The organism is Sphingopyxis sp. GW821-FHT10B01, from assembly GCF_059415685.1.
In genome coordinates this window covers 389577-501800 of sequence record NZ_JBWKNS010000004.1, presented here as the reverse complement: position 1 = coordinate 501800, position 112224 = coordinate 389577, and the positions used below count along the sequence as shown (strand labels likewise).

Below are 112224 nucleotides of genomic sequence, written 5' to 3'. Positions count from 1 at the left end.
CGCCGGTGACCGGAAGGCCGCGCCCGACTTCGCCCTCGGCGCGTTCGACGAGAGTCGCAAGCGCCTCTTCGCCAAGCCGGTTCAGCACCAGCACCTGTGCCCGCGACAGCAGCGCCGCGTTCAGCGCGAAGCTGGGGTTTTCGGTCGTCGCGCCGACCAGCACCACCGTACCGCGCTCGACATAGGGCAGGAAACCATCCTGCTGTGCACGATTGAAGCGATGGATTTCGTCGACGAAGAGCAAGGTGCGCTTGCCCGCCGCGGCCATCTTCTCGGCATCGGCAAACGCCTGACGGAGGTCGGCGACCCCCGAGAACACCGCCGACAGCGCAGCAAAACGCATTCCGACCGCTTCGGCGAGCAGTCGCGCGATCGTCGTCTTGCCGGTGCCCGGCGGCCCCCAGAGGATGATCGACGACAATTGTCCGGCCGCGACCATCCGGCCGATGGTCCCTTCGGGCCCGGTCAGATGTTCCTGCCCAACCACATCGGCGAGCACACGCGGGCGCAGCCGTTCGGCGAGCGGCACGGGGCCGGTGGCGGCGCCTTCGCGCTGAGCCGGTGCATCGCCGCCGAACAGATCCTCGGCCATCGGACGCTCAGGCCCCGCGCCGCTGTTTCTGGCGGATCAGGCGCAAATAGGTATCGGCAACCGCCTGATTGATGGCGTCCCATTGATAGGCGCCGCTTTCGAGCACGGCAGCCACACCATGTTCGGAGCGAAGCTGGATGTCGCGGCAATAACGCTGCAGATGATCGGCAAAGCCGGTGATCGAGCCCGGCGAGACAAGGTAACCGGTCTGGCCATGCTTGACGATGCTGGCGCTGCCGGTCGCGCGCGCCGCAACGACGGGCAGGCCGCAAGCCATCGCTTCGAGCGTCACATTGCCGAAAGTTTCGGTGACCGACGGATTGAAGAAAATGTCGCACGACGCCAGCGCATGGGCGAGATCCTCGCCTCCCTGGAAGCCGACGAAGCTGGCATTCGGCAGGCGCGATTCAAACCATTCGCCCGCCGGTCCCTCGCCGATCACGACGACCTTGTGCGGTACGCCGCGCCGCTGGAGCACGTCGATCGCATCGGCGAAAACGTCGAGCCCCTTTTCCATCACCAGCCGGCCGAGGAAAGCGATGGCGGGGACGCCGTCCTCGATGCCAAGCGAGCGGCGCCACGCCATATCGCGGCGGCCGGGATTAAAAATCCCCTGCTCGACGCCGCGGGTCCAGATACCGATGTCGTAATTCATCCGCTGCTCGCGCAGCACTTGTGCAAAGCTTTCGGACGGCGCGATCAGCGCATCGCATTTGCGGTAAAGCTTGCGCAGCCAAGCGACCATGACGGGTTCGAGAAACGACAGATTATAATAGCGGACATAGGTTTCGAAGCGCGTGTGCACCGAACAGGCAACCGGTAATCGGCGGCGCCGCGCCCACGCCGCCGCTTGCCGCGCCACGCGGTCGGGGCTGGAGATATGAACAATGTTGGGCGCGAAATTGACGATATCCTCGCGAACGCGCGACGAGAAGGAGACGGGTATGCGGTATTCGCTGCGTCCCGGAATGGCGATCGATGGCACGCTGACGAGATCGCCGGTCGGCTCGAAAGCGGGATTGGCGACCGTAGGCGAATAGACGCGCACCGCCGCGCCATGCGCCAGAAGATAGCCGACAAGGCGGTTAAGCGCCTTGTTCGCACCATCGGTGGTCATATTGTAATTGCCGCTGAACAGAGCGATGCGCAGGTCGGAAATGTCCATTGCGCCTGCGCTAGGCGCTTGTACGCGCAAAGGCAATTGCGTCAGAATTCTTCGCTGCGTTCCGACGATGCCTCCAGATCGGCGACGACCGGCGGATGGAGGCGCAGGCGATGGACGCGGCGTTCGTCGGCTTCGGTCACCTCGATTCGCCAACCGCTGGGGTGGAGCAATATCTCGCCGACCTCGGGCACATGCCCCGCCAGCACAGCGGCGAGGCCGCCCAGCGTGTCGACATCTTCCTCGATCTCGGCAAGCCGCGGGTCGATCGCCTCACCGACATCGTCGAGTTCGGCGCGCGCATCGGCTTCCCAGCAACCGCCGTCGCCGGGAAAAAACAGCGCAGTCGGCTCATCGTCATGCTCGTCTTCGATCTCGCCGACGATTTCCTCAACCAGATCCTCGATCGTCAACAGGCCTTCGGTGCCCGAATATTCGTCGATGACGATGGCAAGATGTGTGCGCCTGGCGCGCATTTCGGCAAGCAGGTCGAGCACCCCCATCGATTGCGGGACGTACAGCGGCTGGCGGATCAGGTCGAGCAGCGGCGGCGGAGGTCGCCCCTCGGCAAGCACCGCGAACACGTCCTTCACGTGGATCATGCCGACGACCTCGTCGAGATTCTCGCGATAGACCGGCAGGCGACTGTGTCCCGCTTCGGCGAATTGGGCGACAACCTCGGCAAAGCTCGCGCTTTCGGGGATGGCGATGATGTCGGCGCGGGGCACAGCAACGTCGTCGACGGTCTGTTCGCCGAAGTGCAGCAGGTTGCGCAGCATCTTGCGCTCGATCGGCGACAGGTCGCCGACGACGTTGCTGCCGCGCCGTTCCTGCCCCTCTTCCTCGGCCTCGTCGATGACGTCTTCGATCTGCTCACGCAGCGACGGCTCGTTGTTGCCGCCAAACAGCAATGCCCGGATTCCGGCCCACAGGCCGGATCTACTGTCCTCTTCCGATCGGGTCGAAGATCCCTGGTCGTCGGGCATGTGCGTGTCGTTTCCTGTGTTAACCGAGCTTACGCATATGGATTGGCGATGCCCAGCGATGCAAGCGCTTTCACTTCGAGCGCCTCCATCGCCATGGCGGAGGCCTCGTCCATATGGTCGTAACCGACGAGATGAAGCGTGCCGTGAACGATCAGATGCGTCGCATGATCGGTGATCGAAATGCCCTTTTCCTCGGCCTCGCGGACGCAAGTTTCGCGCGCAAGGACGATGTCGCCGAGCAAAATCTCGCCATCGTCACTATTCGAGAGCGTTTCGAGCAAATCGTCCTGCACTTGCGGAAAAGACAGCACGTTGGTCGGCTTGTCCTTCCCCCGAAAATCGCGGTTGAGCGTGTGAACCTCGGCATCGTCGGTCAGGCGCACCGATATCTCGACCAGCGGCGCGGCGTTGGCAAGCGACGCATAGGGCGTCAGCGCGAGCGCTGCGGCGGCCGCCTCCCCTGCCCGCACCTCCCAGTCGAGCGCGTCGGGCCAGGGCGTCGCGGCGTGAGTCTCGACGCTCAGCATGAAAAATCTCGCACGGAGAGAATGGCGGAAAACTGCGCAACTTCACACTGGAATCGCATTTTCAGGACGGCGCGCGAGGGGGGTGAATGGTCGATGCGGATCATGAATCGACGCTATAACGATGGTGCGATGTAGGACAGCGAAAAAGTGGCCGGGATGCGGGATACCGACAGGCCCACGTCGGGATTCGCGGTGCGGGCGAAGATGCAGATTTATCTGGGGGGGCGTGCACCGCCCTTTTCCGAATGCCGGCCGTCTGGAGGGGCAACCTCCTCCAAATCTGGTCATGGTTAAATCGGCGAACGCCTGAATTTATGGCTGCATGGCGCGGTTTGCATCGGTTCGCCGCACAATCCGCTCGAATTACCGGCAGAACAAACCAACGGTCTTGCGGGGAATCTGCATGTGCAAGAAAGGGCGAATCGAACACGCGGGGGCGGCTCATTGAAGGAGTAGCGTAATGCGTGACATTTCCAAAAGTCCGAGAATATTGCTGGTGCTGGCCATGCTGGCCGGGACCGCGACGGTCAGCCTCGCGGCGCAAGCCCAGGACACGTCCGACGGCGAAGTCATGGCGACCGTCGTTGGCACACTGCCTTCGCCCGAAGAGATGACCAAGGGGCCCAAGGTCGAAGGCATCATCTCGGCGCGCAGCGACGGCCGGATGCAGGTAACGACCGCCGACGGCAACAACACGGCCATCGCCATCGCCGACTATACGAAGATCAAGAGCAGCGGCGGGTTCCTGGGTCTCAGTCGCGACAAGCTTGCCGCGAATTCGCTGCTCAACGGCCTGCCCGTCACAGTCAACACATTGCAGTGGGACGGCGGCCTGGTAGCAAGCCAGGTCGAGCTCAAGAACAAGGATCTCCGGACCGCGTCGATGATCCATACCGGCACCAACCAGCGTTTTGCCGAACAGACTGCGGCAACCGAGGCGCTTCGCAGCCGCGTCGGCGATATCGATCAGTATAATGTCAAAGGCACGACGAACGTGAACTTCGACACCGGCAAGGCCGTGCTGTCCGAGCAAGCGAAAGCCGATCTGTGTACTGCGGCAAATTCGGCGGACGGGATGGACAATGCCCTGCTGCTGGTCGTTGGCTACACCGATTCCACGGGAAGCCAGGAACTCAACCAGGAGCTGAGCGAAAAGCGGGCCAGCCGCGTCGTCAATCACCTTCAGCAGGCCTGCGGCTGGAAACCCTATCGTATGCTGACCCCCACCGGGATGGCCGAAGCCGACCCGGCAGCAGACAATAGCACCCCCGAAGGCAAGGCACAAAACCGCCGCGTTGCGGTGAACATCCTCGTCAGCAAGGGTCTTGACGGTCTGTAAAGATGTGCGGGGTGGGCGCGTCGCCCACCCCGGATTCCCGGCCAGGAAACGCCACTTCGGTGGTGACCGAAATTCAGAATTGGCAGCACCAATCCGGCTGCACATGTGCCTGCGCCCTTAGGCCCGACACAGAAAACCGCGAGGCACCCGGTCCAGCTTGACGACCGCAACTGTGTATTGATATGACAATACACAGTCGCACGCGTTACACTCCTCAAGCTTTGGGTCATCAAATAATGCTGAACAAAATTTCTGCCGCAATCGGTCTGATTGCGGTCATGGGCGGACTTACCCACAGTGCAAACGCCCGCACACCGTCGGTCGCAGAGGCTGAAAACAAGACCGCCGCAATTGAACAGCTGGTCCAAAGCGAAATGGCGGCCCGCGATATTCCCGGGCTGCAAATGGCAATAGTGCAGAATGGCAAGATCGTCTTCACGGGTGCCTATGGTCTGGCCAACAGGGAAACCTCGGCCCCCGTCACGAACAAAACCATTTTCCGCATCAATTCGATCAGCAAGGCCTTTACCGGCGTTGCGGCAATGCAGCTTGTCGAAGCGGGCAAGCTTGATCTTGATGCGCCAATCTCAACCTATCTCGAAAACCTTCCGGAAGCGTGGAGCGGTGTCACCGTTCGGCAGGCTCTCACCCATACATCCGGGCTGCCCGAAATTGTGGATGACAATACCCGGCCGATTGATGGTCTCATTGACCCGGATGCCTCCTGGGCAAGGGTGCAGCAAAATCCCCTGACATTTCCACCCGGAGCGGGATATCGATATAGCCAGACCAACTATGTCGCGATGGGGAAAATCATCGCGAAGCTTTCAGGGAAATCCTTTTCAGATTTCGTGCGCGATCGGCAGCTTAATAAAGCCGGCATGAAGCAGACACGCTTTGCCTATCCTGTCCCGGCCAAGCCTGACCTGGCTGAACTCTATACGCATTTGACGCTGAAGTTTGACGGGATGAAAACTGTCGGCGTTGATCGCAGTGAAACTGCGTTTGTGCGTCAGGAATCATGGACGTCCGCACAATTACTCCCAACCGGTGGTATCCAATCCACGGCCATTGATTTGGCAAAATGGGTTATTGCGATCCAGAAATTGCAACTGGTCAACAAGAACAGCATCGAGGAACTCTGGAAACCACAGCCGCAAAAAGATGGCAGCTATCGCGGCTTCAACGCTTTCATTAACGGCTATGGCTTGGGCTGGCCATCGGTGCGACGCGCCGAGCATCCCGCACTTGCCCTTACTGGCGGCGCACGCGCCACGGTATTCATTTATCCCAAGGACGACCTTAGCGTTGTGGTGCTGACGAACCTGATGGGCGCTTCGCCCGAGAAATTCGTCGACAAAATTGCTTCGCTCTATGTCCCCGGCCTCGCCGCCGAAAAGTGACACCGGCGCCTCCCTCGACGAGAGGGAGGCCGCCACTCAATGCATATGGCGCAGCTTGTCGGGGTTGCGCATGACATAGATGGCGGCGACCTTGCCGTCCTCGATCTCGAGCGCGGTGGTCTGAAATTCGCCATCGGCCTCGCGGGTGACAAAGCCCGGGAGGCCGTTGATCGTGCCGGTGTGGACCAGCGTCGAGCCATATTTGCCGAACAGCACCGCGAGGCTGCGGTGGAGTTTGAGTACGATATCGTACCCAAGCACCGGCTCCATTGCCGCGGGACGCTTGCCGCCGCCGTCGGACCACATGCCGACGTCGGCCGCCAGCAGCGCGCCGAGCGCGCCCATGTCGCCGCTGCGCGATGCGGCGAAAAAGGCGTCGGCGATCTGGAGTCCCTGCGCCTTCTCGAGCTTGTAGCGCGGCCGCGCCTCGCGAACATGCGTGCGAGCGCGCGCGGCAAGCTGGCGTGTCGCTGCGGGATCGCGATCGATGGTTTTGGCCACCTCGTCGAACTCGACGCCAAAGACATCGTGAAGCAGGAAAGCAGCGCGCTCGAGCGGCGAGAGGCGTTCGAGCGCGAGCATCAGCGGTAGTGTGACGTCGTCCTCTTCTTCCTCCTCGACCAGCGGGTCGGGGAGCCAGGGGCCGACATAGGTTTCGCGCTGGTGGCGCGCCGACTTGATCTGGTCGAGACACAGCCGCGTCACGGTGCGGCGCAGGAAGGCTGCGGGCTCGCGCACCTCGCTGCGATCGACGCCGAGCCAGCGGATGAAGGCATCCTGCACCACATCCTCGGCATCGGCGACCGAACCGAGCATGCGATATGCAACGCGGGTGAGCAGCGGGCGCAGCGGGTCGAAACTCACCGCCGCGTCCGCCGCTTCATGATGTCCCTGCGGGGTCATCAGGCCGCCTTGACCGCCGGGCCTTCGTACCAAAGGTCGAAACCGACCGCGATCCGGTTCCAGCCATTGATCACATTGATCATCACGGTCAGATTCATCTGTTCTTCCTGCGTGAAATGCGTTTCGAGCGCCTCTTTGGCGAATTTATGTGTGTGTCCTCCCGGCAGCATGGTCAAGGCGTCGGTCCACGCCAGCGCGGCGCGTTCGCGGTCGCTGAAGACCGGGGCTTCGCGCCAGGCCGACAGCAGGTAGATGCGCTGTTCGGTCTCGCCCTTCGCACGGGCCTCGGCGGTGTGCATGTTGATGCAGTTCGCGCAGCCGTTGAGGATCGACGAGCGGATTTTAACGAGTTCGATCAGGCTTGTCTCAAGGCTCTTTTCGGCTGCGAGACTGACCGCCATCCACTGCTTCATCAGCTGCGGCGAGACGGCGAAGGGGTCGGTTATCTTGGTCATGTCATGCTCCTTTGCGTGGGTTATGCTGACTTGACGAGACGGCGCGCGCGGATGTGACATGCCGTGCGAAAAAATTTCACCGACGCCGTTCCACATCGGGCCCGAACGTGTCGAGGCGCAGGAAACGCTATGTTTCGACAATCATACTTTGACTGACCCCGAAGCTGGACTAGCATCCCTGTCTTTCGACACGGAGGGGATCAATCATGAAATTTCTCGATGGTTTTGGCGCGCAGGCCTATGCGCTGCTGCGGATTGTCGCCGGCCTGTTGTTCCTTGCGCATGGCGTACAGAAGTTCTTCGGCTTCCCGGTCGCCTTTCCGATGCCGCTCAACCCGATGCTCTATGCCGCAGGAACGATCGAACTGATCGCAGGCGCCCTGATCATCATCGGCCTGTTCACCCGCCCCGCGGCTTTCATTGCCAGCGGCATGTCGGCGGTCGGTTACTGGGTCGCGCACGCCAGCCAGGGCGCCTTCCCGATCGTCAACGACGGCGAGACCATCATCCTCTACTGCTTCATCTTCCTCTTCATCGCGACGCGCGGCGCCGGGATCTGGAGCGTCGAAGGCGCGACGAAAAAATAGAGCGTTGCGCCAATATCCCTACGTCGGCTCAACGGGTTTGGTGACGCGCTGATTTCGATCTCGCTTGTTCCCGAAAACGAGGATGCGGAGCCGTTCTACGGCGCGATCAAATGCTGCGAACCGACGCCATAGGTCGCGGCGCAACGGCGCGATGCGATCAAGCGGCGGTGTGCACCCTCGTTCGGTTGCGACCGCTTTGCTTTGCTTCGTAGAGCGCAGCGTCGGCGGCCGCCGCCAAGGTCGTCACATCGCCACTATCGACATGGTCGATATGACCGACCCCTATACTGACGGTCACACGGCCGTTTGGCGCGGGCGATGGCAGGTCGAGCCGTTCGATGGCGGAGCGCATCGTTTCCGCGAACATCTCCGCCTGTTCCTGTGTAACCGCGGGCAGGATAGCGGCGAATTCCTCACCACCATAGCGCACCACGACTTCCGATCCGCGGGTTGCACACGCCGCTAGCGCCTGCGCCACCTCGTGCAGCCGACCATCTCCGACCGGATGGCCAAACGCGTCGTTCAGCAGCTTGAAATGGTCGATGTCGATCATCAGCAGCGCGAGCCCCTGCCCCGTACCTCGCGCACGCGTCCATTCGCGGCGCAGGCTTTCGTCAAAACGCCGCCGATTTCCGAGGCCGGTCAACTGGTCGATCAGGGTCAACCGTTCAAGCCGGTCATGCGCGTCAAGGCCGCGCACCTGCACGAAGATGGTGCGCATGCCATAACCGAGGATGGCGCCCGCACAGCCCGCCATCGCATGGGCGGGGTCGGTGCGGACGAGAAACGCCGAAACCATCAGCAGCATCGCGGGAAGGATCAGCGGCCCGCCGACCCGCACCGCTTGTTCGAACGCGCGCGAGGCCGTGGGCGACGCGCCGCCGTCTGTCACGGGTGCATCAAGCGCCACCCCGGCGAGGATCAGGAACGGCAGCGCGATCGCAAGGTCGGGCCAGTGGCCGTAATATATGTCGGAATGCAGGTGATTGATGAACGCGGCGGTTGCCAGATACAGCAGCGCAAAGATCGCAAGACCGCGGAAAAATCGCCGCCGCGCCGGGAGGGTGCTCGTATGAAAGCGGATCAGCGCGAAGAGCATGACGAACAGATTTTCGATGTCGAACATCAACCGCAAATTGACGACATTCTCTGGGCTGGCGTCCGCCATCGTCGCGAAAGCAAAGGTGTGGCGAAAAAAGAGGTAGCCGAGCCCGAGCCCAAGCGCCGCGTCGATCGAGCGCACCTGCCATTGCTCACGTTCGGGCACAGCAAGGACAAGGATGATGGGGACGCCGTATAATATGAAGAGCAGCATGCTGAGCGCGCCAACGCCCGACCAGCTTCCGAGTATGAGACCGGCGTAAAGATTGCCCGCCATGCCGCCAGCCCAGAGCAGCATCGCAAGCGCAACCGCCCCCCACCCCCTCGCAAACCCGCTCCGCCGTGCGGCATAAAGACATGCAGCGGCGGCCATCAGCGGCGCGACGGTGAGGAAGATGAGCGAGACCAGCCACGCGTGCGCGCCGCTTACGGCCAGCAACACGCCATGCAATACAACGAAAAGGAGCGGCAGCAGCACAACCGGCAAGCGCGATCCGCCAGCCCGCCAAGGCGCGGGCTTCGAACTTCTGTCCTGTTGGCCGGAAAAGGGCATCTTCGCTCCAATACGCGATTGGGCAAAGCTTAGCATCCGGCAGTTTGTAAATTATCTCACGTCGGCGTGCGCGATGGCGGCCATAAAATGGGGGGCGGCCCTCGCGAGCCACCCCAGTTTCGGGCTTCACATGGTGAAGATCTTCAAAGCTTGCGCGTGTTCGTTTCGATGAGCCTCTTCGCCTCGGCGATGGCTTTTGCCGTGGTCAGCTTCTTTTCCTGAACCTCGTCGGCCATTTCGAGCAGGCGTCCGCTGATGACGGTGCCGGTGTCGGCCTTTTCGTCGATCGCGATGCCCCCCTTGGTCGCCGCGACACGGTCCCATTCGGCGCGTACCGCAGCCCAATAATCCTTGGTCGCCGCCCAATAATTGTCGGCGGCCTTCACGTCATATTGGTCGTATTTGATATAGGTGTTGAGGACATATTCCTGGACGATCGGCACCAGCTTGCCATCCTTCGTCCCCATCTTGGTATTGTCCTGCCAGTGGACCCAGCCGTCGGGCGAAGGCTGGTGACGGTTGATCGACAGGTAACGGTCATAAACAGGATTGCGCACCGCATCGCGGCGCGCGAGCGGGCGCCACGTCCAGTTCGAGCGCCAGCGGCGGACGCCGCCCTGCGTTTCGAACTGGCCCCAGCCGCCATAACGCGGGCTGTCGTCGACCTGATAGACGGTCTGCGACCAGCGGCCGGTGCGCATCTTTTCAGGCACATCTTCCCACGTCCATGCGTTGCGGTCCGAATAGACGAGCAGCTTCGCGGGCTCATATTCCCAATCCTGCCGCCAATGCTTGATGATCATGCTCTTGTCGTCGTCGCCGGTGATGACGAGCATGTGCTGCAGGATGATCTTGCGGCCGCTATCCTCGATTACGCGCACGACCTCGTTGCCGCCCGAACGCTTGGGCTCGAGGATTTCGTAGTTCGGATCCCAGCGCGTCGACTCCTGCATGTTGAAGCTGACGCGATAATTGCCCGCCATGGCGAGGATGTCGGCGCGGTCCTGTTCGAAGCTGGCGGCGGCGGCTTCGGCGGCGATCGGCGGGTGGGCCGAGGCGACGACGGGCAGCGCGGCGGTGAGCAGCAACAGGCTGGCGACAATTTTGCGGTATGTTTTCATCGGTGCAGTCCTTCTGTTTTCTTTTAGAAGCGAAAGCTGAGCGACACGCTCGCGTTGCGGCCGGGCTGGGTATAGGCGTCGGCGATCGTCTCGATCGGCAGGGTCCGGCCGCCGATCAGCACCGTGTTGGCGAGGCCGCGCGCGTCGCTCCACCAGCTGTATTTCTTGTCGAGGATGTTGAAGACCCCGCCGCGCAACGTCAGCCCCTCGGTGATGCGGAGATAAGCGGTCGCATCGAGGATGGTGAAATCGTCGGGCCGGTAGCCGCCGTTCGTCCGCGATGCTTCCTTGCGGGCGCTGTGCGTCATGATCAGCTGACCGCCGAAACGCCCCTGCGGCTGACGGTAACCGATGCCGGCGACGAGCTTGAGCGGATCGATCGATTCGAGCGGCGAGCGCACGCCATCGGGGTCGATCACGTCACCCTTCGCATAGGATAGGGCGAGCGTCGTATACAGGCCGGACGACGCTCGCCCCTCGAACCGCGCCTCGGCTCCTTTGACCCGGACGCGATCGAGATTCACGAATTGGAAGATAGCGGGATCGTTTGGCAGGAAATTGCCGCTGACCTGTTCTTGGCTGATGAAATCCTTGTAGCGCGCGGAGAAACCCGTGACGTCGAGGCTGATCGCATCATTGGAAAAGCGGATGCCGCCCTCGAAGCTTTCGCTGCGTTCGGGGCCAAGATCGGGATTGGGGATCGAGGTGTAGCCCGACGCGATGTTCGAGAAGAACTGGTTGACCTGTCCCGGTTCGGGCGCCTTGAAGCCGGTCGCATAATTGGCGAACAGGCGGACCTCGTCGGTGATCTTCCACACCGCACCGAATTTCGGCGAGACGCGCGAGCCGTCCTGCTTGGCGCCCGCAAAGGTCGGCAGCAGCGGGTCGTTGTCGGGCGACAGATCGTACCAGTCGAAGCGCAGCGCCGGATAGAACAGCAAGCGGCCATCGGCGACGGAGATTTCGTCGCCGACGAACAGACCGGCGCGGGTGAAGTCGGTGGTCGGGAAAGCGCGCGTCGGATAGGTCTCGCCAAATGGCGGAACAGTACCGTCGCGCAGCCCGCGCTGGCGCGTCTTGCTGATATCGCCGCCAAAGACGAGGCGGTGGGTGATCGCGCCGGTGACGAAATCGGCGCGTGCATCGGCAGACGCGCCGATCACGCGGTTTTCGAAAGTATTGAGGCGCGTGCGGTCGGCGGCTGGGGTGCGATCCTCTTCGGTATATTGATTGTCCTCGCCGTCCTGCCAGTACAGCGCGACGCGGGCGAAATCGATCGCACCTTCGCCTTCCCAACTCCAGTCGAGCGAGACGCGCTTGCGTTCGCCGGTATCGAAGCCTTCGAGGCGGTCGACGCTGGCGGTGACGACGCCTTGCGCGTTGCGCGTCGCGGTCACCCCGGTCAGACCGTTGGTGTAGAGATCGGTGTCGAGATATTCGCCGGTCAGGCGGATCTTGTGGCCGTTCGCGGGATCGTAGACGATTCGCGCCAGCACGGCGTTCGAGTGGCCGTCCTGCGGATTGGGAAGCGTGCGCAGCGGGCCGGTGCCTGCATCCTTGCCCGACGTACCGGTCGGCGTGACACCGCCGGCGACATTGCCCTTGTTGTCGAGTTCCTTGTAATCGCGGCGGGTGTAGGCGGCCATCACCGACCAGTCGCCGCTGCGTCCCGCAAGGATCGCGGTTTCGCTGAACTCCTCGTCGGCGCTGCTATAGCCGGCGCGGAGAAGGCCGCCGACATTTTGGCCCGGCTTGAGGAAATCGACGGGGTCCGAGGTGATGAAACTGACCGCGCCGGCAAGGCCGTCGCTGCCGTAGAGCGCCGACGACGGGCCGCGCAGGATTTCGACCGACTTCACCAGACCGAGGTCGACATAGTCGCCGCGACCCGCCGCCTGGGCGCCGAAGGTGAAGCCGTCGGGGACGCGCACGCCCTCGACCTGCACAAGCACCCGGTTACCCCCGATGCCGCGGATGTTGAAGCTGTCGTTACCCGCACGGCCCGTCGTGCCGAGGGCCGCGCCGAAGCGCGCTGGCTGACGCTGAACGCTGACGCCGGGTTCGAAGCGGACGAGGTCGCGGATATCGGTGACGAGTTCGTCGGCGATCTGCTCGTCGCTCTTGACGGTAACCGTGACCGGGACGTCCTCGGCCTTCACCGCGGTGCGCGTCGCGGTGACGACGATCTGGTTCTTGCGCGCCACCCAATAGTCGCCGTCATTGTCCTGCGCAAAGGCCGGCGCGGCGGTCGCAGCGAGCGCGAGGCCCAGCGCGGTGCCTGCGGCAAGGCGGGATACAGACGGCAAACGTTGGATGTTCAATTTTCTTCCCCTGAATGGTTGCGACTGACTCGCAATAGCGTCGCCCTAGGCGCGCATTTTCAGGGGGTCAATATGCTATTGCGAATCGTTCTCGAAAAATGATTGGGAAATTTGAAGAAAAAGATCCTCCCTATCGCGCAGCGATGGGGAGGTGGCAGCGCGGCGCGCTGACGGCGGGGTATGACGTGACGTCGAAATCCCTCCCCACTCATCTACGGTGAGCGGTCCCCCTCCCCATGGCTTCGCCACAGGGAGGATCTTTGAGACTTAAGCCCCCGGCCCTTCATAGGCATCGACGATCCGCCCGACGATCGGGTGGCGGACGACGTCGGCGCTGGTGAAATAGCTGACGTTGATGCCCTCAACCCCCTGCAACCGGTTAACCGCGTCGGCGAGCCCCGAACTCGCGGGGATGGGTAAATCTACCTGTTTAGGGTCGCCGCACACGACCATGCGGCTGTTCGCGCCGAAACGCGTCAGGAACATCTTCATCTGCGGGATCGTCGTATTCTGCGCCTCGTCGAGGATGATGAAGGCATCGGCGAGCGTCCGCCCGCGCATGAAAGCGAGCGGCGCGATTTCGATTTCTGCGCTCGCAATGCGGCGCTCGACCTGTTCGGCGGGCAGGCAATCGTGCAGCGCATCGTAAAGCGGCCGCAGATAGGGATCGACCTTTTCCTTCATATCGCCGGGCAGGAAGCCGAGCTTTTCGCCCGCCTCGACCGCGGGGCGCGAGAGGATGAGGCGCTGGACGCTGCCGGTGATGAGCTGCGCGACGGCTTGCGCGACCGCGAGATAGGTCTTGCCGGTGCCCGCCGGCCCGAGTGCGAAGATGATGTCGTCGCGCGCGAGCGCCTGCATATAGGGAACCTGCGACGGCGCGCGCGGAACGATCGTCTTTTTCCGCGTCCGGATCATGATCGGCGGCGCTTCGCTGGCGTCGTGGCGGATGATGCCTTCCAGCGTCGGCTGCGCCGACAGCGCGATCACCCCGTCAACCATACCGCTGTCGACCTCCTGCCCCTGTTCGATGCGATTGTAGATATCGACGAGCACGTCGCGCGCGCGCGCGGCGGATTCGGCTTCACCCTCGATCTGCACGCGGTTGCCGCGCGCCGAGATATAGACCCCGAGGCGATTTTCGATGGCAACGAGGTTGCGGTCGAATTCCCCGAACAAAATGCCCAATAGCTGCGTTCGCTCGAATTCCGCGGTCAGTCGGACGCGGTCGCCGGGTTCGGCGGGAGAGGCGGCGGTCAGCGGGCGTTTCGACACGTGGGCAAGGCTCCTTCAATCGAGAATAGGACTGTACTCCCGCCAAGGCGGGAGTCCATCTCCTGGTCATGCGGAATTCGACGGAAGGAGACGGAGTGTGTCTTCGCGGAGACAGCTTCCGCCTGTCGCACTAGGCGACCTCTTCCATCAGCGCTTCGGCGCCCAGGCTGTTTGGCCCCGCCGAGACGACGCGCACGTCGACCATGTCGCCGATCTTGAGCCCCGGCGCGATAACATGCACCGACTGGAGCCAAGGCGACTTGCCGATGAGCTGACCCTCGAGCTTGCCCTTGCGTTCGAGGAGGAGGCGCGTCGTGCGGCCGACGAGTCCGGCGTTGAACGCCTGCTGTTGCTCATTGAGCAAGGCCTGCAAACGCTGGAGACGCTCGTTCAGTACCGCTTCGTCGATCTGGTCGTCCATGGTCGCCGCGGGGGTGCCAGGGCGTCGCGAATATTTGAAGCTGTACGCCATCGCGTAATTGGTCGCGCGGACGATATCGAGGGTCGCCTCGAAATCGGCGTCGGTCTCGCCCGGAAAACCGACGATGAAGTCGCCCGAGATCGCGATGTCGGGACGAACCGCCCGGACGCGCTCGATAACGCGAAGATATGAGTCGACGCTGTGGCTGCGGTTCATCACCGCGAGAACGCGATCGCTGCCCGACTGCACCGGCAAGTGAAGGAACGGCATCAGCTTGTCGATTTCGCCATGCGCGGCGATCAACCCCTCGGTCATGTCGTTGGGATGGCTGGTCGTATAGCGGATCCGTTCGAGCCCGTCCTCGCGCGCCAGTTCGCGGATCAGGCCGTCGAGGCCGACCATCCTGCCGCGCTCGTCCTCGCCATCCCATGCGTTGACGTTCTGGCCGAGAAGGGTGATTTCACGCGCGCCGCCCGCGACCAATGCGCGCGCCTCGGCGATCAGGTCGGCGAAGGGCCGGCTGATTTCGGCGCCGCGGGTATAGGGCACGACGCAATAGGTGCAGAATTTGTCACAGCCTTCCTGAACGGTCAGGAAGGCTGTCGGGCGCTGGCCGCCGGCACGTTTGGGCAGCGCGCCGAACTTGCTCTCCGCGGGCATGTCGAGGTCGACGGCCTTTTCGCCGCGCGCGGCGCGGGCAATCAGATCGGGCAGGCGATGATAGGCCTGCGGGCCGACGACGACGTCGACGGTCGGCGCGCGGCGCGCGATCTCGGCGCCCTCGGCCTGCGCGACGCAGCCCGCGACCGCGATCGTCGGGCGGCTGCCGTCGGCACGCTTCAGCCGGCCGATGTCCGAATAGACTTTCTCGGCCGCCTTTTCGCGGATGTGACACGTATTGAGCACGACGAGGTCGGCGTCTGCCCCGTCGGCCGCTGCAACATAGCCCTCGGCGCCCAGCATCTCGGCCATGCGCTCGCCGTCATAGACGTTCATCTGGCAGCCGAAGGATTTGACGTGGAATGTTTTTGGAGAGTCGGACTTCATCGGCGCGCTATAGGCGATGCGCGGCGCCGGCGGAAGGGCGGGCGGTTTCGGCCATCCGGTCGGCTATCTTCACGCGCGCAGCTTCGGCCAGCAGCTTGCGATCGCTCTCGACGACATCGGGCAGCGGGTCGAGATAATGAAGGGTAAGATGGATCGGGCGTTTACGCGCGAGCAGGCGTTTGAAATTGTCGAGCCCGGATTCGGGATCGAGCCAAGCGATGTCGTTCGCTTCCGGGCCGTAATCGAGGAACACCGGCTGCACCCTCAAATTGGGCGGCGTCGGAATAATCGCCTGGAACAGCGAGGCGCGGAACGGCAGCAGCCCGTCGCCTGGGCCGGTCGTCCCTTCGGGAAACAGCGTCACCGGCCGCCCGCGCGCGAGCGCGGCGCGCAGGCTATCGGCCTGGTTGTGGATGTCGCGCCGCGCTTCGCGCTGGACATAGATGGTGCTGTTCTGGTCGGCGAGCCAGCCGACGAGCGGGGTCGTGCCGACTTCGGCCTTCGACACGAAAGCCGAACGCGCCGCGCCGCCAAGCGCGAGGATGTCGAGCCAGCTGACATGGTTCGACACGAACAGGACATTGCGCCGCAACCGCGTGCCCGTGGTCCGGATGCGGAGGCCGGCGATCCAGCCGGCGGCGTTGAGAAACGCCATGACCATCGGCGAAGGACGGCCAACGGCGCGGTAGAGCAAGTGCGGGACGATCAGGAAAAGCAGCGCCAACACCAGCAGAGTGAGGCGAGCGACCGTTCGCCAGGTAATCGAGGCGCGATCAGTCGCGCTTGCGATCGATGGCGACACCATAAAGCTCCATACGATGGTCGACGAGGCGGAAGCCCAGCCGTTCGGCGATGACCTTTTGCAACGCCTCGAGCTCGGGATCGACAAATTCGATCACCCTGCCTGTTTCGACGTCGATCAGATGATCGTGATGCGCCTCGGGCGCGGCTTCGTATCGCGAGCGTCCGTCGCCGAAATCGTGGCGATCGAGAATGCCCGCTTCTTCGAACAAGCGGACGGTGCGGTAAACAGTAGCGATCGAAATGCCGCTGTCGATCTTCGACGCCCGCTCATAGAGCGTTTCGACGTCGGGATGATCCTCCGAATCCGAGATCACACGCGCAATAATGCGGCGCTGCTCGGTGATGCGCAGCCCCTTTTCATGGCACAATGCTTCAAGATCGATATTACCGGACATGCGGACCTTTCCTGCAGATGCAGCCGTGTCTTTGTTATGACCTCTGTATAGGGTCGCGCTGGCGATAGGACAAGGGCGGCACCCTCGTTGCCGCCCTCTCCCGCCTGTTCAGCCTGTCGGCTTCACGCTTTGGTTTTGGGCTTCGGCTTGCGCCCGCCGCCGCGGCCCTTGGTACCAAGGCCGATTTCCTTCGCCAGCGCGCGGCGCTTTTCGGCGTAGTTCGGCGCAACCATCGGATAATCGGCGGGAAGACCCCATTTGGCCCGATAATCATCGGGGGTCATGCCATAATGCGTCATCAGATGGCGGCGCAGCATTTTCAGCTTCTTGCCATCCTCAAGGCACACGATGAAATCGGGCTTCACCGATGTGCGGATCGAAACCGCCGGCACCAGCTTTTCTTCGACGACCGGCTCGCTTCCCAGACCCGACAATGCGGCATGCACATTGTTGATCAGCAGGGAGAGATCCGAAATGGCGACGCTGTTGTTGCTGACATGTGCCGCGACAATGTCTGCGGTCAGCGTAACGAGCATCTCATTGGTATCGGCTTGTTCGGACATGAGACTATTCCTTGTTATATGTACCCAGAAGAAGGAATGACGAATATTGGATTTGTTCTTTCGCCGCCGGGATTACTGCCACTTTGGATGGAATTCCGCAATGACCGATCAACCGGCGTTGCTGTCCCGATTCGACTTCCGCATTGTAATGGCGTCGCGCACCACGCCATCGCTGCCGCGATAATAAGCGGGACGACGGCCGCATTCAGAAAAGCCCGCCTGCCCGTAAAGGTGAATTGCGTCATTATCGGCACGCATTTCCAGAAAATAATCGTCGGCGCCCTGCTCGCTCGCCCAATTCTGCCAGTCATCCATCAATAACGCACCAATACCGCGCGCGCGGAAGAGCGGATCGACGGCGAGCAGCAACAATTCACTTTCGGGTCCGGCGATGCGCGCGGCCGAAAAACCGCACGCCTGCTCGCCCTCCCACGCAAGGCACACCCGCGCCGAGGGCAGCGCGAACAGGGTGAGCAACTGTGCGCCGCTCCACGCCTCGCCATAGGCGGGTTCGAAAGCCGCATCCATCACGCGCATCGCGGCGGCGAGATCGCCGACGCGCGCCGTGGCAAGGCGGATCGGCCCCGTCATGCCGGCGCCATCGGCTTGGCGTCGGGCGCGCGGCCATAGATCGGGCTGGGCCGGTCGATCAACGCCGCATGCGGCAATCGCAAAAACCCGCGCGCGTCGGGAAGCGTCGGCAGCGCATGTCCCGAGCCGCGGCGCGCAACAAAAGGTTCGGCCCGATTGCCCACGACAAGTTCGTCGGCAAGCAGAACAGCGTCGTCGGGCAGCAGCGAGCGGAACTCGGCACGCGGCGACAGGTCGGCGGCAAACGGCTGGACAAACCACTGGCCGTGGCCGCCTTCCATCACCACAAGCGCCCCACCGGCCGCCGCGATATCGTCGGCAGCAACCGCAGCGACCAGCGCAAGCGTCGAAAAGCCCTGCACAGGCACCTGCCAGCCCAGTGCGAGGGCGCGCGCCGCCGCAACGCCGATGCGCACCCCGGCAAAGCTGCCCGGCCCGCATCCGGCGACGATGATATCGGCGCGGCCACCGTCCGCAAGCTCGGCGATTAACGGAACGAGACGTTCGGCATGGCCGCGCCCGATGATTTCGTGGCGATAGTCGAGGATCGCCCCTTCCTCCAGCAGCGCCACCGAGCAGGCCTCACTCGCCGAATCGATAACCAGGTGCCGCATGAAGAAAGGCGCAGGCCCGCTCAGACGATGCTGTTGAAGCGCGCGAAGTCCGGGCGCGGACTGCGCTCGAAGATGCTGGCCGGATCGCCATAGCCGAGGGTCGAGATGAAATTGCTCTTCACATGGGGTTGGTCGGCGAAAAAGGCTTCGTCGACGCCCGCATTATTGAATCCCGACATCGGTCCGGTATCGAGCCCGAGGGCGCGCGCGGCAAGAATGAAATAGCCGCCCTGCAGGCTGGAATTACGAAAGGCGGTCGTTTCGGCCAGCGCTTCGTTACCGACGAACCAGCTGCGGGCATCGGCGTGAGGAAAAAGGTCGGGCAGATTTTCGTAGAATATATTGTCGGTCGCGATGATCGCGGTCACCGGCGCCTTGAGTATCTTTTCGGCGTTGGCCGGGAGGGCAAGCGCTGCGAGCTTTTGTTTCGCCTCGTCGGTCACGCACCAGACGACCCGCGCCGGCAGACTGTTCGCGCTGGTCGGGCCGAACTTCGTCAGATCCCAGATCGCGTGCAGCTGTGCTTCCGATACCGGCTTGTCGAGATAACCGTTATAGGTGCGCGCGGCACGGAACAACTGGTCGAGGGCGCTGTCGGAAAGCGGCTCGCTCATCATATAGTCTCCTGGATCTGGGTGGTCAGACGGCGTGGACCGCCGTTACTTCGGGTACATAATGTTTCAGGAGCGACTCAATGCCATTCTTCAACGTCGCGGTCGAGGAAGGACATCCCGCACACGCGCCCTGCATCTTCAGATAGACATTGCCCTTGTCAAAGCCGCGATAGACGATGTCGCCGCCATCGTTAGCGACCGCAGGCCGGACGCGGGTTTCGATCAATTCCTTGATCTGGTCGATGATGTCGGCGTCGGCAGGATCGTCGGCAAAACCGGCCTCATCCTCGGGCGGAACCGAAAAACCCGCGCTCGCCGTGTTGAACAACGGTACGTCGGCAAGAAAATGATCCATGACGATACCGAGCACGTCGGGTTTCGCATCGCTCCATTCGGCGCCGGGCGCGATCGTCACCGACACGAAATCGCGGCCGAAGAAAACGCCGGTTACGTCGCCAAGCGAGAAAAGCGCGCTCGCGAGCGGCGACGCCTCGGCCTCTTCGGGGCTGGCAAAATCGCGAGTTCCCGCGTCCATCACCGCCCGGCCGGGCAGGAATTTGAGCGTCGCGGGATTGGGCGTCGATTCGGTTTCGATCAGCATGGGGTCCATGTGGGGCGGAGCGAGGCTTTGTGCAAGACGACATGCATGCGCTAAAGCCCGTCGATGCGCCGTTTCACTCATTTCGCCGCACTCGACTGGTCCGGCGCCCGCGGTGCAAGGCAGCGCGGGATTGCGCTCGCAGTCGCCAGCGACGCGGCGGCGCCCGCACTGGTGCGGCCAGGGCATGTCTGGTCGCGGGCCGAGATCCTCGACTGGCTGGAGGGCGTCGCTGCGGCGGGTGAGGACATGCTGATCGGCTTCGATTTTTCGGCCGCCTTCGCCTTTGCCGACCGCGCGGCCTATTTTCCCGAGTGGGTAGAGAGCCCGCCCGATATCCCCGCGCTCTGGTCGCTCGTCGAACGACTCGCCATCGACGATCCGCATTATGAGGTTGGCGGATTTCTGGCGCACGCCGAAGCGCGGCGGCACTTTCGCCTTGCCGGCGGCGATGTCGGCGACCTGTTCGCGCCCGGCGCCGGGCGGCTGCGCATTGTCGAACAGCATCAGCGGACGACGAAACAGGCGGCGAGCGTCAGCAACTTCAACCTTGTCGGCGCGGCGCAGGTCGGCAAGGCGAGTCTCGCGGGAATGCGCCTGCTCCACCGGCTGCACGATCGCATACCGCTCTGGCCGCTCGATCCCGTGCCCGCGCGGGGGCCACTGCTCGTCGAAACTTATACCAGCCTTGCCGCGCGCGCTGCGGGCCTGCCGCCCGGGCGCAGCAAGATCCGCGACGGCTCGGCGCTCGACATGGCGCTCGCGGCGCTTGGCTCGCCGGGGTGCGGCCTGGCGGGGCCAGTTAGCGACCATGCGAGCGACGCGCTGCTCACCGCCGCCTGGCTCCGCGCTATCGCGTCAGGCCCGGCACCCTGGAACCCCGCGCCGCTCGACGACACATTGGCGCGAACCGAAGGCTGGACCTTTGGCATTATTTGAAGCAAAGGGCGCGGGTGCGCCGGCTTAGCTCAGTTGGTAGAGCACCTGATTTGTAATCAGGGGGCCACGGGTTCGAATCCTGTAGCCGGCACCACGCACTCTCCCCGATATTTCCCGGCACGGTCTTCTCGGCGATTGCGGACGTGAAATGAGGCGGCTAGCCACGGGCGCATGATTGCTGACCGCTCACGCTCGCCCGCCCTGTTCGGCGCCATTCGTTTTCTGGGCCTTGCGGCATCGCTGATCGTGGCAGCACCGTCTTATGCTGCCGAACCGGTTCTATATGCGAATGTCACGGTCATCGACGGGACCGGCAGCCCGGCGCGGCTGAAGCAGGACATTCTGGTCGATGGCGAGCAGATCGTGGCCATCGGCGCGCACGACAGCCTGAACGGTCAGGCCGGCACCGCGCGCAGGGTCGATCTCGCCGGACGCTTCATTATCCCCGGGCTGATCGACAGCCATGTTCACCTTGCGACGCCGCCCAACCGGATGCGCGCCGAAGCAATCTTGCGCCGGCAGCTTTACGGCGGCGTCACCGCGGTCCGCGACATGGCCGACGATCTGCGCGCTGTCGGCGACCTGGCGCGCGCCTCGCTGGTCGGCGAGATTATCGCGCCCGACATCTATTATGCGGCACTGATGGCGGGGCCGCCCTTTTTCGAGGACCCCCGCGTCCTGTCGGTCAGCCGCGGCTTTGCGCCGGGCACAGCGCCATGGATGCAGGCGATCGACAAAAAGACCGATTTGCGCACCGCGGTCACGCTCGCGCGGGGCACCTCGGCCAGCGCGATCAAAATCTATGCCGATTTGCCTGCCGAGCGTGTCAGGGCGATCACCGCGGAAGCACATCGACAGAAGCTGATGATCTGGGCGCATAGCGCGATCTTCCCGGCCCGCCCGGCCGAGGTCATCGCCGCGGGCGCCGATGTGATCAGCCATGTCTGCTATCTGGGCTATGAGGCGCAGCCCAAAATGCTCGAAGCCTATGAGGACCGCACGCCGGTCGATGAGGCCTTTCTTGCAAAAACGGGCGATGATCCGGTTGTCGCCCGCCTTTACAGCGCGATGCAAAAGCACGGCACGATCCTCGATGCGACCGGCAGCCTGTTCGTCAAGTTCGAGGCCGAGCGCAAGGCCGATCCGAAAGCGAAACCTTTGCGCTGCAGCGGTGCGCGAACGGTCCGCCTGACGCAGCAGGCGTGGCGCGCGGGCATCCCGATTTCGACCGGCACCGACTATGTCAATCCGGCGGGCGACGCATGGCCCGAAGTGCATGCCGAACTGCGTTATCTGGCGCACGACGTCGGCATGTCCCCGCTCGCCGTCATCCATTCGGCGACCCTCGTCGGCGCGCGCGCGGCGGGCCGGGACAAGGACATGGGGTCGATCGAGCCCGGCAAGCTGGCGAATTTCGTCGTGCTGACCGCGGACCCGATCGCCAACATCGACAATATCGAACGCATCGAAATGACGGTGAAGCGCGGCCGCGAATATCGGCGCGCCGATTTCACGCCTCCAACGAAAAAGGAATTGGGTGATGACGATTGACCGGCGCGCGATGATCGCAGGCGCGGCGGGGCTCGCCGCGACGTCGCTGCTACCCTCGGCAGCGTGGGGGGCCGCAGGGCCCGACAGCCGGAAATGGGTGATCGTCAACGCGCTCGGCGGGCTGGCCGATCCCAATCTGCGCGACACCCCCGCCGACCCCTTTTCGCCGCGTGTGCTCGCCGAGGCCCATGCCTCGGGGGTCACCGCGATCAACTGCACCTTCGGTTATGTCGCGGGCCCCGCAGAACCGTTCGAGAAGAGCGTCGCCGACGTTGCCGAGATGGACATGCTGCTGCGCCGCTATCCGCGCGACCTGACCAAGATATTGAGCGTCGCGGACATCCGCCGCGCCAAGGCCGAGAAGAAGATCGGCCTCATCTATGGCTTTCAGAATGGCGCGATGATGGGCAAGGACCCGGCCCGCGTCGACATCTTCGCCAACCTCGGCGTACGCATCTTCCAGCTCACTTATAATCCCGCCAACATGCTCGGCGATGGATCGATGGCGCCCGACAATCGCGGCCTCACCGCCTTCGGGCGCGAAGTCGTCGCGCGGCTCAACGCGCAGAAAATGATCGTCGACCTGTCGCACAGCGGCGAGAAGACCTGCCTCGAAGCGGCGCACGCCTCGACCGCGCCAATCTCGATCAACCACACCGGCTGCCGCGCGGTCACCGACCTGCCGCGCAACAAAACCGATTCCGAATTGCGGCTCGTCGCCGAAAAGGGCGGCTTTGTCGGCATCTATTTCATGCCCTTCCTCAACATATCGGGTCACGCCCGCGCCGAAGATGTCGTCCGCCATATCGATCATGCGGTGAATATATGCGGCGAAGATCATGTCGGCATCGGCACCGACGGTCTGGTGACTCAGATCGACGATCTGGAGGCCTATGCCGCGGTCCTCGCGAAGGAGATCGCCGAGCGCCGCGCCGCGGGGATCAGCGCCGCCGGCGAACGGCCCGACACTTATCCTTTCGTCGTCGACCTGCGCGGGCCCGATCAGTTCCGCAAGCTCATCGGCCTGCTTGCCGCGCGCGGTTATTCGAGCGGCCGGATCGAGAAGATCATGGGCCTGAATTTCCTCCGCCATGCCGAAAGTGTCTGGGGTGGCTGATCCGATCCGCTTCATCGATGCAGCAGAGGTAACCCGCCGCCTGCCCCACGACGTCTGCATAGCGTTGATGCGTTCGGCGATGATCGCGCTCGCCGAAGGGCGAAGCCAGCAATTGCTGCGCGGGATCATCGAGCTGGGCGGCGGCGATCTGTTCGGGGTCATGCCCGGCGCGCTCGATGGTGCAGGCTTTGGCGCGAAAATCATCAGCATCTTTCCCGCCGCCGCTGCCCATAGCGGCTCGCATCAGGGCGTGATCATCCTGTTCGACCGCGCGAACGGAGCGCCGGTTTGCGTCATCGATGCCGGCGAAGTCACCGCGATCCGGACCGCAGCGGCTTCGGCTGCCGCGACCGATGCGCTCGCACGCGCCGACGCCCGCCACCTCGCCATCGTGGGGACCGGCGAGCAGGCCTGGCATCATGTAGCCGCCATTCGCCATGTCCGTCCGCTGGACGAAGTGCGCGTCTGGGGTCGTTCGCCGGGCCGGGCGCTCGATCTGGTCGATCGCATCGCCGGCGATCTCGGCCTCGCCGCCCATGTCGCCGCCACGGTTGCGGAGGCCGCGAAGGATGCCGACATCATCTGCACGCTGACCGGGGCCGCCGACCCCATATTGCTGGACAGCCATGTATCGGACGGCACCCATATCAACGCCGTCGGGTCGAGCCGCGCCGGGCCATCGGAAATCGACGCCGCGCTCGTCGCGCGGGCGCGATTTATTCCCGATCATCGCGAGGGCGTGCTCGCGCAAGGCGCCGAATATCTGAACGCGCGCGAAGCCGGGCTGGTCACCGAGGTGCATGTCCTGCCCGAGATTGGCCATGTGTTTTCAGGCGCTGCGCCGGGCCGCATCGCCGCATCCGACGTCACCATCTACAAGTCATTGGGGTCGATCGTGCAGGATCTTGCCTCGGCCGCCTATCTCTGGAAACCGCCCGCGTAACGCGGCCGCGTGAGACGGCTCACCAGTTCCACATCGTCCCGTCTTCCAGCCGCGCGACGGGAAGATAGGCGGGCTTATAGGGATATTTTGCCGCGAGCGCCTCGTCGATATCGACACCGTGCCCCGGCGTTTCGCCGCAGAATAGCTCGCCCTTTTCGAAACGATAGTCATGCGGGAAAACCGCGTCGGTCTCCTCGCTATGGCGCATATATTCCTGAATACCGAAATTGGGCACCCATGTGTCGAAGTGCAGCGCGCAGCCCATCGTCACCGGCGACAGGTCGGTCGCACCGTGGCAGCCGGTACGGATCTGGTAGAGGCTGGCCAGGTCGGCGATGCGGCGCAAATGGGTCAGCCCGCCCGCACCCACGACGGTCGCACGGATATAGTCGATCAGCTGGTTCTGGATCAGGTCCTTCGCGTCCCAGATCGTGTTGAAAATCTCACCAACCGCAAGCGGGGTGATCGTATGCTGGCGCACCAGCTTGAACGCCTCCTGATTTTCCGCCGGCGTGCAATCTTCGAACCAGAACAGCTGGCAGGGCTCGAGCATCTTGCCGAGGTTCGCCGCTTCCTGCGGCGTGTAGCGATGGTGGCCGTCATGCAGCAAATGAGGACCGAATCCATAGGTCTTGCGCAATTCCTCGAACAGCTTCGGCACATAGTTCAGCGCCTTGCGCGTATCCCAGCCGGTTACCGAGGGAAGCGACGCGTCGGCGGGCTCATAATAAAGCTTGCCGCGCCCGACCCCATAGGCGTCCTTGATGCCCGGCACGCCGGTCTGCGCCCGCACCGCCTTATATCCCATGTCCAGATAATGGCCGACCGCATCGACGGTCTCGGCGATGTCGCCGCCATTGGCATGGCCATAGACCATGATGCCGTCGCGGCTGCGGCCGCCAAGCAGATCGTATAGCGGCATCCCCGCCATCTTGGCCTTGATGTCCCATAGCGCCATGTCGACCGCGGCGATCGCGCGCATGGTCACCGGCCCGCGCCGCCAATAGGCCCCGCGATAGAGATATTGCCAGATATCCTCGATCCGCCGCGGATCCATGCCGATCAGACAGGGAATCACATGCTCTTCGAGATAGGCGACGACCGACAGTTCGCGGCCGTTGAGCGTCCCGTCACCGATCCCGTAAACGCCCTGATCGGTGAAGATCTTGAGCGTGACGAAATTGCGGCCGGGACTGGTGACGATCACCTTGGCGGATTCGATCTTCATGGCATGACCTGTGCAAAAGGCGGGAGCGCCGCAGTATCTGTTGACCAGCACGCATCAACCTGTCAACATAATTGGTAAGGCCAATCAGGAGCAACGATGACCGCGGCAGAAACAAAGGGCCAGGACCGGCTCTATCAGGATCTGGCGCGCCAGCTTGTCGAGGAGTTGGCGCGCGGCGCCTTTGCCGTCGGCGCACGGCTTCCCGCCGAGCGCGAACTGGCCGCGCGCTACAATGTCAGCCGCCCGACCGTTCGCGAAGCGATGATCGCGCTCGAAGTGCAGGGCCTGATCGAGGTTCGCGTCGGGTCAGGTGCCTATGTGCGCAGCCTCCCCGGCACCGACCGGGTCGGCGGCTTCAACGTCAGCGCGTTCGAACTGACCGAGGCGCGGCTGATGTTCGAAGGCGAAGCGGCGGCGCTCGCTGCGACGCAAATCAGCGACGAGGAAATCGAGGACATCGCGCGCCTCGTTGCCGGGATCGCGGACGAAAACCGCGAACCGGGCGGCGCCGAACGCGCCGACCGCGCGTTTCACCTCGCGATCGCGCGCGCAACCCGCAACATGGCGATCCACGACGCGATCGAGCGACTGTGGGACATCCGCTCGAATTCGCCCGAAGCCGCGCTGCTCCATGCCAAGGCGCGCACCGCCAACATCAAGCCCGTCGTCGACGAGCACCGCGCGATCCTCGACGCCCTGCGCGCACGCGACCCCGCCGCCGCGCGCGCCGCGATGCGCAATCATCTCACGCAGGTTATCGACAGCCTGCTGTTCGCGATCGAGGAGCAGCAGATCGAGGCCGCGCGGCAGGCGGCGCAGGCGCACCGCGATCGCTATTCGCGCGCCACGGCGTGACCGCGCCTCGCCAAGAAGGACAATCGCGATGACCCGCCCGCTCCTGCTCCACCCCGACCGGCTGTTCCCCGCAGAACCCGGCGCCCGCGCACTGGCGCGCGAGCTTCACGCCGCGATCGAACATCTGCCAATCCTCAGCCCGCACGGCCACACCGACCCGTTGTGGTTTGCCGGCAATGCTCCGTTCGGCAACGCCTCCGAACTGCTGCTGCAACCCGATCACTATGTCTTCCGGATGCTATACTCGCAGGGCTTCGCGCTCGAGGCGCTGGGGATCGGCAATCCCGACTATGATCCGCGCGCGGCCTGGCGGCTCTTCGCCGAAAATTATCATCTGTTCCGCGGCACCCCGTCGCGCCTGTGGCTCGACTGGGTGTTCGCCGAGGCGTTCGGGCTCGACCTCCGCCTCGACGCCGCGACCGCCGACCTTTATTTTGACCATATCAACGCAGCGCTCGCCACCGACGCCTTTCGCCCGCGCGCGCTGTTCGAGCGCTACCGGATCGAGGTCATCGCGACGACCGAAAGCCCGCTCGACACGCTCGAACATCATGCCGCAATCCGTGACAGCGGCTGGGACGGGCGCGTCATTACCGCCTATCGCCCCGACCCGGTCGTCGATCCCGATTTCGAGGGGTTCCGCGGTAACCTGCGGCGCTTCTCCGACCTGACCGGCGAGGATTGCCTTTCGTGGCCGGGCTATCTTGCTGCGCACCGCCAGCGCCGTGCCTTCTTCGCGGCGATGGGCGCGACGAGCAGCGACCATGGGCACCCGACCGCGCGGACTGCAGACTTGGCACCACAAGAAGCCGAGGCGCTGTTCCGCAAGGTGAGCTGCGGCGTTTTCACCGCCGACGAAGCCGAACTATTCCGCGCCCAGATGCTCACCGAAATGGCGGCGATGAGCGTCGAAGACGGGCTGGTGATGCAGCTCCATCCCGGCAGCTTCCGTAACCATAATGCCGAGGTCTTTGCGCGTTACGGCCGCGACAAGGGCGCCGATATTCCGATGCGCACCGATTATGTGCACGCGCTCAAGCCGCTCCTCGACCGTTTCGGCAACGACGCCCGCCTGTCGCTCATCCTCTTCACGCTCGACGAGACGAGCTATGCCCGCGAACTGGCGCCGCTCGCCGGCCATTATCCCTGCCTCCGCCTCGGCCCCGCCTGGTGGTTCCACGACAGCCCCGAGGGGATGCGCCGCTTCCGCCGCATGTGCACCGAGACCGCGGGCTTCTACAATACGGTCGGCTTCAACGACGACACGCGCGCCTTCCTCTCGATCCCGGCGCGGCACGATGTCGCGCGCCGCGTCGACTGCGGCTTCCTTGCCGAACTCGTCACCGAACACCGGCTCGAGGATTGGGAGGCGGCCGAACTCGCCGTCGACCTCGCCTATGGTCTCGCAAAGCGAGCCTATAAGCTGTGAGGCTGTCGGAGGCGACGGTCGCGCAGCTCGACGCGGCGGTCGAACGGCCGGGCTATGACCGCCGCGCGCAGGCGATCGGTATTGTCCACCTCGGCATCGGCGCCTTCCACCGCGCGCATCAGGCTTGGTACACCGACCGCGCGATGACGAACGGCGACCGCGACTGGGCGATCGCGGGTGTGTCGATGCGCTCGGTCGACGTCGCGGACCAGATGGTGCCGCAGGATGGGTTCTACACCGTCAGCGAACGCGCGGCCGGTGCCACGCGCATGCGGCTCGTCGGGTCGGTCCGCAAGATCTTCGTCGCGCCGCGCGACCCCACCGCCGTGATCGACCGGATTGCCGCGTCCGAAACGCGCATCGTCACGCTGACGGTCACCGAAAAAGGCTATTGCCGGGCGCCGGACGGCGAACTCGATCCCGCGCGGGCAGGGGAGACGAGCCTCTACGCGCTCCTCGCCGCTGCGCTGCGCCGCCGGCACGACGCCGGCCTTCCCGGCCTCACTCTGCTCTCGTGCGACAATCTGTCCGACAATGGCGGCGAACTCGCGCGCCTGATGGCCGCCTATGTGGCGCAGTACGACCCGGCGCTGCTCGGCTGGTTCGAGCGCGAATGCGCCTGCCCTTCGACGATGGTCGACCGCATCGTGCCCGCAACGACCGACGCCGACCGCGCCGAACTCACTGCGCGTATCGGCATCGAGGATGCCGCGGCCGTCGTCACCGAACTGTTCAGCCAGTGGGTGATCGAGGATCGCTTTGCCGGTCCGCGTCCGGCGTGGGAAGCGGTGGGCGCCGAACTGGTCGCGGATGTCCGTCCCTATGAAACGGCAAAGCTGCGGATGCTGAACGGCGCCCATTCGGCGCTTGCCTATATCGGGCTCGCGCATGGCCACACCCATGTCCACGAGGCGATCGCAGATCCTGCGATCGCGCCACTGATCGAACGGCTGATGCGTGCCGAAGCTGCGCCGACAATCGCGGCCGCGTCGGCGCAGGATCTGGACAGCTATGCCGCAGCGCTGCTCGATCGCTTCGCCAATCCCGCGCTCCGCCACCGGCTCATCCAGATCGCCGCCGACGGCAGCCAGAAAATCCCCCAGCGCTGGCTGGAAACGCTGGCGGCGAACCAGCGTATGGGACGCAGCTGCCCGGCGATCCTCGCGGGCATCGCCGGCTGGATTGCCCATCTGCGCGGTGCGAACGGTGCGGTCGACGATCCGCGTGCCGAGGCGCTGACAACCGCGGTTCGCGGCCCCGATGCTTTTGCAGCGCTTTTCGGTCCGGCGGGATTGCTCACCTCACCATGGATCCCGGAACCCGCCGACGCCGCAAAGGTCGCCCTGTCCGACGGCTGAGCCCGCCGCTCGCAAACCATTGTCATCGCCCCGCTTCTCGCCCATTCAGATCGGCATTGGGCCCGGCTGGTCAGGATCATTCTGGGAATGGACGGAAAAATCGCACTGATCGAGGCGGGTGGGACGAAATTCATCGTCGGCGTCGGTGACGCATCGCGCCGGATTCACGCGCGGACACGCATCGACACGGTCGTCCCCGAACAGACGATTCCCGCAGCGATCGCGTGGCTGCAGGAACAGGAGACAGACTATGCCGCGGTCGGTATCGCGTCCTTCGGGCCGCTCGACCTCGACCAGGCCTCGCCGACATGGGGACATATCACGCGCACGACCAAGCCCCATTGGAGCGATACCGACATCGCCGGGCCGTTCGGCCGCGCGCTGAATTGCCCGGTCGCGATCGATACCGACGTCAATGGCGCCGCGCTGGCCGAATGGATGTGAGGGGCGGGTCAGGGAACGAACGCGTCCCTCTATTTGACGGTCGGGACCGGCGTCGGCGGCGGCGCGGTCGTCAGGGGCCGGCTGATCCATGGCGTCAGCCATCCCGAGATGGGGCATATCCGTATGCCGCGCCACCCCCTCGATACGGGTTTCGTGGGGCACTGTCCCTTTCACGGCGATTGCCTCGAAGGCCTCGCCGCCGGTCCTTCGATCGTTGCCCGCTGGGGGGCATCGCTGTCCGAAATGCCGGCCGATCACATCGGGCACCAGATGATCGCCTGGTATCTCGCGCAGGCGGCCGCGACCTTTCAGGCGACCCTCGAACCCGCACGTATCATCCTCGGCGGCGGCGTGATGGGAACACCGGGCCTGATGGAACGCGTCCGTGCCGAGGCGGTTGCCGCATCGAACGGCTATTTCGCCGGCGACCCCGAAAAGCTGATCGTATCGCCCGCCTTGGGTGACAATGTCGGCCTACTCGGCGCGCTGGCGCTGACGCAGATCGAAAGCGTCTGACCCTCACGGCCCGGCGTTGAACTCCGCGACCAAATCGAAGCGATCGCCGCGAAACAGCTGCCGGACATGGGTTACGACGCGCCCTGCGCGCCATGTCGTTCGGTCGAGATCGAGGCAAGCGACGCCGGTCCCGATCGCCAGAAGCCCCGCTTCCTTGCGCGTCGGGTTTGCCGCGCGGATCACGTGCCGCGCCTGCGTCCATGGAATATGCCCGAGCAGCCAGGTTCCCGGCGCCTCTGCCGCAAAATCGGCGTCCGCCGCCTCGGGCACCTCGCCGAGTGCGATAAAGCGGCGCTCGAGCGCAAAGGCTTCGCCGGCCGCCATATGCACACCCTCGATGCGGAGTGCGGGGCCGGCGAACAGGTCGTCGGCCGGGTCCGCTGGCCCGATCGATGTCAGGTTCCAGCGATAGGCCTCGCCGCGCGCCGCGATCAGTTCGGCAAGGTCGGGCACCGTCATCACCGCCGAATGGACCGGCGGATGCGCAACAAAGGTTCCGGCCTTGCGCCGCCGTTCGACCAGTCCCGACGCGGCGAGTTCGCCCAGCGCCTTGCTCACCGTTGCGCGCGCACAGCCATAGCGCGCCGCGAGTTCCTGTTCGGTGGGGACACGGTCACCGGGGCGCCATTCACCCGACTGGATCGAGGCGGTGATCTCGTCGCGGATGCGGCGCGCGGGATTCATCCGAGCAGCCGCGCGACGCAGGCGCGATAGGCGGCGGCGATGCTTTCGGCATCGATATGACGACCCTTTTCGACACGCTTGGCGCCCGCGCGCCACACGCTGTCGATCGCACCCGCGCGTGCCGAAAAGATCCAGCGGTCGAGCAATGTCGCGTCGTCGGTTCCCGCAAAAACAGGATGATCGAGGTCGAGCGAGACAATGTCGGCAGCGTGGCCGACGGCGAGACCGGCGGGCACATTCAATGCCTGTGCCCCGCCCTGTACCGCGTGCGCGAACAGATTTGCGCCGACGAAGGGCGCCTCTTCGCTCGCCAGCAAGGCGCGGGCGCGCTGTGCCAACCGCTGCGAATATTCGAGCGCGCGAAGCTCCTGCGCCGCGTCCACCAATATGTTGCTGTCGGTACCGATCCCGAAGCGGCCGCCCGCGGCGAGATAATCGACCGCGGGAAAGATGCCGTCGCCCAGATTGCCTTCGGTGATCGGGCACAGCCCGGCCACCGCGCCGCTCGCGGCCAGCCGCTGCGTTTCGCGGGCATCGAGATGGGTCGAGTGGATCAAGCACCAGCGTTCATCAACGCCGGCATGATCGAGCAGCCATTCGACCGGACGCGCGCCGCTCCACGCAACGCAATCCTCGACTTCCTTCACCTGCTCGGCGGCATGGATATGGACCGGACCCGTCGGCGAGAGGGCAAGCAGCGCCGCCAGTTCCTCCGGCGAAACGGCGCGCAGCGAGTGCGGCGCGACGCCGATATTCGCGTCGCCGGTTAGCTTGGGCCGCGATGCGTCGAGGAGCGCGGTAAAGCCGTCGATATCGCAAAGGAAACGCCGCTGCCCCGGGCTCGGCGCGGCACCGCCGAAATTGCCATGCGCATAGAAGACGGGGAGCAAGGTCAGGCCGATGCCGCTCGCCGCGCTCGCCTGCGACACCGCACCCGCCATTTCGGCGGGGTCCGCGTAGGAAGCACCCGCCGCGTCATGATGCAGATAATGAAACTCGCCGACGCGGGTGAAGCCCGTCTCGAGCATCTCCACATAGGCCTGCGCGGTGATTGCCGCGACATCCTCGGGCGTCAGCCGGTCGAGGAAGCGGTACATGATCTCGCGCCAGCTCCAGAAATTGTCATCAGGTCGACTACGACGCTCGGAAAGCCCCGCCATGCCGCGTTGGAACCCATGACTATGGACGTTGCACAGGCCGGGCAGAGCGACGCGATGCCTCTGATCATCCTGTTCCGCGGCAACGCCCGTTTCGATCGCCGCAATCCGGCCGTCAGCGACGCGCAGCCGCACATCCTTTTCCCAGCCGCTGCCTATCCATGCGCGTTCGAACCAGAGAGCCATCATCTTTCGTCCTCATATTATGTCTAGACATAATGACGCATCCGGACAACAATGTCTACATGGAGCATCTCTGGACGAACGCCCGACTCGCGACGATGGCCGATGGTAACCTCGGCCTGATCGACAATGGCGTCGTGGCGGCGGCGAATGGCCGGATCGTCTATGCCGGCCCCGCCGACGGCGCCCCGGCGACGGCGCAAAAGGTCCATGATTGCGGCGCTCGCCTCATCACGCCCGGCCTGATCGATTGCCACACGCATCTCGTCCACGGCGGCAACCGCGCCAACGAATGGGCAATGCGGCTGGCCGGCGCGAGCTATGAAGAGATTGCGCGCGCGGGCGGCGGCATCGTGTCGACGATGCGCGCGACTCGCGCGGCAAGCGAGGCGGACCTCGTCGATAGCGCTCTCCCGCGTCTCGACGCGCTGATCGCCGAGGGCGTCACGACAATCGAGATCAAGTCGGGCTATGGCCTGTCAACCGAAGACGAGCTCAAGATGCTGCGCGCCGCGCGCGCACTCGCCGAGCATCGCGACATTCGCGTCGAACCGACCTTCCTCGGCGCACATGCTTTGCCCCCCGAATATAAGGGCAACAGCGACGCCTATATCGACCTCGTCGTGGGCGAAATGATCCCCGCCGCCGCGCCGCTCGCCACCGCGGTCGACGCCTTTTGCGAAGGCATCGGCTTCTCGCCCGCGCAATGCACGCGCGTGATCGAAGCGGCGCAGGCGCACGGCCTCGCGGTCAAGCTCCACGCCGAACAATTGTCCGCGCTTCACGGCAGCGCGCTCGCGGCCCGGTATGGCGCGCTGTCGGCCGACCATCTCGAACATGCGACCGACGAGGATGTCCGCGCGATGGCCGAGGCGGGCACGGTCGCGGTGCTGCTGCCCGGCGCCTATTATTTCATGCGCGAAACCAAGCTGCCGCCGATCGAAGCGATGCGCCGCCACGGGACGTGCATCGCGCTCGCGACCGACAACAACCCCGGCACGTCGCCGACAACCTCGCTCCTGCTGATGCTCAACATGGGCGCGACCCTCTTCGGCCTGACCGTCGTCGAGGCGTTGCGCGGCGTGACAGTGAACGCCGCCGCCGCGCTCGGACTGAGCAACGAAATCGGGACGCTCGAAGCCGGCAAGGCATGCGACCTCGCGATCTGGGACGTCAGCGATCCCGCCGAGCTTGTCTACCGCATCGGTTTCAACCCGCTTCACCAACGTATCAAGGACGGACAATGATCATCATCCCCGGCGCCATGGCGCTCGCTGACTGGCGCGCGATCTACGAAGGCGCGAGCGCCGAACTGAGTGCCGGTGCGTGGATCGCGATCGACGCGAGCGCCGCCGCGGTCGCCCGGATCGTCGCGAAGGGCGCGCCCGTCTATGGCATCAACACCGGCTTCGGAAAGCTCGCGAGCGTGCGCATCGCCGACGACGAGCTGTCGACCCTCCAGCGTAACATCGTGCTCAGCCATGCCGCGGGCACCGGCGCGCCCTCGCCCGTTCCCGTCATTCGCTTGATGATGGCGCTGAAGCTCGCAAGCTTCGGCATGGGCGCCTCGGGCGTGCGGCGCGAAACGGTCGCGATGATCGAGGCGATGCTCGCGAAGGGCCTCACCCCGGTCGTCCCGTCGCAAGGCTCGGTCGGTGCGAGCGGCGATCTGGCGCCACTGTCGCATATGGCCGCCGCAATGATCGGCGTCGGTGCCATCGAGGTTGGCGGCAAGACGTTGCCCGCGGCCGAAGCGCTGACGCAAGCGGGTCTCGCCCCGCTCGATCTCGGGCCCAAGGAAGGACTGGCGCTGCTCAACGGCACGCAATTCTCGACCGCCAACGCCCTCGCGGGCCTGTTCCGCGCCGAAACAATCTTCCAGTCCGCGCTCATCACCGGCGCGCTTTCGACCGAGGCTGCGAAGGGCTCCGACGCGCCCTTCGATGCGCGCATCCACGCGCTGCGCGGTCATGCCGGGCAGCGCGCAGTCGGCGATACGCTGCGCGGCCTGATGACGGGCTCAGCAATCCGCGCCTCGCACGCCATCGACGATCCGCGCGTGCAGGACCCCTATTGCCTGCGCTGCCAGCCGCAAGTGATGGGCGCGATCCTCGACCTGCTGCGCCAGGCCGCAACGACGCTCAGCATCGAGGCGAATGGTGTGTCGGACAATCCGCTGATCTTCGCCGACACCGACGAAGCCGTATCGGGCGGCAATTTCCACGCCGAACCCGTCGCCTTCGCCGCCGACATGATCGCGATGGCGCTGTGCGAGATCGGTTCGATTTCGGAGCGCCGGATCGCAATGCTCGTCGACCCTGCGCTCTCGGGTCTCCCCGCTTTCCTCACCCCGCGCCCCGGTCTCAACTCGGGTTTCATGATCCCGCAGGTCACCGCTGCGGCGCTGGTCAGCGAGAACAAGCAGCGCGCCTATCCGGCGAGCGTCGATTCGATCCCGACTTCGGCCAATCAGGAGGATCATGTGTCGATGGCCGCGCACGGCGCGCGCCGCCTGCTCGAGATGGCCGACAATGTCAGCGCGGTGATCGGGATCGAACTGCTCGCCGCGTGTCAGGGCATCGACTTCCACGCGCCGCTGACATCGAGCGACGCGCTTGAAGCCGCGCACAAGCATCTCCGCGCCGAGGTGCCGACGCTCGAAGACGACCGGCATTTCCATCCCGACATGGAGGCCGCGACCGCATTGATCCGCTCGGGCAGCCTCGTCGCCGCGGTTCCGGCAGACCTGCCGGGCGTCGCCTGATGGACTGGCTGCGCGTCCATCGCGGCGACGCGCCGCTGGTCATCGCCTTCCCGCACGGGGGGACAAGCGTCGCCGGGCTCGACGACCAATATGTGTCGCCCTGGCTCGCGCAGCTCGACACCGACTGGTGGATTGCCGAGCTATACGCCTTCGCCGCCGACATGGGCGCAACATTGGTCGCGACCGATATCTCGCGCAGCGTGATCGACATGAACCGCGATCCGTCGGGCGCATCGCTCTATCCCGGGCAGGCGACGACCGAGCTGTGCCCGACGACAACTTTCGACGGCAAGCCGCTCTATCGTTTCGATGGCCCCGACGAGACCGAGGTAACGCAGCGCCTTCATCTCTATCATCGCCCCTATCACGAGGCGCTGGCCAGCGAACTCGATCGTCTGAAAGCGCAGCACGGCCGCGTCGTCCTCTACGACGCGCATTCGATCCGCAGCCACGTCCCGCGCCTGTTCGACGGCGAGTTGTCGCAGTTCAACATCGGCACCAACGACGGCGCAACCGCTGCCCCCGAACTCGAAACCATCGTCGCGAACATCTGCGCCGCAAGCGGCAAGAGCCATGTCGTCAACGGCCGCTTCAAGGGTGGCTGGACGACGCGCCACTATGGCCACCCCGACGATGGCATCCATGCGATCCAGATGGAACTCGCGCAGCGCGGCTATATGACCGAACCGGCCGAGCTGACGCATGGCAACTGGCCTTCCCCCATCGACCCGAACCCCGCGATCCTGCCGGCTTTACAGCAGGTGATCGCCGCCACCCTCGACTTTGCGAAAGGAATCTCATGACCACCCGCCTCGATAACAGCCGCGTGATCCGCCCCGCGACCGGCGCCGAGATCAGCGCGAAAAGCTGGCTCACCGAAGCGCCGATGCGGATGCTGATGAACAACCTCCACCCCGACGTCGCCGAACGACCCGAGGAATTGGTGGTCTATGGCGGTATTGGCCGCGCCACGCGCGACTGGGAAAGCTATGACAAGATCGTCGAGACGCTGAAGCGCCTCAATGACGACGAAACCCTGCTCATCCAGTCGGGCAAGCCCGTCGGTGTTTTCCGCACCCACGCCGATGCGCCGCGTGTGCTGCTCGCCAATTCGAACCTCGTCCCCGAATGGGCAAATTGGGAGCATTTCCACGAGCTCGATAAAAAGGGCCTGATGATGTACGGCCAGATGACTGCGGGCAGCTGGATCTATATCGGCAGCCAGGGCATCGTTCAGGGCACCTACGAAACCTTCGTCGAGATGGGCCGCCAGCATTATGGCGGCAGCCTTGCCGGCCGCTGGCTGCTCACCGCCGGCCTCGGCGGCATGGGCGGCGCGCAGCCGCTCGCGGCGGTGATGGCGGGCGCCTCGTGCCTCGCAATCGAATGCCAGCCGAGCCGCATCGAGATGCGCTTGCGTACCGGCTATCTCGACAAGCAGGCGTCGAACATCGACGAGGCGATCGCCATCATCGAAACGAGCCATGCCGAAGGCAAGCCCGTCTCGGTCGGCCTGCTCGGCAACGCGGCGGAGATCCTGCCCGAGATGGTTCGCCGCGGCATCCGCCCCGATCTGCTCACCGACCAGACCTCGGCGCACGACCCGGTCAACGGCTACCTTCCCGCGGGCTGGACCCTCGATCAATGGGCCACGAAGCGCGAAAGCGACCCGGCCGCCGTCGCCAAGGCCGCGAAGGCGTCGATGGCAGTGCACGTCCAGGCGATGCTCGACCTGCAGGCTGCGGGCGTACCGACGACCGACTATGGCAACAACATCCGCCAGGTCGCGAAGGACGAGGGCGTCGAGAACGCCTTCGACTTCCCCGGCTTCGTTCCCGCTTATGTCCGTCCGCTCTTCTGCCGCGGCATCGGTCCCTTCCGCTGGGTGGCGCTCTCGGGCGATCCCGAGGATATTTACAAGACCGACGCCAAGGTGAAGGAGTTGCTCCCCGACAACACGCACCTCCACAACTGGCTCGATATGGCGCGCGAGAAGATCCAGTTTCAGGGCTTGCCCGCGCGCATCTGCTGGGTCGGACTCGGCGACCGCCACCGGCTCGGCCTCGCGTTCAACGAGATGGTCGCGAGCGGCGAACTCAAGGCGCCGATCGTGATCGGCCGCGACCATCTGGACTCTGGCTCGGTCGCCTCGCCCAATCGCGAGACCGAGGCGATGCGCGACGGATCGGATGCGGTTTCGGACTGGCCGCTGCTCAACGCGCTGCTCAACACCGCGTCGGGCGCGACCTGGGTGTCGCTCCACCATGGCGGCGGCGTCGGCATGGGCTATTCGCAGCACAGCGGCATGGTGATCGTCGCCGACGGCACCCCCGAAGCGGCGAAAAGGCTCGAGCGCGTGCTGTGGAACGACCCTGGCACCGGCGTCATGCGCCACGCCGACGCGAGTTATGATATCGCGATCGATTGCGCACGCGAGAAAGGTCTCGACCTGCCCTCGATCTGATTGAGGGTTGGCGCCCGATGCTTCGTATCCTAAGGCTCTCCCCGACGATCAGGGGAGAGCCAAAAGCCGATGTCCGAAGCGCAGCCACAAAGCTATCCCGAAATCCGCGACGCTGTGCGCCGTCTGTGCGCCGGGTTTCCGGGCGAATATTGGCAAAAGCTCGATCGCGATCGCATCTATCCCACCGAGTTTGTTCGCACGTTGACCGCAGCGGGTTTCCTGTCGGTGCTGATTCCCGAGGAATATGGCGGCTCGGGCCTCGGCCTTGGCGCGGCGACCGCGGTGCTCGAGGAAATCCATCGTTCGGGTTGCAACGGCGGCGCTTGTCATGCGCAGATGTATACGATGGGCACGCTGCTCAAACATGGGTCGGAGGCGCAGAAGCAGGCCTATCTCCCCGCCATTGCAAGCGGTGAACTGCGCCTGCAGGCGTTCGGCGTCACCGAACCCACCGCAGGCACCGACACGACGCGCATCCGCACCTTCGCCAAGCGGGTAGGCGACAATTATGTCGTCAACGGGCAGAAAATCTGGATCAGCCGCGCCGAACATTCGGATCTGATGATCCTGCTCTGCCGCACCACCCCGCGCGAGGAATGCGCCAAACCGTCGGACGGGATGAGCGTGCTGCTCGTCGACATGCGCGAGGCGCAGGGCAAAGGGCTGACCGTCCGGCCCGTGCGCACGATGCTCAACCATGCCACGACCGAGCTGTTCTTCGACGATCTCGAAGTCCCCGCCGCGAATTTGATCGGCGAAGAGGGCAAGGGCTTTCGCTATATCCTGTCGGGCATGAATGCCGAGCGCATCCTGATCGCCTCCGAATGCATCGGCGATGGCCGCTTCTTCATCGACCGCGCCACCGCTTATGCCAGGGATCGCGAAGTCTTCGGCCGCGCGATCGGGACAAATCAGGGTATCCAGTTCCCGATCGCGCGCGCTTATGTCCAGCTCGCGGCCGCCTCCGAGATGGTCGACAAGGCCGCGCGCCTGTTCGACGCCGGGCAGGATGGCGGGACCGAAGCCAATATGGCCAAGATGCTCGCGTCCGAAGCGAGCTGGTATGCCGCCGACATGTGCGTTCAGACGCACGGCGGCTTCGGCTTTGCCGAGGAATATGACATCGAGCGCAAGTTCCGCGAGACACGCCTCTATCAGGTCGCGCCGATCAGCACGAACCTGATCCTGAGCCATGTCGCGACCCACGCGCTGGGGCTGCCCAAAAGCTTCTGACGTCGCGACGGAATTTTTCCGTCCGGATCCGGCCACGACGAGACGCGCGTGGCCGGGGCGGCATGACATGCTCGCCGCCGCCCGGTGCGGCCGGAGCAAATCCCCCACCGATATCATCTGGGTATTTCTCCACCCCCGACATTGCCAATTCGCAAAGCGGGTCCTGCCGCAGCGGACCATGATCGCCTTGTTCGCACCGATGCGGACGGAGTCGGGGAGGATCCGCATCAGCCATGCCAAGGGGCATCGCGCGCCATCCCCTTTTTAGAGAGGAAGAGTCATGATCAAGAAAGTCATGCTGGCGGTGTCGACGCTGGCGCTCGCAGCTTCGGCCGCACCGGCCTTCGCGCAACAGAATCAAGACAATGACAACAACACCAACGGCGCCGCAAACGGCGTTGGCAATGACACTGTCGTCGTCAATGACCTGATCGACCTGTTTGTCCAGGACAATGCTGCCGACAGCTATCAGGACAATGATCAGGATAATGACGGCAACGGTTCGGGCAATGGCAACACCCTCGTTGTCGCAACCCAGACGCTCAGCGCCACCAACATCAACAAATATCTCGACGAAGTCGTCGATCTGGACGGCCTCGACGAAAGCTCGACGGCAGTCGGCTACCACAGCGGCGACAACTATGTCCGCGGCAATGCCTTCGCGGCATATGCGGGCATCCTGAATGCTGCCTGGAACACGGGCATCAACGCCAACACCCAGGCTGCGACCAACATCGCGGCACAAGGCACTGTCTCCTTCGGTTCCGACGGCGGCAGCGGCGGCGGCAGCGACGGCGACTAATCGCGTCCCCCGGATGGCCGGCCCGACACCACTGGCGGGTCGGCCATTTCCCTCCGTATCGCTTTCAAGGAGCCCCTAGCTATGAAACCCCCGATGCATCTGGTCCTGCTGATCACGGCAGGCTTGTCCGTGCCCGTATCGGCCCAGCTGCCCGCACCCGATGCGGCGGCGCCCGTCGTTGCAGAGGCGGTTCCTGTCGAAGCATCTGCGGCCCCGGCCATTCCGGCGCAATCCGAACGCTTATCGCCGATGCTGAACGACAGCGAACTCGATACCCAGCGCGGCGGCCAGTCCCTTGTGATCACCAACCAGACGATGGACTCGATCGTCAGCGGCAACATCCTCAAGGGTGACTATACGGCAGGCGCGGTCACGCTCAGCGATTTTGCCCTGTCCAATTTCAACGGTGTCGGCAATCTGCTGATCAACACCGGCGCACAGGTCAGTGCCCAAAGCGGCATGAACCTGACTATCAACCTCGGCGATTGAGCGCGCCATGCGGCCCATGCGAACCCTGATCGCGGGCCTGCTGTGCGCCCTTGCGGCGACGCCCGCGACTGCCGAGGTCCGGCTTACCGGCCCCGAAACCGGCGGCAACTTCCAGCTTCAGGTGATGACCTGGTGGGACATTCCCTTTCGCTCGGTCGTTCGCCAGCGTTATGATTTCAGCTGCGGATCGGCCGCGCTCGCGACCTTGCTCACCTATCATTATGGCGAACCGACGGCCGAGACGATGCCTTTCCGCGCGATGTGGAATCTGGGCGACCGCGAGGCGATCCGCAAGGTCGGCTTTTCGATGCTCGACATGAAAACCTATCTCGCCTCGCGCGGCTATCGCGCCGAAGGCTTCCGGATCACCGTCGAGCAACTCAAGCAGGTGAAGCGCCCGACCATCGTGCTGATGGATCTCAACGGCTTCAAACATTTCGTGGTGATCAAGGGCGTTCAGAATGATCGCGTGCTCACCGGCGATTCGGTGCTCGGGCTCAACCAATATTCGCTCGCCGATTTCGAAAAACACTGGAACGGCATCGCGCTCGCGATCGTCGACGGCGCTAAGCAGCGCCCCGCCTTCAATCTCGCCGGCGACTGGGGACCCTGGTCGCAAGCCCCGCTCGAAAAAGATGGTTCGCTCCACGTTTCGATCGGCGACCTGACGACCAATCTCCCCCCCCAATATCAGCTGACGCCGCAGATCCTGCTCGATGTCCGCGTCGGCACGGTGAAATGAGGCCGGCCATGTCCCAACGCATCCTCCTGCTCGCGATCGCCCCCGCGCTGTTCGCGGCGAGCGAGGTCCGCGCCGACGATCCGCTCGTCGATGCCGCGACGGTGTCCGACGAGGTTCTGGCCGAACAGCGCGGCGGCTTTGCGTTCCAGGGCATGGTGATCGCGTTCGGCGCCGACATCCGCAGCTTTGTGAACGACGAACTGGCGCTGCGCACCGTCGTCAGCTGGACCCCGCAAGGGTCGACAATCGAACGCTTCGTATCGCCGTCCCTCACCGCGGTCGATGCGTCGCAGATTCAGGGCGGCATCCTGACCAGCGGCGGCATCACCATGCGCGTAGGCAATGAGCAGGTGTTCCTTGCGAACAACGGTCAGACGGCGCTGGTCCAGAGCACCGATGCGATCCAGAACGTGCTGATCAACACCGCGAGCAATGTGTCGCTGAACCAGCAGGTCGACGCCGTGCTCGATCTCAGCGGCTATGAAGGCTTCCGCGACGGCTTGGCGTCGACGCGGCTGAGCGACGCGATCGGCGCCGTTATGGGTGCGCAGACGGTTGGCGCACTCGGGAACTGAACGACCCCCCGCCCCCGTTTCGACAGGGACGGTTCACCTGGCCCCGCCTCTTTAGGCGGGGCTTCTTTCTTTGTGGGCCATGGTCACGACCGACGGGACTTATATTTTCCCGCCGAACGGCATGCGCAGCGTGATCGACACGTCGGGCGCATCCTCGGTCACGCCGATTTCAAAGCCGAGGTTCAGCACATCGCGCTGGGTCAGGCGGTACGACATACCGAAATTGAGTGAGCCGACGTGGAGATATTTGGACTTCTGGATCGTGTCGCCGATCTCCGATCGCGTCGGGAAGATATAATTGTGACGATAGCCGAGCGAGAAGGAAAAGCGCGGGTTGAGCGCAAAGCCAAAGCCGATATTGGCCGAAACCGCATCGCCCGGATCGACTCGCCCTACCAGCACCTCGCCGACCAGTTTGTTCACGTCGCGGGGGATATGATAAAGATAGGCCACGCCGCCATAGATCACCGCCGGATCCGACGGCATCAGGAAATTGATCCCCGGCTGGACAGCCCAGAAGCCCGACCCGGTGGCCAGCCCCGTCGCGACCCCAAATTCGTCATATCCGATGTCGAACGGCCCCTTGCCGGTGTCGGATTTCACGCGCAGCGACCCGACAAAGATCGGCTTTTGCCCGACCGGCCGGTTGAACTGATAGCGGAGCGAAAATTCGGCATCGCCGATCCCGTCCTCGCGCAATGCGATGGACCGGACGATGCCCTCGTCGCGTTGCTGGACGACCTCGATCCGGTCGTTGCGATAGAGATAGGGCAAGCGCACTTCGGCTTCGAGCCGGTCGCTGATCCCGTAGCGGAGCGAAGCGGTGCCGACGAGCGTGTCACGGTCGGCGTCGGTGGCCTCGATCAGCCCGATCTGGATTCCCGGGATGAGCTCGATCCCGCGAAAGACCAGGCGGTTGGTCGACGAACGCGTATATTCGAACGACGGTTCAAAGATAAGTTCGCCGGCGCGCGTCAGCACACCCTGTCCTTCGGGAACCGCAGCGACGGTTTGTGTGGGCGACTCGCTCGGCGGCGGTGCCTCGCCGACCGGCGCATCAGGGAGGCCCACGGCGTCGCTGCCGGGGCCGGGCAGCGCGGGGCCAGGTCCGGCACCCTGCCCCATACCCGCGCCGCGGAGCAGATTCAGCGGCTGATCGGCGAGCGCATAGGATGTCAGCCGGTCGACCTGAACCTGCTGCGTCGCAAGCTGTTGCTGCATCTGCGCGATCTGCCGATGCTGCTCCGCGAGCAGGACGTTTTGCTGGTCGATCAGCGCGCGTTGTTCGGCGATGATACGGCGCTGCGCCTCGATCTCGCCCTCGGCGCTCGCCGCCGGCTGACCTTTCACGGTGCCCGGCCCAGCCGCTCCGGCGTTCCAGGTCGGCGCGGTATCGAGGAACGGAAGCATCTCGCACAGACATTCGATTGCCGGTGTTTCGCTTGCTTCGGCGTGCGAAGGGACGAAAACGACCGACAGGCCGACCGTCGCCATGCCCAGATGACGCAGGGCGGGCGGGGAGGACAGAATGCTCATGCGCCCGCTCCCTGTCGGGTGGCCCCTCGCTGCGGCCGCATCGCCCCCATATTGTCGATCGCCACGCCCATTTCCTCCCCGGCGATGGCGCGCAGCCCTTCAAGGTCGATCAGCCGGCACAATTGCGGCCCTTCAAGCTCGATGAGGCCCTGCCGGACGAAGCCCGAGATGGTCCGGCTGACGGTGTGGATCGTCAGGCCCAGATGGTCGGCAATATCGCTGCGCGTCATCGGCAAGGGGATGCTGTCGAGTGCCGACAGCCTTTTCGCCGCGATCAATAGAAAGGCCGCAACGCGTTCGCTGGCGTTGCGGCGACCAAGCAGGAATATGCATTGGTTCGCGCTATCGAGCGCGCGTTCGAGCGCGCGGTTCTGCCCGAAAGAATTCGGTTCGCCGTTCAAGGCCGGACGGCGCGTCAGGATCGTATTGGTCACCGCCTCTGCCGCGGAGTCGCGGGCACCATATTCAACGCCGAACACATCGCCCTGATAGAAGAAGCCGGTCAGCTGCCGATGCCCGTCTACATGAAAGTGACAGGTCCGGACGGTGCCCGAGACGACTTCGAACCAGCAATCGCCGGGATCGCCCTGCGAAAATATGATCTCGCCTTTACGAAATTTAAGGATGGTATCCTGCGGAATGGATCCGCGTTGAAACTCTGCCGACAAACCTTGCACGCCACGTCTCCAATCTGGAATTGGTATTTGCGGCGACCCCGTTTGCGAGTCTCATCTGCCTTTGCGCCTGCGGAATCCATCCGGGTAAAGACCTAGGAATTCGTGTGCGAGATTATCATAGCAAAATCACTTACGTAATATTTCTTAGCGTTTCGGATGAATATAATAATGAATTTCAACCATATAGCTGTATTGACACCAGTGGCGCCTCTATATCCTTAATTAGTTTACGTTAATTGCTAAACAGTGCGCAAAGAGATATCATCGGAGGCAGAGCAGGTGGGTTGCAGCGCTGCTGCGCAAGAAAGATGCTCGTCGGTCGCGAATTGTCCACGCCTTGGGTGTCAGGGGATTGCACCGTGCATCGAAACGCTTTGAACGTCGAACCGCATTTGACCTTTCGTGAACATCAAATACTGGAATTGGTTGCCGTCGGCTGCTCCGCCAAGCAGATCGCGCTCGAGATCAATATCGCGCCGCGGACCGTCGAACGGCACATCGAGAATGTGCGGTTGAAACTGAACGCGCGGAACAGGGCGCATCTGATTACCCAGGCCATGCATCTGGGCCTGCTGGTCATCGAAACACCGCAACCGGACGAACCGACGCTGTTCGAACTATGACCGGAAATTTGTGGTGACCAGAATCAGGGGTTCGCAGTCCGAAACCTGTGATCCGGCAATCTGTCTCTCTGTGGCTCGCGATTGCCAAAGGTGAAGACATCGACTGAATCACCCCATTGAATTTGAATGTTCAGGGCTTATCTTCGCGCTGCGGGCCGGGCCCCTCTGGCGATCTCATGGATCGTGATGTCGGACCGCATCGAGGATACTCGATGTGGCTTGACCTATATGCTTCCCAGGCCATGTCGGGACTTCGGTTGGATCACAACTGGGAGTCTATGGGATGACGCATCCATTTTCCGCCGCTGCCGCGCCGCAGCCATTCAACTATCCGCTCCGGTCGTCCGGCGGGAGGGCGCAGCGATGACGGGGTCCGCCGTTGGCATGCCCTGCCCGGTCTGCAAGGTGCCGCTCGCGATGAGCGACCGGCAAGGCGTCGAGATCGACTATTGCCCACAGTGCCGCGGCGTGTGGCTCGATCGGGGCGAACTCGACAAGATCATCGAGCGCAGCCTCGCTTCCGATGCGCCGCCGCCGCCCGCGCCGGCCCAGCAACATTATCCGCAAAGCGCGCCGCCGACCTCCTGGGATCCCCGCCACGGCGGACATCACAAAGGATATCCCAAGCGCCGCAAATCCTTTCTGGAAGAGCTCTTCGACTAAAAGACCAGACGGAGCCGGCATGTCCGGCTCCGTCTGATCCGGTCTGCTTTTTCTGCCGCTCCAATTGCCCTCGCCGACGATGGATCGGCAAAAGCGGGACCGCGTGAGACGAGGCGCCTCGCGTGCCCGACGCTACCACACCGATTTGTGTGGATGGGGCATCTGTCCGGCCTCAACGATCGGAACCATTTCAGCACCGATTTTCTTATTGCGACTCATTTGCAAAAATGAGTCGCTTGCGCCATGGGAGAACTGAAACGGGTTCGAGGGAGCCGCGGCGAACTGAAGAAAGCAAATTGCGTGAAACACGAACAGCTGGCGGAGCGGGTCTTCATGACACATCGCGCCGTGCTGATCGACTATGCCGTCAGGATCGTGGGTGACAAAACGCAGGCGGAGGACATCGTCCAGGACGCCTGGCTGCTTTCGACCCGGATGGACACGGCCGCGATACGCGAGCCGCTTGGCTATTTGCGACGCACGGTTCGAAACCTGGCGATCGACCTCCTGCGCCGGAAGGCACGGGAAGCGCGGATCAGCGGCGGCGACCTCGATGCCGCGATCCGTACCGTAGAAGACCCACAAGCTTCGCCGGAGGCCACGCTTTCGAGCCGCCGCGACCTTGCCTGCGTCCTCCGCGTCCTTCGGGGTCTGCCCGATCGGCAACGAATTGCGATCGAGATGCATCGCTTTGGCCAGTTCAAGCTGCGGGAAATTGCGGACCGCCTGAATATTTCGATCGCACTGGTGCATCTGGCCATTTCGGACGGCCTTGCGGCCTGCGCCGATCGCTGCGGCCTCGACCGGTCCGCTTCATGACGGGGAATGATTTTTTGAAAAAGCCGGTCGTCCGCTCGTCTCTCTCGCATGCGCTTTCGGCCGCCTCTGTTCAACCCGCGCATAAGGCGCCCGGCAAAAAGCACCGGTTCGTTTCGGAGCAAGCCCGTGCCTGGTGATCCGCACGCCCTGCACCGGCAGGCGGCCGACTGGCTGATCCGGCTCCGCGAAGAACCGGACGACCGCGCCACCGCCGATTCGTTCGAAACATGGCTCGACGACGACCCGGCCCATGCGCGCGCGTGGGCCTCGGTTTCCGCGGTGTTCGAGGCGATTGGCGAAACCCGCCCTGAATTCGAAAGTCACTGGCGCAGCGACCCCCTGCCCTTTTCCAAAGCGATGGCGCAGCACGCATCGCGGCGTTGGCCCCGCCCGCCCCGCCTGCATCGCAGACAGGTGGGCGGAGCCCTCGCGGCAGCGCTGGCGCTGGCCTGGCTCGGTCCGCCCGCCATGCTGTACGCCCGGGCCGACCATATGACCGGTACGGGTGAAATCGAGATTGTAATCCTGAACGATGGCAGCGCCGTCCGCCTGGGGCCACAGAGCGCGATTGCAGTGGATTATGACGCGGGAAAGCGCAACGTCCGGCTGCTCGACGGACAGGCATGGTTCGACGTGAAACATGACGCCAATGCACCGTTTCGCGTCGCCGCGGGGGATATTCGCACGACGGTACTGGGGACAAGTTTCGACGTGCGGCAGATCGGCCAGTCCACGGCCGTATCGGTGGCACGGGGGCGGGTGCAGGTGATCGACCAGGGCGCCGCGCCTGCCCCGACGCGCGAATTGGCAGCCGGCGAATGGGCGCGCGTCGATGCCCGCCACCATATCACGCATGGCACGGACAATCCCGCTCTGCTGGGCGCATGGCGCGAGGGACAACTGGTCGTCCGCAACCGTCCCATAGGCGAAGTAATCGACGAACTGCGCCCTTGGTATGGCGGCAAGATTCTTGTGCTGAGCCCGACCTTGAAGGCGAAGCGGATCGACGGTGTATTCGATGCACGCGACACCGGATCGGCCCTGAGTGCGATCGTGCAGCAGGAGGGCGGGTCGGTCCGCAAAATCACCCCTTGGATCTTTGTGATTTCATAAAATCGCCGCCACGCGCGAAATATTTTTGAAAAAGCGATCCTCGCGTTCGTCTCTCTCGGATAAGGCTTAAATGCAATCAAGTCGCATTAGCATTTAAGCGCATCTGAGGAGGTTGAACAAATGCGCGGGGCAATGAAATTTGCAGGACAGAAGCGAATGGCAGCATGGGCGGGCGCGATGCTGGCGAGTTCGGGCATCGCCATGATGGCGGCCACACCGGCGACGGCCCAAACGAACGAGATGCGCAGCTTCGACATCGCTGCGCAGCCGCTTCAGGATGCGATCGTCCAGTTCCATCGCCAGTCCTGCATCCAGATCACGGCGTCGGGCGGCATCACATCGGGGCGCACGGCAGGCGCCGTGCGCGGCCGGCAAACCGCCGCCCAGGCCCTCGGAAAGCTCCTTGCGGGAACCGGCCTCCACTGGCGCTGGGTCAACAACCAGAGCGTAGCACTCGAACCCGTCCCCGAAGTCACCGACGGAACGCTTCAGCTCGGCATCTTGCGTGTCGAGGGTGCATCGGACGGCGGCGCCTCCGGCGGCGGCAACAATCGCACCGCCGGATGGGACGGAACCGCCGGCACCGTCTATGTGACGCCGGGATCGGTCAGCGTGATCACGAAGGAACAGCTCGAGGCCTATCCGGCCCAGTCGCCCGCGGACATGCTGCGCGGCACGACCGGCATCATTTCGGGCGAAGCGCGGACCAGCGGCGGTCTCGACGTCAATATCCGCGGGCTGCAGGGACAGGGCCGCGTCCCCGTGACGGTCGACGGCGCGATCAACGGCACGACGGTCTATCGCGGTTATCAGGGAACGAGCAACCGCAGCTTCGTCGATCCCGATTTCATCAGCCACATCTCGATCGAAAAAGGCCCCTCGATGGGTAATGCGATCGCGGGCGGGATCGGCGGCAGCATCAGCATGTCGACGATTTCCGCCGATGACATCGTCCCCGACGGCGACACGATGGCGCTGCGGCTGAAAGCGTCGATCTCGACGAACAGCAGTGCGCCGGGGTCGCAGATGACGCGCAGCCTGTTGCAGCCCAAGGATTCCGCTGGTGACAGCTTCCTTGCCACGCGCGAAAATGATCGCCCGGGTTTTCTCACCGCAACCGGCGGTTCGGGCAGCCTGGTCTTCGCACGCAAGAGCGAGTTGCTCGACATTGTCGCCGGCTACTCCTTCCGGCGCTCCGGCAACTATCATGCCGGATCCAACGGAAAATATGCGCCGCAGGAAACGGGAACGCCATCGCAACTTTGCGCCAGTTCCCCGACTGACTGGCAACTGCGCGAATTATGCGCGCGCGCTGTCGCCTTCTATGATCGCTACGGTTCGACACCCTTTGTCGGTGGCGAAGAGGTGCTCAATAGCTCGACCGATACCGAGTCCGTGCTGGTCAAGGCCACGCTGCGTCCAGCGGACGACCACATCCTCGAACTCGGCTATGGCGGTTACTGGACTGTCGTCGGCGAAAACTACCCCGCCTCGCTGGGCAGCGCGACCGCGACGGTCTTCCAGGCCGATTTCCTTTCGCGGACCAGTCTCGACCGCTTTACCGCGCGCTACCGCTGGAACCCCGCGAGCGAAATGATTGATCTCAAGGTCAATGGCTGGTTGTCGAAGCTGGAGGAAGCGGCCCCCTCCTTCGGCAATTTCGACCCGACGCGGCGTTATGTCGACAGCTGGGGCGCCGACCTCACCAACAGCAGCCGGCTGGCAACGCCGGCCGGACGCCTGTCGGCCGACTATGGTGCCTCCATCCTCCGCGAAAAGGCAGGGCCGGTCGACAAATGGATGCCGGGCGGCTCGCAACCTCCGGGCCGCGAAGGCACGCGGCGCGAGATCAGCCTCTTCTCGCAATTCGTCCTGGAGCCTGCCCCCTGGCTGCGCCTCGACACGGGGGTGCGCTACCAGCATTACAAGCTGCGCGATCAGCAGTCCGGGACGATATACAACACCGCCCTGATCGACCGCGCCGAAGATGCGGTCAGCTACTCGCTGGGCGCCGCCGTCATGCCGCTCGACGGGCTGCAGCTTTTCGCCAGCTACAAACAGGCCGCGCGCCTTCCCTCGCTGATGGAAGCAACCACCGGCTTCTTCATGATCGCCAACCCCGACCTGCACAAGGAAGAGGCACATAATTGGGAGGCCGGCGCAAATTATATCCGGACGGGTGTGTTCGCCGACAACGACGATCTGGGCGTGAAGCTCGCCTGGTTCGACAATGATATCGAGGGCTATATTTCGCGCCGGTACGTCACGCAGAAATTCGCGATGCAGATGTACAATATCGACCGCGCGCAGTTCCGCGGGCTGGAGGCCAGCATCAGCTACAAGACCGGCGGCTTCAGCCTCAACGCCGGCGCCACATGGTACGACCGGATCCAGTTCTGCCGCACGGCGAGCGCCGCGTGCATCGAAAGCTCGCTCGCGTCGGATTATGCGACCAACTATATCCCGCCGCGCTGGTCGGCCAATCTGCACCTCAACCAGAAATTGTTCGGCGACCGCGCAGCTGTGGGCGCGCGCATCACCTATGTCGGCAAGCGTGCGGGCGGAGCGGAAAAGCCGCAGACCGGCTATATGCCGCTGATCTCGGCCATCGAATGGCATCCCTATGTGATCGCCGACATCAACACCCAGCTCAAGATCGCCGACGGGCTGTCGTTCGACGCCAGCGTCGATAATCTGTTCGACCGCTACTACAACGAAGCCATGAGCCTTGGCTATGTGCCGGCCCCCGGCCGCACGTTCCGCATTGGCATCACCAGCACCATGGCGTCAAAATCCGGCATGTGGCCCGGCAACTGGTTCGGCGCCAGGGGCAATGCCGATCCGGTCGACTGGTCGGGTCCCTATGTAGGCGCCGACTTCGCTTACGGCCTCGGCCGGATTCGCGGCGATGTCACCGACAGTGCCGGCAACCCGGCCGATCGGGTCAATGGCAGCCGCGTCGCGGTCGATCCGCGCAACGCGATGGGGGGGCTGCACGCGGGCTTCAACTATCAGTTGCCGGGCGATGTCGTGCTCGGGATCGAAGCCGGGTTGATGACGGCAAACCTCGGCGGCAGCACCGAGGTCGCGATCACCGAGGAAAGCACGTCGACCGAATATCTGCAGACCTGGCACAAGCTGGAGTCCGACACGCGCTACAATATGGACCGGCTCGTCTCGCTGCGCGGACGGCTGGGCTACTCGCTGGGCCGGACGCTGCTGTACGGCACCGCCGGCATCGGCTGGCTGCGCGAAACCGATACGCGCAACCAGTATCGATCCACCGCCAGCCAGAACCGGGGCATCGGCACCGACGTCGAACATTATCTGGCCGAAAAGGATCGCAAGACGCGGACGGGCCTGATTCTGGGCGGCGGCGTCGAGCGCGCGATCGGCAGCAACTGGTCGATGCGCGCCGAATATGACTATGGCCGGTTCGGCCGCAAAACCTTCCGGTTCGACAAGGCCCGCGCAGGAATCGGCCTGCCCTACAGCGATTTCGAATCTGGTTGGAACGACGACGGGTCGGTCTGGTACGAATTCATCGAAGGTCCCGGCAACTCGACGATCGTGACCGGCCGCAAGGTCAACAGCCGCGCCGACCTCCACATGCTGCGCGTTGGCGTCAGCTATCGCTTCTGAGGATATGGAAATGATCAATATTACGGGGCTTCCACTGTCGAAGCGTCTGAAAGCCTCGACGCATGCCGTGCACGACGCGCTCGACCGCTCCATCATGGAGGCCATGAGCTTCACCGACCTCTCCGGATACGGTCGCTTCGTCGAGCTGCAATATCTGTTCCATCGCGACATCGACGCGCTCTACGATGCCCCCGCCCTGCAGGCGCTTTTCCCCCGGCTTGTCGGGCGGCGACGGCTGGCATTGATAGCGGCCGATCTCGACGACCTCGGACGCGAGCATCCCACGGAGCGTCAGCCACGCGCGTTCAGCCCGGACGTGGCCGATGTCGCCGCAGCCATCGGCTGGCTCTATGTCGCCGAGGGCTCGAACCTGGGCGCAGCACTGCTGCGCAAGGAAGCTGCCGGGCTCGGCCTCTCCGATCACCACGGCGCGCGGCACCTTGCCCCGGCGCCCGGGGGACCTGCCGCGCATTGGCGCGCTTTCACAGCGGCGCTCGACGCGATCGATCTCGATGACGAAGGCCAGCGCCAGGCCGTAGCGGGAGCCAATGCCGCCTTTGCACGCGTGCAGGCCTATGCCGATGCGCGGCTCGGCTGATCCCGCGGCGGCACCCCCGCTGCCGACCCGGAGGCTTGCCCGGATCATCTGGTTGTCGGCGGGCCTGATTTTGGTCGGGGCAGGCATCGTCGGCATTTTCGTGCCGCTGTTGCCCACGACCGATTTCATGCTGCTCGCCTTGCCTTGCTTCGCGCGCTCCTCTCCCCGGCTCGAGGCATGGCTGCTTCACCATCCACGTTTCGGACCGGGCCTCCGCGCATGGCGCAACGAACGTGCGATACCACGGCGGGCCAAAATCATGTCCTGCATCGGAATGGCCATCGGCTTCGCTTTCTTCTGGGCCCATGTGCGGCCGAGTTGGGGCTGGTCGTTCGCCATTGCCGCCTTTCTGCTGTTCTGGATGCTCTGGATCATCCGCCGCCCCGAACCGGCGACTGCACAATGAGGTACGAAGCGTTTGACGATGTGGTGCCGCTCGCCTCCGGCGAGAGTGACGGCCCCGACAGCCGCTTCGCATTGCCCGCCCGCTGGACCACGCGGCGAGAGGCTCTCGTCAGGCGATCCTGCTATAGCGACCAGCCCGCCGACTGGCGCACGCGGCTCGTCGGATCAGGCGGCACGGCGATTGTTCTTTTGACGATCTTCGGAAGCGCCTTTCTGACCTGGCATATTGTACATCCCGCCGTCTCGGTCTCCGAGCCTCTGGCTGTCAGCCTGCAGCCGCTATCCTCGCCCGATGCGGTGCGGGAAGTGCCCGACGGCCCGCCGCAAGTCGAACAACAGAAGCGGCCACCTGTCGAAAAGGCGCAGCCAATCGCACCGCCGCCGCCTTCACCCCTTCCGGACGCACCACGCGAAGCCGTACCTCCGAAGCCGCCCGCCACCTATGCCACAGCGATGAAGCCGGTGTCCGAGACCACCGCGCCGAAATCGCTCCCGGCTCCGCCCGCCAGCCAGCTATCCAGCAATAGCAGCGCGACATGGGAGGCAGAGTTGCTCGCTCATCTGGAGAAGTATCGGCGCTATCCACCCGCGGCCAAGGCACGGCGCGAGCAAGGCGTCACTTATGTACGCTTCCGTATGAACCGCGAGGGCAAGCTATTGTCTTCCGAAATTCTGCGCTCGTCGGGCACGGCCGCGCTTGATCGCGCTGCCCTCGACACCCTGCGCCGTGCCCAACCATTCCCTCCGATCCCGCGGGACAAGCCCGACCCGCTCGAGCTTTCCGTGCCGGTCGAATTCTTTGTCAAACGCTAGGCGTCCAAAAGCCATCGTTTCGCAAACATGACGGCGCGGTTCACCAACAGGCTGCCATCATCGGATCAGAGAGAAGGCAGCGACCGCATCCATTCGCCGAACATCGCACTGGCGGGATGATCCGACAGCAGCAGCCAATAGGACCGGCCTCGATGGACCGTTATTTGCGACACTTCGACCAATTCGGCATCGTCGAGACCCTTGGCACAGACCAGGCGGGGTAACAGTCCGACGCCCTGCCCCATCTCCACGGCGTTCAGGATCGCCGATGTCTCGCGGAACTGCACCGGCTGATTGATGAGCGGCCACGCGACCTCCGCGGCCCGGTGCCAGATGGGCCAGGCCGTTCCAAGCAGTGGCACGATCAACTCTCGCTGCTTTTCCAGACTGCCGCAAATTCTGCGCGCCACGTCGGGGCGCGCGACCGCGACCAACTCTTCATCGCCGAACCAGGACGCGCCTGCGGGCGCATCCTCCTCGCTGGCAATCACGAGTGCGACGTCGCACGCGTCCACGCCGTCGAAATCGCGCCCCAGTCCGATGACCGACGTCGCGATTTGCGGATGCTGGTCGAGGAACGTCGCGAGGTGCGCCATCAGCCAATAATGGAGCAGCGAGCGCACGATTCCGACCACGAGCGGACGCCGCCGCGACGACAATACCGCCCCCGCATCGCAAATCATCGACAATGCACGCGCGACCGCTTCGGCATAGACCCGCGCCTCTGCCGTCGCGCGCAGGCCGGTCGCCGTCCGGCGGAACAATGTGACCCCGGCTCGCGCCTCGAATTGCCGGACAGCCTGGCTGATCGCCGATTGCGTCAGGTTCAACTCGCGCGCGGCGGCGGTAAAGCTTTCCAGCCGCACCGCCGCCTCGACGGCACGGAGCGCCGCCATGGGCGGATAAGCAGCGTTCACATGCATCGCATATTAGTAATACTTATGGGGAGCGATAGAAAGCCGCGTTTTTCTCTACTCCGGAAGATTGCGACAGCGCATGCCATGAACGGCACCGCCCTCTCGCTTCTTACCTTCGCCGCGCTCTGGTTGATGCAGGTCGCAATTCCGGGGCCCAATTTCGCGCGCGTCAGCGAAGCGACCTTCACCCATTCGCGCGCGCTGGGGATGAAGACGGCCACCGGGACGGCGGCCGCCAATGCGTCATGGTGCCTGATCGCCCTCGCCGGTGCGACCGCCATCGCGCAAGCCCCCTTTTTCGGGCCGCTGCTGCGGCTGGCCGGCGCCTTGTATTTCGCCGTTTACGGCTGCCAGCTCCTCCACCGGTCGTTCCGGCCGCGTTCGGCGACGCGCCTCCCGGTCAACAGCGTGACGGCGTTTCGGGCGGGCTATCTCACGGGGATCGTCAGCCCGCAGGCCGGCCTGTTCTTCGCGAGTGCCCTGACGAGCATCCTGCCCTTGCAGCGCGACGGGACTATCGCTGTCCTCGTCGTCGCGATCGCCGCCGGGGTAACACTGGCATGGTATGCGATGGTTACACTGTTGCTCGCGACACCCCCGGCGCGGACATGGTATGAGCGGCGACGCCCGATCATCGAACGGGCGCTCGGGCTGATCCTGCTGGTCGCAGCAATCCGGATGGTAGCGGGGGCGATCTGACGGGGGGCTGCACCACCGTCAGTTCGACCCGGGCCCTAAAGAACCCGCGGCCACAACGACGGCGACCGCCATATTGCGAGCGTCACCGCAGGATACCCTGCCAGTCACGGGGATATCGGCCCCCTTGCTTCCTTCACAGCCACTATAACGGCCGTACCAACCGGGTCGACGCAAGGCCCGGCAAAGGTCAGCAGCAGATCGGGTCCGCGCGCCTGAAGCGCGACCGGACTGTCATCGCCAAGGCGAACTGCCGTACCCGTGATGTCCAAGTCTTTCACTATCAATTCGGTGGACGCAACGGGTCCCTTGAAGATCAGGTTCACGCGCCCCGATGCGGCGGTGAAGCGGACCGCCTGCCCGCATGCGGTCTCACCATCCGATCGCGTCCACGGCCTTGTGCCATAGATGGCATCGCCGTTTACGCGCAACCATGCGCCAAATTGCTTGAGGCGACCGAGCTGTTCGCCGGGAATCCCCGCATCGGTCGCGCGCGGCCCGACATTGAGCAACAGATTCCCGTTGCGCGACACCGCATCGATGAAATCATGGATCAGCGTGTCGGCGCTGGCATAATCGGCTTCGCTGTCGTTGCGGTTGAAGCCGAAACTGTGGCTCATCCCACGGGTCGCTTCCCACTTCTTGACCTGAATTTCGGCGAAGGCGGCATATTCGGGGGTACGAAAGTCGCTGTGCGGGACCGGCGGCGGGATGATGCCCTTGGAATCCTCGTCGCTCTGCTTGCCCAAGGCGGCCTTGAGCTTGCGATCGACATAACGCCGCATCGGCGGAAATTTGAGCAGGTCGCGTTGCAGGCTGCCGGCGACCCAGCGGTCGTTGACCACGCCTTCGGGCACTGTGCGATAATAATCCGCGAATAGCTGGTACAAGGGTCCGGGGCGCGTCGGCCACGAAATATCGTTCCACAGCACCGATGGTTCATAGCGATCGATCAGTTCGCGTACCTGCGCCATCGCATAGGCCGGATAGTCGCCGCCGGGGGTCGAGGCGATGAAGTCGCCGAGCGTCCGCATCGGGCGCCGGTTGAAGGTCCAGTCGATCCCGCCCGAATAATAGACTCCGAAACGCAGCCCCGCGGTGCGTACCGCCGCGGCCAGCTCACCCACGATGTCGCGCCGGGTGGTCCAGTCCTTCTGATGCCGGTTGGCAATTTCGCTGGGCCAGAGGCAGAGCCCGTCATGATGTTTGGTGACCAGCACGACATAGCGCGCGCCGGCGTCGCGAAACGCCTCGGCCCAGGCGGCAGGATCCCATTGCTTCAGCCCTTCCTCGAACGGCCGCTTGAAGTCGGTATAGGGCGCGTCGCCGTAGTTCGACGCGTGAAACTCGGCTGAGGGCGTGCCTGGCACCTTGATCGCGTTCCAATACCATTCGGTATAGGGCGCCATCGCAACCGCGCGGTCATAGTCCCTGGAAAATATCTCGCCGATCGCGCCGACGCGCGGAGCGAAGCCCGGAATAGCGAAGGCACCCCAATGGATGAAAATTCCGAATTTGGCGTCATGATACCAGTCGGGCACGGCGCGCGCGTTGAGCTCGGCCAGCGCGGAACCCGCGGACACCATCAGCGGGCGCTCCGGCATTTTGGCACATATTTCGAGCGGAGCCGTCCGTCCATCCTGTCTCTCCCACTATCCCGCCATCTTCATCGTGGCGCCCGTCGTTCCGCAGTTGATTCTATCAAAATAGAAAAATCAATATTATAATTACAATGTCAGTGAATGCGGGAGCCCCGCGAACCAACTCTGGTCGCTTATCAGAGGGACGGGACGGCGGTCCGAACAGCTAAAATCCACGTAAATGGGCGAGAACTCCATTGCTTTTCGGCAAATGACGCATGTTCAATATATCGTTATAGACTAATATATAAAACACCGATAACAATGCCTCCGGGGGGATGCTGTGAGGGCATTTCGCTGTAAATAGCGTGGGACCCGTATCAGCGGGGACCATCGCGCCAATATTCGACCAGCAGGATCGCTGGCGGCGGGAGAGGCGTGGTATGCGAAATATGTCTTGGATGTTTGCGAGCGTCGCATTCATTGCGATGCCGGTTGCAGCGCAAACACAGGGAACAACAGCGGCGGCGGATCAACCCGCGGTCACGGAGGGTGCCTCGGGCCTCGCCGAAATCGTCGTCACGGCGGAAAAACGCAGCGTCAATCTGCAGGATGTGCCGCTGGCGATATCGGCTTATACCGCCGATGCCCGGCAGCTTGCAGGCATCACCACGCTTCAAGATGTGGCGAATTTCACCCCGGGGCTCAGTTACTCGGCGAGCAATGACCGCGTTTTCATCCGCGGTATCGGGCGCCAGACCAACACCAACGGCAGCGATCCCGGCGTCTCGACCTATACCGACGGCATTTACGATGCGTCGACCAGCTCGATCGCCGCGTCCGATTTCTTCATCGAGCGCATCGAAGTGCTCCGCGGCCCGCAAGGCACGCTCTATGGACGCAATTCGATCGGCGGCGCGATTAACGCGATTTCCAAACGGCCGACCAAAGAGTTTGAAGCCGATCTGCGCGGCACGGCGGGCAATTATGGCCTCTACACCGTAGAAGCCGCGGTTTCGGGGGAGCTGACAAACGGTCTGCGCTCGCGGCTCGCGGGCGCCTTCTCCAACCAGAACCGCGGCTATTTCAAGAACGACGCCGGCGGAGTCAGCGAAGGCGGACGCGGCAAGCGCCGCTATCTGGAATTGCAGCTGGAGGCCGATCTCGGCCCCGATATCGTCGCCTGGGCAAAGGTCTTCACCGGCCACACCGATCTCAACCCGCGCAATCTCAACCGCATCGGCGCCTATGATTTTGCGCCCTACCCCACCGGGTCGATCATTCCGGGCGCGGGTTTTGGCTATCTGATCCCGGGGGTCGTCGCGCTCGATCCCAGCCCGCTGACGCCGGGCGCGACCGACATCAGGCATTTCAGCGCCGACACGACGCAGACCGAAAAGATGCGCGGCAATTTCGGCGCGGCCGGCGACATCAAATGGAGCCTGCCAAGCTTCGACGTCCGCCTGCTCGGCGGCTATCAGAAGTATCGCATCGACAATATCTATGAGCTCGATGGCACCAGCGTCATTTCCTATCCTTTCCCGCTGACGCCCGGCGGCGTCTGCGGCTTCATTCCGGGCTGCGGACCGCTCACTGCGTTTCCGTCGACGCAGCTGGGCCTGAACAACAAGAAAAGCTTCGGCAGCGGCGAACTCAACCTGACCTCCAGCACCGACGGGCCGCTGCAATGGGTCGCCGGGGTCTATTATTATCAGGAAAAGCTCGCGCAGGAATCGCACTTCAACGCGCCCAACCAGCTGCAGTTGCGCGCGCCGGCCAATGGCCCCGCCAACCCGCTGGGCGATTTCGTCTATGCCGCCTCGACGCTGACCACCAAATCGGTCGCCGCCTTCGGCCAGGTCGATTACCGGGTCACCGACACGCTGCGGCTGACCGGCGGGCTGCGCTACACCCATGACAAGAAGAGCGGCGACGAGTTTTTCCGTATCCTCTGCCTCGGCTGCGCCCCGGGGTTTTCACCCGACCTCTATGGTTCGTTGACCCCGGCGTTCGACATCACCGCGACGCAAATCTCGCTCGCCGCCGCGCCGGGCGTCGCCTCCCCCGTCACGATCGATCCGGCCACCGGCATCGCGCGCCGCGGTCTGGCGAACAGCTGGGATGCTGTAACCGGCACCGTCGCGGTCGAATGGCAGCCGACCGAGGATCAGCTGGCCTTTCTGCGCTACAGCCGCGGCTATAAGTCGGGTGGCTTCAACGCCGGTGGCATTTCAGCGCTGCCGCAGACCGGGGCCGAGCATATCGACGCCTTCGAAGCCGGATATAAGCATACGATCGGCAAACAGCTGCGCGTCAATCTGGCGGGCTTTTATTATGACTATCAGGGGCTTCAGGTGCCGCTGACCGTGTCGCAACCGGGCGGCGCGCAGCTCACCCAATTCTTCAACCTCGCCAAGTCGAAAAGCTATGGCGCCGAGGTCGAAGTGGCGTGGCAGCCGGTGACCCCGCTGCAGCTGTCGTTCAACTATGGCTTTGGCCATTCGCGGATCGACGACGGATGCTGCTTCGTCGACGGTCAGGATCCGCTCGCCATCCAGCCGGGTGCCCAGCCGTCGGGTCCGGCGGTCAATGGCCAGCAACCGCAAAGCGTCGAGGGGGCCCACCTGTCCGACACGCCGCGTCACAAGATCGCGCTCAACGCGATGTACAGCATCGCATTCGAACCGGGCACCTTCTCGCTGTCGGGCAATTATGTCTGGCGCAGTTCGGCGTACAGCAACATCTTCAACCGCGCCTACAACCGCATGCCGTCGTGGGATCAGGTCGACCTGCGCGCGATCTGGTCGGATCGCGACGACCGCTACCGCGTCATCGCCTATGTGAAAAATCTGTTCGACAGCACGGGCTATGACAGCGCGCTGGGCAATTTGCTCGCCTCGTCGCCGACGCGGGCGGTCGCGCAAAGCTATTCGCTGACGCCGCCGCGAACCTATGGCCTCCAGCTCGAATACCGGTTCCGATAGGCGCGGCGGGTGGCAAACTCCCCCTCCCGCCTGACCGGCGCGCTGCCGCTTTCGACGCGGCTGCTCTATGGCTCGGGTACGATCGCATTCGGTATCAAGGATCATGGCTTCAACGCCCTGTTGATGCTGTTCTACAATCAGGTCGTCGGGCTTCCGGCGGCGTGGGTAGGATCGGCGATCATGATCGCGATGATCGCCGATGCGCTGTTCGATCCGTTGCTCGGCCAATATTCGGACAATGTCCGGACGCGCTGGGGACGGCGCCACCCGTTCATGTATGCAGCGGCGCTGCCGATCGCGCTGTCGTACCTGCTGCTGTGGATGCCGCCAGAGATGGCACATGGCGCGCAGTTCGCGTGGCTGGTCACCACCGCAATCCTCGTGCGCTTTTCGATCAGCCTGTATGAAATTCCGTCAACCGCGCTGCTCGCCGAATTCACCAGCGACTATGACGAGCGCACCAAGCTGGTCGCCGCGCGTTTCTTTTTCGGCGTCTGTGGCGGCATCGCAATGACCGTCGTGACCTTCGGCTATTTCCTGCAGCCAACGGCAGCGCAGCCCGTCGGCCATCTGAACGCCGACGGCTATGTCACCTATGCTTGGGTGGCGGCGGCGATCATGATGCTTTCGGTGCTGATCTCCTCGCTGGGAACGCAAAAGGAGGTGCTGAAACGCCCGCCACCGCCGCCGGTCGAGAAGATGCCGATTAAACAGATGTTGCGCGAGATGCTCGGCATATTGGTGCACCCCGCCTATATTTCGATCCTGCTCGCCAGCCTGTTCTTCGCTGTGGCATCAGGGCTCAACATGTCGCTGGCCGTCTATTTCTCGACCTATTTCTGGGAACTCAGCGCCAACCAGATTGCCACCGTCGCGTCGACCGCGATCATCGGCATTCTGCTCGCCTTTGTCGTGGTATTGCCGCTGTCAGCGCGCTTCGGCAAGAAGCCGGCGGCGATGCTGATGTTCGGTTTGTCGCTGATTTCCAGCGTCACACCCTTGATGCTCCGTCTCGGCGGCCTGTTTCCGGCCAATGGCGACCCGCTGCTACTGTGGCTGTTGATGGGACAATTCTCGTTCGGGATGATGACGACCATCGCGGGCGGAATTCTTGCGGTGTCGATGGTTGCCGACGTGACCGACCAGATCCAGCTCGAGACCGGCCGCCGCTCCGAAGGCCTGCTATTTTCCGCCGCCACGATGGTTAACAAGGCCATATCGGGCATGGGAATCATGCTCGCCGGCCTCTTGCTCGCCTTTGTCAAATTTCCCGAGAATGCACGGCCGGGCCATGTCCCTGTCGACGCACTCCACGGGCTGGCGAGCATCTATATCGCGACACTGTCGGTCGCGACGATCATCGCGATCATCTGCCTCGCCTATTATCCGATCAACCGGTCGCGCCATCTGGAGAATATCCGGCAGCTCGGCGAAGCCGCCGCGGAATAATCGGGCGGATCGGTGTCAGAGCGTGATGACAGACGATCAGGCGTCAGGGCGCCTCACGCCGGATCAGCGGCAAGCCTCCGGCGAGCACCGCCTCGGCGGCATCGAGCAGCCGCTCATTCTCGGCAACCAGATCGCCTGCCCTGCCGCTTTCCATCCAGCTGTCGAACGCCATACGGCCGCCCGCAACGAGCATCGCGGCGGCCATTTGCGCGCGGCGGTCCTTCGCCGGGTCGATGCCAAGCTCGTCGGCGATATAGTCGGTCATCAATTCGATCTGAAGCCGCTGATGCCCGTACCATACCGGCAACAGCTCGGGCTCTCCGGCGAGGGCGCGCCCGAGGTTGATCTGTCCGTCGCCATCGCGCTCATAGGCGTGCGCGATCCGCGCGACCTGGTTGCGCCAGAAGGACAACACCGGCACGCCTTGCGCGCGCTGCGTCGTCACCACTTCCTCGAAACGCTCGCCAGCGCGGACCGCGATCGCGGCGGCAAGGTCGCGCTTCGACGCAAAATGGGTGAACAATGTGGTGATGTGAATGTCGGCGGCATCGGCGATCGCCGCCATCGTCGCATCGCCATAGCCGAGCGTCACGAACAGGCGCCGCGCCGCCTCCTCGATACGCTGGCGCGTCCGCGCTTTTGCCGCGGTTCGCCTCGGAAAACTGACTTTGGATGCTTCGCTCATGCCCGGATTATAATCATTGCAGCACGAAGCGCCAGCTATATAAGTTGATCATTCTATTCTTATAGTGTTATCTAGCAACAGATGCATAGGGAGGCTTTGGCCATGATCGACATGTCGATGCGCAACGAGTTTGAAAAATGGGTCGAAACCGGCCAACCGCCGCTGGCGGAGGAGCCGGTATTGGGGCTCGCCGCGCTGATGACGACCGCAGCCTTTGTCGATCCCGTCGCGCAGGTGCCGATCTTCGACGCCATCGCGGCCGCCACCGCCGCGAGCAGCGACGGCGCCGCGCGCGCCGCGCATATCACAGCGGCTTTGCCGTGGGTGACCGACGGCAAGCCGCGCATTGTGCTGCCCCGCGCCTTGTGGGACGCGTTCTGGACCATCATCGAACGGCCGCGGTCGACCGAGGATGGCGAACTCGACCTGACGCTGGCCGTCGTCGCGCTCGGCCATCACTATGACCAGCGGATGATCGATGGCTGCGAGGCGGCGCTGCTCGAATTCGAGGGGGTCCATGACCTCATCGCCCAGCCCGAGGTGCGCTTGACCACCGCCGACCTCGAAAGCCATGCAGCCGACAGCCTTGCCAAGGATCTGTTGTCGATGCTCAATGCCAATGGCTATGATATCGAGGTGATCGACGCCGACACCGTCGTCCTGCCCGGCGACTATCCGGCGCAAAACCGCACCAACCGCCGCATCCTCCAGCTTCACGACATCTGGCATCTGGTCGGCGGCTATGGCTTCACGCCCGCGGGCGAAGTCGCAATTTCGGGATTTCAGATGGCGCAGTTCGGCCAGAATTACTCGACGCGTTTTCTGGCAACGGTGGCAACCAAAGCCGCGGTCGACGCGCCCGAGCTGACCGACATATTGCTCACCGTGATGTTCGACGGCTGGCGGCACGGCCGCACCACCAAGGAGCTGATCGCGGTTCCCTGGCACCAGCGCATCGCCGATCCGATCAGCCGCATTCGCGCCGACCTGAACATTCAGCCGATCGACAGCGACGCCATGCGGATGATGGAAGCCTTCGCGCCCGCGGCGTGAATTCGGGGCGCCCCGGTGGGCGCCCCGCATCACTCGGCCGGAACGGGCGCCGCCGTCGGGCGATATTGCGCGGCGTCGGTCGTGAATTCGGCATGGCCATAGCTGACGAGCTGCGCCTTGAGCTTCGCGACCAGCCGGCGGTCGGCGATGCCACGCACCCCGGGAATATAGGCCGCAAGCGCGTAAAGGCGCATCCGGGCATAGATGAACAGCCCCGCGAGTGCGGCCAGCGCGACATCGCCCGAGGTCAGCGTCACGCCGATCGACGCCGCCTTCGCCTTGTCGCCGCCCATGAAGCTTTTGACGAAGAACAGCTTGGCAAAGGCCAGTTCGAAGATTTCATGGACGCGCGCCCCCCGAGAATTGTCCGGCCGCAGATCGGCCGCCATCGTTGCGCGCAGCAATTCGCCGCAGGTGCTGTCGTCATATCCGCTGCGCAATGTGCCGCTGCGCGCGTTCATCAGGTCGACGATCCCCTGCGGCGTATCGGCGAGCAGTTCCTCGGGCAGCCCGAGCAGGAAGCAGCGATAGCGCGCGAGTTCGACCATCGCGCGTTCGCGCGGCGTGAACTGATGGCGCCCTTCCTCGATCATCTTGTATGAGAGGAGGAAGACCGAGATCAGCCCGGCGGGCATCTGGTCGACCTGCGGGATGGGGATGCCATAAACGCCCATGTCCCAGTCCTTCGGGCGCCGCAGCACGTTCGCGCGCACCATCGAATGCATCAGCCGCACCATCGCCGCCGATTTGAAGCCGGGGCCAAAACGTTCGAGCGCGCCCGGAAGCACCGACGTGGTGAAGAAGGTCGCGGTATCCTTGACCCGCCGGCCTGCGGTCTGGCTCGTCAGTGTGCCGGTGATCGCCATTGGCAATGCGGCATATTTGTTCATGAAGGTCGCGATAAAGGCGCCGCGAATGATGAACGGGCCGAGATTGGCCGCCGCGTTGCGATCGACCCGCGCGCCTTCCTCGACCAGCTTCATGTCGAGCCAGTCGGGAATACGCTCCATATCCTTGATGAACGCAACCAGCTCGGGCGGTGCGCCCGGCACATTCTCGACGCCATGGTCGCAGGCCTGCGTCAGCATGTCGACCAGCGCGCGAAAGCCATGTTCGCGCATCAGGGCGGCATAGGCGTCGGCGGTGACATCGCCGATCATCGTATAGGCGCGGATGAACTCGACCCGCTCGACATCGGCGAGCAGCGCGTCGCGATCGCGGTCATATTTCCCCGACAGGGCCGTCGCATCGCCCGGGGTCGCGGTGAAGCGTTCGGGGACGGCGCGGAAATCGACCTTGCCATACATGGCGGGAACACGCTCCCGCTGTGATTCCACCTTGGCCCAGAGCCTGTCGAGCGCCGCACGTGTCATCAATGTCCATCCCCTCTCCACCTATCGCCTGGCCCCGGAAATCCCGAGTCCGTTCCTGCCAGGCTTGCGCGATCCCGAGTCACGCCGCGCGACGGCATAGCCTCTGCGGCGCGGACGAAATTCGCGATGCCGATATCGAGCACATTATTGCCCGGCGCGCCATATTCCTTGGCCATCGCGGCACGATTCTCGCGGATATTCGGCATGATCCGGGCACGCTGCTCTCCGGTCTGCAAAGGACCGGCTGCCGCATGCGGCATTCTGCGCCGCGCACGGGAGCATGATGTCGACAGAATATGAAATGGTGCACCCGGCGGGATTCGAACCCACGGCCCCCAGATTAGGAATCTAATTTTGGAGCTTTTCGGGGTGTATCCAAATTTATTCGAAACTGCGATTATTCGGCTAAAATCAAGCATTTTGCTACGCTAGAACAACATCGTTGTTTTCCATTTCTTTCTTCACCGTGATTGCTATGTGATTGCTATGACGACCATTAGATTGAGCAAACGGACGGTCGATAGCATCCTTCCCGGAGCACGAGACCAGTTCTTTTGGGACAGCGTCCGAAAGGGCTTTGGTCTGAAAGTCACACCTGCAGGGCGACGAATTTATATCCTTCAGTATCGCATGGGCGGCCGCGCCACTCCGACCCGCCGCTACAAGATTGGTCAACATGGCAACGGCTGGACGCCGGAATTGGCGGGGCGCGAGGCGGAGCGGCTGCTTATCCTTATCAGCCAAGGTATTGATCCCGCCGAGGAGAAAAAGCGGAAGCGCTACGTCGATACGGAACTGACGTTTGATTCGGTGGCGGACAAATTCGAGAAGTTGGCGCTTGAAAGCGGGCGGGATCGCTACCGCGACTTCATGAAATCGACTTTGCGGAAGCACTTGCGGCCCAAACTTGGGACGCGCTCCCTGCCCTCAATCACGGGCGCCGAAATCGTCGCGATAGTTGACGAGATCCCCGGACAAAGCGCTGCGCTTCGGCGAAACGTCTTTGCTGTCGCCAGGCGCGTCATGCGTTGGGCCAAGGGGCGAGGCATGATCGAGAAGAATCCGCTTGAAGGCTTCGAGGTCCCCTCAGCCGCTCGCAGTCGGGATCGCGTGCTCCGCGACCCAGAACTCAAGCTCGTCTGGGAGGCAAGCGAAGACATGGGAATCGCCTTCGCGGGACTGGTCCGGCTGCTCCTCCTTACCGGCCAGCGGCGCGATGAAGTCGCGGCGCTGGAATGGAATGAGCTCGATCGTGCCAAAGCTGAATGGATACTACCAGCTGCGCGAGCCAAAAATGGCCTCGAGCACCTCGTCCCTTTATCGAAAGCAGTCGTTGGCGAACTCGATCGCATTGCTGGCGGCAGCAAGTGGCCCGCCAAGGGCTTTGTCCTCACTACCGATGGCGGGGAGTCTCGAGTATCGGGGTTTTCCAAATGCAAGGCGAAGCTCGACGAACGGATTTCCGAACTCATCGAAGAAGATGCAGCCCCGGTCGCGCCATGGCGTTTTCACGATCTCCGCCGCTCAGCCGCCACCGGCCTCCAGGCTTTGCGGATACCTAGCGACTGGATCGAAGCAGTTCAGAACCGCCGAAAGGGCGGGGTCTCGGGTGTTTATCAGCGCTACGCCTACGCCGACGAGAAGCGCGAGGCGCTCGACGCTTGGGGCGCACATATCACTAAGCTCCTCGACAACATAATTGAGGACGCACGGCACTAGAATTGCACCGCTCGGCGCCCTAGCGTCGGCGCTGTTTGCTGAACTCCCGGTCGCCCGCGATGAAACGCTCGATCATGGGCGGCACAAGCTTTTCAGGAGCGAGCGGCGCTGCCAGCCCAGTCAGCGCTGCATGCACCCGCGCATAATCTGCAAGGTCGCGGATCAGCGCTCCGCTGAACTCGATCGCCAGTTTAACCGGCTTGTCTTCCTCCACCACACCCAGCCGCAATCTGCTCATAGCGCACCTCGCACCGGCTCGAGAACCAGATCGCGCGTTACGATCACGCGCAGGGAAAAACCGGGTCGTATCGTGAGGGTCGGCGGAACCCGGAGCGCGCGCTCGACAACTTGACGCCCGGCTTGACCGATGCTGTCCTGCGTTCCGTCGCGAAGCGCGCGAACGATGGCTTCATCACCCTGCGATCCGGCCTCCGCCCCGATACCGAGCAACGCCGAAACAAGCGAAGCGCGGAGCAAACCGCCCCAGTGATTATCGGTTCGGTCGGCCAGCCCCGCCATCCCTGCCCTATCCGCTCCCGGCAAACGATCGAGGGCGACCGAGCGTCCTCCTGGCAGAATGAGCCGGTCCCAGGCGAGCAGAACCCGGTTCTGACCGGCACTTATCTCGCTGTCATATTCGCCGATCAGCCGCGCTCCCTGCGGAATGAGCAGTATCCGTCCGGTCGGACTGTCATAGACATTCTGCGTGACCTGCGCGGTAACCTGCCCCGGAAGATCCGAGCGGATCCCGGTGATGAGCGCCGCGGGGATGATCGACCCCGCCTGCACGATATGGGGCGATGACGGCGCAATCAGCCGCGCCAGGCTTTCGCTCGGCCGGGCACGGTCCGCATCGAGGAACCCCCCCCCCATTTTCGCGGGCCCGGAAGATGTCTGCGCCACAGGGGTCGCAGGCGGAGCGGACGCATCACCCGGCAGCGACAGACCCGCGGATGCTCCCGCATCGCCGCCGAGAAACAGGCGGCTGGCCCGCGCCGCATCCTTTTCCTGAAACACGCGCATGCGGGCCTGTTCGGCGGCGGCGAAGCGCGGGTCCGGCGGCGGCGCGCCGATTGCCGGTACGGGGACGGTCTCGCCATTCTCGCGCGCGGCGAGGATCGGCCGCCCGAGATCGCCGGGCAGCGGCTCGCCGACTCTGGGGATTTTGCCATAATCGCTCGGCGCGCCCGTCACGCGCTCCGACTTGTTCGGGCGATCGCTGTCGTAGAGATTTTCCGCGACCTTTGGCTTGCTTGGCTGCAACGCGTAGAGCAGCGCCCCGCCGATCGCGAGTCCGGAAGCGGCGCCAAGGATGGCGAGTGCCTTGCGCGAGAGGCGCATGACCTGCGGCGGCTCGCCACCGAGCCGGAAGGGCTGCGCATCTGAGGGCGCCGGGGCGATGACCTCCGCCGCTTGGGCTTCGCGTTCCGGCACGCTCACGAGCCCCCCCGTCCGCGACCGGTCCGCTCTATGACCACCTTGCGCGCCGCACGGCCCGCCCCCAGACGCAGCTCGCCGCGTTCGAACAGGCGGTCAACGATCATGTAGCGCTCATGGACGCGGTAGTTGAGAAGCTCGGCCTCGCCCTTCGCGCCGGTGGCGAACAGCGGCGGCATATCGCCCGTCGCAATGTCGTCACCGAACTCGATGAAGATTTGCCGCCCGTCATCGAAGACCCGGACAGGCCGCCAGTCCGGCTTGTCCCCCGTCAGCCTGTAGCGAAAGTTGAGCGCTGCAAGATCGAGCCCCGCCGCGACCGGCGCCACCCGTTCGCGCTCCGCTTCGGCGGCGCGCAGCGCGATCAGTTCGGCTTCCGGATAGGACCAGGACACCGACGCCATATAGGTGGCAGGAGTCGCGCGCAGCTCGAGGTGATAGGTCCGTCGGCTGGTGTTGATGACGATATTCGTCATGATGTCGGCGCGGGTTGGTTTCACCAGAATATGCACGCGTCGCGCCGCACCGCTGCCGCTCACGGTGTCGCCGATGATCCAGCGCACGGTGTCGCCGGCAGCCACCGGTCCCGGCCCGACCAGTTCCTCGCCTTCCTGCAGCACGATATCGGTAACCTGCCCGGGCGCCGCATAGACCTGGAACAGCGCGCCCTCTGCCCAGGCATATTTCTGGATCGCATTGAGGAAGGTCGCGCGCTCGGGCTGGACGCGCGCGGCATCATTCGCGCGTCCGACACTCTGTTTCGGATCACGCGGTTCGGTGGCGAACGCGGGCGATGTCATGCCGAGCGCGGCGATGCCGGCGAGCAGAAAACGACGAAAATCGGCGTTCATTGGCTGAGCTCCTTGGACCACGAGATAGCAGTGACGAAGACTCCGAGCGGGTTGCGGCGGAGGGCGTCGGGGGTGCGCGGCGGCGCATGCGTCACGGTGAGGATCGCCGACCAGCGCGCGGTCTCGATCAGGCTCCCGTCCTGATAGCGGCGCTCGGTCCAGGCGATCCGGAAGCTGTCCTTCGATGCGCGGATCACGCTCGACACATCGACCGCGACCTGAAATTTTCCCACTTCGGCGAAGGGGTCATTGTTCCGCGCATGGTCGTTGAGCGCCTGCGCACCCGTCGCCGTCGTGAAGTCATAGGCCGATAGCCAGTCCTTGCGCAGGACCACGGGATCGGCAGGGATCGCGCGCACATGCTCGATGAAGCGCGCGAGATGGAAGGCTACCTGCGGGTCGGTCGGCTGATAATCCTCGTCTGCGGGTGCGATCGCGCGCGCCTCGCCGAGCTTGTCGACTTCGACCACCCAAGGCGTGATCGTCCCGCGCGCAGAGTGCCAGACGAGGCCGGCAGCGAGACCGCCCGAAAGCATGAGCGACCCGAAGAAAGCGAGACGCCAGTTCTTCGCCTGGACACGCGCCGATCCGATGCGGTCGTCCCAGACCTGCGCGGCACGCTGATAGGGCGTGACCGGCTCGGGGGCGCGACCGTAATGATTATGCGGTCTTTTGAACATGGTCGATCAGTCCTTTTCGCTGATGTCGGGCGCCGATCCGCCGCCGTGGCTGTCGCCGCCTTTCAGGGTGTGCGCCCCGATCGTGGCACCCTGCGTGACCATCTGGCGCCGCCGCATGGCGGTCGCCCAGGCCGGCGGCGCGCTGGTGCCGCTCGCGGGCGCCGCGCTGTCGGTAGCGCCAGTACGCCCGGCCTCGAAGTTCGCCCGGATTTTCTCCGCCGCGCCGCGGAGCGGCGATGCGGCGCCGCTCGCAGCGGTGCGCGCGACATTGGCCAAGCCCGATCCGACCGCCCTCGCCCCGCTCTTTCCGGCAGCGCCCGCCGCATAAGCCGCCGAAGCGCTCCCGGCGCCGCGGGCGCCCGCAGCCGCAGCGCCGCGCGCCGCGGTTGCCGCCGCTCCAGCAGCGAGCGCCGTTCCCGCCACGCCGGCGGCGAGCGTCGCGCCCGCCGTTACTGTAGCTCCCGCCGCCGCACCGGCTCCGAGCTGCGGTCCGCCCGCGACGATGCCATTGGCGATGCTGGGACCGAAGATGCCGAGACCGAGGAGCGTCAGCGCGCCGAGCGCGATCGCCATCGCCTGCTCGATGTCGGGCTCTGGCCCCACGCCCGCGTTGAGGAAGCGATCGAACAGGGTCGTCCCGATGCCGGTGATGACGGCGAGCACCAGCACCTTGATGCCCGAGGAAATGATGTGCCCGAGCACTCGCTCGGCCATGAAGGCGGTGCGCCCGAAAAATGCGAAGGGAATGAGCACGAACCCCGCGAGGGTCACGAGCTTGAATTCGAGGATCGTCACGAAGACCTGCACCGCGAGGATGAAGAAAGCGAGGACGACGATCACCCAAGCGACGAGCAGGATCATGATCTGGACGAAATTGGTGAAGAGCCCGACCGGCCCCAAGAGATCGGCGCTCGCATCGAGCAGCGGTTCGGCCGCGTCGAGCCCGGTCGCTGCCACGACGCCGGGGCGCATGAAATCGCCGATCGCCATGGCCCCGCCGCTCGCCTTCAGGCCCAGACCCGCGAAGCTCTCGAGCAGGATCGTGGCCAGGCTCTGGAAATTGCCGATGATGAAGGCGAAGACCCCGATGTAGAGCGTCTTCTTGACGAGACGCTGCACGACATCCTCGTCGGCGCCCCACGCCCAGAAAAGCGCCGCGATCGTCACATCTATCACGATCAGCGTCGAGGAGAGGAAGCCGACCTCGCCGCCGAGCAAGCCGAAACCGCTGTCGATATAGGTCGAGAAGACCGACAGAAACTGGTCGATGACCCCTGTATCGTTCATCTCGCATCCTTCTCTTCGCGGAAGAAGTGTCGCCGCTTGGCGTCCCAGGCCGCTTCGCATTCGGCGTCGGCGACCGTGACGGTGCGGCAGCGGCGCAGCGTCGCGCCAAGATCGGGTCGTGCGTCCGCTCCGGATATCTGCGGGGGAGCGGACGCACGGGGCGCGGGCGGGTCGAGCGCAGCCAGAAGCGCGAGCGCCAGCGCCATGCCGCCGACGATCGCTCCGACCATAAGGTTCCCCGCCCGCCCCATCTCAATTGCCCTTGCGGAAGCGGCGGAAGCGTTCGCGCCCTTCGGCCTCGGCGGCGGCTGCGCGCGCGGCATCGAGCATTTCGGCCCGGCCCTGCGCCGCGATCGCGGCAGCGAGATCGCCGAGCTGCTGCGATTGGAGCGCGAGCAGCTGGTTGCCCGCCTGCGCCGCCTGCAAGGCGCCGGTCGCCGACTGGCTCGCGGTCACCAGCGTCCCGATCGACTGGCGCGTCGCGCCCATGTTGCCGACCACCCCGGCCTGCACCTTCATCGCGTCCTGGAAGGCGCCGACGCTGTCGGTCCAGCGGGCCTCGGCATTGGCGACCATCGCCGCCTGCGAACCCGAAAGCGCCGCCCCCTTGTAGCGCGCGTCGAACGCCTTCTGGATGTCGCCGACATCGAAGGCGACGCGCTGCGCCTCGCCCAGAAGCTCGCGGGTGCGATCGACCTGGCCCTGCAGCTCCTGCAGCGTCGAGGTCGGCAGGCTCTGCAGATTGCGCGCCTCGTTGACGAGCGAGGTCGCCTGGTTCTGCAGCTGCTTGATCTGGTTGTTGATCTGCTCGAGCGTGCGCGCTGCGGTCAGGATATTCTGGGCATAGTTGCGCGGATCGTGGACGATCCCACCGACCTGCGCAGCTGCAGGCGCGACCGCCGCGCCAACAGGCAAGCCGGCGGCCGCAAGCAGGCCGACCACGACGACACGACGGTAACAAGGCATCTTCATTCCTTCACTCCTTCAAGGGGCTGCAATTTCGAGCTGGCCGAGCAGATCGGCGGCCCATGCGAGGCCGCGGTGGCGAAGCCAGGCCGCTGCGAACTGCTGCTGGCCGTGGGCGGCGATGATCTCGCGGATACGGATCTGGTCGGATTTCGAGGAAGCGGCGGCAAAGGCGAGCGCGATTTCGCCAAGGCCGAGGTCGAACAGCCGGTTGCCGCGCCGCGACTGGCAATAATAGTCGCGCTTCGGCGTCGCCCGGCTCAATATCTCGATCTGCCGGTCGTTGAGTCCGAAGCGCGCATAGACCCGCGCGATCTGGGGCTCCGCTGCGCGCTCGTTCGGCAGAAATATCCGTGTCGGGCAGCTTTCGATGATCGCGGGCGCGATGCTCGATCCTTCGATGTCGGCAAGGCTTTGCGTCGCGAAGACCACGCTCGCATTCTTCTTGCGCAGCGTCTTCAGCCATTCGCGCAGCTGCGCCGCGAAGGCCGGGCTGTCGAGCACCAGCCATCCCTCATCAATGATGATGAGCGTCGGCGACCCGTCGAGGCGGCCCTCGATGCGATGGAAGAGATAGGAGAGGACCGTCGCCGCCGACGACGCTCCAACCAGTCCCTCGGTTTCGAGAGCCTGGACGCGGGCCGTGCCCAGATGCTCGGCCTCCGCGTCGAGCAGCCGGCCCCAGGGCCCGCCGACAAGATAGGGCGCGAGCGCGAGCTTGAGCTCCTGCGACTGGAGCAGCACCGCAAGGCCGGTAAGGGTGCGCTCGGAAACAGGTGCGGTCGCGAGCGACGTCAGCGCCGACCAGATATGCTCCTTGGCCCCCGGGTCGACAGCGACGCCTTCGCCGGCAAGCAGCACCGCGAACCATTCGGCGGCCCAGGCACGCTCGGCTGCCTCGTCGATCCGCGCGAGCGGCTGCAGCGCGACCGATCCGTCACTGCCGGCATCGTGGAGCGCGCCGCCGAGATCCTGCCAGTCGCCGCCCATCGCGAGTGCGGCAGCGCGGATCGACCCGCCATAGTCGAAGGCGAAGATCTGGCTCTCCGGATAGCGCCGGAACTGCAGCGCCATCAGCGCGAGCAGCACCGATTTGCCAGCGCCGGTCGGGCCGACGACAAGGCAGTGCCCGACATCGCCGACATGAAGAGTTAGGCGGAACGGGGTCGAACCTTCGGTCTTGCCGTAAAGCAAGGGGGCATCACCGAAATGCTCGTCCCGTTCCGCCCCCGCCCACACCGCGGATAGGGGGATCAAGTGGGCGAGATTGAGGGTGGAGATCGGGGGCTGGCGAACATTGCCATAGACATGGCCGGGCAGGCTCCCGAACCAGGCGTCGAGCGCGTTGACGCTCTCGGCGGTACAGGTGAAGTCGCGGCTCTGGACGATCTTCTCGACCAGGCGGAGCTTCTCGGTCGCGAGCGCCGGATCGCGGTCCCAGACCGTGATCGTGGCGGTGACATAGGCGATGCCCGCCTCGTCGGCGCCAAGCTCCTGCAGCGCCATGTCGGCGTCGGCTGCCTTGTTCGAGGCGTCGCTGTCCATCAGGACCGACGCTTCGTTGGTCATTACTTCCTTGAGGATCGCGGCGACCGACTTGCGCTTGGCGAACCATTGTCGCCTGATTTTGGTGAGCAGTTTGGTCGCATCGGTCTTGTCGAGCATGATCGCGCGCGACGACCAGCGATAGCCGAAAGCCTGGCGGTTGAGTTCGTCGAGCAGGCCCGGAAAGGTGACGCTCGGAAAGCCAGTGATGGTGAGCGTGCGCAGATGATGATCGCCGAGCCGCGGCTCGAGCCCGCCGACCAGCGCCTCGTCGGCGAGCAGCGCGTCGAGATAGGCGGGCGTCTCGGGGACGCGGACACGCTGGACCTTGGTCGAGACGCAGCTGTGCAGATAGGTGAGCGTCTCTCCGTCATCCAGCCATTCGGCCACGGGCATGAAGCCCTCGACGAGATGGAGCACCCGTCCAGTGCGGTCGATGAAGCTTTTCAGCAGCTCCTTCGGGTCGACACCCGCCTTCGAGCGGCCCTCGTAGAGCCAGGCCTCGGCGCGCGCCGTCTCCTCGGCGGGCGGCATCCAGAGCAGGGTCAGATAATAGAAGCTCTCGAAATGCGCGCCTTCCTCGCGAAATTGTTCGCGGCGTTCGACATCGACCAGCTCGGATACGACATCGGGAAACTCCGAAACCGGATAGGAAAGAGCGGGCACGCGCTGCGCCTCAACGAACACCGCCCAGCCCGATCCAAGGCGGCGGAGCGTATTGTTCAGGCGCGCGGTGACCGCGACCAGTTCGGCGGGCGTGGCGCTGTCGAGGTCGGGCCCGCGGAAGCGTGCCGTGCGCTGGAAGGCGCCGTCCTTGTTCAGCACCACGCCCTCCGCCACCAGGCAGACCCAAGGGAGAAAATCGGCGAGGCGGGCGGATTTCGTGCGATATTCGGAGAGGTTCATCATCAGCGCATCCAGACGGGATATTTGAGGTGACGGCGGGCAACGTCGACGAACTGCGGATCGCGGCGCGCGGCCCAGACCGCGAGGGCGTGCCCGACGGCCCAGATCGCGAGGCCGACAATCCAGAGTCTGAGGCCGAGCCCCACGGCGCCCGCGAGCGTGCCATTGACGATCGCGAGGCTGCGCGGCGCGCCGCCGAGCAGGATGGGCTCGGCCAGCGCCCGGTGAACCGGAGCGAAGAAGCCCGGCACCTCCGCTTCGCGGCTCATCAGACGAGCGCTCCGCCGCCAAAGGAGAAGAAGGAGAGGAAGAAGCTCGACGCTGCGAAGGCGATCGACAGGCCGAAGACGATCTGGACGAGGCGCCGGAATCCGCCCGAGGTGTCGCCGAAGGCGAGACTGAGACCCGTCACGATGATGATGATCACCGCGACGATCTTGGCCACCGGTCCCTCGATGCTTTCGAGGATCGACTGGAGCGGCGCTTCCCAGGGCATCGACGACCCGCCGGCATGGGCGGGCGCGGTGAGTGCGAGCGCGACGGCGAGAGCGCCCGCGGTCAGCATTGCACGGTTGCGAAGGGCAATCTTCATGAAGGGTCTCCTGCAGAATCAGCGGGTGTGAGGCGGTATTCACCGGTCGCGGGGTCGAGCCCGTCGATGCGCGCGAGTTCGGACAGTCGCCGCCCGGCTCCGTCCCGGACCAGCACGGCGACAAGGTTGATCGTCTCGGCGAGCAGGGCGCGTGGCACGGTGACCACAGCCTCCTGGATCAGTTGCTCCATCCGGCGAAGCGCACCAAGCGCACTCCCGGCGTGGATCGTGCCCACGCCGCCCGGGTGACCGGTGCCCCAGGCCTTGAGAAGGTCGAGCGCCTCGGCGCCGCGCACCTCGCCGATCGGGATGCGGTCGGGGCGGAGGCGCAGCGAGGAGCGCACGAGGTCCGAGAGCGAGGCAACCCCGTCTTTGGTGCGCATCGCGACCATATTGGGGGCAGCGCATTGGAGTTCGCGCGTGTCCTCGATCAGGACGATGCGGTCGCTGCTCCCCGCGATCTCGGCGAGCAGCGCGTTGGTGAGCGTGGTCTTGCCGGTTCCGGTGCCGCCAGCGACGAGGATGTTAAGTCGGCTCCGCACTGCGGACCGGAGGATGGCGGCCTCGTCCTCACGCATGATGCCAGCGGCGGCGTAATCGCCGAGCGAGAAAATGGCGATCGCGGGCTTGCGGATCGCGAAGGTCGGCGCTGCGACGACGGGCGGCAACAGGCCTTCGAAGCGTTCGCCGCCCTCGGGAAGTTCAGCCGACACGCGGGGAGCGCCGGCATGCACTTCGGCGCCCACATGATGCGCGACGAGCCGAATGATGCGCTCGCCATCGGCGGCGGTCAGCGTCCGCCCGCTTTCGGCGATGCCCTGCCCCAGCCGATCAACCCATAACCGGCCATCCGGGTTGAGCATGATCTCGATGATTTCGGGGTCGGCAAGCCAGTCGGCGATCGCGTCGCCCATCGCCGTGCGCAGCATGCGGGCGCTGCGATGACGTGCCTCCAGCCGGTTCGGTTCGGTGCCCATCGGGGTCCCCAGTTCTTGGGCCGGACGGCAGTGTCCGGCGCGACGGGGACGAGTAAGAGACGCAGAAAAGCTCCGTATTCAACAAGCTTTTAACGTCGTCGTACAATAGGATAGAAAGACAGGGAGCGGCGTAGGCGCCAGACAGGTAACATGGAGCAAGCAACCGCGAACTGCATCCCGTAGCTTGTGCTCGGCGCATTTTTGACAACAGTGTCACAATGAGTGATTCGGGGTCGCACCCATCAGATGATCACGCGCGCTGGTCGCGCCTGACTGACAAGCAACGTGCTTGTCTCGATTTGCTGCTTGAGCGGCAAACGTCGAAGCAGATTGCTCGCCGTCTCGATATTTCGAAGCAGGCCGTCGATCTCCGGCTGACGACGGCGCGCGACATCCTGGGCGCGGAGAACCGGGACGAGGCGGCGATCATCTACGCCCGGCTGCGGCAGACCTATGATCGGATATCATGTGATCCAATCATACTACCGCCGCGGCCCAAACTGGTGCCATCCCACTTCCCAGACGGAAACCCTGAAGATGTCATGGGCCTGCACGATAGGTCCATGTTGAAGACAGGGCGATCGGGCAGCCGCCCGCCGTTCGGGATTATATGGAGGCCCGATTATCGACCTCCGACCCGCGTGGTGATTGTTATGGCGATGTTAGTCACATTGCTGTTCATGATCCTCGCGGGCCTCGCGATCGGGCAGTCGCTGACGCGGTTGGTCTCCAGCTGATCCCTTCCCCTTGTTGAACCAACGGCCGGGAATGCATCGCGCTTCCCGGAAGGAGATGCTATGTCCGACCAATTCACCGCAAGTGCCGAACGCCTGCAACAAGCGGTTCCAGCTGCCGAAGCGCAGATCGATGGCGCGCTCATCGCCATGTCCTCGCTGATGACCGAAGTCGTGACAGCGCGCCGCGACATCGCTGGCGTGCCGGCAACGAAAGGGCACGCCACCATCCACCGAATCGCAAGGGCGCAGCTGGCGCTGGTGGGCGTCAGCGGCGACATCCTTCGCGTGCATGGCGAACTCGCCGAGATCGGCCGCGAGACGTCGGGTCTCGACCTTCACGAATGCCCGGCGATCGCGAAAGACGCGCCCGCCAAGCTCGCAATCGTGCGCTGACCGCCATTGACCGAGGGCTTTCAGCATGGTCTCTGATCGCGATGCTACGGATCGCAATCTTCGTGACTTTGTTGCTGGCGGCCCTCGTCTATGCGCTCCGGAAGGGGGGCGGACCCGAGAGAGCGGTAGCGGCAATTCTGATATCGATGGCTCTGGCCGATCAGGCCCTGCATCTGTTTGTTCCGGTGGAGTTTCTGGCGGTCGATACGGGGCATTTGATGATCGACCTGGCGGCGGCGATCGCGACCATGATCGTTGCACTGACGGCCTATCGTTTCTGGCCGATGATCGCGGCCGTGCTTCAATGCCTTCCGCTTCTGGCGCATACGACGCGTGCGATCGACATCAGCCTGCATCCGGTGGCCTATCTCACGATGCAGGTTGCTGCATCCTGGCTTCTGCTCCCCCTTCTGGTTGCGGCAACCTGGCTGCATCAACGGAGATTGGTCTCGCTCGGCAGCGATCGGTCCTGGCTCGGCTCATCGCTGCCGTCGATCCGCTTCGAAGCGACGCGCTAGCGGCAGCACTTCTCCGGGAATTCCGCAGCCTCGGACGAATCTTGGCGCAGTCGCCCGAAGCGCTGGAGCGCATTCTCGGGACTGGCACAACGCTACCGGCGCTTCTGATCGGCTCGCGCGAGATAATGACCGAGGCGATGCGCTGCGATCTCCGCACCGCTGCTATCGATCCGTTCGATCCCAGGCTCGGCCGGTATCTGATGGCCTCGATGGGCTCGCTTCCGGTCGAGGTCCTGCGCATCCTGTTTCTCGATAGCGGCCGCAATCTCCTTGCCGACGAGCAGGTACAGAATGGCACTCTGGCCCAGATCGCCATTTATCCTCGAACGATTTTTTGCCGTGCTCTCGAACTCAATGCCGCGGCGATCATCCTCGTCCACAATCATCCAAGCGGCGATGCGAGTCCCAGTGACGAGGATATCGCGGCAACGCAGCGCCTCGATCAAATCGGACGCGCGCTCGACGTCAAAATTCTTGACCATATCGTCGTCACTTCGGCATCTGCCCATCATATCGGCAGTACGAACGACGGTTTGGCAGGGGCGGCGAAACCGACCGCCTATACGATGAAATCCCCGGACGAAGCGGCACCACCCCGGAGCGACCGAGCCTTCGAAAATGCGCGTGCGACGATGCGGCGGCGCATCTTGCGCCGGCAGCTGATTGGTGCCGAGGAATTGTTCGGCGAGCCCGCCTGGGAGATGCTCATCGATCTCTTCGTCCACGAATGTCAGGGCAAACCCCTCTCGACGAGCGACCTTTGCGTGACCTCGACGATTCCGATGAGCAGCGCGCTCCGCCTCGTGCAAAAGCTTTGCGATGCCGATCTCGTCGACCGGACCCCCGATCTGATGGACGCCCGCCGCAGTTTCGTTCGCCTGCAGCCCGCAACGTCGCACCGCCTGCGCGCCTATTTTACCGAAGGAGAGGAATCCTGAACTATTTCCTCTCGAGCTGCCAATCGTAACGCATCTCGCCGAACACCGACGGTCAGCCGCGAATTTCGCTGCCAATATCTTTGGATAGTTCTTCGGCGAGCTTCGGCCCGGCCTCCATGCGGCGGCTGAGCGATTCCACGAACCCCTCCCATCTTTTCCGTCCCGTCGCCTGGGCAGCGGGCAACGCCGTGTCCGGGAGCGGCGCGGTGCTCGTCAGCCAGAAGCGGACGAACAACGCGAAGGCCTCGTTCGACAGGTCGATATGCCATTCGAGCCGTTCGAGCCCGCGCGCCAATTTGTCGATCCGTCTGGTGAGCGCCGCTTCCAGTCGTTCCTCATGATCGGCCGATAGCAATGAAGCGAGCGCCGCTTCGACGATCTCGGTCCGGGTCACCCGCCGCTGCCGTGCCCGGTCGGCGACGAGGCGGACCAGCTCGGCATCGAGCCGGAAAGTCTGCTTGATATGGGGCTTCGTCACAGGTCGATCCCGTCATTCGGATCGAGCGAGGCGGTGCGAGCGTTTCGGGCCATGCGGCGGTCGGCGGCCTGGCGGAGCCGGGCCGCATCGCCCTGCGCATCCTGATCGCCAAAATCAAACTCGCCGGCCGGCGCCGCGAGGGCGGGAGCAATATCTTCATGCAAGGGCAGCTCGGGCTCCTGTCTGATGCCGGCGTTGGCCGCATCGCTGCCGTGCTCGCCTTCGTCGACCCGTTGCCTGTCACGGGGAGCCGCCCCCTCGGGCAGCGCAAGTTCCGACCAGTCGTCGTTTCGCGGACGCGCCGCGCCGCTGACGGCCGGCGGCGGAAGAACACGCCGCATGAGGCGGCGATCACGATAATAGCGGGCCTTCCGCGCGCGGATCGGCGCGACGCCAGCCGCCATGACGATCTCCTCGCCGGGCGGCAATTGCATTACCTCGCCCGGCGTCAGCAGCGCGCGCGCGGTCTCGGTTCGCGAAATCATGAGATGACCCAGCCAAGGCGAGAGGCGATGACCGGCATAATTTTTCATGGCGCGCATTTCGGTCGCGGTGCCGAGCGCATCCGAAATGCGCTTGGCGGTGCGCTCGTCGTTGGTCGCGAAGCTCACCCGAACATGGCAATTGTCGAGGATCGCATTGTTCAGTCCATAGGCCTTCTCGATCTGGTTCAACGATTGGGCGATGAGGAAGGCCTTGATGCCGTATCCCGCCATGAAAGCGAGAGCGCTCTCGAAGAAGTCGAGGCGGCCGAGCGCCGGGAATTCGTCGAGCATCAATAGCAGACGCCTTGACCGGCTCCGCGGCCCCAATTCTTCGGTGAGACGGCGCCCGATCTGGTTGAGGATGAGGCGGATCAGCGGCTTGGTCCGGCTGATGTCGCCGGGCGGGACGACCAGATAGAGCGACACTGGTTCAGGTCCGTCGAGGAGATCGGCGATGCGCCATTCGGATGAGCCGGTGACCGCCGCGATCACGGGATCGCGATAGAGGCCAAGGAAGGACATGGCAGTCGACAGCACCCCGGATCGCTCATTCTCGCTCTTGTTGAGCAATTCCTGTGCTGCCGCGGCGACGACCGGGTGCGGCTTGTTGCCGAGATGCCGGGTTGCCTTCATCCGATGGAGGGTCGCGGCAATTGGCCGGCGAGGGTCCGAGAGAAAGGCCGCGACCCCCGCGAGACTCTTGTCAGGCTCTGCGTAGAGGACGTGGAGGATCGCACCGACGAGCAGTGCGTGGCTCGTCTTTTCCCAGTGGTTCCGCTTCTCGAGACTCCCCTCCGGATCGACGAGGACATCGGCGACGTTCTGGACGTCGCGGACTTCCCATTCGCCGCGCCGCACTTCGAGCAAGGGATTATAGGGGGCCGACGCGCGATTGGTTGGATCGAAGAGCAGCACGCGGCCATGTGCTGCTCGAAAGCCGGCTGTGAGTTGCCAATTCTCGCCCTTGATATCGTGGACGATACAGCTCCCCGGCCAGGTCAGGAGGGTCGGAACGACGAGACCGACGCCCTTGCCCGATCGTGTCGGCGCGAAACAAAGCACATGCTCGGCGCCATCATGGCGAAGATAGGCGTTGCCCATCCGGCCGAGAATAACCCCGTCGGGTCCAAGCATACCCGCCTTGCGAATCTCGCGCTCGCTCGCCCAACGCGCCGAGCCGTAAGTCTCGGCGCGGCGACGCTCGCGGGCGCGCCACACCGACATGCCGATCGCGACAATGATCGAGAGGAAGCCCCCCGACGCCGCGATGCCGGCGCCCTTGAGGAAAATGGCCGGCGCATAGGCGTCGAAGGCAAACCACCACCAGAAGAAGGCGGGCGGTGGATAGACCGGATAACCATCGACCTGGAACCAGGGCGCACCGAGTTCAGACTGAAAGCCCAGCGAGGCGGCGGTCCACTGCGTCGCTGTCCAGATCGCGGCGGTCACGATCGCGCCGACCGCCGCGATTTGGCCCCAGAGGATACGATCGTTCATTGCAGCAATCCTTTCATCCAATGCCGATCCCGCGACCGCGCCCAAGCGACCAGTCGATCGAACCGCCTGCTGCCATCGTGCCGGCAACATGCTGCCCGAGATGCCGATCAAGCGCCGGCCGCCAGGGAACGAGCTGGAAACCAAGCCCGTCGTCGATCATCGCGAAGCGTCCCGACGCGAGCGACACGCGCTCGCGATAGATGCCACTGACATGTTCGCCATTCGCCGAGGGCTGATGCGCGAGGCCCGTTCGCGCGGCGATGGCGGCTTGCGCCGTGTCGAGGTCGCGCTGCTTCAATGTGTCGATGAGTCCGCTCGCCATGACGAGCCTCGGGCCTTGCCGCCGGGCGAGACCCTCGCCTTCGAGAAATGTCGCACGCGCGTCCATCGCATCGCGTACCGCCAACCCGAACCCCGATCCCGCGAGCACCGTGTTTCGCGCGACGAGCTGGCGGTCGAGCCAGGTTGCCCCGCTCGCTCCGATCTGCTCGCCAAGCGGGAGATCGGATCGCACGGCGAGCGACAGCCGTGCCGTGCCGCTGCGCCCTTCCCAGCTGCGCAGTTCGACGATCGCGCCCGGTTTCATATCGCCGGTCCATTCGATGTCGGCGAAACGGAGATGGTGGGTACGGCCATCGACGCCATCGACGATTGCGAAGGAGCTGCCGGCGAGCTCGTCGTCGAGACCGCGCGCAACGAGGCGGCCGACGATCGGATCGCCGGGCGTCTCGCCGTGCAGCGCAAGTGCGGACGGGTCGAAGGCCATTCCGCTCCGCTGCATCGCGCGGTGCATCGTCTTGATGATGTCGCCGCGGTCGGCGAGATCGCGCAACGCGCGTTCGGCGCCCGGATCGACCATCCAAATAGCGGAGCCGAGGCGCTCGGCCAGACCGAGCCGCTCAAGCGTCGCCGCGCGGCCGCGCAGCATCCGGTCCGACGCCTGATCGCCGGCCGGTGCAGGGCGGAGATCGAGAAGGCCGCCGCTCTCGGCGACCGCGCGCTCAATCTGCCGGTCGAGGCTGGTCCAGCGCTCGGCATCGACTTCGCGTTCAATCGCTTGAGCTATCTCACGGTCGCTTCTGAGACCCAGCTCGAGTGTCACGCGTTCCTCGGCGCGGAAGCGGATGCCCTCGCTCACATAGGCGCGATCGATGACGAGGTCGGTCCCGTCATCGGCGACGCCGCGGACAAGAATATGGATGTGCGGATTGTCGGTGTTCCAATGGTCTATCGCGACCCAATCGAGGCCGGTTCCAAGATCGCGCGACATGTCCTTCATCAGGTCGCGGGTGAAGCCGCGCAGATCGTCCATCGCACCAGCGTCTTCGGGGCTGACGATGAAGCGGAAATGGTGCCGGTCGCCGTCACAGCGTACGGCGAAGGCGCCGCGATCTGCCGCGTCGCCTTGGGCGTCGAACAACGACGCATTACGCCCGTCGCGGTTGACGCCGTCGCGTTCGAGATAGGATAGATGTTTGGCGAGCGGCGCGGCGCGGAAGCGCATGCCCTTATGCCGCACGACGCGCGCCTTGACGACGACGCGCCGACCGTTTGCGCGAAAGCGCGCCAACGCTACGGCGCGCCGTCCGCGTCCGAGGCGCTGCGTGCCACCACGGCCACCCTTGCGCAAAGGCGTGAGGCCCTGCCGCGCGGCGGCGCGGCGAACCTGCGCCGCGAGCCGCTGCCCCTTCCCGCTCGACCCCCGGCCCGCGTCGCGCCCTCTTCCCGGGCGAATCCGAAAATCGCTGTCGCCGGAGCTCATTGGGCGGCTGCCAGACGGCAAGTCTTTGCCCCATTTGGATTTTCGGAAGAGATGTATGGCAGGGGCGCGCCAGAGCCATATGGGATTATCGCATCAATCCAACCACCTACGCGCCGGAAGCTGGCACGTCTTTTATCTCGCCCTCCCAGATTCCCCCTCCAGCGATCCCAAATTGCCCCGAACGTAAAGGCGATTGCTCCGCCCGAGTTCATAGCCAATATGGTCATTCGGCCGGTCCGGACATCGGAATGAACAACAGGTTCGATGGAGCAGCGGGAGCCGAACGGGCAGCCTCGTCGCGCGCTGTCGGCGTCGACTCTCTGCGCGTTTCACCTTTGGCGTGCTCCTCGAAGTCCGCTGCGAACAGAGGCGCGGCGCGCCAACCTGGTGATGCGGGAATGGGCGCGGAGGCGAGCGCAGTTCCATCCGATGCGCCAAGTTCCGGCGCGATCTGCCGGACATAGGCAAGCGTCTCCGCGGGCAGGCCGCGCCGCCCCGCCACATAGGCATCGGCGCGCCCCGGTCCGGCATTATAGGCTGCAAGCATGAGCCGGACATCGCCATAGCGGTCCCACATGGCGCGCAGATAAGCTGCTCCCGCGAGGATGTTCGCCCGCACGTCGAACGGGTCGTCGCCAAGGCGGTGGCGCGCCGACAGCATCGCCCAGGTTGGCGGCATGATCTGCATCAGGCCCATCGCGCCGGCGCGCGAGATCGCACGCCTGTTGCCGCGGCTTTCAGCGTGCATCACGCGCCAGATCCAGCGCTCCGGAATGCCGAACCGTTGCGATGCTTCAGCAACGGGCCCGGCATAGGGATGGTTTGCTGTCGGCGTCGCCGCTGCAGCCGCAGTGCAGGTGGCGGGTATGCCGAGAGCTGCAAGCAGTGCACCCCATGGCGCCGCGCAACGGAGCGCCAAACCGAGACGAGCGCGCAAAAGCCTTGCCACGATTCAATCCTTCTCGCGCGCACAGGGGCGCGACCAGAAAAGCAGATGCTGGCCGTCATGCTGGTTTGAATCGAACAGATTGGCCGTGATTGGCGCGGCGAGCAGCGGATCGTCGATCTCCAGCGCGAGGTAGATTCCCCGCGATCCCGATCGGGCCCGCCCCGTTCCAATTTCGACGCCGGCCTCGGCATCGCCGAGACAAACGCGCCACGCCGGCGCGTTTTCGGCTTCCGAAATCGGCGCGCGCGCGATGCTGATCTCCGCGTCAAAAGCAAGCGTGCGGATATGGCCGGTGTAGACGTCGCCATGCCGACGAAATGCTCCGATAATCATATGTAATCTCCTATTCGGTTGAGGGTGACGTCGGGTCGAGGGAAGGTCAGTGACCGCGAAGCCGCGCGCCGGACGCTGGGCGCGTCGCGACGGGACGGGCGACGCCGATCAGGCCGGCGACGGGGAGCGGCCCGAAATAGCGCCCGTCGAGGCTGTCGGGCGCGGCATTGAGCAGGAAGAGTTCGCTCGGGCCGACGACCCGGCAACCGAGCCAGAGCGGCAGCGGGCGGCCGAGACGGTCGCGCGCCATGGTCCGCGCGGCGGCCCGGCCATCGATCGTCACGAAGACGCCCGATCGGCAAATGCGCGCACCGGGAAGAGCGGCGACGCGCTTGAGAAGCGGTACGCCAGCCGGGAGATAATCACGTTCGGCAAGCCAGGCGCCAAGCGGTGCGGGCGGTTGGATGGCGACCATGTCGCCCGCGCTCGGCGTCGCACCCGGGTCGATCCGATAGAGCCCGATCGGCGCACTCGCGCTTGCGTTCCACAGCAGGCGCGGCGTCGGCGCGAGCCAGGCGACCACGCCAAACAGACCCCCGAAAAGCGATGCGACCGCGACCGTCGCGAAGAGATAGCGGCGGTTCACGTCTCGATCGCCCGGCGGCGGAGCCACGCCATATGGCGATCGGGGCCATAGGGGCGGAACGGCATACCGGCGGCGATTCGGTTGCCGACATGACGCCAATGGTCGGGCGCGGCATCGCAGGCGTCGATGCCAGCTGCCTCGACCGCATCGATCGCCTGCAGGACCTGCTGAACATTCGGCCAACCGTCGATGCGGAGCAGGAGATCGGCGCCGGGGCGCACGAATGGCAAGGTCGCATAGGGCGCGCCCGCGGGCGCCGCGGTCGCGATCGCGATGCTCGAATGCACGGTGCCAAAGTCGTTCGATGTCCAGCGCACGAACGCGAAGGTTGCGCCGGAACGGAAAGCGACCAGCTTGGTGCTGCGGCTCAGGATGCGCTCGGCTGCGACCCGGCCGAAGCGTATCCACTGCTCGAACCGACCTTCGATCCAGGTCAGTTCAACCTCGGTCAGGCTGTCTCGCGGCGCGCCAAGCGACGGCGCAGTGCTGCTTTCCGGCATTGGCGAGGCGGCCCCGCTGCGCATCAGCGTTTCACCGGGCGCGCGGGAAGGACAGTACCTTTGCCCGGATCGGAGGTCGAATGACGCCGGCCAATTTCGGCCCAGGCGTTAAGTTCGTCGATCGCATAGACGATGCGGCCGCCGAGCTTGCGATAGACCGGTCCGGTTCCGTAGCAACGATGTTTTTCGAGCGTGCGGGCGGACAATCCGAGATGGACGGCGGCGTCGGGGGTTTTCAGAAATCGCGGGACAATGGGGGCGGCGAAATCGCTCATCGAGGGTCTCCTGATGCCGTGCCGGACACCCGAGAGGGGGACGGCGGGCAGGAGGTGACAATCGGAAATCGGGGTCCGATCCGGGAACGGACAAAGTGACGGACTGCGGAATGTCCCGATCAGCCGCCTGCGAGCAGAGACAGATAGCCGCCATCGCGCATCGCGATCGCGCTGCGCTGCCAGCGCGCGATACGCCGGCGCTCGCTCGAGGCGTCCCACTCCGCAGCGGAGTAGGATCCGACATCGGGCAGAATGAGTGCCGCGGCGAGGTCGCGCGGGGCCATGTTCTCTTCGAGCGCGTCGAGAAGCCGCAGCCACTGCACCAGGCGCCAGCGCTCGGTCGGACCGGGCTGGCCCGGCGGGACCGAAGCGGAGTGCAACGCGATCCAGCGGTGAAGCGCCGCGGCCGCCGCTTGGCGTTCGGGGACATGGTCATCGGCTGGCACCACATAGGCGAGCGCCTCATTGCCCAAGCAATCGGCGATCCAAAGCCGGTAGCGGCGGCCGCCGATCGCCAGGACGAGATGCCATTCGCGGTGGGCAAGCCATTCGGCGGCAATGCCGGCCGAAGCGGCGACGTCCGACAATTGCAGTCCAGGGACGCTGGGCGGGGCTGGTCCCGCTATGGTGACCGACGGACAGATATCGGGACGCCACAGGGCAGGCGCCCGTTCGGCAGGGGCATCGGGATCAACGGCGAAAGACCAACCCCCAGTGGCGGGCGAGCCTGTGAAGCGCGCCAAGGGATCGGCCGCGCGCCGCGCCTACGCGATAGGCGGCGCGGTAGCGCGGGTTGCGGCGCAGGAATTCCTGCGCGAAGTCCGCGCGATCATATAGTTCGAATATTTTCGGAAAATCCGGAGATCGCCAGTCGAGTGTGGGTTGCATGAGCACCTCCCGAAGCCAAGTGATTGCAAAGAAAAGGCATTCTTCCGATTCCTGCAGCGACCCCGCTTCTGGTTATCGGCGCATAAAGCACTGATACTTAACCCATCGCTTCGCGATTTCGTTGGGAAAAACCCTCAATTTGAGACTATCGCCGCCCGGCGCGTGCCGGGCGGCGATGGCCTGCCGATCAGTTGCCGCGGCGGGTCTGGCGGTTCCACACGAGATCATGCGCCTCGCCTTCGCCTGCGAAGAGTTGCGCGAAGATCGGACCAGTGAAGGTCGGGTCGTCGAGCTTGACCGAGAGATAGGGCCGGTCGTCCTGGGTGGATTTCGGCCAGGCAGCGCCAACTTCGGCTTCGCCGATGAGGACGCGGTGGCTCGGTGCGTTGCCGCTGGCATTGGTGTCGGGCACAATGCGAACCTTTTTAGCCTGAACCGAGAGGGTGACGATCTCACCCTGATATTCGCCGGAGGCTGTCTTCGTGAAGCTGCCGATCTTGGTCATGATGCTTTCCTTTCCTTAGGCTCGGGCCGCACCAGCGCGGCCTCGATGCGCATCGGTGGGCGGCAAGGGGACGGCGCCGCAGCCCGAAGGGCCCGCAGCGAAGCGAAGGACGGCGTGATCCGGCTTTCTTGGCTCGCGAGGAACGGCGGCACGCCGGGGGAAGAAAGGCGAAGGCGCGCCGTTGCGGCAAGCTGGCCCAGCGTCAGCGGCTTGCCGCCAGATCGCGCATGTCGAGAGGCTGTGCTGGTGCCAGAAGAAGGGGAAGGATTGCCGGAACGGGAGAGCGGAGTAGCCTAGGCCGGCGGTGCCGACGGGTTCAATTCGTCCGACTGCCGGTGTTGAGACGGTGCCGATTCCGACGCGGTGCCTGCGAGACTGCGCCATGCGGCGACGGCCGTGGCAAGCCCGCCAGCGATGGCCAGGCAGCTTTCCCAGAACCCGTCATTGAGCAACAGTGCGATCAGCCCGGACGTTGCCTGATATCCAGCAAAGCCAGCAGGCACGGCAAACAGCAGGGCGACAAGAAAACGGAAGAGAGGTGACCGGACGGACACAAAGACCGCCTGACCCGCCAGTTGGACGATCAGGCCGGTGGCGAAGCCGGCCAGCAGTGTGACTGCGATACCATATCCTTGCTCGTGAACAAACAGGCCGGCGCCGATGGCGGCATAGACAGGCAGGGCAAAGGCCGCGAGCCGGAACATAAGCCAGATAAGATAAAGGGCAGCCGCGCCGCCGAGAATGATCATCAAGGTCACAAGCGTCCTCCCGTCGGACGCGCTCGCCACCTCCACCACAGCGCATTCTGCTGCGCGATCATAGCAGCGGCGCCCCGAAGGCGGAACCGCAACTGGAACCACCTTGGGGGTTTTCCGCCGATGTCAGCGATTGAAGGGGTCATATTCGCAGACGATGCAGCTGGGATCGCCGTCGAATTCATCGAGCGGTATCACAGAATATCCGCGGCTTGTTTCGATCAGGACGATGATGGTCATCATCGTGCGGGCGAGGTTCCAGCCGAGCGATTGGGCAGTGGAAAGCGGCATATCGAGGCTCCTGTCCGGGAGCGGGTCCATTCCCGCTCGACAGTCGCCCCGCCGGACGGGGACGGGCCGCAATCACCGCAGCGCAGCGAAGGCCCAAGCATAGCGCAGGGACCCCTTGCGGGTTGATTGAAGGAGGCATGGCCCCGGCCTAGGGATCAGCGGCTTTTAGAGCGAGAAGGGTCCTGCAGCCGGTTACTTGAGCAATCAGTCCTCGCTGTCCGCGTCGAGCTCCCAAGGCGAATCGCTTTCGAATGGCCAGAGCCAGCTTTCGTCCGCCTCATATTCGTCGAGCAATTCAAGTGCCGCATCAGCGGCCCATTTTTTCGGCATCGCGACGAGGTCCGAGCGCTCCATATATTCAGCAAGCGTAATCGTGCGGACGCTCCATGCTGCGGCAGAATAGAGCGCCCACAGACGCTTTCGGCCGGTGTAGGCTTGCAGGATAACTTTCCGGGCCGTTGCAGTCTTCGCCCGGGCGACAGCTATGCCGATGGGCCTCCATGCCTGGAGTAACGCGGTCGCCTGGATTTTTTTGAGTTGACCCAATTCCGCGTGAAGCAACGCCTGCTCCTCGACGGATATCGTGACCCTAAGGTTGTTCAGAATTGGCCAGACGGCGGTGCGAACATTTTGCATCGAAGGTGATTAGCATTGTCGCCGGGTCGGCGCGACGCGCATTTGGCGCGCCAATTTTGATGGATTTCATCCTGAATGGCCGGTTCTACGGCTTGTGTGGTGGGGCTATTTTCCGGCATCTCTCTCACGATGAGAAAGATAACTATCGAGCTGCCCGACTTCTTGGCGATGAGCGATGACGAAGTGGAAGGTCACGTTTTGACCGGGGCCAGAGACGGTCGATGGAGTTCATCGACGCGTTGGCTGATGGCGAAGTTCGGGACATCGCTGGTTGAGCTGAATGACGCTTGGGCGCAAATGAGAACGCGCTGGTCCTGTCCTGTCTGTAACCGTGAAAAATTTCAAATCGCGCGTCTAACTGATCAGAATGTCCTACTGTGTCAGCTCGACATCCATCATGATCATATCGCCGATTTGGCGAAGGAATATTGGCGCACGCGGATTCCCAAGGATTTGCCCGAAGAAGTCAGCGCGACAAGGCGGCGCGCTTTCGCTTGCGTCTACGATTTAATCGAACGTTTCTCGCGAACGCTAATCTGCAACGATTGCAACGCGGCCGATGCGGCGATGAAGGCGGCCATCGGAACCGAAGTTCCGCGGCACTTCAGTTTCAGCCCGAGCGAAATTTCCCAGTTCATTATGGCGGAGCCAAACTCTCCACATCTTCTCAATCTGGAAGGCGGTAAACGGGTCTGGGCCAGCGCTCATTCCCAGTTTCTGGATCGGGTGGCCTTTGTAGAACTGATGACCGATCGAATCTGCGATGGTTCGCACGACCGGGAGCGAGTGCGGATCGCGGTGGAATCGCCGTTCGACGGCGCGCGAATGTTCCTTAACTTGGCGAAAGATCAATTGCCTGTTCGCGCCCGGCCGGTCGACCTTGCCGAGGCACTGTTAATTCGGTCGCGATCAACCGCTGGCAAGTCGAGCACCATTTCTACCCGGCCCAAAAGCAAGGTCAGGATTCCGTCGGCAGGAGATTTCTCGAAGATAGATGCCGCCCGTAGCGAAGTATCGCGGCCGTGGCGCGACGCTGGTGCGGACTGGCGGTGCGCCTCGTGCGACCGAACGAAATTCGAGATTATGCGCGGTTCAAACAGCGGCGCATGGACCGCGAGTATCATGCTGGTCCACGATTTCGATGAGGAGTCCGACCCGGAATCTCGCCGTCGACGGAGCGCATTAAGCGGCCATGCGCTCATCTTTTCCAACTACCGTAAGCGTTGGGTCTGCCAGGATTGCCGACAAATTATTTCCGACGCTGTGACCCTGATCCCGGAGGCAGATCAATATTGCCTGGGCACAGCCGATCTGCGTGCGCTGGTGCCCGAGCCACGGGCGCACCAGCGGCATGACGTTGATCGGTCCGAGATCATTTCCCATGTGGAGGCGAATCTCGCTTGGCGCGCCGCGGCCACCGATTTCTGGATGCACCGCGAAGAAGCCACGATCATGTATTGGGAGCAGTATAAGCTGACCTACGCCGGGGTTCCCGTTGCCAAGGCTCGGCGTTCCGCCATTTCCCATCTTGTGTCCTGCGGCAAGATTCCTGCTGCCGACGCGGACGGATGGTTCGACTGGTTCATCCGCGAACGCCAACGTCTGTCCGGAGAAGAATAGATTTTTCGAGCCGGTTTCGGTCCCGCCCGGAGGCGGGACCGCTGCATGCCCGTTCAGCTTGGCGGATTCCAAATGAGGACCTTCTTCGACGGATCGTCACCCGGTGCGTTGGCGATGTTGCAGAAGATCTGGCCGAGTTCGGGGGCCGAGAGGGACACAGACACATATTCGGCGCCGGCCTGCGAGGTCTTCACCCAGCCTGCGCCGAGTTCGTAGCCATTTTTGCGGCTGATCACTCGGTAGTCGGGCTCGCTGTCCTTCACCTTGCGGCCGTTCGGAACAATCGCGATCGGTGCGGTGACCATGAGGGTCGCGAGCGTGCCTTCGAAGCTGCCGTCGTCCTTGACGGTAAGATTTGCGATGCTTGCCATTGAAAGTCTCCTTGGTTGGTCGGGGACTATCCCCGATGGCGCCAGAAGGAGGGGCCGCGAGCCGCCGTCACCGAGCGAACCGCGAGGGCGAACCCCCGTCGGGGGTTGACGGCATTAGGCGAACCGAGACCCGCAATGCGGCGACAAATAGGGGCAGTCTCCCGCGCAGGAGACCGTGAGGCACGCTTCAAATGGCACGAGTATAGAATGGGTGCGCAACAGGATTGCCTGCGCGATATCCATCAACCGGTAGGCTTGGGTCGAAGGTTGCGCGAAAGCAACCGACCGGATCAGCTTCGCTCCCTATCGGCGTATTTCTCGGCATCCTGCATGGTGAAGGGCGTCCCGACAAAATGGCCGTCTTTCGGGAAATGTTGCGATGCCCCGATCCACCAGCCTTCAAAGCCGAGCGCCTCAAGGATATCCCGTATGACAGGGCCGGGATCGAGGCTCGTGCTGCGACCCCATGCGAGAAGTATTTCGGCGGCGGCTTCGACCTGCTGCATTTTCTCACGCGGCGCCGCCAGATGAAAAAATCGCTTGAGCTGTTCGCGCTCCGCTTCGCTGCCTGCGCCACCAGGCGCGATCGCGGAGAGATATTTGAGGAACAGATATCCCGCGCTTAGCGTCTTCGGCTTCATCCGCTTGAGCTCAGCGCGAACGCGCTTGTAAGTCTGTTCATCCTCGTCGCAATAATATTTCGTTGGATCGAGCCCCGCGGACACAAATGTTGGGAACATTCGATGATGCTGGAGTTCATTATCCAGCGCCTGCACGACGTACTGGACCATATCATTGCCATCGACGCGAAACATCGTGAGGTGCGGGCGATATCCCTGTAGTTTAAAGTCAGCGTGAAGGAGTTCATGCATCAGACTTTCCGAAGGGTGAGCGGTGGGCGCCACGGAGATGGTCGTACCCAAGGCGGTTGTCTCGCTGCCCCAAGTGGCTTCGGTAGTTACGTCAATGTTGATGGAGGAACGCGCGTCGACCGCTTGATAGAGGGCATCGGTCGGCGGATGGGCCGCGCGAGCGCCGGCTACCAGTTTCAATGCGTCTTTCAGGTCCATGTGTGCTTGGTGGACGGCCGCGGTCGGATTGACAACCTCTGTGCCGAGCGCGTCATATTTTCAGTGGAAGTCGTGACTCCGGATGCGCAGCGGGGCGTCGCGCGAGTCCGGTCCGCCTCCGTTCCGCGCCCCATCCCCGCGTCCAGGCGCAATGGAGACGTCGCCCTGCGCGATCGAGCGCAACATCGCGTCATGATCGGTAATCCGGTCGCAGATGATGTGAATGACCTCGCCTTCCTTCTGGAGACGTCCACGTATCGCGATCATTGAGGCTGACATCACTTGCCGACGGTAAATGTCGAAGCGATCGGGCCAGAGGATTCCGTTGGCGATGCCGGTCTCATCCTCGATCGTGACAAACAACACGCCCTTCGCCGAACCCGGGCGCTGCCGCACAAGGATTACGCCCGCGACTTCGATATTCCGGCCATCGCGAATATGCGCGAGATCGGCGCAGCGGACGATCCCCATTGCGTCGAGCCCGTCCCGCAAAAAGCTCAAAGGATGCGCGCGCAGCGACAGCTGCAGTGTGCGATAGTCCTCGACCACTTCGCGGCCCTCGGTCATCGGCCGGAGCGAAGTCACGGGTTCGAGCCCTTCGGACGAGAAGCTGGCTTCGCGGGCGTCAGCCGCTGCAAAGAGCGGCAGCGGTGCCTCGCCGAGCCCCCGAACCTTCCAGAGGCCCTGCCGCCGATCCTCCGCGAGGCAGGCAAAGCCGTCGGCCTCGGCAATCCGTTCGATCGCCGCGCGAGGCACGCCCGCGCGGCGCCAAACATCTTCCACGCAGTCGTAAGGTAGATCGCCGCGCGCGCCGACGATTGCGGCGCCGTGGATATTGGCCAGCGAGCGCACTTGCCGAAAGCCGAGGCGAACGGCGAGATAGTGCCCCCCGGTTTCCTCCAGAGTGCAGTCCCAATGGCTCTCGTTGATCGAGACCGGGCGCACCTCGACACCATGATCGCGGGCATCGCGCACGATCTGCGCGGGCGCGTAGAAACCCATCGGCTGCGCATTGAGCAAAGCCGCGCAAAAAACATCGGGATGATGATGCTTCATCCAGCAGCTGGCGTAAGCAATCTTCGCGAAGCTCGCGGCATGGCTCTCGGGAAAGCCGTAAGACCCAAAACCCTCGATCTGCTTGAAAGTGCGCTCGGCAAAGTCCTTGGGATAGCCTCGCTCGACCATGCCCCCCACGAGCTTGTCGTAGAAATGCGACACCCCGCCCGTGAGCTTGAAGGTCGCCATAGCCCTCCGCAATTGATCGGCCTCGACCGGCGTAAAGCCCGCGCCGACGATCGCGACCTTCATCGCCTGTTCCTGGAACAGCGGCACGCCGAGTGTCTTCTCGAGCACGGCGCGGAGCTCGGGCTTGGGATATTCGGGCTTCTCCTTGCCCTCGCGGCGGCGAAGATAGGGATGGACCATGTCGCCCTGGATCGGGCCAGGACGGACGATGGCGACCTCGATTACGAGGTCATAGAAGCATTTCGGCTTGATCCGCGGCAGCATCGACATCTGCGCGCGGCTCTCGATCTGAAAGACGCCAAGCGTGTCGGCCTTCTGGATCATGCCATAGACGGCGGGATCGTCGTCCTGCAGGTCGGCCATGCCGACATCGATCCCCTTATGCTCGTGCAGCAGATTGAAGGCCCGGTTCATGCAACCGAGCATGCCGAGCCCCAGCACATCGACCTTCATGAACTTGAGGACATCGATATCGTCCTTGTCCCATTCGATGATCTGACGGTCCTCCATGCGCGCGGGCTCGATAGGAACGAGATCGTCGAGCCTTTCCTGCGTCAGTACGAAGCCGCCGGGATGCTGCGACAAATGCCGCGGTGTGCCGATGAGCTGGCGCGCGAGGTCGAGCGTCAGCCGCAGCCGATGATCGTCGGCGTTGAGATTGAGGCTCGCGATCTGCTCGTCGGGGATGCCGTCGACCGACCAGCCCCAGACGAGCCCGGTGAGCATTTTGGTGAGGTCGCGCGGCAGGCCAAGCGCTTTCCCCACCTCGGCGACGGCGCCGCGCGTGCGGTAGCGCGTCACCACAGCGGTCAGCGCCGAGCGATGCCGACCGTAGGTTTCGTAAATCCACTGGATGATTTCCTCGCGCCGCTCATGCTCGAAGTCGACGTCGATATCGGGCGGCTCCTTGCGCTCGCCCGAGACGAAGCGCTCGAAGAGCAGCTCGTGCCTGATCGGGTCGATCGAGGTCACACCGAGCAGGAAGCAGACGCAGCTGTTCGCCGCGCTTCCCCGACCCTGGCACAAGATTCCGCGGCGCCGGCTTTCGGCGACGATTGAATTGACGGTCAGGAAATAGGGCGCGTAGCCGAGCTCGCCGATCAGGCGGAGCTCATGATCGATCTGTGTCCGATAGGCAGGCGGCACGCCGCCCGGGAACATACGCGTCGCCCCTTCTTCAGTGAGCGCAGCTAAGGCCTCCTGCGCCGTGCGCCCCGCCATCACTTCCTCATAGGGATATTGATATTTGATCTCGGCGAGATCGAAACGGCAGACCGAGGCGATGTCGGCGGTCGCCGCGATCGCATCGGGAAAGAGCGCGAAGCGGCGCTCCATTTCGGCGGGCGATTTTAGCGCGCGGTCCATGAAGCGTTCGCGCTTGAACCCCAATGCATCGACCGTGGTCTTTTCGCGGATCGCGGTCAGGACATCCTGCAGCGGCCGCCGTTCCGGGGAATGATAGAGAATGTCGCCCATCGCCACACTGCGCACGCCCATATCACGGGCGAGCGTATCGAGCGCGCCCAGCCGCGCAAAGTCGCCGGGCCGACGCCGGAGCGACAGCGCGAGATAGGCGTCGCATCCGAAGGTTTCGCGTAGCTCTGCAAGGTCGAGGCGGGTGCGCTCGTCTGCGATGTCCGGAATCAGCACCGCGACCAATCCCCCGGCCCATGCCGCGACATCGGGCCAGTCGAGACAGCAATTGCCTTTGCCGCCCCGCGCCTTGCCGAGCGACAAGAGCCGGGTCAGCCGCGACCAGGCAGCACGGTCTTTCGGATAAAGAAGCAGTGATCGCCCGTCGCGCAGATCGACGCGCGATCCAGGGATAAGCCGAACGCCGGTCGCTTCCTGTCCTGACAACCCCCGCACCATTCCGGCGACACTGCCGCGATCACACAGACCGAGCGCGGCGTGACCGAGCAGGGCTGCGGCAGCGAACAATTCCTCGGGCGCCGAGGCGCCGCGAAGGAAGGAGAAATGGCTCGTCACCTGAAGTTCGACATAGGTCGTGGCGGGGGCCGTCATCCGAACACGCCATGCATATACCAGCTCAAATCGCCGGTATTCTCCTCGATGGCGTCGCCGCGGCGGAAGAGCCAGAAGCGCTCGCCGCTCTCGGCCTCAACCCGAAAATAGTCGCGCACCGCCCACATTTCGCGCGTGGTCCGCCACCATTCGCCGTGGATGCGCTCGGGTCCGTCGCCCGCGACGACGCGATAGGATTGGCCGCGCCACGCGAAGCGGCGCGGTGGATGGTCGGGGAGCAGCGCGACGACGCCCGACAGGGCCTCGGGCCGCGACAGCATACGGACCGGACGCGCCCAGACGGGCCAACCGGTAGGTTTGGCGAGCGGGCCGGTCCGCCCGATCGCGCGCTCGGGCACGTCACTTTCGCGTCCCTCCAGCCGGAACAGCGCGGCCTCACCGGCGCGTCCCGCGAGCTGGTCGACGAGCGGCGCGATGTCGGGGGGGCGCGGTCCGTCATCGAGCGACGCGATCGCTTCGGGTGCAAGCGCGTCGACTTGCGGCGCGGCGAGCATCATCGCTTCGATCCCGAGTCCCGGCTCGATCCGGTCGATCCGCAGCCGGAAAAGGCGAACAAGATGTCTGGCATCGCGCGTCGCGCGCGCCGCCCCGACCGCGACCAGCTGTTCGCGAGCGTCGACGCGCTCGCAGCGCAGGACTGCGATGCGCACGCCAAGCCCGCGCTTTTCGAGATCGGCGACAAGATCGGCGACGAGATCGCCGATCACCTGTTCGATGGCTTCGGCGGTCACGATCGGTTCGACGAGCCGGCGCCGGGCTTGCGGCAGCTCGAAAGGCACCACGGGCACGATCGGCTCGGGCAGAAAGCCGAGTGCCTGATCGAGCCGTTCGACCGCGGCGCGTCCAAGGCGCCGCGCGAGCGGCCCGCGCGGCATCGGGTAAAGGTCTGCAATCCCCTCGATCCCGAATCGCGCCGCCGCAGTGAGCGCCTCGGGCGAAAGGCGGAGCGCCCGAAGCGGCAGCCCGCCCAGCGCCTCCCCCTCCTTTCCTTCCGGTAGAACCAGGGCGGCGGCCCGGCCAAAGCGCGCAAGCGCATGCGCGGCGCCAGGCGTACCGGCGATCGCGACGCGCGCGGTGAAACCGAGACGGCGCAGGAATGACACAAGCCGCGAGGCGAAGCGCGCCTCGCCGCCGAAGAGATGCGACGTGCCGGTCAGATCGAGCCAGAGACCGTCTTCCCCCGACACCGCGGCGGTCGGCGTCCAGTGGCGCACGGCGTGCAGAGCCAGCCGGTCCAGCCAGGCTGCATCGGCATCGGGCGCCGCATCGAGGACATCGAGATCAGTGACGAGCGCGCGCGCATGCGCAGCGGCCATCCCCGGCACCAAGCCGAGATCGAGCGCTATCGGGCAAGCGGCGGTCACGATGTCACGCTGGCCCTTGCGTGCGACGAGGATGGTCGGGCGGGCTCTCCACAGCGCAGGCATCGGATTCGCAGCGCCTGCAGCTCCACCTCCATCGTCGCTGCGCGCGGTGCGAAACACCGGGGTCGCCGCCTCGCTGCGCCGCCCGAGCTCGCGCATCGGCGGCCGCTGGTGTGCGGGCAGCGCATCGATCGCCGCCCGATCAGGCCGCGCGTCTTGTGCCCACCGTGCGCCAGGGCGCCAGCCGCCGCCCTTTGGCACCGAGCAGGAACCGGGATTGTCGTCGACGGGTTCGGGGAGGCGCGGGCCGAGCCGCGCAGGCTCAGGCAGCGTGCCCGAGTGCGAGATCGGCGCCGCCCGCCGCAACCGCTCGATCGCGAGTTGCGGCAGGAAGAGCGAGGCGACCCTGGTCATCGCACGCCTCCAGTTCGAGGGAGAAAGGCGGCCCGCCGCGCTGGCGTACAAGCTCGACCGACCAGCGCCCGCGCCCAACTCCGGGCATCGACAAAGGCGTCGACGCAAGACTTCCGATCCGCCAGCGCGTGCAGGCCAGCGAGAGATCGGTGAGCGGGCATTGGCCGTGCCGCCGGTAGCGGCGATAGAGAAGCATCGGCGTCTTGCCTTCAGAGGCAGCGAGTTGCAGCCGGCGCGTCGCCGTTTGATCGGCCGCCTTTACCTCGGCAACGACACAGGCCAGCGCCCCGTCGCGCAGTGCATCCTCGCACATGGCGAGCAGTTCACGGTCGTTCGCGCCTTGCGCGTAAAGGATGCGCTCGGGCCCGAGCCCCGCCTGTTCGAGCCCCGGAGCATATAGATCGAAGCGCGTGAGCGCCCAGAGTGCCGAGAGCCCCGGCAGCGCCGCGAAGCGCGCGGCGATCCCTGCGGTGAATAATGTCGCCGCTGCGTCATCGCTCCAGCTTGCGGAGGCTGCGGCAACCTCATGCAGACCCGCGCCGTCGAGACCGCCGCCGGCAAGCAGATGATCGAGCGGTCCTACGCCGAATGGCAGGACCGGCCCACGGGCGGCGGCGACGCGCGCCACCGTCTCGCGAAGCGCTAGAAGCTCTGCGGCGCTTGGCCGGGGCAGTGAAAATGGCGGTACGGTCATAGGGGTCATCGACTCAAATGTTCCCTATATGTTCCACCGAGTCTGCGAAGCCGTCAAGCTCCGCGTCTGCTGTGCCCGAAATTGTCGGTTTCCGAGGCCGGTGCCGTCATGCAAGAAACAGGCAATCACGGGGAGAAAAGGAATGGGCCGGATTGGCTATAATCAGTTCGATGGGCTTCGCAGACTTGGCGAAGCAAGGGCCAAGCTTGATGATCGAGCGGGCACAATTCTGACTCTGCATGCAGCTCTCGAGCGCGAGATGGACATCGTCCTTGGGCAGCTCCTACCGCGCTCGCACAAGCTCTATGGGCTTGGCTTCGGACAGAAGGTTTCGGTATTACAGGCAGCGTGGAAGGGGCCGCCGGATGCCGGGGACAAGCTCTGCCACACTTTGTTGCGCTTCAACGAGCTTCGCAACGCCATCGCCCATGGCGACAAGGCTAAAGAAGTCGATAAAAAGCTCAAACTCCTGGCCGATGCATTCGAAGCCATTCTTCCCGGCGCCGCCCAAATAGGCGACGTCGAACTGGTCGCTGCGGGAATTGTCGGATATCTTGCGGACGGTCCCCTAGCAATCGAGAAACTCAAAATTCCGCGGCCAGAGCGAAACGCCGATGCTGGGCCGCACGCAGCAAGAGAACCCATTGCTGCCCCGCCCCGCCCCGCGAACGCGAGCGACTGACGGCTCGAAGCGGGCCGTGCAGACGCGATAAGAATACAGCTCACGTCTTAAAATCTCTCCTCGCGTGTCCATATCAAGCCGATGGAGACTCAACCATATCAACGAGGAAATTGGTGGTGTGTCGTCTCACATTATGCACCCGGCAAGGATGCGATGTACCGCCCCATCGAACAGATCGTTCCACACATTACGCCCGGCGACTTCTACTGGGCGCCTGCCGAGATTGCAGGTGAAAATATCATATGCTTCCGGACAAAGGCCGACGCGCAGATGTTCGTCGACAATGGCGGCGGTGCCCTTATGACGCTGATGAAGTGATGAGAGTATCAGCCAAGGCGGACGATCCACGCGCCGCTTAGGCCGATTCGATCAAGCGTATTCTGATCACGCATGCCACCGTACCAGCGGTCAAGCGCCGCCGCGAACAGGGGCCGCGCGTCCGCCACCTCAAATAGCGTCAGCGATGAGCGCAGCTTCACGGCATCAATCTCGCCAAATATCGCAACCGGATCACTGCTGGCCAAATCCTGCAGCGCCGACACGCATTCGAGATAGCGCGGCCCGAGGCGTGGATGTGCGAGATAGGCTCTCGCTTCGTCCAGATCGGCAATCGCATAGCGCTGCGCCATCGCACTTCGTCCGAGCCCGGCGAGCTGGGGGAAGATGAACCACATCCAGTGCGAGCGCTTGGCGCCGCGCCGGATTTCGTCGAGCGCATGCGAAAAGACCGGATCCTGCGCGCGGACAAACCGCTCGAGCCCTTCGACCTCGCTCATAAAGCGAGCGCGCCCTGCGCCGGCGGCTTGCCATAGACCTGCGTCACTTCGAGGCTGCCTTCGGGAAGCCATTTGAGAATGTCGGCCGCCGGAACGCGCGGATCGAGCCAGGCGGCCCATTGATCGCGGGCGAGCGGAATGATCTGCCGATGATGATAGGGCGCGATATCGGGTCCGGCGTCCATGGTGAGAAGGCTGAAGGACTCGCCGACATGGCTGTCACGCCAGATGCCCGCCATGCAGAACCAGCGATGATCCTTCATCGTGAAGAGCCATTTATCGAGCCGCTTTTGCGTCGTGTCGGCGGGATCGGTAAATTCGTAGAAGCCGTCGCACAGCACGAGACACCGCTGCGCGCCAAGATCGCGGCCCTCCGAGCGAACATTATAAATGGGCTTGCCGCCCTGCCCCGGCCAGCTCCAGCGCCTGTTCACGAGGTCGCCAATCGCCGACCCGTCGCTTGCCTTCACAATTGGCGCCATGTCCGTGATTCGGACATCCTCGCGCGCGGGCACATTGGGAGCGCCTTCAGGCATTTTGATCTTGATCTGGAGGTCATCGAAATCCTCGGCGATCGAGGCAATGTCGACTTCCAACCTGTAATCATTGCACATTATGAGGCGTCCCCCTGACCCTTGCGACTCACCTTCGTTCCCATTATGTTCCAGGTATGGGAATGGCGCCAACCCCTTTCGATCCCGATGCCCCGGATGGCGGACGCCGTGCGCTCATAAGGCGCAATCCCGAGGATGAAAACGAGGTCGAAATGGTGGAAGCCGTTTGGGGAAGCGATCCACGCTTTTCCGACGGGGTCAATTACCGCTTCGTCCGCTCCGAAGGCCGCGCCTTCCCGAAGCGGCGTTGCCTCATTCCCGCTTCCGAGTTTCGCATGGGCTCGGGCGACCACCGTTACCGGGTGACGCTCGACAGCGGCAATTTCTTCTATCTTGCTGCGGTCTGGGATTCGCCGCTCGCGGACTGGCCGCTTTCCTATCGCATCCTCACCATTCCGGCCGGCGCCGATGTCATACCCTATCAGTCCCGCCATGGCGTCATCGTCCAGCGTCGCGACGTGATGCACTGGCTCGACGGAACATTACCGAACGCGACCCTGTTCGAGGAACCGCCACGCCACACATTTTTCGTCGAGCCGCTGCTGGCGCAAGCTGCGCTTCCCTTGTGAGCCCGGGGTTTGTCGTACGGAGCGGTGCCGGCGCATCGCAACCGGATCTCTTCGGCCCTCCGCTCCTTCCGGGCCTCAACTATGGCGAAGAAGCGATTACGCTTGCCGAAGAGGCCGAACTGATCGCGCGCATCGAGGCCGAGAAGCTCGCGCCGTTTCAGTTTCAGCAGTGGGAAGGCAAACGTCTCACACGGTCGTTTGGCTGGACCTATGATTTCCAGACGGGCCGCTTTGCGCCGGGCGAACCGATTCCGGGCTGGCTCAATTCCATTCGCGCCAGATCGGCGCAATTCGCAGGCATTGCTCCCGAGGCGCTCGAGCAGGCGCTGCTTATCCAATATGGTGTCGGTGCGGGGATCGGATGGCACAAGGATCGGCCGGTGTTCGAGCATGTTATCGGCATATCGATGGGGGCAGCCGCGACGATGCGGTTCCGGCGTCGAAGCTCCGCCGGTTTCGACCGCGCCCGCGCCGACCTTGCTCCGCGATCGATGTATCATATCGATGGCGAGGCCCGTAACGACTGGGAGCATAGCATCGCCGCAATGGACAGGCCGCGTTGGTCCGTCACCTTCCGCAGCCTCCGCTAGGTTGAGACATGAATGGCCGGATCCGGTATCGCTTCGCGGCGATGGCCCGCCAAGTCGCGCGCGGCGATTGAAGTTGCGGGGCGATCGGCGCACAAGCTCATCATGCTCAATCGAATTGCCGCTCCGCTCGCCCTGTTCCTCGTCGCGGCCTGCACACCCCAAATCAGCACACTGGCTCCGCCTCCCGAAACGCGACCGCTCAAAATCGCGAGCTGGAACGTCGAATTCCTGGCCGAAAAGGATGGCGCTGGTTGCGAACCGCGAACGCCGGCCGACTATGCCGCGATGCGCCGGATCGCAGAAAGCCTCGATGCCGATGTCATTGCATTCCAGGAGGCCGAGACCGTCGCCGCGGCGCAGCGCGTCTTCGACCCCTCGCGTTTTACGATCGTCATGGAGGAGCGCGTCGGCGCGCCCAGCGGCACATGCGGCGGCAAGAATCCCGGGCAGCAGGTCATCCGCCAGGCGGTCGGCTTTGCCATCCGTAAAGAGATTGCTTTCGACCGGCACCCCGACGTTACGTCGCTGATGCTCGGCAATCCCCAGCTTCGCTCGGGCGTCGATATCACGCTGCGTCCGACGGGCCGGGCAGCGATCCGCCTGCTCGGTATCCATCTCAAATCGGGCTGCTTCACCGGCAGCGAGGCCAAGGCCTGTCCGGTTCTGCTCGACCAGGTTCCGGCGCTTGAGGCGTGGATCGATGCGGCGGCAAAAGGCCCGGTCCGTTTCGCCGTGCTCGGGGACTGGAACCGCCGGCTTGCGCTGCCCGGTGACAGTGTGTGGCGCGAAATCGATGACGCCGAGCCTGCCAATGCCGATCTTCATCTTGCCGACGAGGGCCGGCCACCGGCCTGCGATTCACGATATGACAGCTTCATCGATCATATCGTTCTCGACAAGCGCACAGTTGCCGGCCTCACGCACTTCACCGAGGAAGTCTATGCTCCGGGCGAGAAGCATTATTCGGATCATTGCCCGGTTGCGATCACGCTCGGGAACTGATTGCACCGCATGCAGCGACGTCACTGCCCAGCGAAGAAAATTCCTTGGCCGGAGGAGCAAGCGGGAACAAACCGCCGGCCCGGGACGTTTCACTTACCTGTCCAGACGAAAGAATGGCAGAATTTGATCGCATCTTCGGATGCAATCTAGGGAAGCCCCGCTGCAGAGATGTAGCGGGGCTTACCACGTCCCCCTCCCACACATCGAAGTCGCCGGCCCGAAGGACCCGAACAAACGCGCTCTTGGCGAGCCCGCAGCGGGGCGGCGTGCGATGCGCGCCAGTGCCTAGCCGCCGCCCCGCAAGGGAAGCGAGCCAAGTGCGCTGCGCGGCCCATCATCAGCGCGACCCCTGGCCGAGCCTGTCGAGGCCAGAGTGCGCTCCATAAGTGCCGCGCTCATTCCTTTCTGGATGAGACTTTCGACCGCGAGTTTTGCAATTTGGCCGACAGCCAATGGGGGCATGTTCCAAAGGACAAGATACGCACCGGCCGAGTCCGAAGTAGTGGCGGCGCCTAAGGCGCATCGCGCCATCGCACGGCCTCCATCGACGCAGAGCCTGCAGAACATTTTCAACGATAAAAGACATTTCGGCTATGCTGCGCTCGACATGCCTTGGGCGACGCTTGTCGGTCAGCTCGCCGGCGCCTTCAGCAAATAGATGCGGGTCACTGGGTTGGTAGGGCCAATGCCCAACGCGCAACGGCCGATTCCCGCAAACCCTGGAATCAATCGAAATGCGCAACAATTCCCGTAAACAGTTCGAGCGTCGCTGCCTTGTATCAGCTTCTGGCCGTTACCGGACTGTCAGCTTCAAGCGGCAGAATAAGCAATGCAGACAGACGCTCAGGAATTATCTGCAGCCGCGAAGCTCCATCAGCGTCGCTATCGACCGTGATGTGCGCCACCTTCGACGGGCGGCATACTTATGCGTCCGCCCGCAGACGTCACGGCTTCCTCACTTCGTAGATTTCAACGTCGTAGCCATCAGGGTCGATGCAACGGAAGTGACGGCGATCGCCACGCGTCTGCATCGGCATCACGATCTTGACCTCGGAGTTCTCGATGCGCTCGAAACAGGCCGCAAGATCGGAGCGTTCGATGTAGAGACGAAAGTTCGACGTGTCGCTTTCCGCCGGTCTGCCGGTCATAAGCGCGAGCCGTCCGAAACTGATTGAATCTCGCCCCTCGCGGCTCGCCGCAAGACCGACCAGACCCTGGTAGAATCGACGCGACCGCGCCAGATCGGCGACCGCGATCCGCAAGCCGACGTTGAAATCGCTCGACGGCTGCTGACACGCGAGAAGATCGCGATCGGGCATCGGCGTGCTGCCCTGCTCGCGGGCCGTCGCGCCGGCACGGGAGAAGACTTTTAGGAAATAGGTCTGGCCGTCGTCCGCCTGCAGCCTCCAGCCGGCCGCTTTCGTGCTACTGACCTTCGAGACAATCCCGTCCCACGGTTCGACCGAGGCCTCGATGCCAATCGGCAGCCATGCCCGGCCGCCGTGGGGAACGTCGATGAGACTGCGTGTGAATGCACCGAGCGCCTTACGATTGACTCGGTAGAGTTCAGCGTCATCACCTTTCCCACGCAGCAGAGCATGAGAGGAATGCGTAATCGCCCGCACGTCCTGCAGCGGATCGAGATAGCGCTCGATCCAGCTTCCCCCGACCGCTGCGCCGAGCAGCCCGCAGGTCATCGACGCAAGCGTATCGGTGTCGGCGCCGCGTGCGAGCGCCGACACGCGCAAGCCTTCGTGCGGGTCGGCGGCATGGCGCGACGCGAGATAGATCGCCCCTGCGGCTGTCACGGTGCCAGCACCGTTGACGCGCGGATCGAAGCAGCCGAGTTCAGCAAGCGTCTCCTCGTCGAAGCTCGCAGCCCCCGCGTCGATCGCTCCCGCCGCCTGTTCGAGCAGCCCAACCTGCTCGAGAACGGTCTCGTCCCAAACGCGTTCGACATCGAAACTGCCGTGCGCAGCCTCAGCCCAGTCGCGCCACTGCTCGTCGATCGACGGCAGCTTGCCCCATTCTCGGCTCGACGAGATCGCTTCGTGAATCAGCTGTCCGAACCCGAGCGTACCGCGGTGGCGCAGCGCGCGCCACACCGCGAAAGCATAGACGAGCGCGCCAATGAGCGCGCGCGGATGACCGTGGGTGCAGACGCCGTCTGCCATCACGTCGCTCGCAAGGGGCGCGAAACTGCTCTCTTCGGCGCGCCGCACCGCATGCGGCAGGATGCGCATCGCCACCCCATTGCCGCCGGCCTCGAAGTAGCGGCGGGTGTCTGCGAGCTTGCCGTGCCACGGCGGAGTTCCTTGCGCCCAGCTCGCCGCCGCGCGCTTCGTCGCGCCACCGCCGCCTCGCTCGTAGACCGTCCAGAACGGCAGCTCTTGATGCGCCAGTACCTCCCACCACGCCTTGCGATTCCGGCGCAGTGCACGCGCAACGGCAAGGATTAACTGCGTATCGTCGCTGTAGCTCCCGGCAGAGATCTGTTCCTCATAAGCCTGGAAGCGTCCGCCGCCGCGCTTGACCCAATCCTCGTAGCGCAGCCCTCCGTCGCTCGCCCGCGTCTTGGACCGTCTAGCGCGCATCTCGTGCGGCCAGCCGAGCGCATCGCCGATCGCCGCGCCTAGGAACGCCGCTTCGCTGCGCCGCTCGAGCTGCACTGCAGTGCGGCGGGATTCGGCGGTGTCGGTCACAGCGCGAGCACCGTCTCTACCGGCCGCTCGCCGCGGCGGATCGCTGCGCTCTGCGCATATTTGTCGAAAAGGGTTGGGGCGACGACAAAGGTAAGACCGACGGCGTCGATGCCGCAATATTCGAGACTCAGACGTTCCTCCTGACCTTGCTCAGCGCTCTTGACGCCGATCCCGATGATATCCTCGACCGGTATTCGTCCCGGCACAAGAACTTCGGCCTGATCGTCGGTCGGCGAGCAGGCGAGATGATTCGCGCCACGCTGAAAGACCTTATCGTATGCGCCGCGGCTCGAGGCAGGAAACATCGCGTCAAATCCAACCGGGCCCGGCACCAGCGCCACCGCACTGGCCGCCGCGTTGCGCGGCGCGAACAGCGTGCCCGGGACCGAAAGCACCGCCGGATTGAGGAACAGCACGACCCAACGCGGGAACAAAAGTTCGGCCGCACGGGCTCGGGCCATGTACCAGCCGTTGGGATATTCAATCGAGCAGCAGACATGGTCGGTGTGCCCATCGAGCCGGAGCAGGTCGGTCGGATTGTAGAGCCGGCGCTCTTCCTCGCTGAGTTCGCGCGTCGGTCGTATGCCGGACCGTTCCGCCAGAATGTGCGATAGACTGCGCGACGGTGTGAAGTGACAGACGCGACTGATGCCTCGCGCTGCGACCCGGTCTGCGATCGCGCCCGTCATCGCGTCACCTTCGTGTAGAACGATGGCTCGGACGGAAGCAGCGGGGTAGGTTCACCGGTGTGGGTTAGGATGAGTTCCGAGCGAGCGCGCGTTACGCCCACATAGAGCAGCCGGCCATCGCCCGCCGATGCTTCCTCCAGCCCGTCGGCTTCGACTGCCATCGGATTGGGGAAGCGGGCATCGGACAGGAACGGCATTATCACCACATCGAACTCCAGCCCTTTCCCGTTGTGCAGCGTCCCCGTCGAAACGCCCGGGTTGCTTGACCATGACGCGAGATCGCGCGTCAGCCGCTGCACCGGGCCGGGTAGCTGCGACGCAACGCGGGTCGCCAGTTCCTTCGTTCGAGCGAGAATTGCGACGCTGCGCCCTTGGCCTAGCGCCGCCGCTCGGCGGACGACGAATTCGATTTCCGCGTCCTCGTCCTGGAAGCGGATCAACGTCGGTTTCGGTCCTGCGGCTGTCGGCTGCCTTGGCGAGACTAGATCGACCGCTTCCGCGTAATAGGGCATACGCGAAATCGCGAGTGCGAGGTCGGCAATTTCTTTCGTGTTGCGGTAATTCTCCTCGAAATTCCAGATCTTCGCCGGCCGCAGCCCAGCCGAGCGCCATGACATGCGATGGCCGTAAATCTGCTGCGCGATGTCGCCGAAGAAAGTGAGCGAACCGCCCGCCGGTACAGCTTTCGCCAGCGCACGCAGCATGATCGGGCTGAGGTCCTGGCCCTCGTCGACGATGACGTGCTTGTAGAGCCTGGTGTTCGTGTCGCCGTCGAACGCTGCGGCAACCGCGCCCGCGATATCGTCGAGATCGTACCGAAATCCCTGCGCTGCGCGTAGCGCGAGATAAGCCTCATAGACCAGCCACATGACCGGGCGCTGGCTCTTGAGCATGCGCGCTTCGGCGCGTCCGGTACGCGGCGTTGCATCATACTCGGCAAGGGTGGAGATCCCATGTCGCGCGATCCATTCGATCTCGTCTTCGAAAAACCCGACCTGCCTGCTTAACAGCGCGTCGCCACTCCCGAGAGCCGTCACCTGTGCTATCGCCGCGAGAACGAAGGCCTGTCGGCGACGCGGTTGCAGCAGCCAGCCGTCCGGCAGCAGGCCGCGTGATGCGAGGTAGCCGCGCGCGAAGAGATGGAAATTCTCCACCCTGACGCGGTCGAGCACGTCTTCGGCGACGTGGCGGATATAGGTGCCGAGCGTCTTGTTGAACGTGATGAGCAAGGTTCGCCCATGATCGGGACGGCGCGGATCGGAAAGATACGCGGCCCGCAGGATCGCCATCGACGTCTTACCGCTGCCAGCAGTGCCAAGCACGACGTTATGACCTACCCCGCCGAGGTAGACGACTTCGCGCTGTCTATCGATCGGTATTGGGAGCGCCACGCTCTTCTTCTCTCCTGTTCGATGTGATTCTTGGTCCGACCTTAGGTCGCTTTGGTGTGGAAGTAGAGTCGCCCCGGGGGCTAGCGTGTGGCACGGGTCGAATACGTCGACCGCATCAGATGCAGAACCGGTATGATAGGCTATTTCGCAGCCGACAACCCGCGCGAGCAGCATGGGAGGCTGAGACCACGCCAGGTCAAGCGACACAGAAATCGTTAAATCCCGAAAAAACGCTTTCTGTCTTAACGGAATAACGGTTTTCTTCCTTTCAGTATCACGACGCAGATGCTACGGAGACGCCAGGACACGCAAGGGGGCAGCGTCCGCCGGGGACCACAGATGCCAAAGAAGGAAGACGGCGAACCCCACGCGACAGAGCTACAGACACTCAATTTCAAGGTGCCCGACGCTTTCAAGCGCTCCTACAAGGTCTATGCAGCGCAACGCGGCATGACTATGCTCGACCTTCTAAAAGAGGGCTTCGAACTTAGCCGCAAGGCCGACCGCAAGTGACCGACAGGCGTCGCAAGGGCGCGAAACGGGCCACGTCCACCCCGGTCGATGCAGGGTGGCTGACCCAGTACCCCTCCGGCGACGTGCGTCCCGAGGGGCTGGTACAGGTCCAGGGCTACGATCCGACCGGTCGGCCGCCTCACGAAGTCTCCGCGCTCGAGAAGGCGGCTGGCTACGGTGCCCGCGCGGTGTTCTTCGAGGCTGGTAACGACGGCGGCAACGGCGCGCCCCAGGCCTTCGTCTTCGTCGCGAAGGACGCAGACGCCTCCGACGAGCGGTTCGCTGAAATCCATCAGCGTCTATGGAGCTGGGGTGGCGTCCCCCTCGTCTACCGCCACGTCGGGGGCGCCGTTCAGCTCTTCCGTTGCGCGCACCGACCCGACTTCGCCGAGAAGGGCCGTCTTGTCTGCAGGCCATTCGACATCCTCCGCATCGGTGCCGACGTCGCCAATGCAGAGGCCTGGTGGGACGCCCGACGGCTCAGAACCGGAACGCTCTGGGACGATCCAGAAGTCGCCGAAGAGCTGCTCTCGTCCGACGACTCTGCACCCCGCCGGCTCGTCGCCGCCGTCAGGAACCTCCGGGCGAAGCTGCTCGCCGATAGCGCACTCGAGCACGGGCTCCAGCGGCGCCTCCTGATCCTCTCGCTCCTAGTCGCCTATCTCGACCAGCGAGACGCCCTGCCGAACAACTTCTTCCCGACCTTCCTTGAAGGAGCCGACACGTTCGCGGCGGTACTCGCTGACGGCCCTGCCCTGCTGAAGATGCTCGCGGCCCTGAAAATCCTCTTCAACGGCGACGTCTTCGCGCTCGACGAGGAGGAGTTGGGGGCGATCGGCAAGTCGACGGAGCTTGCCGAGTTCAGCCGTCTTGTAGAGGCCCGCGAGGAACGGTCCGGCCAGATGAACCTCTGGGCGCTCTACTCGTTCCGCGACCTTCCGGTCGAAGTCATCAGCAACATCTACGAACTGTTCGTGTCGGACCCGACCGACAGTGTCTACACTCCACCAGCACTCGTGCGTCTCATCCTCGACGAAGTGCTCGACGACACGCGAATTGACCGCATCCTAGACGATGGCGACGTCGCCCTGGACCCGGCCTGCGGATCGGGGATTTTCCTAGTCGAAACCTTCAAGCGGATCGTCATGCGCTGGCGCGCCCGCAATGGCTGGGCGCGGCCTGGCGTTAAGACGCTGCGCGACATCCTCAGACAGGTCCACGGCGTCGACAACGATTCGGGCGCGATCGAGCTCGCGACGTTCAGTCTCTGCCTCGCGATGTGCGACAACCTGACGCCCGAGGAGATCCGGGCCACGCCGGAGCTATTTCCGAAGCTGCTCGGCTCGAGCCTCACCCACTCCTGCTTCTTTACCGCGAAACACGGCGGACTCCTCTCGAAGGAAGTGGCCGTGCTCGTCGGGAATCCACCCTTCAAGTCGGGACTCAAGACGAAGGGGGCCAAGACCGCCTACGCGCAATACGTCAAGGACCATGGCAAGCTCCCCGACCTTCAGGTCGCCTACCTCTTCCTGCACGAGTCCATGAAGCTGCTCCGGCCCGGCGGCATCCTCGGCATGCTCCAGCAGTACAACCTACTCTACAACGAGAAGCCCGACTTCCGTAAACTATTCCTGGCTAACTGGAATGTGCGCGAGGTGCTCGACTTCGTGTCTGTTCGCGGGCTCTTCTCCAAGGACACGAAGGTCGTGACCGTCGTCGCGGTCGCCGAGCCGCCGTCCCCAGACGGAAGCATCCTGCACGCCGTCTTCCGCAGGACAGCGCGCGCGGACGCCAGCCAGCGCTTCGACATCGACATCTACGACCTCCACCGCATTCCCCGGATCGCAGCTGCGATCGACCACACCCCGGACCTGTGGCGGTCGAACCTGCTCGGCGGAGCGCGCACCTACGCGTTCGTAAAGCGCCTGCGGGAGATGCCGTCGCTCGCCGCCCACGCCAAGGCGATGGGATGGGACTACGGCGAGGGGTTCATTGAAGGCGGACTCGAGCGGGCCACTGAGGCCAAACATCTCCGCGGACAGCCGGTCCTACCGTCGGAGGCGCTGACGCTGGACGGCATCGACCGCTCGCGCATCGGCACGGTCGAGGACAAGCCTATCGAGCGGCCGCGCAACCCATCGCGCTTCACGCCGCCTATGCTGCTCGTGCGCGAGCATGCCGACTTGCCCAACGTGCTGTGGACGGAGAGCTACCTCACCTACCGGACACAGATTGTCGGCTTTCCCGCCCGCCGCGCACAGGAACTAGAGCCGGTAGCGAAATGGCTGAGGTCCCAATCCACCGGCCTGCGCGCTTACGTCGCCGCCATTAGCGTGAAGATGCTGTCTCAGAAGGCAACCTCGCTATCCGCCCGTGACATCTACGACCTGCCGTTTGATCCGGATGCGGACGGCCTCGAGCTCAGCGTAAACGAATTCCGCGTCGCGCAAGACATCGTCGACCACTATCTCGACTACGTCCGCCTTGGGAGCTCATCGCCGCTCGCGCACCGGAGGGCAGCGGACGGCATCGAACAGTTCGTTGTCGCCTTCGCGGAACAGGTCAACGCCCTCTATCCCGACAATCCGCTCCGACCATCGGGCTTCCTCGACCTCGGCGGCACGGTCATCCAGGCGTTCGCGTTCGGGGAAGCCGAGGTTGACTGGTCGCAGACAGAGCAGCTCACAGGGCGCCTCGACGCGCTCCTCTGCGCGTCGCGAGGATCGTCGCTCACCATGACCCGCGTGGCGCGAGTCTACGACGCGTCTTTTGTGTTTCTGCTGAAGCCAGACCGCCTGCGCTACTGGCTGCCCTCGGTGGCGCTCAAGGACGCGGACGACGTCTTGGCCGACCTTCGCGACCAGGGCTTCTGATGCTCGCCGACGAGACGGCCGCTGGACCGGTCGGCAGCCTGTCGCCGACCCTCCACCGTCCGTCGGCCTGGCTCGAGACGGTCATTGACTTCATCTATGGCCAGCTCGCCGGCTGGCGCGACGATCGCGGCCGACCGCCGGCCACCGCTGAAACGCGGCTGACTGCCCAGCTCTGCCAGTTCCTCAACAGCGCGACCCGCATGGCCGGGTTAGACATGATTGTGTTCCAGGCGGAGGTACCCGATCCAGTCGCCGGCGGGCGCACACTCGACCTGGTTCCCGGTCCGCGCGGGTGCGTGATATGGATCGATGGTCGTAGACACTCGCTCTACGATCCCATCCTACCAATCGAATGCAAGCGCCTCCCAACCCCCGTAGCCAAGGATCGCGAGCGGCGAGAATACCTGCATACGCAGAGGCGGACCACCGGCGGCATCCAGCGCTTCAAGAGCGGCGCCCATGGATCGGCGCACGGCGTTGGTGTCATGATCGGCTACGTTCAGACCGGAACGCATCAGCAGTGGCTTGCGCGCATCAACGGATGGATACGCGTGCTGACCAGGGCGGGGATCATGGGCTGGTCGCACCGCGATGGTCTGCAGCACACCGCGGACGACGCGACCCTGCGCATTGCCCGGCACCGGTCCGAGAACGCCCGAACTAGCGCTGCGCCGATCACGCTGCATCATCTATGGATCGACATGCGGGCGACGCTCCCCTCGGCCGCCGCAACCGGCCGTGCGACCAATGGCACTAAGGATCATTCCCCCGTCAGCCGGTAGGTCCCGTCAAAACACGATCCACTGCGATCCCGCCGGTTCCGCCGACCGGAAGATAGAGGCCGTCATGCACCGTCCGCATCGACATGACCGGGACACTTATAGAGTTGGGACAAGATGGTTCATTGCCAATGAATGTTCGCTTTGAACGTTAGGCTCGCTCTACTCGAGGAAGACGAACCACGCGGAGCAGCTTTAGCGCGCGTGCGAGATGTATTGGCAGCGGCACAGAGCTAATTCTCTTGTTACAGCGAGGGCGACTGCTTCCAGATCGAGTGAGCTAGCGCGAACGACCGGTTGGCGGCGCAGTTCGGTCGCGGAGCCACTAGCTAGCCTGCCGCGCGTGCTGTCTTCTCGAGCTGCACAATGCGTTCGGTACAAATGGCCTCCACTATTGCCGCGAGCACCTCGACGCGTGTGCCGAGCCAAGCCAGCTCTTCCTCCGAAATGCGATAATGCTTTGAGTAGCGCGCTTTGATGTACGCCTCCTTGAGCTTCTCGAACCGCGACCGATCCGCCTTTGTATCGCGCGGCCACGCGTCGATCATGCGCGGATCAAGCCGCTCGGCCTGGGTACGCAGAAACGCCAAGTTATGGACATGGGGCGTGTAGAAGCTGCACACGAGGAGAGCGCAGTGGTAGTAGCGCTCTGTGGCCTGATGCAATTCGAAAGCTGCCTTTTTCAGCCTGGCTCGCTCAAGGTTGGAACGAAAGTCGTCCGCGAATTCGTTGGCACTGGGAAACCACTCGTCAAAATATTCCCGCGCCATCTCCAGCGCCGCATGCGGCGTTTTCGGCTGCGGCTCGGGCAGTTCATCATCGACAGCTTGATAGATCGCGATCCCATCACCCGCGACGTCCATGAAGAAGTAGCGCCCCTGCGACAGCCCGGCGTTCACCTCGCCTACGCTGTGAACGATGAAGTTCACCGGCGTGCGCAGCGTCTTCGTCACGGCCAGTTCGCGTATCAGACGGTCATCGAGCTTCGACCAATATTCGACGCGATCGGTCAGCCGGTCGTCGTTGACGATGATCAACAGGTCAAAGTCCGACTGATAGCCTTTGGCGGTATGCGGCTCGTCGACCCAGCCGCCGCGCGCATAGCTGCCATAGAGAATGATCTTCGATATCCGCCCTTTGCGCTTCCAATCTTGCGTCGCGAGCGCCAGTGCGTCCTCGAATTCTTCGAAGACGATCTGGACGATCCGCTCGAGTTCGCGCTGCTTGTGCGGGGGAAGATGGTCGAGACTGCTACGCATTGAAATCACCCTAACAAGGTGGCGACACCCTTGCACGCCGAGATTGAACCAGACGCGCGGATGCCGCCACGCGCGGTCAGTCGGCCGGATTCCACAACAAGGCATAGACGTCGGGATTGTCCTGACCTGCCGCGCGGCCGAGGTTTGCATAGATGCGGCGCGGTCCGAACTCGGGGGCTTCGAGGCATAGCGAGACATAGAGATTGCCCGATGCCTCGCTGCGTCGGAGCCAGCCAGCGCCACATTCCACGCCGTCAGACCAGACGCGATAGTCGGGTTGTACATCGCCATTCTTGCCGGGATTGCGGCGGATTTCGATGGGAACGCGGATCGAGATGGTCGTGAGCTGGCCCACATAACCTTTCTCCATCGTTCCGCTGACAAGACCGATTGCGGCCATGATTTTGCTCCTGCGAAGCCCGGGGCCATCCCCGGGGCACTGGCGACAAGGGAATGGCGGCACGCCCGCGCGCGCACCCGAAGGGCCGCAGCGTCAGCGGAGGACGGCGGCACGCCGCCGTTGCGCGCGCGGGATCGCCATTCACATCGCCGGACCAGCCCCGGTTGGCCCGCGCACGCGAGCAAATTGGACAGGATCAGCAAGGAATTGCTCACCGAGACGCGCTATGGGCGTGGCATGAGACCAACGATCGCCGCAGCCCTTATCCTGCTCACTGCTCCCGCCATGACGCAAGAGGTCAGCGGCCCGGCGCGCGCCGCGGACGGAGACTCGCTCGACCTCAGCGGGATCGCGGTGCGCCTTTACGGCGTCGATGCGCCCGAACTCATGCAGAGCTGCGAGAGGGATGGCGCGACGTGGCGCTGTGGCAAGGAGGCCGCCTCGAAGCTGGCGAGCCTGGTCGGCGGAGTATCGGTCGTCTGCGACCAAAAGGATGTCGACGATTATGGCCGGATCGTCGCTACATGCCGGGCGGGCAAGATCGATCTCGGCGGCGCGATGATCGATGCGGGTCTCGCCGTGGCCTTGCCGCATTTCACCGATCGCTATGTCGCGGCTGAAGCGCGCGCCCGCGAAGCGCGCCGCGGCCTGTGGGCTGGTACATTCCAGATGCCGTCCGAATATCGCGCGGCGCATCCCCGGCCGCGGCTCAACGGTCCCGCCCATCCACGCAGCACTAGCCCCGTTCGCACGCCCACGCCGTCGGGCACATATTTCCGGAACTGCAAGGAAGCATGGGCGGCGGGGGCAGCGCCACTTCGCCGCGGGCAGCCGGGATATCGCCCGGAAATGGACGGCGATGGCGACGGGATAGCGTGCGAGCCTTATCGCGGCCGGTGACCGGAATTAGACTCGATCTGGATCTTTCGGCACACCAGATACTTGCCCTGACGTTACGGCAGGCTATGTTGGACGGGCATCGGGCCAGAAGGCGCGCGGTGCCGAGACGTAAGAACCTCGCTCGGACCTTCTATAGAGTTTTCCATCCTGGCCGGGTGGCCGACGCGTATGTCCAAGCCTTCGGGCCAAAGGCGGCGGCGCATATTTTTTCGAGTATGTTCTTACCGCCCGGCTTCCCGCCTTTCGCTCGACCGGGAGCGACATGGCATGGATTTCGAAGACGACGAGGATCGACAGCGGGGCCTGAACAGCAGCGATCCCGTGCCACCCGACGATTGGACGGGGCTCGCCCATGCCTCAAACCTGGAAGCGCTCTACAACACGCACCAGCCCGCCCTCGCACGTTATTTGCGGCGGCGCGCGCCGCGACAGGATATCGGCGACCTCGTGCAAGAATGCTTTCGCCGCCTCGCGACCAAAAAGAGCCATGCGCTTGCGCTGATCGAAAAGCCCGGCGCCTATCTCGTCCGCACCGCGCGCAACCTGCTCACCGATCGCGCGCGCGCCGACAATGCGCGCCAGGCATCGCAGCACCACAGCTTCGAGGAGGAGGATATCGCCGGACCCGACCCCCATGCAGCGCTCGAGGCGCGCGACACGATGCGGCGCGTCGGAGAGGCGATCGAGAAATTAAAGCCCCAAACTGGTTCTATATTCGTGATGCATCGGTTCGATGGCCTGAGCTATGAGGAAATCGCGAAAGCGAAAGGAATCAGCGTGAAGGGCGTCGAATGGCATATCGCGCAGGCGATGATCGCAATCCGCAAGGCGCGGGCCGACACTAAGTGAGCGACCGTGACACGGAGGCGGATTACTGGTTCGCGCGCATGCGCGCGCCCCATTCACCGGCCGACGAGGCCGAGTTCGAGGCGTGGCGGGCCAATCCCGACAACGCCGAAGCCTATGCGCTGGCGGAAGAGAATTGGTTGCTGACGGCCGGGGTCGCACCCGAGCATCTCGCCGCGCATCGGAAGGCCGCCGCCGCGCCCGCGCCGGCCGGGTCAAATGCCCGCTGGGCGCTTGCCGCCGCGCTCCTGCTTGCCG

Annotated in this window: 112 protein-coding genes, 1 tRNA gene and 1 pseudogene (2 of these 114 running past the window's edge); 50 read left to right on the top strand and 64 right to left on the bottom strand. The window is 64.1% G+C overall.

Annotated elements, in window-relative coordinates:
* The 4 genes in view from AC07NV_RS15125 to ybeY are tightly spaced (at most 41 nt apart) and all read right to left on the bottom strand, a layout consistent with a single transcriptional unit that may run on beyond the window.
* On the bottom strand, positions 1-592 hold the beginning of the coding sequence (locus tag AC07NV_RS15125; RefSeq protein ID WP_495167188.1) for a replication-associated recombination protein A. It extends 728 nt beyond the left edge of the window; only the first 592 of its 1320 coding nucleotides appear in the window; the start codon lies at positions 590-592; the stop codon falls past the left edge of the window.
* A 7-nt stretch (positions 593-599) separates the two neighbouring features.
* Complete coding sequence (locus AC07NV_RS15120; protein WP_495167187.1) at positions 600-1757, bottom strand: glycosyltransferase family 4 protein; 1158 nt, start codon at positions 1755-1757, stop codon at positions 600-602.
* A 41-nt stretch (positions 1758-1798) separates the two neighbouring features.
* Complete coding sequence (locus AC07NV_RS15115) at positions 1799-2740, bottom strand: hemolysin family protein (protein WP_495167186.1); 942 nt, start codon at positions 2738-2740, stop codon at positions 1799-1801.
* Between the two features lie 29 nt (positions 2741-2769).
* The gene (gene ybeY, locus AC07NV_RS15110; protein WP_495167185.1) at positions 2770-3267 is read right to left on the bottom strand and encodes an rRNA maturation RNase YbeY; all 498 of its coding nucleotides are present in this window, start codon (positions 3265-3267) and stop codon (positions 2770-2772) included.
* A 460-nt stretch (positions 3268-3727) separates the two neighbouring features.
* On the opposite strand from ybeY, the gene AC07NV_RS15105 reads away from it, so the two are divergent.
* Positions 3728-4606 carry an OmpA family protein gene (locus AC07NV_RS15105; protein ID WP_495167184.1) on the top strand — a complete coding sequence of 293 codons (879 nt, stop codon included), beginning with the start codon at positions 3728-3730 and terminating at the stop codon, positions 4604-4606.
* 236 nt (positions 4607-4842) lie between these two features.
* Complete coding sequence (locus AC07NV_RS15100; protein ID WP_495167183.1) at positions 4843-6009, top strand: serine hydrolase domain-containing protein; 1167 nt, start codon at positions 4843-4845, stop codon at positions 6007-6009.
* A 36-nt stretch (positions 6010-6045) separates the two neighbouring features.
* On the opposite strand, the gene AC07NV_RS15095 is transcribed toward AC07NV_RS15100, so the two are convergent.
* Together AC07NV_RS15095 and AC07NV_RS15090 are read right to left on the bottom strand one after the other, a co-directional pair.
* The gene (locus AC07NV_RS15095) at positions 6046-6912 is read right to left on the bottom strand and encodes a sigma-70 family RNA polymerase sigma factor (RefSeq protein WP_495167182.1); all 867 of its coding nucleotides are present in this window, start codon (positions 6910-6912) and stop codon (positions 6046-6048) included.
* Positions 6912-7367, bottom strand: coding sequence for a carboxymuconolactone decarboxylase family protein (locus AC07NV_RS15090; protein WP_495167181.1), 456 nt, complete (start codon positions 7365-7367; stop codon positions 6912-6914). Before AC07NV_RS15090 ends, AC07NV_RS15095 begins: the two co-directional genes overlap by 1 nt.
* A gap of 206 nt (positions 7368-7573) precedes the next feature.
* Here AC07NV_RS15090 and AC07NV_RS15085 point away from each other — a divergent pair, with 206 nt between their 5' ends.
* On the top strand, positions 7574-7954 hold the full coding sequence (locus AC07NV_RS15085) for a DoxX family protein (RefSeq protein ID WP_495167180.1): 381 nt from the start codon (positions 7574-7576) through the stop codon (positions 7952-7954).
* A 157-nt stretch (positions 7955-8111) separates the two neighbouring features.
* Here the strand turns inward: AC07NV_RS15085 and AC07NV_RS15080 are convergent, their stop codons facing one another.
* From AC07NV_RS15080 to AC07NV_RS15025, 12 genes are all read right to left on the bottom strand, one after another.
* Complete coding sequence (locus AC07NV_RS15080; RefSeq protein WP_495167179.1) at positions 8112-9494, bottom strand: GGDEF domain-containing protein; 1383 nt, start codon at positions 9492-9494, stop codon at positions 8112-8114.
* Positions 9495-9751: 257 nt separating this feature from the next.
* A complete protein-coding gene (locus AC07NV_RS15075) occupies positions 9752-10729 on the bottom strand; it encodes a DUF6607 family protein (RefSeq protein WP_495167178.1) in 978 nt (325 codons plus the stop codon).
* Between the two features lie 23 nt (positions 10730-10752).
* Complete coding sequence (locus AC07NV_RS15070) at positions 10753-13035, bottom strand: TonB-dependent hemoglobin/transferrin/lactoferrin family receptor (protein ID WP_495167177.1); 2283 nt, start codon at positions 13033-13035, stop codon at positions 10753-10755.
* A gap of 282 nt (positions 13036-13317) precedes the next feature.
* Positions 13318-14325: a PhoH family protein gene (locus AC07NV_RS15065; protein ID WP_495167176.1), complete on the bottom strand. Its 1008-nt coding sequence runs from the start codon at positions 14323-14325 to the stop codon at positions 13318-13320.
* Between the two features lie 130 nt (positions 14326-14455).
* Positions 14456-15793, bottom strand: coding sequence for a tRNA (N6-isopentenyl adenosine(37)-C2)-methylthiotransferase MiaB (miaB, locus tag AC07NV_RS15060; protein WP_495167175.1), 1338 nt, complete (start codon positions 15791-15793; stop codon positions 14456-14458).
* Positions 15794-15800: 7 nt separating this feature from the next.
* The gene (locus AC07NV_RS15055; protein WP_495167174.1) at positions 15801-16520 is read right to left on the bottom strand and encodes a lysophospholipid acyltransferase family protein; all 720 of its coding nucleotides are present in this window, start codon (positions 16518-16520) and stop codon (positions 15801-15803) included.
* 46 nt (positions 16521-16566) lie between these two features.
* A complete protein-coding gene (locus AC07NV_RS15050) occupies positions 16567-16992 on the bottom strand; it encodes a Fur family transcriptional regulator (protein ID WP_495167173.1) in 426 nt (141 codons plus the stop codon).
* 122 nt (positions 16993-17114) lie between these two features.
* The gene (locus tag AC07NV_RS15045; RefSeq protein WP_495167172.1) at positions 17115-17555 is read right to left on the bottom strand and encodes a Ros/MucR family transcriptional regulator; all 441 of its coding nucleotides are present in this window, start codon (positions 17553-17555) and stop codon (positions 17115-17117) included.
* A gap of 108 nt (positions 17556-17663) precedes the next feature.
* The gene (locus AC07NV_RS15040; protein WP_495167171.1) at positions 17664-18146 is read right to left on the bottom strand and encodes a GNAT family N-acetyltransferase; all 483 of its coding nucleotides are present in this window, start codon (positions 18144-18146) and stop codon (positions 17664-17666) included.
* Positions 18143-18760 carry a tRNA (adenosine(37)-N6)-threonylcarbamoyltransferase complex dimerization subunit type 1 TsaB gene (gene tsaB, locus AC07NV_RS15035; protein ID WP_495167170.1) on the bottom strand — a complete coding sequence of 206 codons (618 nt, stop codon included), beginning with the start codon at positions 18758-18760 and terminating at the stop codon, positions 18143-18145. The genes AC07NV_RS15040 and tsaB overlap by 4 nt, the downstream gene beginning before the upstream one ends.
* A 20-nt stretch (positions 18761-18780) precedes the next feature.
* A complete protein-coding gene (locus tag AC07NV_RS15030) occupies positions 18781-19374 on the bottom strand; it encodes a malonic semialdehyde reductase (protein ID WP_495167282.1) in 594 nt (197 codons plus the stop codon).
* Between the two features lie 25 nt (positions 19375-19399).
* The gene (locus AC07NV_RS15025; RefSeq protein WP_495167169.1) at positions 19400-19975 is read right to left on the bottom strand and encodes a NifU family protein; all 576 of its coding nucleotides are present in this window, start codon (positions 19973-19975) and stop codon (positions 19400-19402) included.
* Positions 19976-20038: 63 nt separating this feature from the next.
* Between AC07NV_RS15025 and AC07NV_RS15020 the strand changes: the two genes are divergently transcribed.
* From AC07NV_RS15020 to AC07NV_RS15000, 5 genes are all read left to right on the top strand, one after another.
* Positions 20039-20911: a hypothetical protein gene (locus tag AC07NV_RS15020; protein ID WP_495167168.1), complete on the top strand. Its 873-nt coding sequence runs from the start codon at positions 20039-20041 to the stop codon at positions 20909-20911.
* An 18-nt stretch (positions 20912-20929) separates the two neighbouring features.
* A tRNA-Thr gene (locus AC07NV_RS15015) sits at positions 20930-21005 on the top strand.
* Positions 21006-21082: 77 nt separating this feature from the next.
* Entirely contained in the window at positions 21083-22462 is a 1380-nt protein-coding gene (locus AC07NV_RS15010; protein ID WP_495167167.1) for an amidohydrolase family protein, read from the top strand.
* Positions 22452-23579 (top strand): dipeptidase, encoded by a 1128-nt coding sequence (locus AC07NV_RS15005; RefSeq protein WP_495167166.1) that lies wholly within the window; start codon positions 22452-22454, stop codon positions 23577-23579. Before AC07NV_RS15010 ends, AC07NV_RS15005 begins: the two co-directional genes overlap by 11 nt.
* Entirely contained in the window at positions 23572-24522 is a 951-nt protein-coding gene (locus AC07NV_RS15000; protein WP_495167165.1) for an ornithine cyclodeaminase family protein, read from the top strand. Before AC07NV_RS15005 ends, AC07NV_RS15000 begins: the two co-directional genes overlap by 8 nt.
* Positions 24523-24541: 19 nt before the next feature.
* On the opposite strand, the gene manD is transcribed toward AC07NV_RS15000, so the two are convergent.
* Positions 24542-25750, bottom strand: coding sequence for a D-mannonate dehydratase ManD (gene manD / locus AC07NV_RS14995; RefSeq protein WP_495167164.1), 1209 nt, complete (start codon positions 25748-25750; stop codon positions 24542-24544).
* 96 nt (positions 25751-25846) lie between these two features.
* Here manD and AC07NV_RS14990 point away from each other — a divergent pair, with 96 nt between their 5' ends.
* The 4 genes and pseudogenes from AC07NV_RS14990 to AC07NV_RS14975 all read left to right on the top strand — a co-directional run bounded on the left by AC07NV_RS14990 (position 25847) and on the right by AC07NV_RS14975 (position 30352).
* Positions 25847-26605 carry a FadR/GntR family transcriptional regulator gene (locus AC07NV_RS14990; protein WP_495167163.1) on the top strand — a complete coding sequence of 253 codons (759 nt, stop codon included), beginning with the start codon at positions 25847-25849 and terminating at the stop codon, positions 26603-26605.
* A 28-nt stretch (positions 26606-26633) separates the two neighbouring features.
* Positions 26634-28034 (top strand): glucuronate isomerase, encoded by a 1401-nt coding sequence (gene uxaC, locus AC07NV_RS14985; RefSeq protein ID WP_495167162.1) that lies wholly within the window; start codon positions 26634-26636, stop codon positions 28032-28034.
* On the top strand, positions 28031-29392 hold the full coding sequence (locus AC07NV_RS14980; protein ID WP_495167161.1) for a mannitol dehydrogenase family protein: 1362 nt from the start codon (positions 28031-28033) through the stop codon (positions 29390-29392). Before uxaC ends, AC07NV_RS14980 begins: the two co-directional genes overlap by 4 nt.
* An 87-nt stretch (positions 29393-29479) precedes the next feature.
* A pseudogene (locus AC07NV_RS14975) lies at positions 29480-30352 on the top strand (ROK family protein).
* A gap of 3 nt (positions 30353-30355) precedes the next feature.
* Here AC07NV_RS14975 and hutC read toward each other — a convergent pair.
* On the bottom strand, positions 30356-31036 hold the full coding sequence (hutC, locus tag AC07NV_RS14970; protein WP_495167160.1) for a histidine utilization transcriptional repressor HutC: 681 nt from the start codon (positions 31034-31036) through the stop codon (positions 30356-30358).
* Positions 31033-32382: a formimidoylglutamate deiminase gene (locus AC07NV_RS14965; protein WP_495167159.1), complete on the bottom strand. Its 1350-nt coding sequence runs from the start codon at positions 32380-32382 to the stop codon at positions 31033-31035. Before AC07NV_RS14965 ends, hutC begins: the two co-directional genes overlap by 4 nt.
* A 29-nt stretch (positions 32383-32411) precedes the next feature.
* Between AC07NV_RS14965 and hutI the strand changes: the two genes are divergently transcribed.
* The 9 genes from hutI (at position 32412) to AC07NV_RS14920 (ending at position 41445) form a co-directional block, all read left to right on the top strand.
* Positions 32412-33623 carry an imidazolonepropionase gene (gene hutI, locus AC07NV_RS14960; protein ID WP_495167158.1) on the top strand — a complete coding sequence of 404 codons (1212 nt, stop codon included), beginning with the start codon at positions 32412-32414 and terminating at the stop codon, positions 33621-33623.
* A complete protein-coding gene (gene hutH, locus AC07NV_RS14955; protein WP_495167157.1) occupies positions 33620-35140 on the top strand; it encodes a histidine ammonia-lyase in 1521 nt (506 codons plus the stop codon). The genes hutI and hutH overlap by 4 nt, the downstream gene beginning before the upstream one ends.
* Positions 35140-35943 (top strand): N-formylglutamate deformylase, encoded by an 804-nt coding sequence (gene hutG / locus AC07NV_RS14950; protein ID WP_495167156.1) that lies wholly within the window; start codon positions 35140-35142, stop codon positions 35941-35943. The genes hutH and hutG overlap by 1 nt, the downstream gene beginning before the upstream one ends.
* Positions 35940-37604: a urocanate hydratase gene (hutU, locus tag AC07NV_RS14945; RefSeq protein ID WP_495167155.1), complete on the top strand. Its 1665-nt coding sequence runs from the start codon at positions 35940-35942 to the stop codon at positions 37602-37604. Before hutG ends, hutU begins: the two co-directional genes overlap by 4 nt.
* Before the next feature lie 69 nt (positions 37605-37673).
* Positions 37674-38837, top strand: coding sequence for an acyl-CoA dehydrogenase family protein (locus AC07NV_RS14940; protein WP_495167154.1), 1164 nt, complete (start codon positions 37674-37676; stop codon positions 38835-38837).
* A gap of 280 nt (positions 38838-39117) precedes the next feature.
* Positions 39118-39639 (top strand): hypothetical protein, encoded by a 522-nt coding sequence (locus tag AC07NV_RS14935; protein ID WP_495167153.1) that lies wholly within the window; start codon positions 39118-39120, stop codon positions 39637-39639.
* Between the two features lie 81 nt (positions 39640-39720).
* On the top strand, positions 39721-40128 hold the full coding sequence (locus AC07NV_RS14930; RefSeq protein ID WP_495167152.1) for a hypothetical protein: 408 nt from the start codon (positions 39721-39723) through the stop codon (positions 40126-40128).
* A 16-nt stretch (positions 40129-40144) separates the two neighbouring features.
* Positions 40145-40870, top strand: a complete 726-nt coding sequence (locus AC07NV_RS14925) for a C39 family peptidase (RefSeq protein ID WP_495167151.1) — start codon at positions 40145-40147, stop codon at positions 40868-40870.
* Positions 40871-40878: 8 nt separating this feature from the next.
* Entirely contained in the window at positions 40879-41445 is a 567-nt protein-coding gene (locus AC07NV_RS14920; protein WP_495167150.1) for a hypothetical protein, read from the top strand.
* A 99-nt stretch (positions 41446-41544) separates the two neighbouring features.
* Here AC07NV_RS14920 and AC07NV_RS14915 read toward each other — a convergent pair whose 3' ends face one another.
* Both AC07NV_RS14915 and AC07NV_RS14910 read right to left on the bottom strand, forming a co-directional pair.
* Positions 41545-42981 carry a hypothetical protein gene (locus AC07NV_RS14915; RefSeq protein WP_495167149.1) on the bottom strand — a complete coding sequence of 479 codons (1437 nt, stop codon included), beginning with the start codon at positions 42979-42981 and terminating at the stop codon, positions 41545-41547.
* Entirely contained in the window at positions 42978-43658 is a 681-nt protein-coding gene (locus tag AC07NV_RS14910; protein ID WP_495167148.1) for a helix-turn-helix domain-containing protein, read from the bottom strand. The genes AC07NV_RS14915 and AC07NV_RS14910 overlap by 4 nt, the downstream gene beginning before the upstream one ends.
* Before the next feature lie 374 nt (positions 43659-44032).
* Between AC07NV_RS14910 and AC07NV_RS14905 the strand changes: the two genes are divergently transcribed.
* The 8 genes from AC07NV_RS14905 to AC07NV_RS14870 all read left to right on the top strand — a co-directional run bounded on the left by AC07NV_RS14905 (position 44033) and on the right by AC07NV_RS14870 (position 52334).
* Positions 44033-44281: a response regulator transcription factor gene (locus tag AC07NV_RS14905; RefSeq protein ID WP_495167147.1), complete on the top strand. Its 249-nt coding sequence runs from the start codon at positions 44033-44035 to the stop codon at positions 44279-44281.
* Positions 44282-44644: 363 nt separating this feature from the next.
* Positions 44645-44944 carry a TFIIB-type zinc ribbon-containing protein gene (locus tag AC07NV_RS14900; RefSeq protein ID WP_495167146.1) on the top strand — a complete coding sequence of 100 codons (300 nt, stop codon included), beginning with the start codon at positions 44645-44647 and terminating at the stop codon, positions 44942-44944.
* A gap of 243 nt (positions 44945-45187) precedes the next feature.
* A complete protein-coding gene (locus tag AC07NV_RS14895) occupies positions 45188-45763 on the top strand; it encodes a sigma-70 family RNA polymerase sigma factor (protein WP_495167145.1) in 576 nt (191 codons plus the stop codon).
* Between the two features lie 126 nt (positions 45764-45889).
* Complete coding sequence (locus AC07NV_RS14890; protein WP_495167144.1) at positions 45890-46876, top strand: FecR family protein; 987 nt, start codon at positions 45890-45892, stop codon at positions 46874-46876.
* Positions 46877-47032: 156 nt separating this feature from the next.
* On the top strand, positions 47033-50518 hold the full coding sequence (locus tag AC07NV_RS14885) for a TonB-dependent receptor domain-containing protein (protein WP_495167143.1): 3486 nt from the start codon (positions 47033-47035) through the stop codon (positions 50516-50518).
* Positions 50519-50522: 4 nt separating this feature from the next.
* Positions 50523-51116, top strand: a complete 594-nt coding sequence (locus AC07NV_RS14880; protein ID WP_495167142.1) for a biliverdin-producing heme oxygenase — start codon at positions 50523-50525, stop codon at positions 51114-51116.
* Positions 51100-51522, top strand: coding sequence for a YbaN family protein (locus AC07NV_RS14875; protein ID WP_495167141.1), 423 nt, complete (start codon positions 51100-51102; stop codon positions 51520-51522). The genes AC07NV_RS14880 and AC07NV_RS14875 overlap by 17 nt, the downstream gene beginning before the upstream one ends.
* Complete coding sequence (locus AC07NV_RS14870; protein WP_495167140.1) at positions 51519-52334, top strand: energy transducer TonB family protein; 816 nt, start codon at positions 51519-51521, stop codon at positions 52332-52334. The genes AC07NV_RS14875 and AC07NV_RS14870 overlap by 4 nt, the downstream gene beginning before the upstream one ends.
* Before the next feature lie 65 nt (positions 52335-52399).
* On the opposite strand, the gene AC07NV_RS14865 is transcribed toward AC07NV_RS14870, so the two are convergent.
* Positions 52400-53251 (bottom strand): LysR family transcriptional regulator, encoded by an 852-nt coding sequence (locus AC07NV_RS14865; protein WP_495167139.1) that lies wholly within the window; start codon positions 53249-53251, stop codon positions 52400-52402.
* Positions 53252-53335: 84 nt separating this feature from the next.
* On the opposite strand from AC07NV_RS14865, the gene AC07NV_RS14860 reads away from it, so the two are divergent.
* On the top strand, positions 53336-53950 hold the full coding sequence (locus tag AC07NV_RS14860) for a LysE family translocator (protein ID WP_495167138.1): 615 nt from the start codon (positions 53336-53338) through the stop codon (positions 53948-53950).
* A gap of 104 nt (positions 53951-54054) precedes the next feature.
* On the opposite strand, the gene AC07NV_RS14855 is transcribed toward AC07NV_RS14860, so the two are convergent.
* Positions 54055-55551 (bottom strand): alpha-L-fucosidase, encoded by a 1497-nt coding sequence (locus AC07NV_RS14855; RefSeq protein WP_495167137.1) that lies wholly within the window; start codon positions 55549-55551, stop codon positions 54055-54057.
* A 419-nt stretch (positions 55552-55970) separates the two neighbouring features.
* Between AC07NV_RS14855 and AC07NV_RS14850 the strand changes: the two genes are divergently transcribed.
* Together AC07NV_RS14850 and AC07NV_RS14845 are read left to right on the top strand one after the other, a co-directional pair.
* Entirely contained in the window at positions 55971-58511 is a 2541-nt protein-coding gene (locus AC07NV_RS14850; RefSeq protein WP_495167136.1) for a TonB-dependent receptor, read from the top strand.
* Between the two features lie 9 nt (positions 58512-58520).
* Complete coding sequence (locus AC07NV_RS14845; RefSeq protein WP_495167135.1) at positions 58521-59960, top strand: MFS transporter; 1440 nt, start codon at positions 58521-58523, stop codon at positions 59958-59960.
* Positions 59961-60003: 43 nt separating this feature from the next.
* Here AC07NV_RS14845 and AC07NV_RS14840 read toward each other — a convergent pair whose 3' ends face one another.
* Positions 60004-60645 (bottom strand): TetR/AcrR family transcriptional regulator, encoded by a 642-nt coding sequence (locus AC07NV_RS14840; protein WP_495167134.1) that lies wholly within the window; start codon positions 60643-60645, stop codon positions 60004-60006.
* 102 nt (positions 60646-60747) lie between these two features.
* Between AC07NV_RS14840 and AC07NV_RS14835 the strand changes: the two genes are divergently transcribed.
* A complete protein-coding gene (locus tag AC07NV_RS14835; protein ID WP_495167133.1) occupies positions 60748-61698 on the top strand; it encodes a Coq4 family protein in 951 nt (316 codons plus the stop codon).
* Positions 61699-61727: 29 nt separating this feature from the next.
* Here the strand turns inward: AC07NV_RS14835 and AC07NV_RS14830 are convergent, their stop codons facing one another.
* Entirely contained in the window at positions 61728-63071 is a 1344-nt protein-coding gene (locus AC07NV_RS14830; RefSeq protein WP_495167132.1) for an oxygenase MpaB family protein, read from the bottom strand.
* A gap of 486 nt (positions 63072-63557) precedes the next feature.
* Here AC07NV_RS14830 and AC07NV_RS14825 point away from each other — a divergent pair, with 486 nt between their 5' ends.
* Complete coding sequence (locus AC07NV_RS14825) at positions 63558-64790, top strand: tyrosine-type recombinase/integrase (RefSeq protein WP_495167131.1); 1233 nt, start codon at positions 63558-63560, stop codon at positions 64788-64790.
* A 19-nt stretch (positions 64791-64809) separates the two neighbouring features.
* Here the strand turns inward: AC07NV_RS14825 and AC07NV_RS14820 are convergent, their stop codons facing one another.
* Genes AC07NV_RS14820 through trbB form a run of 11 tightly spaced genes read right to left on the bottom strand, consistent with a single transcriptional unit; the run spans position 64810 to position 74031 of the window.
* Complete coding sequence (locus tag AC07NV_RS14820) at positions 64810-65028, bottom strand: DUF2274 domain-containing protein (RefSeq protein ID WP_495167130.1); 219 nt, start codon at positions 65026-65028, stop codon at positions 64810-64812.
* Entirely contained in the window at positions 65025-66230 is a 1206-nt protein-coding gene (locus AC07NV_RS14815; protein ID WP_495167129.1) for a TraB/TrbI/VirB10 family type IV secretion system protein, read from the bottom strand. Before AC07NV_RS14815 ends, AC07NV_RS14820 begins: the two co-directional genes overlap by 4 nt.
* Positions 66227-67027 carry a P-type conjugative transfer protein TrbG gene (trbG, locus tag AC07NV_RS14810; RefSeq protein ID WP_495167281.1) on the bottom strand — a complete coding sequence of 267 codons (801 nt, stop codon included), beginning with the start codon at positions 67025-67027 and terminating at the stop codon, positions 66227-66229. Before trbG ends, AC07NV_RS14815 begins: the two co-directional genes overlap by 4 nt.
* 47 nt (positions 67028-67074) lie before the next feature.
* Complete coding sequence (gene trbF, locus AC07NV_RS14805) at positions 67075-67758, bottom strand: conjugal transfer protein TrbF (protein ID WP_495167128.1); 684 nt, start codon at positions 67756-67758, stop codon at positions 67075-67077.
* 6 nt (positions 67759-67764) lie between these two features.
* Entirely contained in the window at positions 67765-69045 is a 1281-nt protein-coding gene (gene trbL, locus AC07NV_RS14800) for a P-type conjugative transfer protein TrbL (RefSeq protein WP_495167127.1), read from the bottom strand.
* Complete coding sequence (gene trbK-alt, locus AC07NV_RS14795) at positions 69042-69275, bottom strand: putative entry exclusion protein TrbK-alt (protein ID WP_495167126.1); 234 nt, start codon at positions 69273-69275, stop codon at positions 69042-69044. The genes trbL and trbK-alt overlap by 4 nt, the downstream gene beginning before the upstream one ends.
* A gap of 22 nt (positions 69276-69297) precedes the next feature.
* The gene (gene trbJ / locus AC07NV_RS14790) at positions 69298-70017 is read right to left on the bottom strand and encodes a P-type conjugative transfer protein TrbJ (RefSeq protein WP_495167125.1); all 720 of its coding nucleotides are present in this window, start codon (positions 70015-70017) and stop codon (positions 69298-69300) included.
* A 12-nt stretch (positions 70018-70029) separates the two neighbouring features.
* Positions 70030-72465: a conjugal transfer protein TrbE gene (gene trbE, locus AC07NV_RS14785; protein WP_495167124.1), complete on the bottom strand. Its 2436-nt coding sequence runs from the start codon at positions 72463-72465 to the stop codon at positions 70030-70032.
* The gene (locus tag AC07NV_RS14780) at positions 72465-72731 is read right to left on the bottom strand and encodes a VirB3 family type IV secretion system protein (protein ID WP_495167123.1); all 267 of its coding nucleotides are present in this window, start codon (positions 72729-72731) and stop codon (positions 72465-72467) included. Before AC07NV_RS14780 ends, trbE begins: the two co-directional genes overlap by 1 nt.
* Positions 72731-73054, bottom strand: a complete 324-nt coding sequence (locus AC07NV_RS14775) for a TrbC/VirB2 family type IV secretion system protein (protein ID WP_495167122.1) — start codon at positions 73052-73054, stop codon at positions 72731-72733. Before AC07NV_RS14775 ends, AC07NV_RS14780 begins: the two co-directional genes overlap by 1 nt.
* Positions 73051-74031: a P-type conjugative transfer ATPase TrbB gene (gene trbB / locus AC07NV_RS14770; protein ID WP_495167121.1), complete on the bottom strand. Its 981-nt coding sequence runs from the start codon at positions 74029-74031 to the stop codon at positions 73051-73053. The genes AC07NV_RS14775 and trbB overlap by 4 nt, the downstream gene beginning before the upstream one ends.
* A 218-nt stretch (positions 74032-74249) precedes the next feature.
* Here trbB and AC07NV_RS14765 point away from each other — a divergent pair, with 218 nt between their 5' ends.
* The 4 genes from AC07NV_RS14765 to AC07NV_RS14750 are packed head-to-tail and all read left to right on the top strand — an operon-like array spanning position 74250 to position 76617.
* Entirely contained in the window at positions 74250-74768 is a 519-nt protein-coding gene (locus tag AC07NV_RS14765) for a LuxR C-terminal-related transcriptional regulator (protein WP_495167120.1), read from the top strand.
* Positions 74769-74828: 60 nt separating this feature from the next.
* Entirely contained in the window at positions 74829-75161 is a 333-nt protein-coding gene (locus AC07NV_RS14760; protein WP_495167119.1) for a hypothetical protein, read from the top strand.
* A complete protein-coding gene (locus AC07NV_RS14755; RefSeq protein WP_495167118.1) occupies positions 75110-75679 on the top strand; it encodes a hypothetical protein in 570 nt (189 codons plus the stop codon). The genes AC07NV_RS14760 and AC07NV_RS14755 overlap by 52 nt, the downstream gene beginning before the upstream one ends.
* A gap of 41 nt (positions 75680-75720) precedes the next feature.
* Entirely contained in the window at positions 75721-76617 is an 897-nt protein-coding gene (locus AC07NV_RS14750; RefSeq protein ID WP_495167117.1) for a JAB domain-containing protein, read from the top strand.
* Between the two features lie 52 nt (positions 76618-76669).
* Here AC07NV_RS14750 and AC07NV_RS14745 read toward each other — a convergent pair whose 3' ends face one another.
* From AC07NV_RS14745 to AC07NV_RS14680, 14 genes are all read right to left on the bottom strand, one after another.
* Positions 76670-77095 carry a CopG family transcriptional regulator gene (locus tag AC07NV_RS14745; RefSeq protein WP_495167116.1) on the bottom strand — a complete coding sequence of 142 codons (426 nt, stop codon included), beginning with the start codon at positions 77093-77095 and terminating at the stop codon, positions 76670-76672.
* On the bottom strand, positions 77092-79077 hold the full coding sequence (locus tag AC07NV_RS14740; protein ID WP_495167115.1) for a conjugal transfer protein TraG: 1986 nt from the start codon (positions 79075-79077) through the stop codon (positions 77092-77094). The genes AC07NV_RS14745 and AC07NV_RS14740 overlap by 4 nt, the downstream gene beginning before the upstream one ends.
* Positions 79078-79090: 13 nt before the next feature.
* Positions 79091-80839, bottom strand: coding sequence for a relaxase/mobilization nuclease domain-containing protein (locus AC07NV_RS14735; protein ID WP_495167114.1), 1749 nt, complete (start codon positions 80837-80839; stop codon positions 79091-79093).
* Between the two features lie 223 nt (positions 80840-81062).
* A complete protein-coding gene (locus AC07NV_RS14730) occupies positions 81063-81758 on the bottom strand; it encodes a lytic transglycosylase domain-containing protein (protein ID WP_495167280.1) in 696 nt (231 codons plus the stop codon).
* A 33-nt stretch (positions 81759-81791) separates the two neighbouring features.
* Complete coding sequence (locus tag AC07NV_RS14725; protein ID WP_495167113.1) at positions 81792-82121, bottom strand: DUF736 domain-containing protein; 330 nt, start codon at positions 82119-82121, stop codon at positions 81792-81794.
* Positions 82122-82167: 46 nt separating this feature from the next.
* Positions 82168-82707: a S26 family signal peptidase gene (locus AC07NV_RS14720; RefSeq protein ID WP_495167112.1), complete on the bottom strand. Its 540-nt coding sequence runs from the start codon at positions 82705-82707 to the stop codon at positions 82168-82170.
* Entirely contained in the window at positions 82704-83207 is a 504-nt protein-coding gene (locus AC07NV_RS14715) for a DUF2840 domain-containing protein (protein ID WP_495167111.1), read from the bottom strand. Before AC07NV_RS14715 ends, AC07NV_RS14720 begins: the two co-directional genes overlap by 4 nt.
* A gap of 23 nt (positions 83208-83230) precedes the next feature.
* The gene (locus AC07NV_RS14710; RefSeq protein WP_495167110.1) at positions 83231-83482 is read right to left on the bottom strand and encodes a helix-turn-helix transcriptional regulator; all 252 of its coding nucleotides are present in this window, start codon (positions 83480-83482) and stop codon (positions 83231-83233) included.
* 119 nt (positions 83483-83601) lie between these two features.
* Positions 83602-84069, bottom strand: a complete 468-nt coding sequence (locus tag AC07NV_RS14705) for a DUF2285 domain-containing protein (RefSeq protein WP_495167109.1) — start codon at positions 84067-84069, stop codon at positions 83602-83604.
* A 103-nt stretch (positions 84070-84172) separates the two neighbouring features.
* A complete protein-coding gene (locus tag AC07NV_RS14700; protein ID WP_495167108.1) occupies positions 84173-84370 on the bottom strand; it encodes a transcriptional regulator domain-containing protein in 198 nt (65 codons plus the stop codon).
* Positions 84371-84557: 187 nt separating this feature from the next.
* On the bottom strand, positions 84558-84875 hold the full coding sequence (locus AC07NV_RS14695; RefSeq protein WP_495167107.1) for a DUF736 domain-containing protein: 318 nt from the start codon (positions 84873-84875) through the stop codon (positions 84558-84560).
* A 293-nt stretch (positions 84876-85168) separates the two neighbouring features.
* Positions 85169-85633, bottom strand: a complete 465-nt coding sequence (locus tag AC07NV_RS14690; RefSeq protein WP_495167106.1) for a hypothetical protein — start codon at positions 85631-85633, stop codon at positions 85169-85171.
* Positions 85634-85756: 123 nt separating this feature from the next.
* On the bottom strand, positions 85757-85921 hold the full coding sequence (locus AC07NV_RS14685; protein ID WP_495167105.1) for a hypothetical protein: 165 nt from the start codon (positions 85919-85921) through the stop codon (positions 85757-85759).
* A 204-nt stretch (positions 85922-86125) separates the two neighbouring features.
* On the bottom strand, positions 86126-86557 hold the full coding sequence (locus tag AC07NV_RS14680; protein WP_495167104.1) for a hypothetical protein: 432 nt from the start codon (positions 86555-86557) through the stop codon (positions 86126-86128).
* Between the two features lie 75 nt (positions 86558-86632).
* On the opposite strand from AC07NV_RS14680, the gene AC07NV_RS14675 reads away from it, so the two are divergent.
* A complete protein-coding gene (locus tag AC07NV_RS14675; protein WP_495167103.1) occupies positions 86633-88177 on the top strand; it encodes a hypothetical protein in 1545 nt (514 codons plus the stop codon).
* 53 nt (positions 88178-88230) lie between these two features.
* Here AC07NV_RS14675 and AC07NV_RS14670 read toward each other — a convergent pair whose 3' ends face one another.
* The 5 genes from AC07NV_RS14670 to AC07NV_RS14650 form a co-directional block, all read right to left on the bottom strand.
* Entirely contained in the window at positions 88231-88548 is a 318-nt protein-coding gene (locus tag AC07NV_RS14670; protein WP_495167102.1) for a DUF736 domain-containing protein, read from the bottom strand.
* 290 nt (positions 88549-88838) lie between these two features.
* On the bottom strand, positions 88839-89618 hold the full coding sequence (locus AC07NV_RS14665; protein ID WP_495167101.1) for a hypothetical protein: 780 nt from the start codon (positions 89616-89618) through the stop codon (positions 88839-88841).
* 60 nt (positions 89619-89678) lie between these two features.
* Positions 89679-92888 (bottom strand): error-prone DNA polymerase, encoded by a 3210-nt coding sequence (locus tag AC07NV_RS14660; protein WP_495167100.1) that lies wholly within the window; start codon positions 92886-92888, stop codon positions 89679-89681.
* Positions 92885-94687: a DUF6504 family protein gene (locus AC07NV_RS14655; RefSeq protein ID WP_495167099.1), complete on the bottom strand. Its 1803-nt coding sequence runs from the start codon at positions 94685-94687 to the stop codon at positions 92885-92887. The genes AC07NV_RS14660 and AC07NV_RS14655 overlap by 4 nt, the downstream gene beginning before the upstream one ends.
* A complete protein-coding gene (locus AC07NV_RS14650; protein WP_495167098.1) occupies positions 94596-95390 on the bottom strand; it encodes an ImuA family protein in 795 nt (264 codons plus the stop codon). Before AC07NV_RS14650 ends, AC07NV_RS14655 begins: the two co-directional genes overlap by 92 nt.
* A 133-nt stretch (positions 95391-95523) precedes the next feature.
* Between AC07NV_RS14650 and AC07NV_RS14645 the strand changes: the two genes are divergently transcribed.
* Positions 95524-96063 (top strand): hypothetical protein, encoded by a 540-nt coding sequence (locus AC07NV_RS14645; RefSeq protein WP_495167097.1) that lies wholly within the window; start codon positions 95524-95526, stop codon positions 96061-96063.
* A gap of 153 nt (positions 96064-96216) precedes the next feature.
* Positions 96217-96381 carry a hypothetical protein gene (locus AC07NV_RS14640; RefSeq protein WP_495167096.1) on the top strand — a complete coding sequence of 55 codons (165 nt, stop codon included), beginning with the start codon at positions 96217-96219 and terminating at the stop codon, positions 96379-96381.
* A gap of 8 nt (positions 96382-96389) precedes the next feature.
* On the opposite strand, the gene AC07NV_RS14635 is transcribed toward AC07NV_RS14640, so the two are convergent.
* Both AC07NV_RS14635 and AC07NV_RS14630 read right to left on the bottom strand, forming a co-directional pair.
* On the bottom strand, positions 96390-96839 hold the full coding sequence (locus AC07NV_RS14635; protein ID WP_495167095.1) for a DUF1810 domain-containing protein: 450 nt from the start codon (positions 96837-96839) through the stop codon (positions 96390-96392).
* Complete coding sequence (locus tag AC07NV_RS14630) at positions 96836-97453, bottom strand: SOS response-associated peptidase (protein WP_495167094.1); 618 nt, start codon at positions 97451-97453, stop codon at positions 96836-96838. Before AC07NV_RS14630 ends, AC07NV_RS14635 begins: the two co-directional genes overlap by 4 nt.
* 62 nt (positions 97454-97515) lie before the next feature.
* Between AC07NV_RS14630 and AC07NV_RS14625 the strand changes: the two genes are divergently transcribed.
* From AC07NV_RS14625 to AC07NV_RS14615, 3 genes are all read left to right on the top strand, one after another.
* Positions 97516-98022, top strand: coding sequence for an SOS response-associated peptidase family protein (locus tag AC07NV_RS14625; RefSeq protein WP_495167093.1), 507 nt, complete (start codon positions 97516-97518; stop codon positions 98020-98022).
* Positions 98019-98612 (top strand): alpha-ketoglutarate-dependent dioxygenase AlkB, encoded by a 594-nt coding sequence (locus tag AC07NV_RS14620; protein ID WP_495167092.1) that lies wholly within the window; start codon positions 98019-98021, stop codon positions 98610-98612. The genes AC07NV_RS14625 and AC07NV_RS14620 overlap by 4 nt, the downstream gene beginning before the upstream one ends.
* Positions 98613-98714: 102 nt before the next feature.
* Positions 98715-99614: an endonuclease/exonuclease/phosphatase family protein gene (locus tag AC07NV_RS14615; protein ID WP_495167091.1), complete on the top strand. Its 900-nt coding sequence runs from the start codon at positions 98715-98717 to the stop codon at positions 99612-99614.
* Positions 99615-100558: 944 nt separating this feature from the next.
* On the opposite strand, the gene AC07NV_RS14610 is transcribed toward AC07NV_RS14615, so the two are convergent.
* Genes AC07NV_RS14610 through AC07NV_RS14600 form a run of 3 tightly spaced genes read right to left on the bottom strand, consistent with a single transcriptional unit; the run spans position 100559 to position 104570 of the window.
* The gene (locus AC07NV_RS14610; RefSeq protein ID WP_495167090.1) at positions 100559-102316 is read right to left on the bottom strand and encodes an ADP-ribosylglycohydrolase family protein; all 1758 of its coding nucleotides are present in this window, start codon (positions 102314-102316) and stop codon (positions 100559-100561) included.
* Positions 102313-103005 (bottom strand): DarT ssDNA thymidine ADP-ribosyltransferase family protein, encoded by a 693-nt coding sequence (locus AC07NV_RS14605; RefSeq protein ID WP_495167089.1) that lies wholly within the window; start codon positions 103003-103005, stop codon positions 102313-102315. The genes AC07NV_RS14610 and AC07NV_RS14605 overlap by 4 nt, the downstream gene beginning before the upstream one ends.
* The gene (locus tag AC07NV_RS14600) at positions 103002-104570 is read right to left on the bottom strand and encodes a 3'-5' exonuclease (protein ID WP_495167088.1); all 1569 of its coding nucleotides are present in this window, start codon (positions 104568-104570) and stop codon (positions 103002-103004) included. Before AC07NV_RS14600 ends, AC07NV_RS14605 begins: the two co-directional genes overlap by 4 nt.
* A gap of 165 nt (positions 104571-104735) precedes the next feature.
* On the opposite strand from AC07NV_RS14600, the gene AC07NV_RS14595 reads away from it, so the two are divergent.
* Genes AC07NV_RS14595 through AC07NV_RS14585 form a run of 3 tightly spaced genes read left to right on the top strand, consistent with a single transcriptional unit; the run spans position 104736 to position 108564 of the window.
* A complete protein-coding gene (locus AC07NV_RS14595) occupies positions 104736-104909 on the top strand; it encodes a hypothetical protein (protein WP_495167087.1) in 174 nt (57 codons plus the stop codon).
* Positions 104906-107782 carry an HsdM family class I SAM-dependent methyltransferase gene (locus AC07NV_RS14590; protein WP_495167086.1) on the top strand — a complete coding sequence of 959 codons (2877 nt, stop codon included), beginning with the start codon at positions 104906-104908 and terminating at the stop codon, positions 107780-107782. Before AC07NV_RS14595 ends, AC07NV_RS14590 begins: the two co-directional genes overlap by 4 nt.
* Positions 107782-108564 carry a hypothetical protein gene (locus AC07NV_RS14585; RefSeq protein WP_495167085.1) on the top strand — a complete coding sequence of 261 codons (783 nt, stop codon included), beginning with the start codon at positions 107782-107784 and terminating at the stop codon, positions 108562-108564. The genes AC07NV_RS14590 and AC07NV_RS14585 overlap by 1 nt, the downstream gene beginning before the upstream one ends.
* 326 nt (positions 108565-108890) lie before the next feature.
* Here AC07NV_RS14585 and AC07NV_RS14580 read toward each other — a convergent pair whose 3' ends face one another.
* Positions 108891-109820 carry a HEPN domain-containing protein gene (locus tag AC07NV_RS14580; protein ID WP_495167084.1) on the bottom strand — a complete coding sequence of 310 codons (930 nt, stop codon included), beginning with the start codon at positions 109818-109820 and terminating at the stop codon, positions 108891-108893.
* Between the two features lie 76 nt (positions 109821-109896).
* A complete protein-coding gene (locus AC07NV_RS14575) occupies positions 109897-110220 on the bottom strand; it encodes a DUF736 domain-containing protein (protein WP_495167083.1) in 324 nt (107 codons plus the stop codon).
* Between the two features lie 186 nt (positions 110221-110406).
* On the opposite strand from AC07NV_RS14575, the gene AC07NV_RS14570 reads away from it, so the two are divergent.
* The 3 genes from AC07NV_RS14570 to AC07NV_RS14560 form a co-directional block, all read left to right on the top strand.
* Positions 110407-111120 (top strand): thermonuclease family protein, encoded by a 714-nt coding sequence (locus AC07NV_RS14570; protein WP_495167082.1) that lies wholly within the window; start codon positions 110407-110409, stop codon positions 111118-111120.
* Between the two features lie 267 nt (positions 111121-111387).
* On the top strand, positions 111388-111969 hold the full coding sequence (locus tag AC07NV_RS14565) for an RNA polymerase sigma factor (protein ID WP_495167081.1): 582 nt from the start codon (positions 111388-111390) through the stop codon (positions 111967-111969).
* On the top strand, positions 111966-112224 hold the beginning of the coding sequence (locus AC07NV_RS14560; RefSeq protein ID WP_495167080.1) for a FecR family protein. It continues 704 nt past the right edge of the window; the window shows 259 of its 963 coding nt (coding positions 1-259); its start codon is at positions 111966-111968; its stop codon lies off the right edge, out of view. Before AC07NV_RS14565 ends, AC07NV_RS14560 begins: the two co-directional genes overlap by 4 nt.

Excerpts from the sequence above, each read along its gene's own strand:
- AC07NV_RS15120 (WP_495167187.1), bottom strand. The coding sequence starts at position 1,757 with ATGGACATTTCCGACCTGCGCATCGCTCTGTTCAGCGGCAATTACAAT.
- AC07NV_RS15115 (WP_495167186.1), bottom strand. The coding sequence starts at position 2,740 with ATGCCCGACGACCAGGGATCTTCGACCCGATCGGAAGAGGACAGTAGA.
- ybeY (WP_495167185.1), bottom strand. The coding sequence starts at position 3,267 with ATGCTGAGCGTCGAGACTCACGCCGCGACGCCCTGGCCCGACGCGCTC.
- AC07NV_RS15105 (WP_495167184.1), top strand. The coding sequence starts at position 3,728 with ATGCGTGACATTTCCAAAAGTCCGAGAATATTGCTGGTGCTGGCCATG.
- AC07NV_RS15100 (WP_495167183.1), top strand. The coding sequence starts at position 4,843 with ATGCTGAACAAAATTTCTGCCGCAATCGGTCTGATTGCGGTCATGGGC.
- AC07NV_RS15095 (WP_495167182.1), bottom strand. The coding sequence starts at position 6,912 with ATGACCCCGCAGGGACATCATGAAGCGGCGGACGCGGCGGTGAGTTTC.
- AC07NV_RS15090 (WP_495167181.1), bottom strand. The coding sequence starts at position 7,367 with ATGACCAAGATAACCGACCCCTTCGCCGTCTCGCCGCAGCTGATGAAG.
- AC07NV_RS15085 (WP_495167180.1), top strand. The coding sequence starts at position 7,574 with ATGAAATTTCTCGATGGTTTTGGCGCGCAGGCCTATGCGCTGCTGCGG.
- AC07NV_RS15075 (WP_495167178.1), bottom strand. The coding sequence starts at position 10,729 with ATGAAAACATACCGCAAAATTGTCGCCAGCCTGTTGCTGCTCACCGCC.
- miaB (WP_495167175.1), bottom strand. The coding sequence starts at position 15,793 with ATGAAGTCCGACTCTCCAAAAACATTCCACGTCAAATCCTTCGGCTGC.
- AC07NV_RS15050 (WP_495167173.1), bottom strand. The coding sequence starts at position 16,992 with ATGTCCGGTAATATCGATCTTGAAGCATTGTGCCATGAAAAGGGGCTG.
- AC07NV_RS15045 (WP_495167172.1), bottom strand. The coding sequence starts at position 17,555 with ATGTCCGAACAAGCCGATACCAATGAGATGCTCGTTACGCTGACCGCA.
- AC07NV_RS15040 (WP_495167171.1), bottom strand. The coding sequence starts at position 18,146 with ATGACGGGGCCGATCCGCCTTGCCACGGCGCGCGTCGGCGATCTCGCC.
- tsaB (WP_495167170.1), bottom strand. The coding sequence starts at position 18,760 with ATGCGGCACCTGGTTATCGATTCGGCGAGTGAGGCCTGCTCGGTGGCG.
- AC07NV_RS15030 (WP_495167282.1), bottom strand. The coding sequence starts at position 19,374 with ATGAGCGAGCCGCTTTCCGACAGCGCCCTCGACCAGTTGTTCCGTGCC.
- AC07NV_RS15025 (WP_495167169.1), bottom strand. The coding sequence starts at position 19,975 with ATGCTGATCGAAACCGAATCGACGCCCAATCCCGCGACGCTCAAATTC.
- AC07NV_RS15020 (WP_495167168.1), top strand. The coding sequence starts at position 20,039 with ATGCGCCGTTTCACTCATTTCGCCGCACTCGACTGGTCCGGCGCCCGC.
- AC07NV_RS15010 (WP_495167167.1), top strand. The coding sequence starts at position 21,083 with ATGATTGCTGACCGCTCACGCTCGCCCGCCCTGTTCGGCGCCATTCGT.
- AC07NV_RS15005 (WP_495167166.1), top strand. The coding sequence starts at position 22,452 with ATGACGATTGACCGGCGCGCGATGATCGCAGGCGCGGCGGGGCTCGCC.
- manD (WP_495167164.1), bottom strand. The coding sequence starts at position 25,750 with ATGAAGATCGAATCCGCCAAGGTGATCGTCACCAGTCCCGGCCGCAAT.
- AC07NV_RS14990 (WP_495167163.1), top strand. The coding sequence starts at position 25,847 with ATGACCGCGGCAGAAACAAAGGGCCAGGACCGGCTCTATCAGGATCTG.
- uxaC (WP_495167162.1), top strand. The coding sequence starts at position 26,634 with ATGACCCGCCCGCTCCTGCTCCACCCCGACCGGCTGTTCCCCGCAGAA.
- hutC (WP_495167160.1), bottom strand. The coding sequence starts at position 31,036 with ATGAATCCCGCGCGCCGCATCCGCGACGAGATCACCGCCTCGATCCAG.
- AC07NV_RS14965 (WP_495167159.1), bottom strand. The coding sequence starts at position 32,382 with ATGATGGCTCTCTGGTTCGAACGCGCATGGATAGGCAGCGGCTGGGAA.
- hutI (WP_495167158.1), top strand. The coding sequence starts at position 32,412 with ATGACGCATCCGGACAACAATGTCTACATGGAGCATCTCTGGACGAAC.
- hutH (WP_495167157.1), top strand. The coding sequence starts at position 33,620 with ATGATCATCATCCCCGGCGCCATGGCGCTCGCTGACTGGCGCGCGATC.
- hutG (WP_495167156.1), top strand. The coding sequence starts at position 35,140 with ATGGACTGGCTGCGCGTCCATCGCGGCGACGCGCCGCTGGTCATCGCC.
- hutU (WP_495167155.1), top strand. The coding sequence starts at position 35,940 with ATGACCACCCGCCTCGATAACAGCCGCGTGATCCGCCCCGCGACCGGC.
- AC07NV_RS14940 (WP_495167154.1), top strand. The coding sequence starts at position 37,674 with ATGTCCGAAGCGCAGCCACAAAGCTATCCCGAAATCCGCGACGCTGTG.
- AC07NV_RS14935 (WP_495167153.1), top strand. The coding sequence starts at position 39,118 with ATGATCAAGAAAGTCATGCTGGCGGTGTCGACGCTGGCGCTCGCAGCT.
- AC07NV_RS14930 (WP_495167152.1), top strand. The coding sequence starts at position 39,721 with ATGAAACCCCCGATGCATCTGGTCCTGCTGATCACGGCAGGCTTGTCC.
- AC07NV_RS14925 (WP_495167151.1), top strand. The coding sequence starts at position 40,145 with ATGCGAACCCTGATCGCGGGCCTGCTGTGCGCCCTTGCGGCGACGCCC.
- AC07NV_RS14920 (WP_495167150.1), top strand. The coding sequence starts at position 40,879 with ATGTCCCAACGCATCCTCCTGCTCGCGATCGCCCCCGCGCTGTTCGCG.
- AC07NV_RS14915 (WP_495167149.1), bottom strand. The coding sequence starts at position 42,981 with ATGAGCATTCTGTCCTCCCCGCCCGCCCTGCGTCATCTGGGCATGGCG.
- AC07NV_RS14900 (WP_495167146.1), top strand. The coding sequence starts at position 44,645 with ATGACGGGGTCCGCCGTTGGCATGCCCTGCCCGGTCTGCAAGGTGCCG.
- AC07NV_RS14895 (WP_495167145.1), top strand. The coding sequence starts at position 45,188 with ATGGGAGAACTGAAACGGGTTCGAGGGAGCCGCGGCGAACTGAAGAAA.
- AC07NV_RS14885 (WP_495167143.1), top strand. The coding sequence starts at position 47,033 with ATGGCAGCATGGGCGGGCGCGATGCTGGCGAGTTCGGGCATCGCCATG.
- AC07NV_RS14880 (WP_495167142.1), top strand. The coding sequence starts at position 50,523 with ATGGAAATGATCAATATTACGGGGCTTCCACTGTCGAAGCGTCTGAAA.
- AC07NV_RS14875 (WP_495167141.1), top strand. The coding sequence starts at position 51,100 with ATGCGCGGCTCGGCTGATCCCGCGGCGGCACCCCCGCTGCCGACCCGG.
- AC07NV_RS14870 (WP_495167140.1), top strand. The coding sequence starts at position 51,519 with ATGAGGTACGAAGCGTTTGACGATGTGGTGCCGCTCGCCTCCGGCGAG.
- AC07NV_RS14860 (WP_495167138.1), top strand. The coding sequence starts at position 53,336 with ATGAACGGCACCGCCCTCTCGCTTCTTACCTTCGCCGCGCTCTGGTTG.
- AC07NV_RS14855 (WP_495167137.1), bottom strand. The coding sequence starts at position 55,551 with ATGCCGGAGCGCCCGCTGATGGTGTCCGCGGGTTCCGCGCTGGCCGAG.
- AC07NV_RS14850 (WP_495167136.1), top strand. The coding sequence starts at position 55,971 with ATGCGAAATATGTCTTGGATGTTTGCGAGCGTCGCATTCATTGCGATG.
- AC07NV_RS14840 (WP_495167134.1), bottom strand. The coding sequence starts at position 60,645 with ATGAGCGAAGCATCCAAAGTCAGTTTTCCGAGGCGAACCGCGGCAAAA.
- AC07NV_RS14835 (WP_495167133.1), top strand. The coding sequence starts at position 60,748 with ATGATCGACATGTCGATGCGCAACGAGTTTGAAAAATGGGTCGAAACC.
- AC07NV_RS14830 (WP_495167132.1), bottom strand. The coding sequence starts at position 63,071 with ATGACACGTGCGGCGCTCGACAGGCTCTGGGCCAAGGTGGAATCACAG.
- AC07NV_RS14825 (WP_495167131.1), top strand. The coding sequence starts at position 63,558 with ATGACGACCATTAGATTGAGCAAACGGACGGTCGATAGCATCCTTCCC.
- AC07NV_RS14820 (WP_495167130.1), bottom strand. The coding sequence starts at position 65,028 with ATGAGCAGATTGCGGCTGGGTGTGGTGGAGGAAGACAAGCCGGTTAAA.
- trbG (WP_495167281.1), bottom strand. The coding sequence starts at position 67,027 with ATGACATCGCCCGCGTTCGCCACCGAACCGCGTGATCCGAAACAGAGT.
- trbF (WP_495167128.1), bottom strand. The coding sequence starts at position 67,758 with ATGTTCAAAAGACCGCATAATCATTACGGTCGCGCCCCCGAGCCGGTC.
- trbL (WP_495167127.1), bottom strand. The coding sequence starts at position 69,045 with ATGAACGATACAGGGGTCATCGACCAGTTTCTGTCGGTCTTCTCGACC.
- trbK-alt (WP_495167126.1), bottom strand. The coding sequence starts at position 69,275 with ATGGTCGGAGCGATCGTCGGCGGCATGGCGCTGGCGCTCGCGCTTCTG.
- trbJ (WP_495167125.1), bottom strand. The coding sequence starts at position 70,017 with ATGAAGATGCCTTGTTACCGTCGTGTCGTCGTGGTCGGCCTGCTTGCG.
- trbE (WP_495167124.1), bottom strand. The coding sequence starts at position 72,465 with ATGATGAACCTCTCCGAATATCGCACGAAATCCGCCCGCCTCGCCGAT.
- AC07NV_RS14780 (WP_495167123.1), bottom strand. The coding sequence starts at position 72,731 with ATGAGCCGCGAAGCGGAGGTGCCGGGCTTCTTCGCTCCGGTTCACCGG.
- AC07NV_RS14775 (WP_495167122.1), bottom strand. The coding sequence starts at position 73,054 with ATGAAGATTGCCCTTCGCAACCGTGCAATGCTGACCGCGGGCGCTCTC.
- trbB (WP_495167121.1), bottom strand. The coding sequence starts at position 74,031 with ATGGGCACCGAACCGAACCGGCTGGAGGCACGTCATCGCAGCGCCCGC.
- AC07NV_RS14765 (WP_495167120.1), top strand. The coding sequence starts at position 74,250 with ATGAGTGATTCGGGGTCGCACCCATCAGATGATCACGCGCGCTGGTCG.
- AC07NV_RS14760 (WP_495167119.1), top strand. The coding sequence starts at position 74,829 with ATGTCCGACCAATTCACCGCAAGTGCCGAACGCCTGCAACAAGCGGTT.
- AC07NV_RS14755 (WP_495167118.1), top strand. The coding sequence starts at position 75,110 with ATGCCCGGCGATCGCGAAAGACGCGCCCGCCAAGCTCGCAATCGTGCG.
- AC07NV_RS14740 (WP_495167115.1), bottom strand. The coding sequence starts at position 79,077 with ATGAACGATCGTATCCTCTGGGGCCAAATCGCGGCGGTCGGCGCGATC.
- AC07NV_RS14735 (WP_495167114.1), bottom strand. The coding sequence starts at position 80,839 with ATGAGCTCCGGCGACAGCGATTTTCGGATTCGCCCGGGAAGAGGGCGC.
- AC07NV_RS14725 (WP_495167113.1), bottom strand. The coding sequence starts at position 82,121 with ATGATTATCGGAGCATTTCGTCGGCATGGCGACGTCTACACCGGCCAT.
- AC07NV_RS14715 (WP_495167111.1), bottom strand. The coding sequence starts at position 83,207 with ATGCCGGAAAGCAGCACTGCGCCGTCGCTTGGCGCGCCGCGAGACAGC.
- AC07NV_RS14710 (WP_495167110.1), bottom strand. The coding sequence starts at position 83,482 with ATGAGCGATTTCGCCGCCCCCATTGTCCCGCGATTTCTGAAAACCCCC.
- AC07NV_RS14700 (WP_495167108.1), bottom strand. The coding sequence starts at position 84,370 with ATGCAACCCACACTCGACTGGCGATCTCCGGATTTTCCGAAAATATTC.
- AC07NV_RS14695 (WP_495167107.1), bottom strand. The coding sequence starts at position 84,875 with ATGACCAAGATCGGCAGCTTCACGAAGACAGCCTCCGGCGAATATCAG.
- AC07NV_RS14685 (WP_495167105.1), bottom strand. The coding sequence starts at position 85,921 with ATGCCGCTTTCCACTGCCCAATCGCTCGGCTGGAACCTCGCCCGCACG.
- AC07NV_RS14680 (WP_495167104.1), bottom strand. The coding sequence starts at position 86,557 with ATGCAAAATGTTCGCACCGCCGTCTGGCCAATTCTGAACAACCTTAGG.
- AC07NV_RS14675 (WP_495167103.1), top strand. The coding sequence starts at position 86,633 with ATGGCCGGTTCTACGGCTTGTGTGGTGGGGCTATTTTCCGGCATCTCT.
- AC07NV_RS14670 (WP_495167102.1), bottom strand. The coding sequence starts at position 88,548 with ATGGCAAGCATCGCAAATCTTACCGTCAAGGACGACGGCAGCTTCGAA.
- AC07NV_RS14665 (WP_495167101.1), bottom strand. The coding sequence starts at position 89,618 with ATGGACCTGAAAGACGCATTGAAACTGGTAGCCGGCGCTCGCGCGGCC.
- AC07NV_RS14660 (WP_495167100.1), bottom strand. The coding sequence starts at position 92,888 with ATGACGGCCCCCGCCACGACCTATGTCGAACTTCAGGTGACGAGCCAT.
- AC07NV_RS14655 (WP_495167099.1), bottom strand. The coding sequence starts at position 94,687 with ATGACCAGGGTCGCCTCGCTCTTCCTGCCGCAACTCGCGATCGAGCGG.
- AC07NV_RS14650 (WP_495167098.1), bottom strand. The coding sequence starts at position 95,390 with ATGACCCCTATGACCGTACCGCCATTTTCACTGCCCCGGCCAAGCGCC.
- AC07NV_RS14645 (WP_495167097.1), top strand. The coding sequence starts at position 95,524 with ATGGGCCGGATTGGCTATAATCAGTTCGATGGGCTTCGCAGACTTGGC.
- AC07NV_RS14640 (WP_495167096.1), top strand. The coding sequence starts at position 96,217 with ATGTACCGCCCCATCGAACAGATCGTTCCACACATTACGCCCGGCGAC.
- AC07NV_RS14635 (WP_495167095.1), bottom strand. The coding sequence starts at position 96,839 with ATGAGCGAGGTCGAAGGGCTCGAGCGGTTTGTCCGCGCGCAGGATCCG.
- AC07NV_RS14630 (WP_495167094.1), bottom strand. The coding sequence starts at position 97,453 with ATGTGCAATGATTACAGGTTGGAAGTCGACATTGCCTCGATCGCCGAG.
- AC07NV_RS14625 (WP_495167093.1), top strand. The coding sequence starts at position 97,516 with ATGGCGCCAACCCCTTTCGATCCCGATGCCCCGGATGGCGGACGCCGT.
- AC07NV_RS14615 (WP_495167091.1), top strand. The coding sequence starts at position 98,715 with ATGCTCAATCGAATTGCCGCTCCGCTCGCCCTGTTCCTCGTCGCGGCC.
- AC07NV_RS14605 (WP_495167089.1), bottom strand. The coding sequence starts at position 103,005 with ATGACGGGCGCGATCGCAGACCGGGTCGCAGCGCGAGGCATCAGTCGC.
- AC07NV_RS14600 (WP_495167088.1), bottom strand. The coding sequence starts at position 104,570 with ATGCTGCTCGCGCGGGTTGTCGGCTGCGAAATAGCCTATCATACCGGT.
- AC07NV_RS14595 (WP_495167087.1), top strand. The coding sequence starts at position 104,736 with ATGCCAAAGAAGGAAGACGGCGAACCCCACGCGACAGAGCTACAGACA.
- AC07NV_RS14585 (WP_495167085.1), top strand. The coding sequence starts at position 107,782 with ATGCTCGCCGACGAGACGGCCGCTGGACCGGTCGGCAGCCTGTCGCCG.
- AC07NV_RS14580 (WP_495167084.1), bottom strand. The coding sequence starts at position 109,820 with ATGCGTAGCAGTCTCGACCATCTTCCCCCGCACAAGCAGCGCGAACTC.
- AC07NV_RS14575 (WP_495167083.1), bottom strand. The coding sequence starts at position 110,220 with ATGGCCGCAATCGGTCTTGTCAGCGGAACGATGGAGAAAGGTTATGTG.
- AC07NV_RS14565 (WP_495167081.1), top strand. The coding sequence starts at position 111,388 with ATGGATTTCGAAGACGACGAGGATCGACAGCGGGGCCTGAACAGCAGC.